The sequence below is a fragment of the Pseudomonas sp. S44 genome, from assembly GCF_016624805.1.
GTDB classification, from domain to species: domain Bacteria; phylum Pseudomonadota; class Gammaproteobacteria; order Pseudomonadales; family Pseudomonadaceae; genus Aquipseudomonas; species Aquipseudomonas machongensis.
Map to the genome: position 1 here is coordinate 1 of NZ_JACVTY010000003.1, position 115,343 is coordinate 115,343.

92 protein-coding genes, 2 pseudogenes and 2 riboswitches (1 of these 96 running past the window's edge) are annotated in these 115,343 nt (G+C 63.8%); of the genes and pseudogenes, 47 read left to right on the top strand and 47 right to left on the bottom strand.

Annotated features, from left to right (window positions below; translation table 11 throughout):
* Window positions 1-110: 110 nt before the first annotated feature.
* A complete protein-coding gene (gene thiC / locus IAE40_RS04190; RefSeq protein ID WP_054893158.1) occupies window positions 111-1,991 on the bottom strand; it encodes a phosphomethylpyrimidine synthase ThiC in 1,881 nt (626 codons plus the stop codon).
* 158 nt (window positions 1,992-2,149) lie between these two features.
* A riboswitch (TPP riboswitch) is annotated at window positions 2,150-2,257 on the bottom strand.
* Between the two features lie 160 nt (window positions 2,258-2,417).
* On the opposite strand from thiC, the gene IAE40_RS04195 reads away from it, so the two are divergent.
* Complete coding sequence (locus IAE40_RS04195; RefSeq protein ID WP_054893157.1) at window positions 2,418-3,854, top strand: TolC family outer membrane protein; 1,437 nt, start codon at window positions 2,418-2,420, stop codon at window positions 3,852-3,854.
* Window positions 3,855-3,898: 44 nt separating this feature from the next.
* On the opposite strand, the gene IAE40_RS04200 is transcribed toward IAE40_RS04195, so the two are convergent.
* The 3 genes from IAE40_RS04200 to IAE40_RS04210 form a co-directional block, all read right to left on the bottom strand.
* Complete coding sequence (locus IAE40_RS04200) at window positions 3,899-4,348, bottom strand: hypothetical protein (protein ID WP_153774221.1); 450 nt, start codon at window positions 4,346-4,348, stop codon at window positions 3,899-3,901.
* A 122-nt stretch (window positions 4,349-4,470) separates the two neighbouring features.
* Complete coding sequence (gene waaA / locus IAE40_RS04205) at window positions 4,471-5,751, bottom strand: lipid IV(A) 3-deoxy-D-manno-octulosonic acid transferase (protein ID WP_153774222.1); 1,281 nt, start codon at window positions 5,749-5,751, stop codon at window positions 4,471-4,473.
* Between the two features lie 99 nt (window positions 5,752-5,850).
* On the bottom strand, window positions 5,851-6,741 hold the full coding sequence (locus IAE40_RS04210; protein ID WP_153774223.1) for a LysR family transcriptional regulator: 891 nt from the start codon (window positions 6,739-6,741) through the stop codon (window positions 5,851-5,853).
* An 87-nt stretch (window positions 6,742-6,828) separates the two neighbouring features.
* Between IAE40_RS04210 and IAE40_RS04215 the strand changes: the two genes are divergently transcribed.
* The 4 genes from IAE40_RS04215 to IAE40_RS04230 all read left to right on the top strand — a co-directional run bounded on the left by IAE40_RS04215 (window position 6,829) and on the right by IAE40_RS04230 (window position 10,219).
* Complete coding sequence (locus IAE40_RS04215) at window positions 6,829-7,161, top strand: DMT family transporter (protein ID WP_054893153.1); 333 nt, start codon at window positions 6,829-6,831, stop codon at window positions 7,159-7,161.
* A gap of 67 nt (window positions 7,162-7,228) precedes the next feature.
* Complete coding sequence (locus IAE40_RS04220) at window positions 7,229-8,404, top strand: NAD(P)/FAD-dependent oxidoreductase (RefSeq protein WP_197891966.1); 1,176 nt, start codon at window positions 7,229-7,231, stop codon at window positions 8,402-8,404.
* Window positions 8,401-9,213, top strand: a complete 813-nt coding sequence (locus tag IAE40_RS04225; protein ID WP_153774225.1) for an aldo/keto reductase — start codon at window positions 8,401-8,403, stop codon at window positions 9,211-9,213. The genes IAE40_RS04220 and IAE40_RS04225 overlap by 4 nt, the downstream gene beginning before the upstream one ends.
* A 37-nt stretch (window positions 9,214-9,250) precedes the next feature.
* Entirely contained in the window at window positions 9,251-10,219 is a 969-nt protein-coding gene (locus IAE40_RS04230) for a metal ABC transporter ATPase (protein WP_200602727.1), read from the top strand.
* A 75-nt stretch (window positions 10,220-10,294) separates the two neighbouring features.
* On the opposite strand, the gene hldE is transcribed toward IAE40_RS04230, so the two are convergent.
* The 3 genes from hldE to IAE40_RS04245 form a co-directional block, all read right to left on the bottom strand.
* A complete protein-coding gene (gene hldE, locus IAE40_RS04235; protein WP_153774227.1) occupies window positions 10,295-11,716 on the bottom strand; it encodes a bifunctional D-glycero-beta-D-manno-heptose-7-phosphate kinase/D-glycero-beta-D-manno-heptose 1-phosphate adenylyltransferase HldE in 1,422 nt (473 codons plus the stop codon).
* A 129-nt stretch (window positions 11,717-11,845) separates the two neighbouring features.
* Window positions 11,846-13,654, bottom strand: a complete 1,809-nt coding sequence (gene msbA / locus IAE40_RS04240) for a lipid A export permease/ATP-binding protein MsbA (RefSeq protein WP_054893200.1) — start codon at window positions 13,652-13,654, stop codon at window positions 11,846-11,848.
* Between the two features lie 15 nt (window positions 13,655-13,669).
* Window positions 13,670-14,845 carry an O-antigen ligase family protein gene (locus IAE40_RS04245; protein WP_197891970.1) on the bottom strand — a complete coding sequence of 392 codons (1,176 nt, stop codon included), beginning with the start codon at window positions 14,843-14,845 and terminating at the stop codon, window positions 13,670-13,672.
* Window positions 14,846-14,945: 100 nt separating this feature from the next.
* Here IAE40_RS04245 and IAE40_RS04250 point away from each other — a divergent pair, with 100 nt between their 5' ends.
* Complete coding sequence (locus IAE40_RS04250; RefSeq protein WP_125931268.1) at window positions 14,946-15,551, top strand: toluene tolerance protein; 606 nt, start codon at window positions 14,946-14,948, stop codon at window positions 15,549-15,551.
* Here IAE40_RS04250 and IAE40_RS04255 read toward each other — a convergent pair.
* From IAE40_RS04255 to putP, 9 genes are all read right to left on the bottom strand, one after another.
* On the bottom strand, window positions 15,531-16,646 hold the full coding sequence (locus tag IAE40_RS04255; RefSeq protein ID WP_153774229.1) for a glycosyltransferase: 1,116 nt from the start codon (window positions 16,644-16,646) through the stop codon (window positions 15,531-15,533). The two genes, IAE40_RS04250 and IAE40_RS04255, sit on opposite strands and share 21 nt — an antisense overlap.
* A 48-nt stretch (window positions 16,647-16,694) precedes the next feature.
* Window positions 16,695-17,468: a glycosyltransferase family 2 protein gene (locus IAE40_RS04260; protein WP_125931266.1), complete on the bottom strand. Its 774-nt coding sequence runs from the start codon at window positions 17,466-17,468 to the stop codon at window positions 16,695-16,697.
* A 58-nt stretch (window positions 17,469-17,526) separates the two neighbouring features.
* Window positions 17,527-18,483: a glycosyltransferase family protein gene (locus IAE40_RS04265; protein ID WP_153774230.1), complete on the bottom strand. Its 957-nt coding sequence runs from the start codon at window positions 18,481-18,483 to the stop codon at window positions 17,527-17,529.
* Between the two features lie 46 nt (window positions 18,484-18,529).
* Complete coding sequence (locus IAE40_RS04270; RefSeq protein ID WP_200602728.1) at window positions 18,530-19,933, bottom strand: PIG-L deacetylase family protein; 1,404 nt, start codon at window positions 19,931-19,933, stop codon at window positions 18,530-18,532.
* Window positions 19,930-20,826 carry an antimicrobial resistance protein Mig-14 gene (locus tag IAE40_RS04275; RefSeq protein WP_153774232.1) on the bottom strand — a complete coding sequence of 299 codons (897 nt, stop codon included), beginning with the start codon at window positions 20,824-20,826 and terminating at the stop codon, window positions 19,930-19,932. The genes IAE40_RS04270 and IAE40_RS04275 overlap by 4 nt, the downstream gene beginning before the upstream one ends.
* On the bottom strand, window positions 20,826-21,956 hold the full coding sequence (locus IAE40_RS04280) for a glycosyltransferase (protein WP_200602729.1): 1,131 nt from the start codon (window positions 21,954-21,956) through the stop codon (window positions 20,826-20,828). Before IAE40_RS04280 ends, IAE40_RS04275 begins: the two co-directional genes overlap by 1 nt.
* Window positions 21,940-23,697, bottom strand: coding sequence for a carbamoyltransferase family protein (locus IAE40_RS04285; protein WP_065863816.1), 1,758 nt, complete (start codon window positions 23,695-23,697; stop codon window positions 21,940-21,942). The genes IAE40_RS04280 and IAE40_RS04285 overlap by 17 nt, the downstream gene beginning before the upstream one ends.
* A gap of 116 nt (window positions 23,698-23,813) precedes the next feature.
* Window positions 23,814-24,650, bottom strand: coding sequence for a 23S rRNA (adenine(2030)-N(6))-methyltransferase RlmJ (locus IAE40_RS04290; protein ID WP_054893140.1), 837 nt, complete (start codon window positions 24,648-24,650; stop codon window positions 23,814-23,816).
* Between the two features lie 148 nt (window positions 24,651-24,798).
* Entirely contained in the window at window positions 24,799-26,277 is a 1,479-nt protein-coding gene (gene putP / locus IAE40_RS04295) for a sodium/proline symporter PutP (RefSeq protein ID WP_054893139.1), read from the bottom strand.
* 357 nt (window positions 26,278-26,634) lie between these two features.
* On the opposite strand from putP, the gene putA reads away from it, so the two are divergent.
* Window positions 26,635-30,585 (top strand): trifunctional transcriptional regulator/proline dehydrogenase/L-glutamate gamma-semialdehyde dehydrogenase, encoded by a 3,951-nt coding sequence (gene putA, locus IAE40_RS04300; RefSeq protein WP_197891983.1) that lies wholly within the window; start codon window positions 26,635-26,637, stop codon window positions 30,583-30,585.
* A 73-nt stretch (window positions 30,586-30,658) separates the two neighbouring features.
* On the opposite strand, the gene IAE40_RS04305 is transcribed toward putA, so the two are convergent.
* Window positions 30,659-33,562 (bottom strand): RHS repeat protein, encoded by a 2,904-nt coding sequence (locus IAE40_RS04305; protein ID WP_200602730.1) that lies wholly within the window; start codon window positions 33,560-33,562, stop codon window positions 30,659-30,661.
* Between the two features lie 427 nt (window positions 33,563-33,989).
* Between IAE40_RS04305 and IAE40_RS04310 the strand changes: the two genes are divergently transcribed.
* The 7 genes from IAE40_RS04310 (at window position 33,990) to yccS (ending at window position 45,248) form a co-directional block, all read left to right on the top strand.
* Complete coding sequence (locus IAE40_RS04310) at window positions 33,990-35,792, top strand: acyl-CoA dehydrogenase (RefSeq protein ID WP_200602731.1); 1,803 nt, start codon at window positions 33,990-33,992, stop codon at window positions 35,790-35,792.
* Window positions 35,793-35,822: 30 nt separating this feature from the next.
* Window positions 35,823-37,265 carry a TldD/PmbA family protein gene (locus IAE40_RS04315; protein ID WP_197891989.1) on the top strand — a complete coding sequence of 481 codons (1,443 nt, stop codon included), beginning with the start codon at window positions 35,823-35,825 and terminating at the stop codon, window positions 37,263-37,265.
* Entirely contained in the window at window positions 37,265-38,596 is a 1,332-nt protein-coding gene (locus tag IAE40_RS04320) for a TldD/PmbA family protein (protein WP_200602732.1), read from the top strand. Before IAE40_RS04315 ends, IAE40_RS04320 begins: the two co-directional genes overlap by 1 nt.
* Window positions 38,597-38,666: 70 nt before the next feature.
* Window positions 38,667-40,094, top strand: coding sequence for a multidrug transporter subunit MdtD (mdtD, locus tag IAE40_RS04325; protein ID WP_054893133.1), 1,428 nt, complete (start codon window positions 38,667-38,669; stop codon window positions 40,092-40,094).
* Between the two features lie 112 nt (window positions 40,095-40,206).
* The gene (gene dbpA, locus IAE40_RS04330; RefSeq protein WP_232233518.1) at window positions 40,207-41,544 is read left to right on the top strand and encodes an ATP-dependent RNA helicase DbpA; all 1,338 of its coding nucleotides are present in this window, start codon (window positions 40,207-40,209) and stop codon (window positions 41,542-41,544) included.
* 145 nt (window positions 41,545-41,689) lie between these two features.
* The gene (locus IAE40_RS04335; RefSeq protein WP_200602733.1) at window positions 41,690-42,871 is read left to right on the top strand and encodes an NAD(P)/FAD-dependent oxidoreductase; all 1,182 of its coding nucleotides are present in this window, start codon (window positions 41,690-41,692) and stop codon (window positions 42,869-42,871) included.
* A 193-nt stretch (window positions 42,872-43,064) separates the two neighbouring features.
* Window positions 43,065-45,248: a YccS family putative transporter gene (yccS, locus tag IAE40_RS04340; RefSeq protein ID WP_125931259.1), complete on the top strand. Its 2,184-nt coding sequence runs from the start codon at window positions 43,065-43,067 to the stop codon at window positions 45,246-45,248.
* A gap of 177 nt (window positions 45,249-45,425) precedes the next feature.
* Here yccS and IAE40_RS04345 read toward each other — a convergent pair whose 3' ends face one another.
* The 6 genes from IAE40_RS04345 to IAE40_RS04370 all read right to left on the bottom strand — a co-directional run bounded on the left by IAE40_RS04345 (window position 45,426) and on the right by IAE40_RS04370 (window position 49,764).
* Window positions 45,426-46,163 (bottom strand): substrate-binding periplasmic protein, encoded by a 738-nt coding sequence (locus IAE40_RS04345; RefSeq protein WP_054893129.1) that lies wholly within the window; start codon window positions 46,161-46,163, stop codon window positions 45,426-45,428.
* 128 nt (window positions 46,164-46,291) lie between these two features.
* Entirely contained in the window at window positions 46,292-47,245 is a 954-nt protein-coding gene (locus IAE40_RS04350; protein WP_200602734.1) for an ornithine cyclodeaminase family protein, read from the bottom strand.
* Complete coding sequence (locus IAE40_RS04355; RefSeq protein ID WP_200602735.1) at window positions 47,242-48,207, bottom strand: threonine/serine dehydratase; 966 nt, start codon at window positions 48,205-48,207, stop codon at window positions 47,242-47,244. The genes IAE40_RS04350 and IAE40_RS04355 overlap by 4 nt, the downstream gene beginning before the upstream one ends.
* A gap of 108 nt (window positions 48,208-48,315) precedes the next feature.
* Window positions 48,316-48,957, bottom strand: coding sequence for a helix-turn-helix transcriptional regulator (locus IAE40_RS04360; protein WP_234465062.1), 642 nt, complete (start codon window positions 48,955-48,957; stop codon window positions 48,316-48,318).
* Window positions 48,954-49,250, bottom strand: a complete 297-nt coding sequence (locus IAE40_RS04365; RefSeq protein ID WP_054895459.1) for a winged helix-turn-helix domain-containing protein — start codon at window positions 49,248-49,250, stop codon at window positions 48,954-48,956. The genes IAE40_RS04360 and IAE40_RS04365 overlap by 4 nt, the downstream gene beginning before the upstream one ends.
* A 13-nt stretch (window positions 49,251-49,263) precedes the next feature.
* Window positions 49,264-49,764 carry a M48 metallopeptidase family protein gene (locus IAE40_RS04370; RefSeq protein WP_200602736.1) on the bottom strand — a complete coding sequence of 167 codons (501 nt, stop codon included), beginning with the start codon at window positions 49,762-49,764 and terminating at the stop codon, window positions 49,264-49,266.
* A 130-nt stretch (window positions 49,765-49,894) separates the two neighbouring features.
* Between IAE40_RS04370 and IAE40_RS04375 the strand changes: the two genes are divergently transcribed.
* The 8 genes from IAE40_RS04375 (at window position 49,895) to IAE40_RS04410 (ending at window position 59,381) form a co-directional block, all read left to right on the top strand.
* Window positions 49,895-50,800: an AraC family transcriptional regulator gene (locus IAE40_RS04375; protein ID WP_054895474.1), complete on the top strand. Its 906-nt coding sequence runs from the start codon at window positions 49,895-49,897 to the stop codon at window positions 50,798-50,800.
* 173 nt (window positions 50,801-50,973) lie between these two features.
* The gene (locus IAE40_RS04380; RefSeq protein ID WP_054895461.1) at window positions 50,974-52,284 is read left to right on the top strand and encodes an ABC transporter substrate-binding protein; all 1,311 of its coding nucleotides are present in this window, start codon (window positions 50,974-50,976) and stop codon (window positions 52,282-52,284) included.
* 81 nt (window positions 52,285-52,365) lie between these two features.
* Complete coding sequence (locus IAE40_RS04385; RefSeq protein WP_054895462.1) at window positions 52,366-53,289, top strand: carbohydrate ABC transporter permease; 924 nt, start codon at window positions 52,366-52,368, stop codon at window positions 53,287-53,289.
* A gap of 10 nt (window positions 53,290-53,299) precedes the next feature.
* Entirely contained in the window at window positions 53,300-54,133 is an 834-nt protein-coding gene (locus tag IAE40_RS04390) for a carbohydrate ABC transporter permease (protein WP_063546497.1), read from the top strand.
* 157 nt (window positions 54,134-54,290) lie between these two features.
* Window positions 54,291-55,403: an ABC transporter ATP-binding protein gene (locus IAE40_RS04395; RefSeq protein ID WP_200602737.1), complete on the top strand. Its 1,113-nt coding sequence runs from the start codon at window positions 54,291-54,293 to the stop codon at window positions 55,401-55,403.
* Between the two features lie 21 nt (window positions 55,404-55,424).
* The gene (locus tag IAE40_RS04400) at window positions 55,425-56,900 is read left to right on the top strand and encodes a mannitol dehydrogenase family protein (protein ID WP_200602738.1); all 1,476 of its coding nucleotides are present in this window, start codon (window positions 55,425-55,427) and stop codon (window positions 56,898-56,900) included.
* A gap of 16 nt (window positions 56,901-56,916) precedes the next feature.
* Window positions 56,917-58,407 carry a xylulokinase gene (gene xylB / locus IAE40_RS04405; RefSeq protein ID WP_200602739.1) on the top strand — a complete coding sequence of 497 codons (1,491 nt, stop codon included), beginning with the start codon at window positions 56,917-56,919 and terminating at the stop codon, window positions 58,405-58,407.
* Between the two features lie 41 nt (window positions 58,408-58,448).
* Complete coding sequence (locus IAE40_RS04410; protein WP_197892006.1) at window positions 58,449-59,381, top strand: carbohydrate kinase family protein; 933 nt, start codon at window positions 58,449-58,451, stop codon at window positions 59,379-59,381.
* A 3-nt stretch (window positions 59,382-59,384) separates the two neighbouring features.
* Here the strand turns inward: IAE40_RS04410 and IAE40_RS04415 are convergent, their stop codons facing one another.
* The 7 genes from IAE40_RS04415 to tkt form a co-directional block, all read right to left on the bottom strand.
* Entirely contained in the window at window positions 59,385-61,508 is a 2,124-nt protein-coding gene (locus tag IAE40_RS04415) for a putative bifunctional diguanylate cyclase/phosphodiesterase (RefSeq protein ID WP_200602740.1), read from the bottom strand.
* A 216-nt stretch (window positions 61,509-61,724) separates the two neighbouring features.
* Window positions 61,725-62,789, bottom strand: coding sequence for a class II fructose-bisphosphate aldolase (gene fba / locus IAE40_RS04420; RefSeq protein ID WP_009399343.1), 1,065 nt, complete (start codon window positions 62,787-62,789; stop codon window positions 61,725-61,727).
* Window positions 62,790-62,889: 100 nt separating this feature from the next.
* Window positions 62,890-63,219: an MliC family protein gene (locus tag IAE40_RS04425; RefSeq protein WP_197892010.1), complete on the bottom strand. Its 330-nt coding sequence runs from the start codon at window positions 63,217-63,219 to the stop codon at window positions 62,890-62,892.
* A 79-nt stretch (window positions 63,220-63,298) separates the two neighbouring features.
* Entirely contained in the window at window positions 63,299-63,550 is a 252-nt protein-coding gene (locus IAE40_RS04430) for a hypothetical protein (RefSeq protein ID WP_371105668.1), read from the bottom strand.
* Complete coding sequence (locus IAE40_RS04435; protein ID WP_063546513.1) at window positions 63,550-64,713, bottom strand: phosphoglycerate kinase; 1,164 nt, start codon at window positions 64,711-64,713, stop codon at window positions 63,550-63,552. Before IAE40_RS04435 ends, IAE40_RS04430 begins: the two co-directional genes overlap by 1 nt.
* Before the next feature lie 12 nt (window positions 64,714-64,725).
* On the bottom strand, window positions 64,726-65,787 hold the full coding sequence (gene epd / locus IAE40_RS04440) for an erythrose-4-phosphate dehydrogenase (protein ID WP_153774251.1): 1,062 nt from the start codon (window positions 65,785-65,787) through the stop codon (window positions 64,726-64,728).
* A 151-nt stretch (window positions 65,788-65,938) separates the two neighbouring features.
* Window positions 65,939-67,936: a transketolase gene (gene tkt / locus IAE40_RS04445; protein WP_197892012.1), complete on the bottom strand. Its 1,998-nt coding sequence runs from the start codon at window positions 67,934-67,936 to the stop codon at window positions 65,939-65,941.
* A 279-nt stretch (window positions 67,937-68,215) separates the two neighbouring features.
* Between tkt and IAE40_RS04450 the strand changes: the two genes are divergently transcribed.
* The 3 genes from IAE40_RS04450 to IAE40_RS04460 all read left to right on the top strand — a co-directional run bounded on the left by IAE40_RS04450 (window position 68,216) and on the right by IAE40_RS04460 (window position 71,017).
* Complete coding sequence (locus IAE40_RS04450) at window positions 68,216-69,214, top strand: metalloregulator ArsR/SmtB family transcription factor (RefSeq protein ID WP_200602741.1); 999 nt, start codon at window positions 68,216-68,218, stop codon at window positions 69,212-69,214.
* Between the two features lie 12 nt (window positions 69,215-69,226).
* A complete protein-coding gene (metK, locus tag IAE40_RS04455; RefSeq protein ID WP_054894817.1) occupies window positions 69,227-70,417 on the top strand; it encodes a methionine adenosyltransferase in 1,191 nt (396 codons plus the stop codon).
* Window positions 70,418-70,621: 204 nt separating this feature from the next.
* Entirely contained in the window at window positions 70,622-71,017 is a 396-nt protein-coding gene (locus IAE40_RS04460) for a DUF1090 domain-containing protein (protein WP_054894818.1), read from the top strand.
* Between the two features lie 46 nt (window positions 71,018-71,063).
* Here IAE40_RS04460 and IAE40_RS04465 read toward each other — a convergent pair whose 3' ends face one another.
* Entirely contained in the window at window positions 71,064-71,510 is a 447-nt protein-coding gene (locus tag IAE40_RS04465; RefSeq protein ID WP_200602778.1) for a c-type cytochrome, read from the bottom strand.
* A 119-nt stretch (window positions 71,511-71,629) separates the two neighbouring features.
* On the opposite strand from IAE40_RS04465, the gene mltA reads away from it, so the two are divergent.
* Entirely contained in the window at window positions 71,630-72,781 is a 1,152-nt protein-coding gene (gene mltA / locus IAE40_RS04470; protein WP_197892014.1) for a murein transglycosylase A, read from the top strand.
* 39 nt (window positions 72,782-72,820) lie between these two features.
* Here the strand turns inward: mltA and IAE40_RS04475 are convergent, their stop codons facing one another.
* Together IAE40_RS04475 and IAE40_RS04480 are read right to left on the bottom strand one after the other, a co-directional pair.
* Window positions 72,821-73,207, bottom strand: coding sequence for an MAPEG family protein (locus tag IAE40_RS04475; protein WP_065863850.1), 387 nt, complete (start codon window positions 73,205-73,207; stop codon window positions 72,821-72,823).
* Window positions 73,208-73,231: 24 nt separating this feature from the next.
* A complete protein-coding gene (locus IAE40_RS04480) occupies window positions 73,232-74,065 on the bottom strand; it encodes an EamA family transporter (RefSeq protein WP_200602742.1) in 834 nt (277 codons plus the stop codon).
* A gap of 200 nt (window positions 74,066-74,265) precedes the next feature.
* On the opposite strand from IAE40_RS04480, the gene IAE40_RS04485 reads away from it, so the two are divergent.
* Window positions 74,266-75,501: a cation:proton antiporter gene (locus IAE40_RS04485; RefSeq protein ID WP_065863852.1), complete on the top strand. Its 1,236-nt coding sequence runs from the start codon at window positions 74,266-74,268 to the stop codon at window positions 75,499-75,501.
* A 58-nt stretch (window positions 75,502-75,559) separates the two neighbouring features.
* Here the strand turns inward: IAE40_RS04485 and IAE40_RS04490 are convergent, their stop codons facing one another.
* Window positions 75,560-75,961, bottom strand: coding sequence for an acyl-CoA thioesterase (locus IAE40_RS04490; RefSeq protein ID WP_054894823.1), 402 nt, complete (start codon window positions 75,959-75,961; stop codon window positions 75,560-75,562).
* Between the two features lie 179 nt (window positions 75,962-76,140).
* A riboswitch (S-adenosyl-L-homocysteine riboswitch) is annotated at window positions 76,141-76,236 on the top strand.
* 21 nt (window positions 76,237-76,257) lie between these two features.
* On the opposite strand from IAE40_RS04490, the gene ahcY reads away from it, so the two are divergent.
* The 3 genes from ahcY to IAE40_RS04505 all read left to right on the top strand — a co-directional run bounded on the left by ahcY (window position 76,258) and on the right by IAE40_RS04505 (window position 81,065).
* Window positions 76,258-77,667 (top strand): adenosylhomocysteinase, encoded by a 1,410-nt coding sequence (gene ahcY / locus IAE40_RS04495; protein ID WP_065863853.1) that lies wholly within the window; start codon window positions 76,258-76,260, stop codon window positions 77,665-77,667.
* A 131-nt stretch (window positions 77,668-77,798) separates the two neighbouring features.
* Entirely contained in the window at window positions 77,799-78,644 is an 846-nt protein-coding gene (metF, locus tag IAE40_RS04500; protein WP_065863854.1) for a methylenetetrahydrofolate reductase [NAD(P)H], read from the top strand.
* A gap of 516 nt (window positions 78,645-79,160) precedes the next feature.
* Window positions 79,161-81,065, top strand: a complete 1,905-nt coding sequence (locus IAE40_RS04505) for a DEAD/DEAH box helicase (protein ID WP_178117563.1) — start codon at window positions 79,161-79,163, stop codon at window positions 81,063-81,065.
* Between the two features lie 53 nt (window positions 81,066-81,118).
* On the opposite strand, the gene IAE40_RS04510 is transcribed toward IAE40_RS04505, so the two are convergent.
* From IAE40_RS04510 to IAE40_RS04520, 3 genes are all read right to left on the bottom strand, one after another.
* Window positions 81,119-81,697, bottom strand: a complete 579-nt coding sequence (locus IAE40_RS04510) for a YceI family protein (protein ID WP_197892016.1) — start codon at window positions 81,695-81,697, stop codon at window positions 81,119-81,121.
* A 34-nt stretch (window positions 81,698-81,731) separates the two neighbouring features.
* Entirely contained in the window at window positions 81,732-82,283 is a 552-nt protein-coding gene (locus tag IAE40_RS04515) for a cytochrome b (protein ID WP_200602743.1), read from the bottom strand.
* 216 nt (window positions 82,284-82,499) lie between these two features.
* The gene (locus IAE40_RS04520; protein ID WP_200602744.1) at window positions 82,500-84,299 is read right to left on the bottom strand and encodes a flavin monoamine oxidase family protein; all 1,800 of its coding nucleotides are present in this window, start codon (window positions 84,297-84,299) and stop codon (window positions 82,500-82,502) included.
* Between the two features lie 274 nt (window positions 84,300-84,573).
* Between IAE40_RS04520 and IAE40_RS04525 the strand changes: the two genes are divergently transcribed.
* A complete protein-coding gene (locus IAE40_RS04525; protein ID WP_197892024.1) occupies window positions 84,574-85,980 on the top strand; it encodes an adenosylmethionine--8-amino-7-oxononanoate transaminase in 1,407 nt (468 codons plus the stop codon).
* A 151-nt stretch (window positions 85,981-86,131) separates the two neighbouring features.
* The gene (locus IAE40_RS04530; RefSeq protein ID WP_197892025.1) at window positions 86,132-86,851 is read left to right on the top strand and encodes a 16S rRNA (uracil(1498)-N(3))-methyltransferase; all 720 of its coding nucleotides are present in this window, start codon (window positions 86,132-86,134) and stop codon (window positions 86,849-86,851) included.
* Between the two features lie 9 nt (window positions 86,852-86,860).
* Here IAE40_RS04530 and trhA read toward each other — a convergent pair whose 3' ends face one another.
* The 7 genes from trhA to IAE40_RS04565 form a co-directional block, all read right to left on the bottom strand.
* A complete protein-coding gene (trhA, locus tag IAE40_RS04535) occupies window positions 86,861-87,478 on the bottom strand; it encodes a PAQR family membrane homeostasis protein TrhA (protein ID WP_063546544.1) in 618 nt (205 codons plus the stop codon).
* Between the two features lie 74 nt (window positions 87,479-87,552).
* Window positions 87,553-88,026 (bottom strand): chemotaxis protein CheW, encoded by a 474-nt coding sequence (locus IAE40_RS04540; RefSeq protein ID WP_054894834.1) that lies wholly within the window; start codon window positions 88,024-88,026, stop codon window positions 87,553-87,555.
* Window positions 88,019-93,295, bottom strand: a complete 5,277-nt coding sequence (locus IAE40_RS04545) for a hybrid sensor histidine kinase/response regulator (protein WP_234465063.1) — start codon at window positions 93,293-93,295, stop codon at window positions 88,019-88,021. Before IAE40_RS04545 ends, IAE40_RS04540 begins: the two co-directional genes overlap by 8 nt.
* 10 nt (window positions 93,296-93,305) lie before the next feature.
* Window positions 93,306-95,327 carry a methyl-accepting chemotaxis protein gene (locus IAE40_RS04550; protein WP_370671316.1) on the bottom strand — a complete coding sequence of 674 codons (2,022 nt, stop codon included), beginning with the start codon at window positions 95,325-95,327 and terminating at the stop codon, window positions 93,306-93,308.
* Window positions 95,328-95,377: 50 nt separating this feature from the next.
* Entirely contained in the window at window positions 95,378-95,932 is a 555-nt protein-coding gene (locus IAE40_RS04555) for a chemotaxis protein CheW (RefSeq protein ID WP_197892026.1), read from the bottom strand.
* Window positions 95,929-96,294: a twitching motility response regulator PilH gene (gene pilH / locus IAE40_RS04560; protein ID WP_012274551.1), complete on the bottom strand. Its 366-nt coding sequence runs from the start codon at window positions 96,292-96,294 to the stop codon at window positions 95,929-95,931. The genes IAE40_RS04555 and pilH overlap by 4 nt, the downstream gene beginning before the upstream one ends.
* A gap of 47 nt (window positions 96,295-96,341) precedes the next feature.
* Entirely contained in the window at window positions 96,342-96,743 is a 402-nt protein-coding gene (locus IAE40_RS04565; protein WP_054894851.1) for a response regulator, read from the bottom strand.
* 195 nt (window positions 96,744-96,938) lie between these two features.
* On the opposite strand from IAE40_RS04565, the gene gshB reads away from it, so the two are divergent.
* The 14 genes from gshB to IAE40_RS04635 all read left to right on the top strand — a co-directional run bounded on the left by gshB (window position 96,939) and on the right by IAE40_RS04635 (window position 110,760).
* Window positions 96,939-97,892, top strand: coding sequence for a glutathione synthase (gene gshB, locus IAE40_RS04570; RefSeq protein ID WP_151926002.1), 954 nt, complete (start codon window positions 96,939-96,941; stop codon window positions 97,890-97,892).
* Between the two features lie 89 nt (window positions 97,893-97,981).
* On the top strand, window positions 97,982-98,881 hold the full coding sequence (locus IAE40_RS04575; RefSeq protein ID WP_063546554.1) for an energy transducer TonB: 900 nt from the start codon (window positions 97,982-97,984) through the stop codon (window positions 98,879-98,881).
* Between the two features lie 110 nt (window positions 98,882-98,991).
* Window positions 98,992-99,561, top strand: coding sequence for a YqgE/AlgH family protein (locus IAE40_RS04580; protein ID WP_125931242.1), 570 nt, complete (start codon window positions 98,992-98,994; stop codon window positions 99,559-99,561).
* Complete coding sequence (gene ruvX / locus IAE40_RS04585; RefSeq protein WP_054894841.1) at window positions 99,561-99,986, top strand: Holliday junction resolvase RuvX; 426 nt, start codon at window positions 99,561-99,563, stop codon at window positions 99,984-99,986. Before IAE40_RS04580 ends, ruvX begins: the two co-directional genes overlap by 1 nt.
* A gap of 46 nt (window positions 99,987-100,032) precedes the next feature.
* Complete coding sequence (gene pyrR, locus IAE40_RS04590; RefSeq protein WP_054894842.1) at window positions 100,033-100,551, top strand: bifunctional pyr operon transcriptional regulator/uracil phosphoribosyltransferase PyrR; 519 nt, start codon at window positions 100,033-100,035, stop codon at window positions 100,549-100,551.
* Between the two features lie 12 nt (window positions 100,552-100,563).
* Window positions 100,564-101,568 carry an aspartate carbamoyltransferase catalytic subunit gene (locus tag IAE40_RS04595; RefSeq protein ID WP_054894843.1) on the top strand — a complete coding sequence of 335 codons (1,005 nt, stop codon included), beginning with the start codon at window positions 100,564-100,566 and terminating at the stop codon, window positions 101,566-101,568.
* Entirely contained in the window at window positions 101,565-102,836 is a 1,272-nt protein-coding gene (locus tag IAE40_RS04600; RefSeq protein WP_054894844.1) for a dihydroorotase, read from the top strand. Before IAE40_RS04595 ends, IAE40_RS04600 begins: the two co-directional genes overlap by 4 nt.
* Before the next feature lie 178 nt (window positions 102,837-103,014).
* Window positions 103,015-103,545 (top strand): ATP-dependent protease subunit HslV, encoded by a 531-nt coding sequence (gene hslV / locus IAE40_RS04605; RefSeq protein WP_054894845.1) that lies wholly within the window; start codon window positions 103,015-103,017, stop codon window positions 103,543-103,545.
* Window positions 103,546-103,621: 76 nt separating this feature from the next.
* Window positions 103,622-104,965, top strand: coding sequence for an ATP-dependent protease ATPase subunit HslU (hslU, locus tag IAE40_RS04610; protein WP_200602745.1), 1,344 nt, complete (start codon window positions 103,622-103,624; stop codon window positions 104,963-104,965).
* A gap of 154 nt (window positions 104,966-105,119) precedes the next feature.
* Complete coding sequence (locus IAE40_RS04615) at window positions 105,120-105,497, top strand: gamma-butyrobetaine hydroxylase-like domain-containing protein (RefSeq protein ID WP_063546560.1); 378 nt, start codon at window positions 105,120-105,122, stop codon at window positions 105,495-105,497.
* Window positions 105,498-105,730: 233 nt separating this feature from the next.
* The gene (gene phaC / locus IAE40_RS04620; protein ID WP_200602746.1) at window positions 105,731-107,410 is read left to right on the top strand and encodes a class II poly(R)-hydroxyalkanoic acid synthase; all 1,680 of its coding nucleotides are present in this window, start codon (window positions 105,731-105,733) and stop codon (window positions 107,408-107,410) included.
* Window positions 107,411-107,470: 60 nt separating this feature from the next.
* A complete protein-coding gene (phaZ, locus tag IAE40_RS04625; protein ID WP_063546564.1) occupies window positions 107,471-108,322 on the top strand; it encodes a poly(3-hydroxyalkanoate) depolymerase in 852 nt (283 codons plus the stop codon).
* 136 nt (window positions 108,323-108,458) lie between these two features.
* Window positions 108,459-110,141 carry a class II poly(R)-hydroxyalkanoic acid synthase gene (phaC, locus tag IAE40_RS04630; RefSeq protein ID WP_112899346.1) on the top strand — a complete coding sequence of 561 codons (1,683 nt, stop codon included), beginning with the start codon at window positions 108,459-108,461 and terminating at the stop codon, window positions 110,139-110,141.
* A gap of 4 nt (window positions 110,142-110,145) precedes the next feature.
* The gene (locus IAE40_RS04635; protein ID WP_197893364.1) at window positions 110,146-110,760 is read left to right on the top strand and encodes a TetR/AcrR family transcriptional regulator; all 615 of its coding nucleotides are present in this window, start codon (window positions 110,146-110,148) and stop codon (window positions 110,758-110,760) included.
* A gap of 143 nt (window positions 110,761-110,903) precedes the next feature.
* Here IAE40_RS04635 and IAE40_RS25985 read toward each other — a convergent pair.
* From IAE40_RS25985 to IAE40_RS04645, 3 genes and pseudogenes are all read right to left on the bottom strand, one after another.
* Window positions 110,904-111,242, bottom strand: a pseudogene (locus tag IAE40_RS25985) (hypothetical protein); the annotation flags it as partial.
* Window positions 111,243-111,284: 42 nt separating this feature from the next.
* Window positions 111,285-111,659, bottom strand: a pseudogene (locus IAE40_RS25990) (phasin family protein); the annotation flags it as partial.
* Between the two features lie 10 nt (window positions 111,660-111,669).
* Window positions 111,670-112,089 carry a phasin family protein gene (locus IAE40_RS04645; protein ID WP_197893366.1) on the bottom strand — a complete coding sequence of 140 codons (420 nt, stop codon included), beginning with the start codon at window positions 112,087-112,089 and terminating at the stop codon, window positions 111,670-111,672.
* A gap of 106 nt (window positions 112,090-112,195) precedes the next feature.
* Between IAE40_RS04645 and IAE40_RS04650 the strand changes: the two genes are divergently transcribed.
* Window positions 112,196-115,343 carry the 5' portion of an RHS repeat-associated core domain-containing protein gene (locus IAE40_RS04650; RefSeq protein ID WP_200602747.1) on the top strand. Its footprint extends 1,946 nt past the window's final position, so only the first 3,148 of its 5,094 coding nucleotides appear in the window; the start codon lies at window positions 112,196-112,198; its stop codon lies off the right edge, out of view.

A 115,343-nucleotide genomic window follows, 5' to 3' on the forward strand; every position in this document is an offset into this window, starting at 1 on the left:
GGCAAGCCCGCTCCTACGAGCTTGTGGGAGCGGGCTTGCCCGCGAAAGGGCCGGAGGCCTCGATACAAATGCAACGGCAGAGTGGCTCACCACCACCCTGCCGGCATCACTTACACCTTGTGATAAAGCTGGCTGCCTTCCTGGCGGAACCGCTCGGCCTGCTCGCGCATGCCCTGCTCGGCGGTCACATCCACGGCTTCGATCTTGGCCGCGTACTCGCGCACTTCCTGGGTGATCTTCATCGAACAGAACTTCGGCCCGCACATCGAGCAGAAGTGCGCAACCTTGGCCGATTCCTTGGGCAGGGTCTCGTCGTGGAACGAGCGTGCGGTGTCCGGATCCAGGCCGAGGTTGAACTGGTCTTCCCAGCGGAACTCGAAGCGCGCCTTGGACAGCGCGTTGTCACGGATCTGTGCACCCGGGTGGCCCTTGGCAAGGTCAGCAGCATGCGCGGCGATCTTGTAGGTGATGATGCCGGTCTTGACGTCATCCTTGTTCGGCAGGCCCAGGTGCTCCTTGGGCGTGACGTAGCAGAGCATCGCGCAGCCGAACCAGCCGATCATTGCCGCACCGATACCGGAGGTGATGTGGTCGTAGCCCGGTGCGATGTCGGTGGTCAGCGGGCCGAGGGTGTAGAACGGCGCCTCGTCGCAGCACTCCAGCTGCTTGTCCATGTTCTCCTTGATCAACTGCATCGGCACATGGCCTGGGCCTTCGATCATGCACTGCACGTCGTGCTTCCAGGCGATCTTGGTCAGCTCGCCGAGGGTTTCCAGTTCACCGAACTGGGCTGCATCGTTGGCGTCGGCGATCGAGCCCGGACGCAGGCCATCGCCTAGCGAGAAGCTGACGTCGTAGGCCTTCATGATTTCGCAGATCTCGTCGAAGTGCGTGTAGAGGAAGTTCTCCTTGTGATGCGCCAGGCACCACTTGGCCATGATCGAACCGCCACGGCTGACGATGCCGGTGACGCGCTTGGCGGTCAGCGGCACATAGCGCAGCAATACGCCGGCATGGATGGTGAAGTAGTCCACGCCCTGCTCGGCCTGCTCGATCAGGGTGTCGCGGAACAGCTCCCAGGTCAGGTCTTCGGCAACGCCGTTGACTTTTTCCAGGGCCTGGTAGATCGGCACGGTGCCGATCGGGACCGGCGAGTTGCGAATGATCCACTCGCGGGTCTCGTGGATGTGCTTGCCGGTGGACAGGTCCATGACCGTGTCCGAGCCCCAACGGATACCCCAGGTCAGCTTGGCCACTTCCTCCTCGATCGAGGAACCCAGGGCGCTGTTGCCGATGTTGCCGTTGATCTTCACCAGGAAGTTGCGGCCGATGATCATCGGCTCGAGTTCGGTGTGGTTGATGTTGGCAGGGATGATCGCGCGACCGCGGGCGATCTCTTCACGTACGAATTCGGGGGTGATCTCCTTCGGGATGCTGGCCCCGAAGCTGTGACCGGCGTGCTGCTGGTCGAGCAGGCCGGCAGCGCGGGCCTCCTGCAGTTTCATGTTCTCGCGGATGGCGACGTATTCCATCTCGGCGGTGATGATGCCCTGGCGCGCGTAGTGCATCTGCGAGACGTTGGCACCGGCCTTGGCGCGGCGTGGGTTGCGGACGTGGGCGAAGCGCAGCTTGGCGAGTTCGGCGTCGTTCAGGCGCTGCTGACCGAAATTCGAGCTCAGGCCTTCCAGGCGCTCGGTATCGCCACGCGCGTCGATCCAGGCCGAACGCACATCGCCCAGGCCCTTGCGCACATCGATGATGACGTTGGGATCGGTGTAGGGGCCGGAAGTGTCATAGACCAGCACCGGCGCGTTCTTCTCGCCGCCGAAGTCGGTGGGGGTGTCGTGCAGGCTGATCTCGCGCATGGGCACGCGGATGTCCGGGCGCGAGCCCTGGACGTAGACCTTGCGCGAATTGGGCAAGGGTTGCACGGACTGCTGGTCGACTTTGGCCGACTCGCTCAGGCTGATCGCTTTTTCTTGTTTACTCATCACAGGCTCTCCAGACAGCTTCCTAGCGGGCGGAATGTCGGGGAGAACCTGAAAGGCGCGGACGCACCCCTTGGATGGAGTGCAGTGCCGGATACATGGGGTGCCTTGGCTGCATGACAGCCTGACATTCCCGGACCTGGCACAAGAGGCTCCCCGGGAAGGCGAGCAATCTTGTTCCCTACGCAGGCGCTAACCTGATCAGGTTCAACGGGATCCGGAAACTCTCCGATCTCAGCCTTCGATTCAAGGCACCCCGACAAGAACGTGCGCAGTCTAGACTGGAGTGGTCGGCAAAGCCAAGCGTGTAAATGCACGAGAGACGAAAGGTGCAACAGGCGGATTGTTGCCGACAGCCAGCGGCACTACACTGGCGCATCGCACGATACTCAACAGTTCAGAAATTCAATTTCGTACAAGGATTGCCCTATGCTGCGCAAACTTTCACTGGCGATTGCCGTGTCTTGTGCGTCCAACGGAGTGGTCTGGGCAGCGGATGTGCCCACGACGGTGAAGACCGACCTGGTCAGCGTCTACCAGGAAGCGGTGAACAACAACGCCGATCTCGCCGCCGCCCGCGCCGACTACGGCGCCCGCCGTGAAGTGGTGCCGCAGGCCAGGGCAGGCCTGCTGCCCAATCTGTCCGCCGGTGCGGAAATGATGAACACCCGCACCAAGCTGGACGAACCCTCGATCACCTCCAACCGCAGCGGTAACTCCTGGAGTGCCACACTGTCGCAGCCGATCTTCCGTGCCGACCGCTGGTTCCAACTGCAGGCCGCCGAGGCGGTCAACGAGCAAGCGGCGCTGGAGCTGTCGGCCACCGAGCAGAACCTGATCCTGCAAACGGCCGAAAACTATTTCGCCGTCTTGCGCGCGCAGGACAACCTGGCCTCGACCAAAGCCGAGGAAGCAGCGTTCAAGCGCCAGCTCGACCAGTCCAACGAGCGTTTCGACGTCGGGCTCTCCGACAAGACCGACGTGCTGCAATCCCAGGCCAGCTACGACACCGCCCGTGCCAATCGGATCATCGCCGAGCGCCAGGTGCAGGACGCCTTCGAGGCGCTGGTGACCCTGACCAACCGCGAGTACGGGTCGCTGCAAGGTGTGGTCCACAGCTTGCCGGTGCAGGTACCGGCGCCCAACGACGCCAAGGCCTGGGTGGAGACCGCCGCACGGCAGAACCTCAACCTGCTGGCGACCAACCACGCCGTCGATGCCGCCGAGGAAACCTTGCGCCAGCGCAAGGCCGGCCACGCCCCGACCCTCGATGCCGTGGCGCGTTACCAGAAGGGCGACAACGACAACCTCGGCTTCACCAACCCTGCGCCGCAACCCGGCGTGCGCTACGGCGGTGACGTGGAGCAGACCAGCATTGGCCTGCAACTGAACATTCCGATCTATAGCGGCGGGCTGACCAGCTCACAGGTGCGTGAAGCCTATGCCCGCCTGAGCCAAAGCGAACAGCAGCGCGAAAGCCTGCGCCGCCAGGTGGTGGAGAACACTCGCAACCTGCACCGCGCGGTGAATACCGATGTGGAGCAGGTGCAGGCCCGCAAACAGTCGATCATCTCCAACCAGAGCGCCCTGGAAGCCACCGAGATCGGCTACCAGGTCGGCACCCGCAACATCGTCGACGTGCTCGACGCGCAGCGCCAGCTCTACACTTCGGTGCGCGACTATAACAACAGCCGCTACGACTACATCCTCGACAACCTTCGCCTCAAGCAGGCCGCCGGCACGCTGAGCCCGCAAGACCTTCAAGACCTGGGGCGCTACCTTAAAGCCGACTACAACCCGGACAAGGACTTCCTGCCACCGGATCTTGCGGCCGCAGCCGCGAAAAACTTCGAGCGGCGGCCCTGAAGAACATGACAAGGGGCGAGCTGGCGGCTCGCCCCTTGTGCAGTTCAGTCCATGACAAATTTCACGGTATTTCGATTACCATTCTGCGTCAGCTCATGCGTGCAGGAGGCCAACTCGGGGCCCGTCGAGCTTGCAGAGGGCTGCAGACTCGATGTTTCGACGGTGTACTTGATAGAGTAGCTGCAGGTGCGGGCACCGCTACCCAGCGAGAACGACTCGTGGAAGTCTTCACTCCCCAGCTCCCGCGGAACGAAAAACAACCCTCCCCGACTTTCATCGTCCACGTTGTACGAAGCTTGGTCGTCCACAACGAAGGTGTCACCATTCACATCGACGTTTGCGTTAGGATCCGCATGATCCACGAGCATCTCAATCCAGGGACTGTCGAAACCCCCGGCCTCGATCGGCCGAGGTGCCAGGTACGCGAATGCGGGAAGCGACGCCGTGAGCAAAGCAAAAGACAGGATAAAAGAGCGCATGTTGTAGTTCTCCATTAGAGATGCCCCAGCGGCATCCTCATGTCGAGCCTACTGCCATCCCACTCAGCCACATCGCCACATAATTACCACCCTGATCTCGTGCCGAACACATGCATGGAGATGGTCGAAAGAGGACATCATGAGCGCGTCTGAATGAGCCTCCCAAGGGCCTCGAGCAATCGTTGCAGGGCACCCTGGTTGGCCTGCATCACCGCCCTGCCCGCCTCGCCCATGCGCCGGCAATCCTGTGGAAGCTCAACTAGGCGTCGGACTGCAGCAGCCAGCCCTTCGGCATCGTCAACTTGCTGCAACGCACCGGCCTCACGCAACATCGCGCTGATCTCGAGGAAGTTGAACACGTGCGGGCCGGTAATCACCGGCAATGCGAGCGCTGCCGGCTCCAGCGGATTGTGCCCGCCAGTGGGCACCAGGCTGCCGCCGACGAAGGTGATATCGGCCAAGGCGTAGAGGAACATCAACTCGCCCATGGTATCGCCAAGCAAGGCCTGGACCTGCCCGTCTACCGCCGCACCCGAAGAACGTCGCACCGTGGTGAAACGTTCGCGACACAGTTCATGCACCGCATCGAAACGCTCCGGGTGACGTGGCACCAGGATCAGGAGTGCATCGCCATGCACCTGCAGCAGGCGCTGGTGGGCTTCGAGAATGAGCGCATCCTCGCCCTCATGAGTGCTTGCAGCGATCCACACCGGCCGCTGCAGGGCCGACCACTGCTCGCGCAACTGGCGTGCACGTGGCAGCAGCTGATCGTCCACCTTCAGGTCGAACTTGATCGAACCGGTCACCTGCACGCACTGCGCGCGGGCGCCCAGACTGCGAAAACGCTCGGCCTCGGTCTCGGTCTGTACCGCAATCAGGCTCATCTCTTCGAGCATCGGCCGGGTCAGGCCGGCGAAACGGGCATAACCGCGTGCCGAACGCTCCGACAACCGCGCATTGGCCAGGGCCACGGGAATACCGCGCCTGGCGCACTGGTGGATATGGTTGGGCCACAGTTCGGTTTCCATGATGATGCCCAGCTTCGGACGCACATGATCGAGAAAGCGCGCCGCTGCCCAGGGCAGATCATAGGGCAGATAGCAGTGCTGGACTCGTGGCTCGCTGGCGAACATCGCGCGGATACGCTCCGAGCCGGTCGGGGTCATGCAGGTCAGCGTGATGGGCAGGTCCGGGTAAGCCGTGAGCAGTGCCTTGACCATCGGCGCCGCAGCGATGCTCTCGCCCACCGATACCGCATGCACCCAGATACCGCCCTGGCGCATGGCCGGAAGCTTGCAGGCAAAGCGCTCGGCGATGCGCTGGCGATACGCTGGCGCCTTGCGCCCACGCAGGAACAGGCGCAGCGCAACCAGCGGCAGGCCCAGGTGAAACAGCAGGGTGTAGAGGGTTCTGTTCATGGCGCCGCAGTTTACTAGGGTCTGTCTGAAATGTGTCTGCACTCGCCCATACTACGTTGAAGACAGCCCCTCGGATTCACAGGAAAAAGGTCTGTCAGACTAGCCGATTGCCCGCAGGTGCTTGGCAAAGCGCTCAGCCAGCCATTGGGCTGCCGGCCCAAGCGGCTCGTCGCGCCGCCAGGCCAGCTCGGCAACCAGCGCCGGCGGGCGCCATTCGCTATCGAGCTCGACCATGTGCGCCTGGTACGTCGGGTACTGGACCACATGCCGTGGCAGCCAGGCCCAGCCCAGACCGCGCATCAGCAACTCGGCCATGACGTAGAAGCTGTCGGCACGCCAGACCTGAGCGCTGACCGGCTCGCCGCCCGGATAGTCGCTGTCCTGTGGGGCGATGAGCAACTGCCGGTGACGCGCCAGCTGCTGACAGGTTACCCGTCCGGCATGGGCAAGCGGATGATGCGCAGCACAGACCGTGACCATCTCGACACTGCCCAGGGTACGGCGCTCCAGCGAGTCCGGGATGCTTTCGTGATGAAAAAACAAGCCGAGATCTGCCCGCCGCCCGACCAGCTTGCGCGCCACGTCGCCCTGTGCGCCACTGGCCAGTTGCACCTGGAGAAAGGGGAACTGGCTGGCCAGCTCATCAAGGCTGTCGATCACCGGCTGGTAGGGCATGGCTTCGTCCTGGGCCACCCGCAGCAGCGGTTCCTGGCCGCGCATCAAGGCCTGGGCGCGACCATCGAGCCGCTCGCACTGGCGCAACAACTCCTGAGCGTCACGCAGCAAGGCTTCACCACTTTCGGTCAGACGCGGCTGGCGACCACTGCTGCGTTCGAAAAGGATCACGCCAAGGTCTGCTTCGAGCAGCGCAATGGCGTTGCTCACGGCCGACTGCGCCTTGCGCTGGGCACGGGCCACGGCAGAAAACGAGCGTAGCTCGGCGACCTGGACGAATAGCCGCAACTGTTCAAGGTTCCACTGTTCGGCCATTACCTATCTCCAGAATCGATAGGTAATGACTTTACCGCAATCAGGAACAACCTAGAATGCCCGACCAGTAACCAGAGGAAACCGATCATGAATGCCTACACCTATCTCGCCATTGCCATCTGCGCCGAGGTCATCGCCACCGCTTCGATGAAAGCGGTCAAGGGCCTGAGTACGCCGTTGCCGTTGCTGCTGATGGTGTGTGGCTATGCCGTGGCCTTCTGGATGCTCACGCTGGTGGTGCGCAGCATTCCAGTGGGTATCGCCTACGCGGTGTGGTCCGGCATGGGGATCGTGCTGATCAGCATCGCAGCGCTGGTGATCTATGGGCAGAAGCTGGATGTACCGGCCATGCTGGGGATGGCGATGATCGTAGGGGGTGTGGTGGTGATCCAGCTCTTCTCCAAGACTGCTGGGCATTGATCGATAGGCAACATTGCCGGGCACGGGCTGTATACTGGGCAATCGTTCCAGTTTTCGAGGTGCCCGCATGCCATCCGCCATTTCCACTGACGTACTCATCGTCGGCGCCGGGGTCGCAGGCCTCTGGCTCAATGCCCGGCTACGTCGCCAGGGCTATTCGACGGTGCTGGTGGAGCGCGCCACCCTTGGCGGCGAGCAGACCATCAAGTCCCAGGGCATCATCCATGGCGGCACCAAGTACGCCCTGCACGGCGCGCTGACCGGCGCTTCGGAGGCCATCGCCGACATGCCGCGGCGCTGGCGCGAGGCCCTGGCCGGCAGCGGCGAGCTGGACCTGCGCGACACCCGCCTGCTCTCCGATGCCCACTATCTATGGTCGCCCGGCACTTTGGCCGGCAACCTCACCAGCTTCTTCGCCAGCAAGGCCGTGCGCGGCCGGGTCGATCAGGTCAAGGGCGAGCAGTTGCCACCGGCCCTGCAGGACCGCGCCTTCAAAGGCAAGGTCTACCGTCTGGCCGAGCTGGTCATCGATGTACCCAGCCTGCTCGGCAACCTCGCGCAACTGGCCGGTGACAGCCTGCTCGCTGGCGAGCGGATCGAGCCCCTGCACGAAGGCCAGGCGCTGGTCGGCCTGAAGGTCGATGGTCGCGAGATTCGCGCCCAACGCATCGTGCTCAGTGCTGGCGGCGGCACCGAGGACCTGTTGCATGCGCTCGGCCTGAGCCAGCCCGCGCAGCAGCGCCGGCCACTGCACATGGTCCTGGCCAAAGGCCCCAACCTCAAGCCGCTGTACGCCCACTGCCTGGGCGGCGGTCCCAAGCCACGGGTCACCGTGACCACCCACCCGGCGGCCGATGGCCAGTGGGTCTGGTACCTGGGCGGCGACCTCGCCGAAGCCGATGGCGTGGCACGCGAGCCGGCCGCGCAGATTGCCGCAGCGCAAAAAGAGATCGCCGGCCTGCTGCCCTGGGTCGATCAAAGCCAGGTGCGCTGGGCCACCTTGCGCGTCGATCGCGCAGAGCCCGCACAGTCGGGCCTGGTACGCCCCGACAACGCCTTCCTCAGCGAGCAGGAGCGCCTGCTGGTTGGCTGGCCGACCAAGCTGGCGCTGGCGCCAGACTTCTCCGACCGCGTCCTGGCCGCCTTCGAGCGCGATGGTATTTGCCCGAGCGCCCAGGCCGACCTGACGGACTTGCCGCGTCCACCACTCGGCGTGCCGGCCTGGGAGCAACTGCTGCCATGAGCCTGCCGACCCTGCACGATTTCCACCGTCCCTTGGGCGACACCGGCCTGAAGGTATCGCCACTGGGGCTGGGCACGGTCAAGCTTGGCCGCGACCAGGGCGTGAAGTATCCCAACGGTTTCACCATCCCCGGCGACGACGAGGCCCGCCTGCTGCTGTCGCAGGCGCGCGAGCTGGGCATCAACCTGATCGACACCGCGCCGGCCTATGGTCGCAGTGAAGAGCGTCTCGGCCCATTGCTGCGTGGCCAGCGTAACGACTGGATCATCGTCAGCAAGGTCGGCGAAGAGTTCGAAAACGGCCTGTCCCACTTCGATTTCAGCGCCGCCCATACCCGACGCTCGGTCGAGCGCAGCCTCAAGCGCCTGGAAACCGACCGTATCGAGCTGGTTCTCGTGCATTCCGACGGCAACGACCTGGCCATCCTCGAGCAGCAAGAGGTCTACCAGACACTCGCCGCACTCAAGCAGGAGGGTAAGATCCTCGGCTATGGCTTTTCCGGCAAGACCGCCGCCGGCGGCCTGAAAGCACTGGAACAGGGCGACTGCGCGATGATCACCTACAACCTCAACGAGCAGGCGGAGCGTCCGGTGCTGGACTACGCTGCCGAACACGGCAAGGCCATCCTGGTGAAGAAGGCCCTGGCCAGCGGGCATATCTGTCTGTCTCCAGGAGTCGACCCGGTCCAGGCCAGCTTCGAGCTGCTGTTCGCCCATCCGGGGGTCAGCAGTGCTATTGTCGGCACCATCAATCCGTTGCACCTGGCCCACAACGTGGCCACCGTCGCCCGTATTCTGGGCCAGGCCTGAGCCGCTCACGCGGCCGCCGAATGCAAGGAGGAGCCTCGTGGCGCGTACGCTTATCCGCAAGAACCCGAGCAACTTCAAGACCCTGCCGCTGCATGTCGAAGCCACCCCGGAACGCCTGAGCTACCAGAGCATCGGTATGCCGCTGAACTTCGCGCAGACCCTGCAACGGCGCAAGGCGATCCAGCTGGATGACAGCGAACGCTTCGTCATCGAACTGGCCAACCTGGGCGTTTCGGTACGCCTGACCCTCAACTGGCAGAACCGCGACTACTGGGTGCTGGTGCGCCAGCGCCGCCAGGACCGCGGCGATGTCGTACTCAAGCTGATCTCCGGTTACGTACCTGCCCAAGAGCTCAACCTCCCGCTGCACACGGCCATCCAGGAAGTGGCAGAAGAATGCCTGCTGGAAACCCCGGAAGGCTGGTTGGGCGGACGTTTCAACGACACTTGGCTACCCGCCCCTTATGCCGCGGCCCTGCACTACCGCGAAGCCCTGCCCTTCACCCTGAGCCCGGCCTCGGGCGCGGCGCGGCCGGTACACTGCGGCAACCTGATGCTGCTCGAGCGACCACGGGCCTATGTGCACCTGCCCACCGCCTCGCTGCAACTGATTTACGATCTGCGTCTGCAAATACCCAAAGAGGCCAAGTCGCTCAGCCTGTTTCACGTCGACGAGCGCCTGGAAGGCGACCAACTGGTGGCTCGGCTCAACCGCAAGCGCCCTGATCTGTATCTGATGCCCCTAAAGGACGGCAAGCCACTGGCGGAGCTGTACACCCTGAAGAAGGATCAGTTGATACCCGCGAGCACACGCGGGCTATACCTGGCCGAAAGCTTCGCCCTGCAGGATGAGTGGGTGGTGAGGGAAGAGCGCGTGCGCTGGCGGGATTGGGTGCGTCAGCAAGGGCTGGTGGAGAGCCGGCCCGAGAAGCCTTCGCACCTGCAGCGGTTCAGCGACAAGGCGCGGGCGTTGCTGCAGCGGGCAAAGACCACACTGCATAAATAGCAGCAGCGGCGCCTGGCCGCTGCAACCTGCCCCGCGATCACAGGCAAGGCCGGTGATACGCGATGCAGCACCTGCTTAGTTCTTGCGGATCTTCTCGACGATCGCGGTGGTCGAGCTGTTCTCGACCAAACCCAGCACTTTCACCGTGCCGCCATAGGCCTTGACGATATCCGCACCGACCACCTGGTCGATCCCGTAGTCGCCGCCTTTGACCAGCACATCCGGCTTGACCTGGCGCAGCAGGTTTTCGGGCGTTCCCTCAGGGAAACTGATGACCCAGTCCACCGCCCCCAGGCCGGCGAGCACCGCCATGCGGCGATCAACGCTGTTGATCGGACGCCCAGGCCCCTTGAGACGGCTGACCGAAGCATCGTCGTTGATCGCAACGATGAGGCGATCCCCCTGGGAACGGGCCTGCTCCAGATACGTCACATGCCCGGCATGGAGAATGTCGAAACAACCATTGGTGAAGACGATCTTCTCGTTGTGCGCACGCGCGTCGTCGATGGCCAGCAGCAACTGCTCGAGCCCCAGCACCCCGCGCTCGGAGCCTTCTTCGCGCTGGATCGCCCGGCGCAACTCCGGGGCGCTGATGGCTGCGGTACCCAGCTTGCCGACGACGATGCCCGCGGCCAGGTTGGCCAGGGCCACCGCGTGCGGCAGGTCCTCGCCTGCGGCAATGGCAGCCGCCAGCGTCGAGATGACGGTATCGCCAGCACCGGTGACGTCGAACACCTCACGGGCGCGGGCCGGCAGGTGCAAGGCCGGATGACCGGTGCGCAGCAGGGTCATGCCATGTTCCCCGCGGGTCACCAGCAACGCGCCGAGGTCAAGATCGTCGAGTAATTGCAAACCCTTGGCGACCAGCTCGGCTTCATCGGCGCAACGCCCGACGATGGTCTCGAACTCGCTGAGGTTGGGGGTGATCAGGCTGGCACCGCGATAGATGGAAAAATCCTTGCCCTTGGGGTCGGCCAGTACCGGGATGCCCTTGCTGCGAGCAGCCTGGATCAGCGACTGGTGGTTCTTCAGCGCGCCCTTGCCGTAATCCGACAGCACCAGCACCTTGACGCCTTCGAGCAGCGCATCGACCTCGGCCCCCAGCGACAGCGGATCGGTGGCGAAGGGCTCTTCGAAATCGATGCGCAGCAGTTGCTGGTGGCGGCTCATGACCCGCAGCTTGACGATGGTGGGCTGGTGCGCAATGCGCTGGAACACCGAGCGCACACCAGCGGCCTGCAGGCTGTTGGCCAGGCTGTCGGCCGCTTCGTCCTGGCCGGTGACGCCCACCAACGAAGCCGGGGCGCCAAGCGCCGCGATGTTCAAGGCAACGTTGGCCGCACCGCCGGGCCGATCCTCGATCTGGTCGACCTTGACCACCGGCACCGGCGCTTCAGGCGAGATACGCGAGGTACCGCCATGCCAGTAGCGGTCGAGCATCACATCGCCGACCACGAGTACCGGGGCTTGATCGAAACGCGGCATGGACAACTTCATGGGCAACCCATATGGAAAAATGAACAGGGGCAGGATATTAGCACACGGCAGCCGGCGGCTTTAACGCCAACTGCGGCGGGGACAATTCCAGTGACAATCGGGGCGCACACGCCCCGATTCATGAGGGTTTCAGGTGATATCGGCCTTGTCCGGCTCATCGAGTCCCATGGCGTGCAGGCGGGCATAATGGCCATTAGCCTCAAGCAGTTCGGCATGGGTACCACGCTCGACCAGGCGCCCCTGGTCCATGACAAGGATCAGGTCGGCCTTCTCGATGGTCGACAGGCGGTGCGCGATCACCAGGGTGGTGCGCCCTTCCATCACATGGTCGAGCGCCGCCTGGATATGACGCTCGGACTCGGTATCCAGTGCCGAGGTCGCCTCGTCGAGGATCAGCAGGGGAGCGTTCTTCAACAGCGCCCGGGCGATTGCCAGGCGCTGGCGCTGGCCACCGGACAGCAGCACACCATTCTCGCCGACCTCGGTGTCGAAGCCCTTGGGCAGTTGGTCGACGAACTCCTTGGCGTAGGCGTCGGCCGCGGCAGCCTCGATGGCCTCGCGCGGCGCACCGGCCAGGTCGCCATAGGCGATATTGTTGGCCACGGTGTCGTTGAACAGGGTGACATGCTGGGTCACCTGAGCCACATGTCGGCGCAGGTTACGTAGGCGATAATCCTCGATTTCCACACCATCGAGCAGGATCTCGCCCTTGTTGTGGTGGTAGAAACGCGGGATCAGCGCCGCCAGTGTCGACTTGCCGCTGCCAGAACGCCCCACCAGGGCGATCATCTGCCCGGGCTCGGCGACGAAGCTGATGTCGGTCAGCACCTGACGCTCGGTGCCTGGATAGGTGAAGCTCAGGTTGCGCACCTCCAGACGGCCCTCGACACGCTCCTTCTCCACGGTACCGCCGTCCACCTCGGGCTTCTCGTCGAGCTGCTCGAAGATGCTCTCGGCGCCGGCCAGGCCCTTCTGAATGGTCGAGCTGACCTCCGAAAGCTGGCGAATCGGCTTGGGCAACAAGCCTGCCGCCGTGATGTAGGCGACCAGGTCGCCAGCCGAGGCATCGCCACGCAGGAACAGCACCAGGAACATCAGCGCGGCCATGGCGCTGTAGATCACCAGTTGCAGGGCCGGGGTGTAGAGGGCGCCGGTCTTGTTCATGCGCAGCTGCTTGTCGGTGTTGCTCTGGCTGGCATTTCTGAAACGACGCTCTTCGTAGGCTTCGCCGCCGAAGCTGCGCACCACGCGGTAGCCCTGGATGGTTTCGGAGGCCACGTGGGTGACGTCCCCCATGGCCACCTGGATCTTCTTGCTCTGCTTGCGGAATTTCTTGCTGGCAGTACTCACCATCACTGCAATGACTGGCAGGATGGCAACCATCACCAGGGTGAGCTTCCAGTTCATCCACATCAGGTAGATGAACAGGAACACCACGGTCAGGCCTTCACGGATCACCACCTTGATCGCGTCGGTGGCGGCACCGGTGACCATGGTGACGTTGAAGGTGATGCGCGAGATCAGGTGCCCGGAGTTATGACTGTCGAAGTAGCGGTTGGGCAGCACCAACAACTTGTTGAACAGCTCCAGGCGCAGGTCGTGGACCAGGCAGAGGGACACCTTGGCCAGATAGTAGTTACCGAGGAACGACCCGAGCCCTTGCCAGGCAGCGATCAGGATGATCAGCAACGGCACCGCCTGCAGCAATTGCAAGTCGCGCAGGTAGGGGACGTCGGGGAACAACACCGCTTGCGGATTGCTCAGGCCATCGACGAAGTACTTGAGGATCCCCGCCAGCATCGGCTGGGTCGAGGCAAAGATCACGAAACCGATAATGCTCAGCAGGAAAATGCCGATGTAGGGTTTCACATAGCCCAGCAGCCTGAAATAGATCTTCAGGCTGGTGGGGTTGTCCGCCGGTCGCGGTGTTTCGGCCATCATCGAGCTCGCTGTTCAGATTGAACCGGAAATTTTACCACAGGCTTTTCGCTCGGCATGCACCCACGGCAACATCATCGCCAGGCCGACCGGCAACCAGCTGATGAACCACTCCGCGCGGGGGGTACCGGTGAGGCTTGCGGCGTCAAGTTGCATGGCCACGGTGGAGAACAGCCACATCCCCAGTGCCAACTTGCCCAACATGGTATCCCTGGCGCGCCAGATTTCACGCAGGGCGAACAACCATGTCGCGAGCCAAAGCAGCATGCCTGGCAGCCCAAGCTCGACGGCGACATGCGTCATCAGGTTATGGGTATGGTCGAACTCCATCCCTGGCACCTCGACCCGATAGAACGCACCAAGGCCCAGCCCGGTCCAGGGGTGCTGGCTGATCATCTGCAATGCCGCGTGAAAGATCTCCGGACGATAGGACGAGCCTCGCTGCATGGCCTGATCGTGGAACAGGTATAGCGTCAGCGCGGAGGCCATCAGGGCAAGTATGGCGATCAGCTTGCTGAATCGCTCACGCATCCAGAAAGGAGCCAGCAATACGGTGAGCAGCAACGCGATGGCTGCGCCGCGGCTCTGGCAAAGGGCGATGAAAACCCCCATGCAAGCCAGTGCCAGCACCCAGCCCAATTGCAGGAAACGATCGCGGGGAACGTCATAGAGCATTGCTACCGCCATGACCCCTATCACATAGGCTCCCAGAATCGGATGGCTAATCTGACCGATACCCTCAAGACGCATAGCCAAAGGTTTGCCGGCAAGCAGATAGAAGCGATAGATCGAAATCAACGCGGCAATCGCCAGCAATACTCCGCCGACGCGCAGCAACAGTCGCACACGACTGGCATTCATTTGCGCCAGCAGCGGGAAAGACATCAGGAACAACAGAATGTACACCAGCCGCTTGCCCTCGCGCGCCCCTTCGTCGGTGGGCGACCAGGCCAAGCTAATCGCCCCCCAGCCCAACAGCAGCGTCACCGTCGTCCAAAGCGCCGGCTGAAGGCGCCAGCTCGCAAGGAGGAGATGGCGTGCGGGCCAGGCAAGCACCAGCGTCGGCAACCAGAGAAACAGGATCAGACCTTGCTGGTAGAGCTTGTTGCTCGGCGCCAGGGCAATCGCCGCAAGGAACCAGATAAAACCGAATCCGAGCCAGGCCTGGGCCCAGCGCTTTTCATGCAACATCGCTTCTCCCCGATCAATCCGATGACACCGTCATGGTGCTACCACGTTATTTTCGGCATTATTGCCAGTCATTTTGCTGCACAAGACAAGGCACACATCCATGCAATGCTCCCGTCTCCCCCAGGCCGACTTCGACCAGCTGACTCATGGTGCCAGGATTCTGGAAGCTGACAGTCACGGCGCCAAAGTCTACCTGCTAGAGGATGGGAATATCCTCAAGGTTTTTCGTCGTAAACGTCTGATTTCATCTGCGCTGCTGCGCCCCTACTCGCAGCGTTTCATCGAAAACGCAGTACGCCTGACCCAACTGGGCATTCCCACCCTCGATGTGATCAGCCACCACAAACTGGATCTGCCTGGACGCACGGCCGTGCTCTACCGTCCGCTGCCCGGTGAAACACTCCTGCAGCGCTCCCGCCTTCCGGGATTCAGCTGGAACGACTACCTGCCACCGTTGATCGAACTGATCCAGCACCTGCATCGTTCAGGGGTCTACTTTCGTTCGTTGCACCTGGGCAATGTCGTTGTCACTCCAGAGCAACGGCTGGGGCTGATCGACGTCGCCGATATGCGCTTCCTGCGTCCACCGTTGTCTGCACGAATGGTTCGGCGCAACGTTCAGCACCTGGCCAGTTACATCGAGCGGGAGCGGCTCGGCGAGCACTTCCCGCTCGCCGAGCTGAAGTCAGCGCTGCTCGGGCGCTGAGCCTGAGCTCTTGAACACCGCCCGGGAGCCCTGGCTGAAAGCTTGCCAGGCCTGCTCCGGGTCCAGGGCGCGGCGTTGTGATGCCGCCGTTTGCTGTTCATTGAGCGTGTTGCATTCTTCGATGGCACGCACCCATGCAGACTCGTCACCAACCGGGAGATAGCGTCCGGCCTGTCCCAGTTGCTCGCGAAACACTGGCAGGTCGCTGCACAGCACCGGCACATCGGCCAGCACGGCTTCCTGAAGCACCAGCCCCAAGCCCTCGGAGCGCGACGGCACCAGCAACCAGTCGAAGGCTCTATACAGCTGCGACAGGTCTGAACGGTAGCCGCAAAGCTGCACGCTGTCGCCAAGCCCCAGGGCCTCGACCCGCGCACTCAGGCGCTCGCGCAATTCACCGTCGCCAAGGATGACCAGGCGGACATCCAAGTGCTGTCTGCATACCCTTGCAAAAGCCTCGATCAGCATCTCGAAACCCTTGCTCTCTACCAGGCGTCCGACAGCACCGAACACGAGCCTCGACTGCTGCGGCAAAGCCAGCGAGCGTCGAGCCTGGTCACGGTCGAACAGCGATGCGGCAAAGACCTGCGGATCCAGCGCGATGCGCAGGGTATGCACAGGACGCCCGAGTGCCTGCTCAAGTGCCTGGCCAAGCGTGCGCGACACCGCAGCGATACTCAGGCGATTCGCCGGCAGCATGCGCAGCAAACGAATGTCGCGTCCTCGCATACGTGTCGTCCCATGAAACAGTACGACAACCCGGGTATTCGGGAAGTGGTGCATCAGCGGCAAAATCAGCCGCGCTACCCCCATGCCGTCGAGCAGCAGTACATCAGGTCGGGCGTGTTCCAGCGCCACACGCAAACGTCTGTGCAGCCAAGGCATCAACAGGCGCCAGAACCTGCGCCCCTTGAGTACACGTGCCGGCATATGCCATTCGCGGATGGCCCCCATGCCAGAGCACATGCCCTCGCCAAGCAACAACCAGTTGCTGATCTCGGCGTCGTCTGCGACATGACACAAGATCTGTCGGTGTACTTTGTGAACGGACATGTACGGGGCACCACCCGACCACATCACATTGATGACATTCATCGGTGGAGCTCCCTCGTACGCGGCAGGCCGACCGCTGGGTCAACCGATTCAATGAGCAAGAAAGCCGATTCCGATACCGACCAATGCGCCTATTACGAGCATAGCCACAAGTTTCATCCGGTCACGCTGGCGACGCTTGGCCTTGCGCTGGGCCTCCCCCGGCAATGTCACATGACTACCGAAACCCGTATGCAAGACCGCGTCCCCCTCAAGCGTGACTGCGGTCAAGCCCAGCTCGGCGTACCGCCGAGACAGTGCTTTTTCTCCGGGATACCCCGCAAATGGTGCACAAGTCTGGTAATCGCTCAGCCGACGCAATCCTGGATTCAGAGAGAAAGCCTGCCAATCGGCTTTTTCTGAAAGCAAGGGGTAGCACGGCACATTGGCGATAACCTGACGGTCTCCCAGGCGGATGTACGGGCTATGGATCGCCAGGTCGTGAGCATGGCTGCGCAGCCATACCTGCAGGATCTGCGGGCTGGCCTCGAGGATCAGCCGGGAGTCCTCGACAAAGTGCTGGCGATAGAAGCTCCAGTCATCCTCGCAATGGAAGATGTAGGGCGTCTTGACGTGGCTGTAGGCCAGGTCGATCGACGCCAGTTGCCCGAGCTTGGGCCGGTTGACGAACACCTTGCAGTGGGCCTTCCAATGCTCGGGGACGGCAGCGTGAACCGCATCGTCTCCCGAGTCTTCGGTGATGAACACCTCACGGATCGACGCGGTGTTGTAGCGGTCGAAGCTTTCCAGCGTTGCCTTGAGCAGGTCGAAACGCCCGCAGCTGGTTACCACCAGCGTGATGTCACTGTTTTCCGAGAAGCGCACTGGGCTCCCTCCGCCTTGCGGCCATTTCCAATCCGTCCGATGGACAGGTTGATGTGGTTCAAAACCCCAGTTTCAGACGCAGACGCTGCCACGCACTGAGCGGCGCTCGTGGTCTGAGGGGGGGCATCATGTGGTCGACGATGCTACGCCCGACCTGGGCAAAACTAAAGCCAGAAACCGCCAGTTCGCGGCCATTGGCGGCGATGCGTTCGGCGAGTGCCGGATCGGCGCGCAATGTCCGCAACTTCTCCTGCAGCACCGGGATGCTGTCGTACAGCACCACGTTGTGCATGTCCTCGAGACCCAACGCACGGTTTTCCGCCTCGCCCTGGTCGAAAGCCAGCAGCACGCAGCCACAGGCCATGGCCTCGAAGTTCTTGATCATGTACTCGCCCATGCCAACGTCGGCACTGACGAAGAAGCGGATACGGTTGAGCGTATTGCAGTAGTCTTCACCGGACTTGGTACGAGTCACGACCAGGTTCTCCACCTGCCCCAGTTCATCGAGCAACGCCTTGCGGCCGCTATAGGCGACGCTCTTGGTGCTGCCGACAAAGGCCAGTTCGATATCACGCTCACGCCCCTGGTCGGTCAGCAATTGCTCGTCATAGCCCTTGGGCACGAACACCGCATCGAAACCTTCCTGGCGCAGGCGCTCGCTGACCATGTAGCCAGAGCTGATCACTCGCGCCCAAGGCAGTTTGCGGTAGTGCGCGCTGAACTTGCCGGTGTATTTGCAGGGAATGTAGTTCTGGTAGGCGTCGTGCTCGAGGATCACCAGATTAGGGATCGTGCGAATGAAGCCGACCTGGCGGATCTCCTGCTTGAAGCGCAGGAAAAAGACGATACGGTCATAGCGCTCGACGTCCACTTCACGCTTGAAGTAGCGTCGCAGGTTGCGCTGGTCGTCGCTCGACAACCAGCGCAAATCGCACTCGCAGTTGGCCGCGACGCCGTCGTACAGGCGATCGAGGATGGCCCGTTGTTCCTTCTGCACCAGAAATAGGACTTTCATTGCATTCCTTGGGGGCGTGACGCCATCGCGGTCAATCATCGGGCACTCACAGCTCGCGGCGCCAGAACAGTTCATGTCGACGCACCGCCTTGCGGAAGAATTCGTTCTCCCCATAAGGCGACGGCCGACGCCCGGCCAGCCAGCGCTGCAACAGGCGCCGCAGGCGACGCTTGAACGGCGCCGGAGGCTGCAGGTCGTGCATCATGCCCAGCGCCATGGCCTTGTCGCGCTGGGTCGGTACGTCCAGCACCAGGCTGCAGGGCGCCCAGGGTTGGCCTGCTTCGAGTTGCGGCGGCAGGGCAATGCCATCACCGCTGTCACCCATGGGCCAGCGGTCGTTGTCGTGCAGGTGGTTGGCGTAGCACAACAAGGTCTGCGGCTGCCAGTCCAACCCCTGCAAGGCTTCGAGCACGGCCGCTTGGGCACAGAGATGATCCGGGTGTGGATCGAGCTGCGGGTGCGGCATGACCAGAATCTCTGGGCGGGCCATCTGCAGCAGCACGCGCAAGTCGGCCAGCAGGTTGTTCCAGGTCGGCGCACCATCGGCATCGGCCGGCAGCGGAAACGGATTGAAACGACGGAACGGCCGGATATCGGTCATCTCCGCCTCACGCGAGGCCGCAGGCTGATCGGGTGCAGTCTGCATGGCAGGCAATTGCAGACAGAAATAGCCCAACTGCACGCAACGGGCCTCCGGCACCCCGGCCCAACGTGGCACGGCAATACTGTCCCAGGCGCGCAGGCGCCCCTTGAGCTGCGCCGCCTCGGCCTTGGCCAGACCCATCTGTTGGTAGTGCTCGGCCTCGATCTCGCCAGCGGTCAGTGTGACCACCCAGGCCTCGTCGGCCTGGCTGTAGAGCCCGTAAGCCGCCAGCTCTGCATCGTCAGCATGGGGGGCGATCACCATGACCCGGCGACGGCGCAACTCCACAGCCGCGGTTATCCACAGGCGCGGCTCGCCCAGCAGTCGGCAGTGGCGCCCGAGCAGGCGCAGTCGCCCATCGCGCAGTGCCGCGCCAAGGCCGGTCAGGTTGAGAAAACGCACGCCATCGACGCCGCGCTCGAAGGTCTGGCTGTCATGCGTGGCGTCCGCGACCAGCTCGACCCGAGGATCGAGAAAGCGACCAAGCCACCCAGACCTCACACGAACCTCGAGGATCAGCGTGTCATCATCGCTGAATGATGCAGCGCTCTTCAGCACGCCGTCTTGAATGCCGACGGCCTCGACACGGCTGTGCTCGCCGAAGTCGAAGACATAATCTTCGCCGGGCGCGTAGAACAGATGATCGGCGAACCAGGCTTCGTGGGCGGCCCAGACCAGCGGCAGCAGCAACAATGGCAGCCACCACCAGCTCAGCGCGCCCAATGCGATCAGCAGCAACAACCCGATCACCAGCCCGAGGCGCTTGTTGCGCCGGTGGCGCTTGAGCAATTGCTGCTTGCGACTCATGCCTGGTACACCGGGACCGGGTTGCACCAACGGTCCTTGTATTCACGGTCGGCACGGCCGAATGAGAAACGCAGGGCCTTGCCACGGGCGCTGGCGTCTTCCCAGGCGGCCTGGGTATTGAGGAAGCTCAGCACGCTGCCGGGGCTGAACGCCTTGGTTTCAGGGTCCACACCACCGTTGACGTACTCGACGCTGATCCATTCGGGCGACTCGACCCGGTAAATCAGCTGGATGGCAATCGGCTTGTCCTCGAGAAACAGCACCGAGCCGATCAGCAGCTCGCGCAAGCGCTCGACCACCTCAGCCATACGCGCAGCGCCGGTCGCGGGGAAGCTCCAGCGGCGCTGGAACAGGTCGCAGTACATCGCGGCGATCTCGGCACCACTGAAGTCGGTGATCGGACGCACCACGCCACCGGCCTCCTCCAGCAGGCGCAGTTCGCGGCGCTGGTTGTAGCGAAACTTCTTCGACAGATCTTCATGCGGGCGCGCCATGGCCAATTGCTCGGCCTGGGGTTTCAAGCCCTCGAAGCGCCCGTGATTGAGCTCCGACAGGTAGCGTCCGGCGTGGCGCAAGGGCGCAGCAGCATCAACCGCTGCAGGCAGGATGAGCTCGGCATTGCCCAGGTCGAACAGCCCCTTCTTGCCATGACGCTTGAGAACATCCTTGGACAACGCCAGGTGCCGTCCCCAGGTGGGCACTGCCGCCACGAGCTCGCCGCCTTGGCGCCAGCCCAGGTAGCGCACCGGAATCTGTGCAAGTTCAGCCAGTTGCTCGACCACCAACGGATGAGTGGCGACACTGCCGCCGAAACGCTGCCAGGTGTGCGCATACTCGTTCGCATCGATAACGGCCCAGCCGCGCTCGCGCCAGGCCTTCAGATGATTGAGCATCAGCTGCGAGCCTCCAGTGCACGCACCTGTGGTAATTGCCAGAACGCCTGGCGCACGGCTGCGTCGGAAAATCGCTCGCGCAGACGCTGCAGCATCAGTTGCGCGCATTCGCGACGCTGATCGTCGCTCAGCCCGGCCATGTGCTTCAGCCCCTGCGCCAGTTGCCCGGCGTCGCCCAGCGGGAACAGCACACCTACCCCTTCGACCACTTCGCGCGCACCGCCACAGGCCGTGGCCAACAAGGGTACGCCGGCGACCATCGCCTCCAGCAGGACCATGCCGAAGGGTTCGTGGTCAGAGCTCAGGGCGAACACATCGAACGCCTGGAAATACCGACGGGCATCCGGCACCTGGCCAAGGAAGTCGACACGGTCGGCAATCCCCAGTTCGGCTGCCTGGGCCTTGAGCGTGTCTTCCAGCCGCCCCTTGCCCAGCACCACCAGACGCGCATTGGCCGGCAGGCCCGGCAACGCCTCGGCGAAACCGCGCAGCAGGGTCGCCTGGTCCTTGTCCGGGTGCAGACGGCCGACGTTGCCGACGATCCACGCCTGTGCATCGAGCCCCAGGGTACGCCGTGCCTCGTCGCGCGGCACGAGACTGGACTGCAGCGCCTCGACGTCGATACGGTTGTACAGCGTCTGGATGCGTTCGTGCGGCCACTGCGCCAGACAGCGGCGCATATCGTCACGCACCGCGTTGGACACACCCAGCAGGCTCAAGCGCTTGCGAAACAGGTTGGCGAACAGGCGCCGCCCCTTGCGCTGGTAATCGCCGAAGGCATGATGCACGCCGATCACCGGCAAGCCGGTGCCGAGCAGCGCGACATAGATCGGCTTGAAGCGGTGGGCGATGCAGAAGCTGAAACGGCGCTCGGCCGCGATCTTGCGCAGCGCGCGGATCGCGCCCAGCTTCAGGCCGCGTACGGCCTTGGAGCTGAACTCGAGAAACAGCACTTCGTCGGATGCACAGCCTGCAGCCACCTGCGCGTTGGCCTTGCCGGTAAGGAAGACCGTGGTGACCTTGTAGCCACGCCCCTCGAACAGGCTGGCGTACTGACGGGCGCAGTCGAGGAACGGCCCGTCGTAGCCATGGCAGAACTGCAGGACACGCAGGTCAGAGCGGCTGGTCATACGCGGCCGCGCCGTCCTTGACCACCAGGATGTCTTCCATGATCAGGTATTGCAGGTCCGAACCGTAGAACATGTTCAACGCGTCGGTAGGCGAGCAGATCATCGGTTCGCCACGGCGGTTGAGCGAAGTGTTCAGCGACACGCCGTTGCCGGTCAGCTCCTCGAGCGCCTTCATCATGTCGTAGTAGCGCGGGTTGTACTCGCGCTTGAGCACCTGGGCACGCGAGGTGCCGTCCTCGTGCACCACTTCCGGCACACGGGTCTTCCACTCTTCGGCCACTTCGAAAGTGAAGGTCATGAACGGAGCAGGATGGTCGATCTTGATCATCTGCGGTGCAACGGTGTCGAGCATCGACGGGCAGAATGGTCTCCAGCGCTCGCGGAACTTGATCTGCTCGTTGATACGATCGGCAACGTTCGGCACGCTCGGGCAGCCGATGATCGAACGACCACCCAGTGCACGCGGGCCGAACTCCATGCGACCCTGGAACCAGGCCACCGGATTGCCATCGACCATGATCTTGGCGATGCGCTGCGGCATGTCGCTGAGCTTGCGCCACTTCGGCGCATTCGGATGGCGGGCACAGGCAGCGATAACGTCCTCGTTGGAGTACGCAGGGCCGAGGTAGACGTGCTCCATCTTCTCGACCGGCACGCCACGGGCGTGGGACACGTAGGCCGCTGCACCGACCGCGGTACCGGCGTCGCCGGAGGCCGGCTGGACGAACAGCTCCTTGAGGTCGGGGCGGGCGATGATCTTCTGGTTCAGCTTGACGTTCAGCGCACAGCCACCGGCGAAGGCCAGCTTGCCGGTCTCTTTGAGGATGTCGCCCAGGTAATGGTCGATCATCTGCAAGGCGAGCTTTTCGAACAGCGCCTGCATGCTGGCCGCGTAATGGATGTACGGCTCGTCGGCGATATCGCCTTCGCGCTTGGGGCCCAGCCATTCGATCAGCTTGGGTGAGAAGTAGAAGCCCTTGCCCTTCTCTTTATAGCGACGCAGGCCGATAACGTTGGCGTACTCGGTGTTGATCACCAGTTCGCCGTTCTCGAAGCTGGCCAGACGGGAGAAATCGTACTTGCTGGCGTCGCCATACGGGGCCATGCCCATGACCTTGAACTCGCCATCGAGCATCTCGAAGCCCAGGAACTCGGTGATCGCGCCGTACAGGCCGCCCAGCGAATCCGGGTCGAAGAACTCCTTGATCTTGTGGATCTTGCCGTTTTCGCCGTAGCCGAAGAAGGTGGTGGCGTACTCGCCCTTGCCGTCGATGCCCAGGATCGCGGTCTTTTCCTTGAAGCCCGAGCAGTGATAAGCGCTGGAGGCGTGGGCCAGGTGGTGCTCGACCGGTTCGATCTTGACCTTTTTCGGGTCGAAGCCCAGTTGCTCCAGGCACCAGACGATCTTCTTGCGGTAGCGCTTGTAGCGACGGTTGCCCATCAGGATCGCATCGAGGGCGCGGTCCGGGGCGTACCAGTAGCGCTTGGCGTAGTGCCAGCGGGCCTTGCCGAACAGGCTGATGGGGGCGAACGGAATGGCCACCACATCAACGTCGGACGGTTTGATACCGGCTTGCTCCAGGCAGAACTTCGCCGATTCGTAGGGCATGCGGTTCTTCGCATGCTTGTCACGCACGAAGCGCTCTTCTTCTGCAGCGGCAACCAGCTTGCCGTCGATGTACAAGGCCGCGGAAGGGTCATGGCTAAGGGCGCCGGACAGGCCAAGAATCGTCAATGCCAAGGGACTAGCCTCTTCATTCGGTAGAGATGCGCCAGCGGCCTCGTGGGCGGCTGGCGGCTAAAGGGCGGGATTATAACGCAAAGATCAGGGACACACTGCCCCTTGTGGGAGCGGGGTTATTCGGCGATCAGCCAGTCCATGCGGAAGCTGCCCGCCGTCTGTGCCAGCTCCCTGGCCAGCCAGGGCAGCAGCTCCTTGAGCTCCTCCTCCAGTCCCCATGGCGGGTTGGCGATGGCGAGGCCCGAGCCGTTCAGCCCCTGCGGGCTGTCCTGGTGATGCACATAGAGTTCGACGCGCAGCAGCTTGGGCGCGCCGGTGCTGGTCAGGTCCTGGTAGAAACGGGTCAGCGAGCGCTGGTCCTTGATCGGATACCAGATGGCAGCGACGGTCTGGCGCATGCGACCGATCGCCTCCTTCATCGCCACGGTGCAGCGCTTGAGTTCGTCGGCCTGCTCGAAGGGCGGGTCGATCAGCATGATCGCGCGCTTTTCCTGCACCGGCAGCAGCGCGCGCGGCACATGCCAGCCCTCGCCCAGGTGCACGGTGACCCGCGGATCCTTCTTCATGTTTTCCTTGAGCAAAGGCCCGTCTTCGGGGTGTTTCTCGTTGAGCAGTGCGCGATCCTGCTGGCGCATCAGGCGCCGTGCCAACTCCGGCGAGCCGGGGTAGTAGCGCAACTCGCCATCGGCGTTGAGGCGCTTGATGATGCGCAGGTAGTCAGCGGTGGCAGCCGGCAGGTCTTCACGATTCCACAGGCGGGCAACGCCTTCGAGATATTCACCGGTACGCGTGGCCTGGTCGCCTTGCAGGTCGTACAGACCCAGGCCGGCATGGGTGTCGATATAGGCGAACGGCTGTTCCTTGCGCGACATCAAGGCGATGAGGCGGGTCAGCACGATGTGCTTGAGGACGTCGGCATGATTGCCGGCGTGGAAGGCGTGACGATAGTTCATGGCAACTCCTGCGGGGGCGGCAAGTTTACCTTGCCTTGCGGGCGGAGTCAGGCCTGGCCGTCGATCGGCACAAGGGCCATTCGCGGGCAGGCCCGCCCCCACAGGAGCGGGCCCGCCCGCGAAGCAGCTGTCGCCGAATCAGCAGGTGTTACTTGTCTGCGTGATATGCAGCATCAGCCGTTTCAAACCGCGAAACCATGCTGCCGCTCGGACGCCCCAGCTTGCTCACCACGATGATGGCGATGGTGGCGAACAGGAAGCCCGGGATGATTTCGTACAGGCCAAGCCCGACGTAGTTCTTCCACAGGATCACGGTCAGTGCACCCACCACGATCCCCGCCAGGGCACCGTTGCGGGTCATGCCCTTCCACAATACCGACAGCAGCACCACCGGCCCGAACGCAGCACCGAAGCCCGCCCAGGCATAAGCCACGAGGCCCAGCACACGGTTGTCAGGGTTCGCCGCCAGGGCGATGGCGATCAATGCCACGGCCAGCACCATCATTCGACCGACCCAGACCAGCTCGGTCTGCGAAGCACCCTTGCGCAGGAAAGCCTTGTAGAAGTCCTCGGTCAGTGCACTCGAGCACACCAGCAACTGGCAGCTCAGGGTGCTCATGACCGCCGCCAGGATGGCCGACAGCAGCACACCGGCGACCCACGGATTGAACAGGATCTTCGCCAGCTCGATGAACACACGCTCGTGGTTCTCGGTGACCGGGCCGGCCAGATCAGGGTTGGCCGAGAAGTAGGCGATGCCGAAGAAGCCCACGGCGCAAGTGCCCGCCAGGCACAGGATCATCCAGGTCATGGAGATGCGGCGTGCGTTGGCGATCGACTTCACCGAGTCGGCAGCCATGAAACGCGCCAGGATGTGCGGCTGGCCGAAGTAGCCCAGGCCCCAACCCATCAGCGAGATGATGCCGATGAAGGTGGCGCCGCGGAACATGTCGAAGTTCGCCGCGTTCTGCGCTTCGATCGCCAGCATCGTGGTGTCGAAGCCGCCGGTGGAGATCAGCACGATGATCGGCGTGAGGATCAGCGCGAAGATCATCAGCGACGCCTGCACGGTGTCGGTCCAGCTCACCGCCAGGAAACCACCGACGAAGGTGTAGGCGATAGTCGCCGCAGCACCGGCCCACAGCGCCGTCTCGTAGGACATGCCGAAGGTGCTTTCGAACAGACGCGCGCCGGCAACGATGCCCGAGGCGCAGTAGATGGTGAAGAACACCAGGATCACGATGGCCGAGATCACCCGCAGCAGGCCGCTGTTGTCTTCGAAACGGCTGGCGAAGTAGTCGGGCAGCGTCAGCGCATCACCGTTGTGCTCGGTCTGCACCCGCAGACGGCCGGCGACGAACAGCCAGTTCAGGTAGGCACCGACAGTCAGGCCGATGGCGATCCAGGCCTCCGACAGGCCCGACATGTAGATGGCGCCCGGCAGGCCCATCAGCAGCCAGCCGCTCATGTCGGAAGCGCCAGCCGAAAGCGCGGTGACCACGCTGCCAAGGCTGCGACCGCCAAGGATGTAGTCGGAGAGGTTCTTGGTGGAGCGATAGGCCGCGAAGCCGATCAGCACCATTGCCGCGATGTAGATCACAAAGGTGATCGTGATTGGATTGCCCATGGTTGTGCCCTGGCGTTGTTGTTATCTCTTGCACCCGACCTTCATGAGACGGTTGCACCCAGGCGGCGAATCCTATGCAACAACATGAATCGGGTGCAACCATTTTTCATTTGCAAGTTGCACCTAGAAATGTCTTTTCAGTTAAAACCCCTTTTTTGCTCCTTTTTGAAGCAAAAGCGACGCTTTTAATAAGCAAAGGCAGCAAAAACGACCCTTTCCGCTGTTTAGCGTCTTGCGCCAGACGAGTTGCACCTTTTTCATGAAAAATTCGGGTTGCACCCGGTTGCACCCAAGAGGTGCCTGGCGCTAATCTTGCCGCCAGCTTAGCCACGCCCGTGGCAATAACGAGGATAAGAAATGGCGACGACCACCCTTGGGGTCAAACTCGACGACCCGACCCGTGAGCGACTCAAAGCGGCTGCGCAGTCCATCGACCGCACCCCGCACTGGTTGATCAAGCAAGCGATCTTCAATTACCTGGAGAAGCTCGAGGGTGGTGCAACCCTGAACGAAATCAACGGCCACGCCGCACAGCTCGGTGACGACGCCGGCGAACTTCCGGCCGACCACGCCCACCAGTGCTTCCTCGAATTCGCCGAAAGCATTCTGCCGCAGTCCGTGCTGCGCGCAGCGATCACCGCAGCGTACCGTCGCCCCGAGCAGGAAGTGGTGCCGATGCTGCTGGAGCAGGCACGCCTGCCGGCCCCGCTGGCCGAAGCGACCAACAAGATGGCCGCAGGCCTGGCCGACAAGCTGCGCAACCAGAAGAGCGCCAGCGGCCGCGCCGGCATCGTCCAGGGCCTGCTGCAGGAGTTCTCGCTGTCGTCCCAGGAAGGCGTGGCGTTGATGTGCCTGGCCGAAGCCCTGCTGCGCATCCCCGACAAAGGTACCCGCGACGCGCTGATCCGCGACAAGATCAGCACGGGCAACTGGCAGCCACACCTGGGCAATAGCCCATCGCTGTTCGTCAATGCCGCCACCTGGGGCCTCCTGCTGACTGGCAAGCTGGTCTCCACCCACAACGAATCCGGCCTGACCTCCTCGCTCACCCGCATCATCGGCAAGAGTGGCGAACCGATGATCCGCAAGGGCGTCGACATGGCCATGCGCCTGATGGGCGAGCAGTTCGTCACCGGCGAGACCATCGCCGAAGCCCTGGCCAACGCCAGCCGCTTCGAATCCAAGGGCTTCCGCTACAGCTACGACATGCTCGGCGAAGCCGCACTGACCGAGCACGACGCCCAGAAGTACCTGGCCTCCTACGAGCAGGCGATCCACTCGATCGGCAAGGCCTCGCACGGGCGCGGCATCTATGAAGGCCCGGGCATCTCGATCAAGCTCTCGGCGCTGCACCCGCGCTACAGCCGCGCGCAATACGAGCGCGTGATGGAAGAACTGTACCCGCGCCTGCTGTCGCTGACCCAACTGGCCAAGCAGTACGACATCGGCCTGAACATCGACGCCGAGGAAGCCGACCGCCTGGAGCTGTCGCTGGACCTGCTCGAACGCCTGTGCTTCGAGCCATCGCTGTCGGGCTGGAACGGTATCGGTTTCGTCATCCAGGCCTACCAGAAGCGCTGCCCGTACGTGATCGACTCGGTCATCGACCTGGCCAAGCGCAGCCGTCACCGCCTGATGATCCGACTGGTCAAGGGCGCCTACTGGGACAGCGAGATCAAGCGCGCCCAGGTCGAAGGCCTGGAGGGCTACCCGGTCTACACCCGCAAGGTCTACACCGACGTGTCCTACATCGCCTGCGCCCGCAAGCTGTTGTCGGTGCCGGAAGCCATCTACCCGCAGTTCGCCACTCACAACGCCCACACCTTGTCGGCCATCTACCATATTGCCGGCCAGAACTATTATCCAGGCCAGTACGAGTTCCAGTGCCTGCACGGCATGGGCGAGCCCCTGTACGAGCAGGTCGTCGGCAAGATCGCCGATGGCAAGCTGAACCGTCCGTGCCGCGTCTATGCGCCGGTCGGCACCCACGAAACCCTGCTGGCCTACCTGGTGCGCCGTCTGCTGGAAAACGGCGCCAACACCTCGTTCGTCAACCGTATCGCCGACCACTCGATCTCCATCCAGGAACTGGTCGCCGACCCGGTCGCGAGCATCGAGCGCATGGCCACTCAGGAAGGCAGCGTCGGCCTGCCGCATCCGCGCATTCCACTGCCGCGCGACCTCTATGGCAGCGAGCGCGCCAACTCGGCCGGCATCGACATGGCCAACGAACACCGCCTGGCGTCGCTGTCCTGCGCCATGCTGGCAACCGCACACAACGACTGGAAGGCTGCCCCGCTGCTGGCCTGCGCCACCAGCCAGGAAGCCGCTGCGCCAGTGCTCAACCCAGCCGATCACCGCGATGTGGTGGGCCATGTGCAAGAGGCGAGCGTCACCGACGTCGACAACGCCATCCAGTGTGCCCTCAATGCCGCGCCAATCTGGCAAGCCACCCCGCCGGCCGAGCGCGCCGCGATCCTGGAGCGCACCGCCGACCTGATGGAAGCCGAGATCCAGCCGCTGATGGGCCTGCTCATCCGCGAGGCTGGCAAGACCTTCGCCAACGCCATCGCCGAAGTGCGCGAAGCCGTGGACTTCCTGCGCTACTACGCAGTGCAGGCGCGCAACGACTTCAGCAACGACGCCTGCCGCCCGCTCGGCCCGGTCGTGTGCATCAGCCCATGGAACTTCCCTCTGGCGATCTTCACCGGCCAGGTGGCCGCCGCACTGGCCGCCGGTAACCCGGTGCTGGCCAAGCCGGCCGAACAGACCCCGCTGGTCGCGGCCCAGGCCGTGCGCCTGTTGCTCGAAGCCGGTATCCCTGAAGGCGTGCTGCAACTGCTGCCGGGGCGCGGCGAAACCGTCGGCGCCGGCCTGGTCGGCGACGAGCGGGTCAAGGGCGTGATGTTCACCGGCTCCACCGAAGTCGCGCGCCTGCTGCAACGCAACGTCGCCGGTCGCCTGGATGCCCAGGGTCGTCCGATCCCGCTGATCGCCGAAACCGGCGGGCAGAACGCGATGATCGTCGACTCCTCGGCGCTGACTGAACAGGTGGTGATCGATGTGGTGTCGTCGGCCTTCGACAGCGCCGGCCAGCGCTGCTCGGCGCTGCGCGTGCTGTGCCTGCAGGAAGATTCCGCCGACCGCGTGATCGAGATGCTCAAGGGCGCCATGGCGCAGAACCGCATGGGCAATCCCGAGCGCCTGTCGGTGGACATCGGCCCGGTGATCGACGCTGAAGCCAAGGCTGGCATCGAGAAGCACATCCAGGCCATGCGTGAGAAAGGTCGCAGCGTCTACCAGGTGGCCATCGCCGAATCCGAGGAGTGCAAGCGCGGCACCTTCGTCATGCCTACCCTGATCGAGCTGGAAAGCTTCGACGAGCTCAAGCGCGAGATCTTCGGCCCAGTGCTGCACGTGGTGCGCTACAACCGCAAGCACCTCGACCAACTGATCGCGCAGATCAACGCCTCCGGCTACGGCCTGACGCTGGGCGTGCACACGCGCATCGACGAGACCATCGCCAAGGTGGTGGACAACGTCAACGCCGGCAACATGTACGTCAACCGCAACATCGTCGGTGCCGTGGTCGGCGTGCAGCCATTCGGTGGTGAAGGACTGTCCGGCACCGGCCCGAAAGCCGGTGGTCCGCTGTACCTGTACCGCCTGCTGTCGACCCGTCCGGCTGACGCCATCGCCCGCCACTTCCAGCGCGCCGACGGTGAGACCAAGGCCGACACCACCCTGCGCGACCAACTGCTCAAGCCGCTGCAGGTGCTCAAGGCCTGGGCTTCGAGCAACCAGCCCGAGCTGGTGGAACTGTGCGAGCAGTTCGCCGAACAGTCGCAAAGTGGCATCACCCGTGTCCTGCCTGGACCGACCGGCGAGCGCAACACCTACACCGTATTGCCTCGCGAGCATGTGCTGTGCCTGGCCGACAACGAGGCTGACCTGCTCGCGCAGCTCGCCGCGGTGCTGGCAGTGGGCAGCTCGGCGGTGTGGGCCGACGGCGAGCCGGCCAAGGGCCTGCGCGGTCGCCTGCCGAAAGACCTGCAAGGCAAGATCAAGCTGGTGGCCGACTGGAGCAAGGATGAAGTGGCGCTCGACGCGGTCATCCACCACGGCGACTCCGACCAGTTGCGCGCGGTGTGCCAGCAGGTCGCCAAGCGTGCCGGGGCCATTGTGGGTGTGCATGGGCTGTCCAGCGGTGATCCGCAGATCGCGCTGGAGCGGTTGGTGATCGAGCGTGCGGTGAGCGTGAACACCGCGGCTGCGGGGGGTAACGCCAGCCTGATGACCATCGGCTGAACGTACTGACGCCATCGCGGGCAAGCCCGCTCCCACCGGTTCAGCAGCGAAACGGTGGCAGCGGGCAATTCACCTATTGTGTATTTTTCGACCTCCAGAATTTCAATTTTGATACGCGCGACTTCTTGGTCACCGGTTGCTCCGGCAAAACATGCAAAAGCGTTATCTTTTGCAGGCTGGGCACATGCTTCTGAAGGTTATAAGTTACCGTTCCATTCTCGGTAGATGTGGCCAGAAATACAGTCTGCTGGGTAATCGCATCCACCTTAGCTATAAAATCCCCTGTCGCCACATCCTTCAGGCTGAAGACCTGTCTCGAGGTGATCGATACCTCGTCCCGTTCGCCTCTTGCGCCCCTGTGAATCTGGTATTCAGAGGCCGCGCCCGGGGCCGCTGACCATATGCCGCGCACCTCGCCGTTCTCGTTGAACGCCCCGCCGGCAGGCTCGATGGAATAGAGTAAGCTGGTCATCTCGGCAGCAAGTGCTTGATGTGCAAGCGTCGAAATAATCTCTAGCTGCTGCGAGCTGAAATACTCCCTAACGTTGTGTACAAGCATGGGGATTTCCTCCCCGTTTTCTATCAGAGTGTACGTGCTACGCGTAAAGTCCTTGGCAAACTGTTCAGTCACCCCTAGATCCTCCGCGAGCTGCGCAGCCGGACCAAGAGCTTCTTGCTCGCTGTTGCCCGACGGACCTATGACCCTTTCCAGTTCAGTGGGTTGATACGCTTCACTCTCACGTATCCAATACACCGTTAATTTCTTTCGATGTTGCGTGTCGTGACTGACATTGCCCTTTAGTACAACCCCAGGCTTCAGATTTTTAAAAATCTCCGGAAACTCGATCAACTTGTCCAACGCAGCGAAGTCAGCCCCGAACTCCGACTCAAAACTTTGTAATCCATTGGCATCCCTGCGCGTCACCGGATTGTTGCGCACCATGCAATACAAGTTAAGGCCATCCACCGCACCCGCCGGGTCTGCGCTCAGCCACCGCCCGACCCACGGCTGGTAGTAGCGATAACCGTAGTAGTACAACCCAGTCGCATCTCGTTCCTTGCCTGAATAACGCAAGGTCTTGTAACTCCCTTCAAGCTCGCTACGGGCTGCCCACAACGCGGTTCCCCCAAAAGGGTAATACGCTTCATGGCTGATCAGTCTGCCCGCGCCGTCGACCTCCAGGATGCCGCTGCCCAGTGGCGTGTCGTAGCTGTAGCGCAGTTGATCGTTCTCCAACCCTTCAGGCACCTCGCTGCACCAGTGCAACATTCGCACCTGTGCATGACCGGGCTCACCGACCGAAATAACCTGCAACTCCTCCTCAAGGTAGGCATCGCGGGTAGTGCAGCGCAATTCAAGCCCGGGTAAATAGGTGACTCGAAGCGTGTGCCGGCTTGCAGCGCTCCACTGCGTGTTGACTTTCAGGACTCGCATGCTGGCATTGTCATAACGGTAGTGCTCATGGTCATCCCGCCCCTCCTCGCGTTGCTGGGAGATGACCTGATGCAACTCCCCTTGAGGCGTCCAGCACAGGGGATTGCCGGGTAACAGCGAGATCTGCTGACCCTTGGCCGTGAACAACGCCTCAACCTCGGCAGGAGTCTTCGCCATTGTGCCCAGCACCGCCCGATTGCTGCGGTCACTGACTGCGATCTCGACGACACGACAGTGATTGCTAGCAGGCACCCGGTGCACCATGCGCGTCAGGTTGCCAGCAGTGTCATAGATAAAGTTGCGGGTATAACAGGTAAAGAGCGTCTCATCATGGGGAGAAGGAGACGGCGTGTTGTACTCTCCCGACCGCGATGACGCATTGACCTGCTCCCTTCCGCAGGCGCTGACCAATTGATAAAGGCTGTCGTAATGGTAGGTTGTCTGCGGTTCCGCCACCTGGTTGCGCCAGAACCGCCTATTGTCGGTCTCGTCACGTTCGCTCACCACATTGCCCACAGGGTCGAACGTATACTGCAAATCCTGCAGGAGCCTCGCACCCAGGGCATGACTCGCAGGCCGCTCGATCCGTAGCCGAGCCTGGCGTTGCGTTCGTGGCTCGAAGAAATAGGTGCTCAACACACCGTTACCATGCAGTTCACGGGTCTTATGTCCACCTGCCAGGTAACTCGTCGACCGGACGATCTCGCACTCTTGAGAGCCTTTGCGCCTCAGCCAGCTTGCCTGGAGCCGACCCGCGATGTCATAGGTGACACGCCGCAGGTGCCCTGCTGCATCGACAATGCTCGATACTGTTCCGGTTGCGTCCACGACCGAACACGTAGTGCGTGCCTGTGCAATCGGCTCAAGTGCGCGATCCCATTCATCGACGCTCTCACCTTGCCAATCGACCACTGTCCGAACTTCATCTCCCTGCCCCAGAAGACGTCGGGTGACAGACAGCGTGGTCCCCGTCATGGCGATGGCGTCGTGCAAGGCAAGGCCGGCAGTGTCGTAAAGACGTATACAGCGACCCGCCAGGTTTCGCCCCCGCTCCAGTGCACTGCTACCCCCATAGACAAAGCGCTGGGTCATGCGGGGAACACCACCGCCAACTGTATCGCTGATGCTCGACAAACGGCCCGCCAGACCGTGAGCCTCGTACACCGATCGACGCACCACCGCCTGGCTGTAATCGTCACGCCCTTCTGCACCTGCCGCGATTGCACTGATACGCACCAAAGGCCGACTATCGATATCAGCCAAGGCAACTTCAATGCCCGCGTCGACACTCTGAACACGCAGCACTTTGCCAGCGAAATCGTTGGCCAACGCGAAGTTCACCAGACCGTGCCCAGCCATACGCGGGTCGCTGCTACGATCCAGGAAACCACGAGGATCGTGCCTGTGCCGCGTGATGAGCAGGGTGGTCTGCCCAAGCGCAAGCCCATCACGATGGCAGGTGATTTCCCGTACCTTCAGCTTGCGAGCAAACACCGATACCGATGGGGTTTGGCAATGGACTAATGGCGCGTTGCTGGTCATTGGGCAATGCTCCGGTGCGGGTCTAAATGGCAAGCAGCCCCCCAATCAGAGCTCAACGTGGATCCGACAAAGGCCTAGGCTCTGTCTTAAATGTGTCTGCGCGAAGGCCAGACAAGGCGAAACAGGGGAAGGAACGCCCGGGGCCGCGCCCGACGGTACTGGAGTGCATGAGCATTCCGAGCCCCGTCTCAATGCAGTATGGGCGAGTGCAGGTGCATTTCAGACAGAGCCTAGGCTACCCCAGTGATGCACACGCCACACCTGACAGAAATACCAGTGGAGCAGCGCAAAGTATTTCGACAAGCGAGCGCCACTGATGGCACACCTGCGCTCAGCCTTCTGGAGTGTCATCACGCACACCCATGAGCCTGTGCAGCCACTATCCCTGGCTCTAGACTCGCAGCATCTCGAACCCAGGAATCCCGCCATGTCCGAGCAACTCCTCAGCAGCCGCAACCTCGCCTTCGAACTCTACGAGGTCCTCGACGCCGAGGCCCTGACCCAGCGCCCGCGTTTCGCCGAGCACAACCGCGAGACCTTCGACGCAGCGCTTGGTACGGCTCGCACGATTGCCGAGAAGTACTTCGCCCCGCACAACCGCAAGGGCGACGAGCACGAGCCGCGCTATGTCGACGGCCGCGCCGAGCTGATTCCCGAGGTCAAGCCTGCGGTAGAGGCGTTCCTCGAGGCGGGCTTCCTCAACGCCAACCGCGACTTCGACGTCGGCGGCATGCAGTTGCCGAGCCTGGTTTCGCAAGCCTGCTTTGCTCACTTCCAGGCCGCCAACGCTGGCACCACGGCCTACCCCTTCCTGACCATGGGCGCAGCCAACCTGATCGAGAGCTTCGGCAGCGACGAGCAGAAGCGCCTGTTCCTGCAGCCGATGATCGAAGGTCGCTACTTCGGCACCATGGCCCTGACCGAGCCCCACGCCGGCTCGTCGCTGGCCGATATCCGCACCCGTGCAGAAGCCGCAGGCGATGGCAGCTATCGGCTCAAGGGCAACAAGATCTTCATCTCCGGCGGCGACCACGAGCTGTCGCAGAACATCGTGCACATGGTCCTGGCCAAGCTGCCGGATGCACCGCCCGGGGTGAAAGGCATTTCGCTGTTCATCGTGCCCAAGTACCTGGTCAACGACGACGGCAGCCTCGGCGCCCGCAACGACGTGCTGCTGGCCGGGCTGTTCCACAAGATGGGCTGGCGTGGCACGACCTCCACGGCGTTGAATTTCGGTGACAACGGCCAGTGCGTCGGCTATCTGGTCGGCAAGCCACACCAGGGCCTGGCGTGCATGTTCCAGATGATGAACGAGGCGCGCATCGGCGTCGGCATGGGCGCGGTGATGCTCGGCTACGCCGGCTACCTGTACTCGCTGGACTACGCCCGCCAACGCCCGCAAGGCCGCCAGGTGGACAACAAGGATCCCGGCAGCCCAGCAGTGCCGATCATCGAGCACGCCGATGTAAGACGCATGTTGCTGGCGCAGAAGGCCTACGTGGAAGGTGCCTTCGACCTGGGCCTGTACGCCGCCCGGTTGTTCGACGACACCCACAGCGCACCCGATGAGGCGGCACGCGTCCAAGCCCAGGAACTGCTCGACCTGCTCACCCCGATCGTCAAGTCCTGGCCTTCGACGTTCTGCCTCAAGGCCAACGAACTGGCGATCCAGATCCTCGGTGGCCACGGCTACACCCGCGAATACCCGGTGGAGCAGTACTACCGCGACAACCGCCTGAACCCGATCCACGAAGGCACCGAAGGCATCCAGTCGCTCGACCTGCTCGGGCGCAAGCTGGCGCAGAACGGCGGCGCCGGGCTCAAGCAGCTGATTAGCCTGATCGCCAGCACTGCTGAGCGCGCCAGTCATCACCCCAACCTGGACGCACTGCGCCAGCCGCTGGAGCAACTGGTCAACCGCCTGCAGGCCGTGACCCTGGCACTGCTCGGCGACCTGGCCCAGGGCAAGGTCGCCGGCGCGCTGGCAAACTCGGCGCTGTACCTCAAGGTGTTCGGCCACTGCGTGATCGGCTGGCGCTGGCTGGAGCAGGCCATACAGGCCGAACGCGGGCTGATGAAGGGGGTCGATGTCGATCGCGATTTTTACTGTGGCAAGTTGCAGGCCGCACGTTATTTCCTGACTTGGGAAGTGCCAGGCTGCCATACTGAGCTCGCACTGCTCGAGGCACGCGACGACACTTGCCTGGGCATGCAAGAGGGGTGGTTCTAGGGGGAGCCACCGCGAACCGGAGGTTCCCGCATGTTCGATTCCAGCGCCCTGCTGCGCCAGCGCTTCGCAGCGCTGCGCAGCACGGCCGAACTGTTCTCGCTTCGCCACGTGAAGCAATCGCATCAATCGCTGTCGGTGCGGCGCAACGTCGCCGAACCGCCATTCTTCAGCCAGGACGAAGGTGCCATGCTCACCGTGCGCCTGAACGGCGTCGAGGCCTACGCCGCCACCGCCGACTTGTCGCAAAGCGGCCTGCAACGCGCCCTGGAACACGCCGAGGCCCTGGCCCGGCAGATCACCGGCCACCACCTGCTCGACCTGCGCGACCAACCGGTGCCGAGCACGCGCCACGACCATGTCTCGCCCAACTTCGACCAATCGCTGCCAAACCTTGCAGATTGCCTCGAGCTGCTCGCCACCGAATCGGCCAGCGTGCCCAAGGACGAACGCCTGGTGGACTGGCAGGCGAGCCTGGGCATCACCCTGGTCGAGCAGACTTACCTGAACTCGGCCGGCGCCGAGCTGCGCAACGCGCAGCGTTTCATCTTTCCGGGCCTTGGCGTCACCGCCAGCGATGGCCGCGACAGCCAGAGCCGCAGCCTGGGCCGGGAGAACTTTGGCCAGCAGGGTGGCTTCGAAATCATCCAGCGCTGCGGCCTGGTCGGCGCCGCCCGGCGTATCGCCGACGAAGCCCTGCAACTGCTGCTGGCGCCCAACACCCCGAGCGGTGCGCGCGACCTGCTGCTGATGCCCGACCAGATGATGCTGCAGATCCACGAGTCCATTGGCCATCCGCTGGAGATGGACCGTATTCTCGGCGACGAACGCAATTACGCGGGCACCAGCTTCGTCAAGCCCAGCGATTTCGGGCAGTTGCAATACGGCTCGCCCCTGCTGAACGTGACTTTCGACCCTACCATCGACGAGGAGCTGGCCAGCTACAGCTTCGACGACGACGGCACCGCGGCCAGCAAGCAGTTCCTGATCCGCGAGGGCAAGCTGCTGCGCCCGCTGGGTGGCGCCCTGTCGCAGTTCCGCTCGGGGCTCGACGGCGTAGCCAACAGCCGCGCCTGTGGCTGGAACCGCGCCCCGATCGACCGCATGGCCAACCTCAACATCGAGCCGGGCGACCAGTCGCTCGAACAACTCATCGGTGGGATCGAGCACGGCATCCTGATGCGCACCAACCGCTCCTGGTCCATCGACGATGCGCGCAACAAGTTCCAGTTCGGCTGCGAATGGGGCCAACTGATCGAACACGGCGAGCTCAAGGGTGTCGTCAAGAACCCCAACTATCGCGGCATCTCCGCGCAGTTCTGGCGCAACCTGTCGGCAGTGGGCGATAGCAGCACCTTCCAGGTGCTTGGCACACCCAACTGCGGCAAGGGCGAACCCAACCAGGTCATCCGGGTCGGCCATGCCTCGCCGGCCTGCGTGTTCCGCCAGATCGACGTATTCGGAGGAGACGCCTGATGAGCACCCCCTATCAAGAACGCTTCGAGGCATTGGTCAGTGCCCTGCGCGCGGCGCTGCACCCCGGCGAGCAGTTCACCCTCGGCTACAGCGCCGAGCAGTCGCGCTTCGTGCGTTTCAACCATGCCAAGGTGCGCCAGGCCGGCGAAGTGGCCCAGGCCAGCGCACTGTTGCGTCTGGTGCGTGACGGGCGTCAGGCCGAACAGCAGTTCACCCTCGGTGACGATGCGCAACTGGATCGCCAGCGCCTGCAAGATGCCCTGGCGCAACTGCGCCAGACCTTGCCGCTGCTGCCGCTCGACCCCTACCTGAAACTCGACGAAAGCGCCTGGCACAGCCACAGCGTGCAAGAACCGGCGCTGCCCGACTTCACTGAAGTACTGGCGCTGGTCGAGCAGCAGGCAGGCAACCTCGATCTGGTCGGCATCTACGCCGCTGGTCCGATCTGCCGGGGTTTCGCCAGCTCGTTCGGGGCCTTCGGCTGGCACCAGGCCAACAGCTTCAATTTCGACTGGAGCCTGTTCCACAGCAACGGCCAGGCGGTGAAGGCCAACTATGCAGGCCAGGTCTGGAGCAGCGAGGCCTTCAGCGCACGCCTGCAACTGGCCCGCGAACAGCTTGAGTACCTGGGGCGCCCGACGATCACCCTCAAGCCTGGCCGCTACCGCGCCTACCTGGCGCCAGCGGCCATGGACGAGATCGCGGGCATGCTCGGCTGGGGAGGCTTCTCGGCCCAGGCCCTGGCCACCGGCAACAGCCCATTGCAACGCCTGTACACCGGTGATGCCCAGCTCGATCCACGGGTTGGCTTCTCGGAGCAGGTCAGCGGTTCGCTGAGCCCGTCGTTCTCCAGCGAGGGCTCGCCCCGCGAGGACGTAGCGCTGATCGTCGAAGGCCGGGGCAGCGCGCGCCTGGTCAGCCCTCGCAGCGCGGCAGAGTTCGCCCTGCAGGGCAACGGCGCCGACAGCTACGAGGCACCCTGCGCCCTGAGCCTGGCACCTGGGGAGCTGGCGTCGGCGGATATCCTGGCGCGCCTGGGCACCGGGCTGTACATCAGCAACCTCTGGTACCTGAACTATTCAGACCTGCCGGCAGCGCGCATGACCGGCCTGACGCGCTTCGCCACGTTCTGGGTGGAAGACGGCCAGATCCAGGGCCCGGTCAGCACCATGCGCTTCGACGACAGCCTCTACAATCTGCTGGGCCCTCAGCTGGAGGACCTGACCCGCGAACGCGAGCTGATCCTGTCGACCAGCACCTATGGGCAACGGCAAACCGGATCGAGTCATCTGCCCGGGGCGTTGGTCAGAGGATTGACGCTGACACTGTAACGCCACGCCCCTGTGGGAGCGCCGGTCAGGCGCTTCCACAGGGAACTGCGCACTTTTCAGGATAGAGGCCATGCCCGAACGCGCCCCGCTCGACCCTACCACCGCCCGCTGGATCCCCTGGGTGGTGGCCATCGCCTTCTTCATGCAGTCGCTCGACGGCACCATCCTCAACACCGCGCTGCCGGCCATGGCCCGCTCGCTGGCAGAAGACCCGCTGCGCATGCAGGGCGTGATCATCGCCTACATGCTCACCGTAGCCCTGCTGATTCCGGCTTCGGGCTGGATCGCCGACCGCTTCGGCACCAAGCACATCTTCTTCGGCGCCATCCTGCTGTTCAGCCTGGGTTCGCTGCTGTGCGCGGCGGCCAACAGCTTGGGCTTTCTGATCATCGCCCGCGTCATCCAGGGCCTGGGCGGTGCCCTGATGCTGCCGGTCGGGCGATTGGTGGTGCTACGCGCCTACCCACGCTCGGAGCTGGTGCGGATCATGAGCTTCATCACCATCCCCGGCCTGTTGGGCCCGCTGCTGGGCCCAACCGTCGGCGGCTGGCTGGTGGAAATCCTCAGTTGGCACTGGATCTTCCTGCTCAACCTGCCGGTCGGCGCGCTGGGGTGCTACGCGGTATGGAAGTTCATCCCCGACCTGCGCGGCAGCGAACGCACCACCTTCGATGGACCCGGATTCATCCTGTTCGGAGCCGCGATGGTGCTGATCACCATCGCCATGGAGGGCCTGGGCGAGTTGCACCTGCCGCACCTGCGGGTGATGTTGCTGCTGTTCGCCGGCATGGCCTGCCTTGCCGCCTATTGGCTGCGCGCCGGGCGTGACCCGGAGCCGCTGTTCTCGCCCAGCCTGTTCCGCGTACGTACCTTTGCCATCGGCATCCTCGGCAACCTGTTCGCCCGCCTGGGCAGCGGCGCCCTGCCCTTCCTGGTGCCGCTGCTGCTGCAGGTGGCGCTGGGCTATTCGCCGGCCCAGGCCGGCATGAGCATGATCCCGCTGGCCGCCGCGGCGATGATCGCCAAGTCGGTGGCGCGGCCACTGATCGAGCGCCTCGGCTATCGCATCATCCTCACCGGCAACACGCTGTTGCTGGGGGTACTGCTGGCCAGCCTGGGACTGGTCGACGAGCAGACGCCGTATTGGCTGCTGCTGATGCAGTTGGGCTTGCTGGGCGCGGTGAATTCGCTGCAGTTCACCGCGATGAACACGGTGACGCTGATCGACCTCGACGACGCCAGCGCCAGCAGCGGCAACAGCCTGCTGTCGGTGGTCGCACAACTGTCGCTGAGCCTGGGCGTGGCCTGCGCCGGTGCGCTGCTCGGCGGCTTTACCGCCTCGGGGAGCGCAGAGGGAGTGGAAACCACGCTGGGCGCGTTCCAGTTGACCTTCCTGACCATCGGCCTGATGGCGATGCTGGCCGCGGCGATTTTCCTGCAACTGTCGCCGACGGACGGAAGGCGTGCCCGTCGTCCGGAAGAACACGTGGAAACGTAGGGCGAATGGCCATGAGGCTGGTAGACTGTGCGGCATTTTTCGCTTCGCACCGCAGGCCCGCCTCGTGACCACCGAATCCACCGCTTTCGCCTCCCTGCCGCTGTCCGCCGCCATGCTGGCCAACCTGGACGCCCTGGGCTATGCCTCGATGACCCCGATCCAGGCCCAGAGCCTGCCGGTCATCCTCAAGGGCCAGGACCTGATCGCCCAGGCCAAGACCGGCAGCGGCAAAACCGCCGCCTTCGGCATCGGCCTGCTCAATCCGATCAACCCACGCTTCTTCGGCTGCCAGGCGCTGGTGCTGTGCCCGACGCGCGAACTGGCCGACCAGGTCGCCAAGGAGCTGCGCCGCCTGGCCCGCGCCGAGGACAACATCAAGATCCTCACCCTCTGCGGCGGCGTCTCGCTGGGCCCGCAGATCGCCTCGCTGGAGCACGGTGCACACATCATCGTCGGCACCCCGGGCCGCATCCAGCAGCACCTGGACAAGGGCACCCTGGACCTGAAGGGGCTCAACACCCTGGTACTCGACGAAGCCGACCGCATGCTCGACATGGGCTTCTTCGACGCCATCGCCGCAATCATCGGCAAGACCCCATCGCGCCGCCAGACCTTGCTGTTCTCGGCCACCTACCCGGCCGGCATCGAGCAACTGGCCGCCGACTTCATGCGCAAGCCGCAGCAGGTCACGGTCGAGAGCCAGCACAGCGACAACCAGATCGAGCAGCGTTTCATCGAGATCGACCCGCAGCAGCGCCTGGAGGCGGTTACCCGCGTACTGGGCCACTACCGCCCGCAGTCGTGCGTGGCGTTCTGCTTCACCAAGCAGCAGTGCGAGGACCTGGTCACCCACCTCACCGCCAAGGGCATCGTTGCCCAGGCCCTGCACGGTGACCTGGAACAGCGTGACCGCGACCAGGTGCTGACGATGTTCGCCAACCGCAGCAGCTCGGTGCTGGTGGCCACCGATGTCGCCGCCCGCGGCCTGGATATCGACGGCCTGGACCTTGTGATCAACGTGGAACTGGCGCGCGATGCCGAGATCCATGTGCACCGCGTCGGGCGTACCGGCCGTGCCGGCGAGAAAGGCGTGGCGATCAGCCTGGTGGCCCCGGCCGAAGGCCACCGCGCCCAGGCCATCGAAGACCTGCAGAAGCGCCCGCTGCGCTGGGAGCAGTTGGACAGCCTGAAGAGCAAGGGCGGTGAACCACTGCTGCCGACCATGACCACCCTGTGCATCGCCGCCGGGCGCAAGGACAAACTGCGTCCGGGCGATATCCTCGGCGCCCTGACCGGCGATGCCGGGCTGCCGGGCAAGCAGGTGGGCAAGATCGCGATTTTCGATTTCGTGGCCTTCGTGGCGGTCGAGCGGGCCGTGGCCAAGCAGGCGATGCAGCGGCTGAACAGCGGCAAGATCAAGGGACGAGCCCTGAAGGTCCGTATCGTCTGAACTATTTTGCGGCTGCTTTGCAGCCCATCGCAGGCAAGCCAGCTCCCACAGGGAATGCACCCGGCCTAGACTCTGGGGATCCTGTGGGAGCTGGCTTGCCTGCGATGGACCGCGAAGCGGCCCCGGCAATCCATGAGGTAACACCGTGCACTCCACCGACGTGATCATCCTCGGCGCCGGCGCCGCCGGCCTGATGTGCGCCCAGCTCAGCGCGCGCCGCGGCCGCCGCGTGCTGCTGCTCGACCATGCCAACAAACCGGGCAAGAAAATCCTCATGTCCGGCGGCGGGCGCTGCAACTTCACCAACATGTACACCGAGCCCGCCAATTTCCTCTCGCAGAACCCGCACTTCTGCAAGTCGGCGCTGGCGCGCTACACCCAGTGGGACTTCATCGAGCTGGTCGCCAAGCACGGTGTGCCGTACCACGAGAAGAAGCTCGGCCAGCTGTTCTGCGACAACAAGTCCAGCGATATCCTCGACATGCTCCTGGCCGAATGCGACGACGCCGGCGCCGAGCTGCGGATGAACACCAGCATCGAACGGATCGAGAAGACCGACAGCGGTTATCGTCTGCACACCAGTGCCGGAGAATTTGCCTGCCAGTCGCTGGTGATCGCGACCGGCGGTCTGTCGATCCCGACCCTGGGCGCAACCGGCTTCGGCTACCAGGTCGCCCGTCAGTTCGGCCACGCCCTGCTGCCGACCCGCGCCGCGCTGGTGCCGTTCACCATCACCGAGCCCCAGCTCAAGGCATTGTGCACTGAGCTCTCTGGCACGTCGCTGGACTGCATCGCCAGTTGCAACGGCACCAGTTTTCGCGAAAACCTGCTGTTCACCCATCGCGGCCTGAGTGGCCCGGCGATCCTGCAGATTTCCTCGTACTGGGAAGCGGGCGACACGCTGGAGATCAACCTGTTGCCGGACCGCGATGCGCTGGAGTGGCTGCAAGGCGTGCAGGCCGAGCGCCCCAACAGCGAGCTGAAGACCGTGCTGGGCGAGGTGTTCACCCGCAAGCTGGCGACCCTGCTGGCCGAACAGTGGTTCGTTTCGAAACCCTTGAAGCAGTACACCCCGGCAGAATTGACCCAGATCGCCGGGCAGCTCGCGGCCTGGCAACTGGTGCCGGCAGGTACCGAGGGCTACCGCACCGCGGAAGTGACCCTGGGCGGCGTCGACACTCGCGAGGTGTCGTCCAAGACCATGGAATCGCTCAAGAGCCCGGGATTGTTCTTCATCGGCGAGGTGCTGGACGTCAGCGGCCACCTGGGCGGGTTCAATTTCCAGTGGGCGTGGGCTTCTGCCAACGCAGCGGCGCAGTTCGTTTAGAGTAGAATCCTTTCAGCACGGAACGCTTCTTGCTGGTCTGTGCCGGGAAGATTTGACCGAGTGCGCTGCCTTTCGCGGGCAAGCCCGCTCCCACAGGATAGTGCTGGCCTTGTGGGAGCGGGCTTGCCCGCGAAAGGCAGCGCAGCCGCGTCGGTCCCAAGGTCCTCATTCGAACTCTGTCCAGCAGGCCACTATGTCATCGAGCTCGTTCCGCCATTCATTGCGTCGCTTGTGGGGCCAAGACAAGTTCAGCTATGCCATCCGGGTGACCATCGCCCTGACCGGCACCATGGCCTGGTGCTGGTACCAGAACGAGATGAGCCTGCTCATCCCGTTGTTCCTCGGCATCATTGCCAGCGCCCTGGCCGAGACCGACGACGGCTGGCAGGGCCGTCTCAGTGCGCTGGCCGTCACGCTGGTGTGTTTCGCCATCGCCGCGTTGTCGGTCGAGCTGCTCTTCCCCTACCCCTGGATCTTCGCCGGCTCACTGGCCCTGGCAGCCTTTGGCCTGACCATGCTCGGTGCCCTGGGCGAACGCTATGGCGCCATCGCCTCGGCGACGCTGATCCTGTCGGTGTACACCATGATCGGCGTTGACCAGCGCGGCGGCGTGGTCACCGATTTCTGGCACGAGCCGCTGCTGCTGGTGGCTGGTGCCGCGTGGTACGGGGCGCTCTCGGTACTCTGGCAGGCGCTGTTCTCCAACCAGCCGGTGCAGCAGAGCCTGGCCAAGCTGTTCTACGAGCTGGGCAGCTACCTCAAGCTCAAGGCCAGTCTGTTCGAACCGGTGCGCACCCTCGACGTGGAGGCCACGCGCCTGGAGCTGGCCAAGCAGAACGGCAAGGTGGTGGCCGCGCTCAATGCCGCCAAGGAAATCATCCTGCACCGGGTCGGCAACAGCCAGCCCAACTCCAAGGTCAGTCGTTACCTGAAGCTGTACTTCCTGGCCCAGGACATCCACGAGCGCGTCAGCGCCTCGCACTACCCCTACAACGCCCTGAGCGAGGCGTTCTTCCACAGTGATGTGATGTTCCGCTGCCAGCGCCTGTTGCGCAAACAGGGTTCGTCCTGCCAGGAGCTGGCCCGTTCGATCCGCCTGCGCCAGCCGTTCGTGCTCGCCAGCGGCTACCCCGAGGCACTGGAAGACCTGAACGCCTCGCTGGAGCATCTGCGCACCCAGAACAACCCGGCCTGGCGCAGCCTGCTGCGCTCGCTGCGGGCACTGGCGGTGAACCTGGCCACGCTGGACCGCTTGCTCGGCGCAGCCAGCAACCCCGACAGCCTCGCCGACGCCAGCGACAGCAGCCTGCTCGACCGCTCGCCGCGCACGTTCAAGGAAGTGTGGAAACGCCTGCGCACCCAGCTCACGCCCACCTCGCTGCTGTTCCGCCACGCCCTGCGCCTGCCGCTGGCGCTGTCGATCGGCTATGGCATGGTGCACCTGATCCACCCCACGCAAGGCTACTGGATCATCCTCACCACCCTGTTCGTCTGCCAGCCCAACTATGGCGCGACACGGCGCAAGCTGGTGCAGCGGATCTTCGGTACCGCCATCGGCCTGACAGTTGGCTGGGCGCTGTTCGACCTGTTCCCCAACCCGATCGTCCAGTCGCTGTTCGCGGTGGTCGCTGGCGTGGTGTTCTTCGTCAACCGCACCACCCGCTACACCCTGGCCACGGCGGCGATCACGCTGATGGTGCTGTTCTGCTTCAACCAGATCGGCGATGGCTACGGGCTGTTCCTGCCGCGCCTGTTCGACACCCTGGTGGGCGCCCTGATCGCGATCCTCGCGGTGTTCCTGTTCCTGCCCGACTGGCAGGGGCGACGCCTGAACAAGGTGCTGGCCAACACCCTGACCTGCGCCAGCCTGTACCTGCGCCAGATCATGCAGCAGTACGCCAACGGCAAGCGCGACGACCTCGCCTACCGCCTGGCACGGCGCAACGCCCACAACGCCGACGCGGCGTTGTCGACCACACTGTCGAACATGCTCATGGAGCCGGGGCACTTCCGCAAGGAGGCCGATGTGGGCTTCCGCTTCCTGGTGCTGTCGCACACCTTGCTCAGCTACCTGTCAGGGCTGGGCGCACACCGGGACACGGCGTTGCCTGCCGAAGTGCACGAGCAGTTGATCGATGGCGTCGGCAGCAGCCTGGCGCGCAGTCTCGACGAGATCGCCAATGGCCTGGCGGCGCGGCTGCCGGTGGCCATTCACAGCGATGAAGAAGAAGCGCTGGCCAACCAGCTGGAGCAGATGCCCGAGGAGCTGGATGAGCATCAGCGACTGGTACAGACCCAGTTGGCGTTGATCTGCCGGCAACTGGGGCCGTTGCGTACATTGGCGGCGCATCTGATCAAGGAAGGGGAGCCGGCTTGAGTCGGCTGTCCGCACCGGCCCTACCGCGGGACGAGTCGGAGCGCGATAGGGCCGCTACCACAGGAATTGGCTGAACTTTAAATTTTGAGCAAGACAGTTGCTCCCAGATGTTCAGGCCTGCACTGTACCTGTGGGAGCGGGCTCGTCCCGCGATAGGGCCGGCACCGACACTCCAGGTCACAAGCCATACTGCTTCAACAACCGCGCATAGCTGCCATCGGCCTTCATCGCTGCAATCGCCCGCTCGAAACGCTCGACGATCTGCCGATGCTCAGGATGCTGAAGGCTGACGAGGATATGCAGGCTGTTCTCCCCCAGCGGCCGCTCGACGAAATCCACCGCCTCGCGCACCTCCTGCGGCTCACGCTGCAGGTTGTAGCGCGCCACGTACTCGTCCTCGACCGCCAGGTCCACGCGCCCTGCCGCCAGCATGCGGATCGCCGACGGGAAGTTGCGCACCGCCACCTTGTTCAGCCGGCTGTCGCCATCGAACGCTTGTGAGTAGGCGTAGTCACGCACAACAGCGATGCTGTACGGATAAAGATCGGCCAGTCGCTTGAAGCCAAGTACCTCGCGCTGGCGCTTGAGCAGGCGAATACGGTTGGTCAGGTAGGCCCCCGAGAACTGGCCCAGGCGAGTACGCGATTCGTTGTACCAGGCATTGATAAGCACGTCGTAGCGCCCCTCGCCAATCCCCAGCAGCGCCCGCGCCCAGGGCACTTCCTCGAACTCGCTGGCGTACCCGGCGCGGGTGAGTGCCGTAGTGACGATGCTGGTGGCCAGGCCTCCGCCCGGCATGGCACTGTCGGAGAACGGCGGCCATTTGTCAGCCACCAGGCGCAGCGGTGGCTGCGCCGCCGCGAGCGCCGTGAACATCATTGCGGTCAATCCCAGAACGCAAAGCAGTGGCCGCATGCTCAGTTCCTTTCGCAGTTGAGAGCCCCACACTGATTACGGGAGAGTACACAAAGGCGACAGGCAACGGCAGCGGACGATGATGTCATTTAGCCTCTATTTTGGCCGAACTGTGCGAGCAGGTCTCCTTAGCCTCTTGCCTCAAGGGACATCAAGGCACACCGCGCGATCTGCGCGTCTTGCACCGCTACGCCGGTCAGGTCAGCCAAGGTGATCGCGGTATCCTGGCTACGGCCACTCGCCTGCCCTGCCAGCAACGCGCCGATCTCGATCAGGTCGGTAGGTGCAATGAGCCCGGAATCCAGGGCGTGGGACACCTCGCCGTAGCGGCTGCATTGCCCGATAGCGTCCACCACGATGCAATCGGCGGCGGCTACCAGCGCCGGGTCGAGCTCCTGCTTGCCAGGCCCATCGGCGCCCACTGCGGTGATATGGGTGCCGGGCTGTATCCATTCACGCTGCAGCAGCGGCTCGCGCGAAGGCGTGGTGCAGACGATCAGGTTGGCGGACTCGGCAAGCTCGCGGGCCTCATGAGTGGTGCGCACCTCGAAGCCCAGCCCTTCGGCGAACCGTCGATAGTCCGCAAGCCGCCCGGCATCGCGGCCCCAGGCGATCAGACGGCGGCAGTCGGTGACCGGCAGCAGTTGTTCGAGCTGCATCCGCGCCTGCACTCCGCTGCCCAGTACACCGATTGCCCGTACCTTGCGCGGCGCCAACAGGCGGGCGACGACACGCCCGGCCAGTGCAGTGCGCAGGCAGGTCAGCCAGCCTTGGTCCTGGAGCAGCGCCAGCGGTTGGCCGGTACTGGCCGAAAACACCAGCATCAAGCCATCGTTGCTTTCCAGGCCCTTGGACGGGTTGTCGTAGAAACCGGTGGAGACTTTCACCGTGAAGGTATCGCTGCCCTGCAGCCAGGCGGACTTCACGCAGCAGTCGCCGTTTTGTTCGGTGAAGGCGAAATTCTGCACCGGTGGCACATGCACCTCGCCCGCGGAGAAGGCGATAAAACCCTCTTCGATGAGGCGTACCGCCAAATCCCGGTCGAGGATTTCGACCAGTTGCGCCTTGTCGATGATCCTCATTGGATCGCCTCCAGGAACTTCTCCAGCACGATGTTGCGCCCGCACAGCACCCCCGCGACCTTCTTGCCCTGGAACTCACCAGCCAGTTTCTGCATGCCCGCGACGGCAACCCCTGCCGCCCCTTCGATGATCCAGCGGTCGTGGGCTGCGACGTCGCGCATGGCTGCGCTGATCTCAGCCTCGCTGACCAGCACGGTGCGATGCAGCAACTGCTGGCACAGGGGGAAGGTGATGGCGCCGGGCTCGACGCCGCCGGCCGTGCCGTCCGACAGAGTATCGAGTTCTTGCATCTCGATGATCCGCCCCTCCTCCAGCGAGCGCTGCAGGGTGGGTGCGTTGGCAGGCCAGCAGCCGATGACCTGCACCGAGGGTGCAAGCGCGCGCAGTGCAGCGCCAATGCCCGAGATCAAGCCGCCACCACCGACAGCGACGAACACCGCGTCCAGGTCCGGCGCCTGCTCGAACAGCTCCATGCCGATGGTGCCCTGGCCAGCGATGATCTGCGCGTCGTTGTAGGGGGAGACGAAAGGCTTGCCCTGCAGCTTGGCCTGGCGAGCCGCCTCAAGCTCGACCGACAGCGGGTCACTGTCGAGTTCGATAACCTCGGCCCCCAGGCCGCGCATGGCCCGGATCTTCAGCGGCGAGGCGCTGCTGCTGACGTACACGGTGACCGGCACACCCAGCAACTGCCCGGCCAGTGCAAGGCCCTGCCCGTGATTGCCGGAAGAGGCGGTGATCACGCCAGCCTGACGCTGCGTAGGGTCGAGCAGGCGCAGCTTGTTGCTGGCCCCGCGGAATTTGAAGGAGCCGGTGTGCTGCAGATGTTCGCACTTGAGATGAACATTGCAGCCGCTCTGGCGGGAGAGCCCCGGGCTGTGGCTGAGCGGCGTGACCGCCACCTGGGGACGAAGGGCTTCGTGGGCTTCGCGGATGGCGTGGGGCAGGGTGTCCAGGATGGTCATGGGGGCTCCTTGGGCGATGCGCAGGGGCAAACACCACGATGTAGAATTAAATTCTACCGTAGACTATTTTTCCAGACATTGAAAGCCTGTCGTTTGCCAGCGGTGGCCTCAGCCTTCGCGCAACGCCTTCACATACTTGTACACCGTCGCCCGTCCCATCCCCAGCACGTTGGCCACGTAGTCATGGGCGCTCTTGCCGCGGAACGCGCCCTCCCCGTGCAGCGCCTCGACCAACTGCCGCTTCTGCTCGCGGTCCAGCCCGCCCAGGCTCAATCCGCGCGCCTGCAACCAGGCATGCAGGAAGGTGTTGATGCGCTCCTGCCAGTCGTCGCGGAACAATGCCTGCGGTTGCGGCAACAGGCGGCTGGCCTGGAAGAACGCCTCCAGCGCATCGCGCGCCTGCTCGAGAATCGAAACGTTGAGGTTGATGCAGATCAGCGCCTCGGGCTGGCCGCTGGCGTCGCGCATCACGCTGCTGATCGAACGGATCTTCTGCCCGTTCCAGTTGAGCTTTTCATACGGCCCCAGGCGGGTGCTGTCATCGAACTGGCTGGGCAGGTCGTCGAGCCCGGAATCATCGCCGAGCTGGCGCTTGGAAATGTTGTTGGCGATATGCACCACCGTCTGGCTGGCCAGGTCGTGCACCACCACTTCGGCATGCGGGAACAACAGGGCTGCGATGCCCTCGGCCATGGCGGCGTAGTTGCTGAAGCGGCTGGACGGCATGAACGTGTCCTGGAGGGTGGTCATGGATAGCCGAGCACTTCGCGGATAGTGCGCAGGTGCTGGATGATCCACTGCTTGTCGATCGCACCCCATTCACGGATGCGGTAGTGGCCAGCGTGGTTGCGCGCGCCGCTCTGCTGCTCGAATTCGCAGACGATATCCAGGTCGGCGAGGGCGGCGATGGTGTCCTGGGCGGTACGCCGCGGCATGCCGGTGGCTTCCATCAGCGCGGGCACGCTGGTGGCGGTCTGGCTGTCGATCAACCAGGCCACGTAGAGACGGCGATAGAAGCTGCTCTTGGTCTTGCTCACGTCCATGCTGATGGGATCCTCATGCATTGCCTGGCAATTCGCGCCAGGTCAGGTAGACACGCAAGTCGAACTCCAGTTGATGGTAGTCCGGCTCCATGTGCTGGCACAGCTGGTAGAACGCCTTGTTGTGGTCGCGCTCACGCAGGTGCGCCAGCTCGTGCACCACGATCATGCGCAGAAACTGCGGCGCCGCGTCCTTGAACAACGAGGCGATGCGGATTTCCTTCTTGGCCTTGAGGTTGCCCCCCTGCACCCGCGACACCGCCGTGTTCAGGCCCAGGGCCCGGTGGGTGAGGTCGAGACGGTTGTCGTAGAGCACCTTGTCCAGCGACGGCGCGCTGCGCAGGTACTGCTGACGCAGGTCTTGGGCATAGAGGTAAAGCGCCTTGTCGCTCTGCACCTCGTGGCGCTCGGGGTAGCGCTGCTGCAGGTAACCGCCCAGGCGATCGCTGGCGATCATCTGGCGGACCTGTTCCTGCAGGTGCGGGGGGTAGGCTTGCAAGTAGCGTAGGGTGGTCATGGGGTGGGAGTTTACCGAATTGGTGAGGGCCTGTGGTTGGCCGGGCTGGCCCTTTCGCGGGCAAGCCCGCTCCTACAGGACGCAAAATTTGGCTAGGATGCTGTATTCGCCCCTGCTCGAAGCACTCACCATGCCCAAAGCCAGCAAGATCACCGACCCGTCCTACGAACTGATGGACGACCACGAAGGCCATTCGCTGATCTACCGCCAGCACGGCTTCCCGAGCCCGCTGGTGCGTTGGCACTTCCACAAGGAATACGAGCTGCACCTGATCGTCGCCAGCTCCGGCAAGGTGTTCATCGGCGACTACATCGGCAACTTCGCCCCGGGCACGCTGTTTCTCACGGGGCCGAACCTGCCGCACAACTGGATCAGCCAGGTGGCCGCCGACGAGGTGGTCGATACCCGCGACATGCTGGTCAACTTCACTGACGAAGTGCTCGAGCAAGGCAGCCAGGTATTCTCCGAGCTCAACCAGCTGACGCCACTGCTGGCCCGTGCCAGCTATGGCATCGAATTTCGCGACCCGCGCCTGATCGCCGAGAGCCAGCAACTGATGCAACGCATCTCGCAAAGTGCCGGCATGACGCGCCTGGGATACTTTTTTATCCTCATGGAACAGCTTGCTGCCTGCGAGGACTACCAGCTGCTGTCCACCGTCACCTCCTCGCAGCTGGCCGATGAACACAACGTCGACCGCATCAACCGCGCGGTGGACTACATCTTCCAGCACTACGCCCAGGACCTCACCCAGAACGAGGTCGCCGAGCACCTTGGCATGACCCCCACCTACTTTTCGCGCTTCTTCAAGCAGGCCGCCGGGCGCGGCTTCGTCGAGTTCGTCAATCGCCTGCGGATCAGCAAGTCCTGCGAGCTGCTGGCCCGCAGCGACCTGCCGGTGACCGAGGTGTGCTTCGAATCCGGCTTCAGCAACCTGTCCAACTTCAACCGGCGTTTCCAGCAGCTCAAGGGCATGACACCGTCGGGCTACCGCAGCCTGGTCACTCAGCGCCTGACCGAGCAGAACCTTTCCTGAAACGTTTGAGCAGTGCATCACACTGCAAATACCCCAGTGCAAAAAAGTATCGGCCCGCGTGCAGTCGAGGCTTTGTTGCGCTGGCGATGCAGGAGTGTAATCGGCAACCAGCGACACAAAAAAAACAATAGTGACTTCCGCGCCGCCCTGCGGTCCGGAAGAGGAGTTCAACGATGAACGACTCGATCAAGGCCTGCGTGGCCGTTGCCTGTCTGAGCCTGCCGGTGTTTGCCCAGGCTGCCGAAACCCTGACCATTGCCACCGTCAACAACAACGACATGATCCGCATGCAGCGGCTGTCCAAGGTGTTCGAGGAACAGCACCCGGACATCAAGCTCAAGTGGGTGGTGCTCGAAGAGAACGTCCTGCGCCAACGCCTGACCACCGATATCGCCACCCAAGGCGGGCAATTCGACGTGCTCACCATCGGCATGTACGAAGCCGCGCTGTGGGGCGCCAAGGGTTGGCTGGAGCCCATGAAAGACCTGCCTGCCGACTATCAGCTCGACGATGTCTTCCCTTCGGTGCGCGACGGCTTGTCGGTCAAGGGCACGCTCTACGCCCTGCCCTTCTATGCCGAAGCCTCGATCACCTACTACCGCAAGGACCTGTTCCAGCAGGCCGGGCTGCAGATGCCCGAGCAACCGACCTGGACCCAACTGGGCGAATTCGCCGCCAAACTCAACAAACCCGAAGCCGGCCAGTACGGCATCTGCCTGCGCGGCAAGGCCGGCTGGGGTGAAAACATGGCGCTCATCGGCACCCTGGCCAATGCCTTCGGCGCCCGCTGGTTCAACGAGCAGTGGCAGCCGGAGTTCACCGGCAGCGAGTGGACCAAGGCGCTGAACTTCTACGTCGACACCATGAAGCAGTACGGCCCGCCCGGCGCCTCCAGCAATGGCTTCAACGAGAACCTGGCGCTGTTCAACAGCGGCAAGTGCGCGATGTGGGTCGACGCCAGCGTCGCCGGCTCGTTCGTCACCGACAAGAGCCAGAGCAAGGTCGTGGACGATGTGGGCTTCACCTTCGCGCCGAAGGAAGTCACCGACAAGGGCGCGACCTGGCTGTATTCCTGGGCGCTGGCGATCCCCACCAGTTCCAAGTCCAAGGACGCGGCCAGGACCTTCAGCACCTGGGCCACCTCCCAGGCCTATGGCCAGCTGGTCGCCGACAAGGAAGGCGTGGCCAACGTGCCGCCAGGCACCCGCGCCTCCACCTACAGCGAGGCCTACCTGCAGGCCGCACCGTTCGCCAAGGTCACGCTGGAGTCGCTGAAGAAGGTCGACCCCAACCACCCGACCCTCAAGCCTGTGCCCTACGTGGGTATCCAGCTGGTGACCATTCCTGAGTTCCAGGCCATCGGCACCCAGGTCGGCAAGCTGTTCTCCGCCGCCCTGACCGGCCAGATGAAGCCTGAGCAGGCGCTGGCTGCCGCCCAGTCGTCCACCGAACGCGAGATGAAACGCGCCGGCTACCCCAAGTAGACCGCCACTGACCGCCAGCACGCCGCCCTCGGTGTGCCGGCGGCCGGCTGCTCGCCCCTTTCTGCCGTACACGGAGTCGTCATGAACACCTCGGCCCTCGACACCCCGACCCACGCCCCCGCGCGCCCCGGCAAACGCCGCGTCGGCCCCGGCTGGTTCCTGGTCAGCCCTTCGGTGGCGCTGCTGCTGTTATGGATGATCGTGCCCCTGGGCATGACCCTGTATTTCTCGCTGATCCGCTACAACCTGCTGTACCCCGGCGAGAACGACTTCGTCGGCCTGGAGAACTTCAGCTTCTTCGTCACCGACGCCGGCTTCCTGCCCGGCGCCCTGAATACCCTGACCCTGGTCGGCAGCGTGCTGGCGATCAGCGTGGTGTTCGGCGTGCTCATCTCTGCATTGCTGGAGGCCGGTGAGTTCTGGGGCCGCGGCGTGGTGCGCGTGCTGCTGATCTCACCGTTCTTCATCATGCCCACGGTCAGCGCGCTGCTGTGGAAGAACCTGATCTTCCACCCGGTGTCCGGGATCCTCGCGGCGGTCTGGCGCCTGTTCGGCGCGCAGCCGGTGGACTGGCTGGCGCACTATCCATTGCTATCGATCATCCTCATCGTGTCGTGGCAATGGCTGCCGTTCGCCATCCTGATCCTGATGACCGCCATGCAGTCGCTGGACCAGGAACAGAAGGAGGCCGCACGCCTGGACGGTGCCGGACCGCTGGCGATCTTCTGGCACCTGACCCTGCCGCACCTGGCGCGACCGATCGCCGTGGTGGTGATGATCGAAACCATCTTCCTGCTGTCGGTGTTCGCCGAAATTTTCACCACCACCAGCGGCGGGCCGGGCTACGAGTCCACCAACCTCGCCTACCTGATCTACAACCAGGCATTGCTGCAGTTCGACGTCGGCATGGCGTCGGCCGGTGGCCTGATTGCCGTGCTGATCGCCAACATCGCCGCCATCGTGCTGGTGCGCATGATCGGCAAGAACCTCACCGAGCGCAGCTGAGGAGCCCGCCATGCTGACACTCAAGCAAACCCGCCGCCTGCGCGATGCGCTGATCGGCCTGCTGTGCTGGGGCATTGCCCTGGCGATCTTCTTCCCGATCTTCTGGATGCTGCTGACCAGCTTCAAGACCGAGCTCGACGCCTTCGCCACGCCGCCGCAGTTCATCTTCCACCCGACGCTGGAGAACTACCTGCACATCAACGAGCGCAGCGACTACTTCGCCTACGCCTGGAACTCGGTGCTGATCTCGTTCTCCGCAACCTTGCTGTGCATGCTGATCGCAGTGCCTGCGGCCTACTCGATGGCGTTCTTCGAAACCCGCCACACCAAGCGCACGCTGCTGTGGATGCTGTCGACCAAGATGCTGCCACCGGTGGGGGTGCTGATGCCGATCTACCTGCTGGCCAAGCAGTTCGGCCTGCTCGATTCACGGCTGTCGCTGATCATCGTCTACACCCTGATCAACCTGCCGATCGTAGTGTGGATGGTGTACACCTACTTCAAGGACATCCCCGTCGACATCCTCGAAGCGGCGCGCCTGGACGGTGCGGGCACCTGGCAGGAAATCCTCCGTGTGCTGCTACCGATCGCCCGTGGCGGCCTCGCCTCGACCGTGCTGCTGTCGCTGATCCTGTGCTGGAACGAGGCGTTCTGGTCGCTCAACCTGACTTCTTCGGCCGCGGCGCCATTGACCGCGCTGGTGGCCTCCTACTCAAGCCCCGAAGGCCTGTTCTGGGCCAAGCTCTCGGCCGTCTCGACCCTGGCCTGCGCACCGATCCTGATCTTTGGCTGGATCAGCCAGAAGCAACTGGTGCGCGGGCTGTCGTTCGGAGCGGTGAAATGAATACCCCCAACTACACCATTTCTGTAGGAGCGGGCTTGCCCGCGAAGCAAACACTGCGGTGCATGGCAGCGGCTATGCCGGTGTTCGCGGGCGAGCCCGCTCCTACAGGATTCTGCAAAACCTCAATTTTTCCTGGCCACTGCACAGGTAACTCGACATGGCTGACCTGAAGATCCGCAACCTGCAAAAAGGCTTTGATGGCCACGCCATCATCAAGGGCATCGACCTGGACGTACACGACCGTGAATTCGTGGTGTTCGTCGGGCCATCCGGCTGTGGCAAGTCGACCTTGCTGCGCCTGATCGCCGGCCTCGAAGAGGTCAGCAGCGGCAGCATCACCCTCGATGGCGTCGACATCACCGACACCGCCCCGGCCAAGCGCAACCTGGCCATGGTGTTCCAGACCTACGCCCTGTATCCGCACATGACCGTGCGCAAGAACCTGTCGTTCGCCCTGGACCTGGCGGGGGTGGCCAAGGCCGAAGTCGCCAGCAAGGTCGACAACGCCGCGCGCATTCTCGAACTGCAACCGATGCTCGAACGCAAGCCGCGTCAGCTCTCTGGCGGCCAGCGCCAGCGGGTGGCGATCGGCCGGGCGATCGTGCGCAACCCGAAGATCTTCCTGTTCGACGAACCGCTGTCCAACCTCGACGCCGCCCTGCGCGTACAGATGCGCCTGGAACTGTCGCGCCTGCACAAGGAACTGGCGGCGACCATGATCTACGTGACCCACGACCAGGTCGAGGCGATGACCCTGGCCGACAAGGTGGTGGTGCTCAACGCCGGTCGCATCGAGCAGGTCGGCTCGCCGCTGGAGCTGTACCACCATCCGGCCAACCTGTTCGTTGCAGGCTTCCTCGGCACGCCGAAGATGGGCTTCCTGCGCGGGCACCTGAGCCGCAACCAGGGCAACCAGTGCGAGGTCGCCCTCGAGTGCGGCGCCCGCATCGTCCTGCCGCTGTGCGCTGGCGATCTGGCCACCGGCAGCCAGATCACCCTGGGCATCCGCCCCGAGCACCTGAGCATCAGCCGCAGCGGTCACGGCGAGCATGGCTCGCTACAGGTCACCGCCGATGTCAGCGAGCGCCTGGGCAGCGACAGCTACTGCCACGTGCGCAGTGCCTCCGGCGAGATGCTCACCGTGCGGGTGCGCGGCGACTTCGCGCCCGAGTACGGCGAGCAACTGGAACTGAGCTTCGATCCGGCGCACTGCCATCTGTTCGACAGCACCGGCAAGGCCCTGGACAAACGACTGCAACAGGCGGCCTGAGCCGTCTTCAAGGATTTTTCGATGAAACTCAACCAGCGCAATCTCGACAAGCTGGCGGCCGCGGTCGCACGCCCCGCCTATGACCCGGCGCAACTGCGCCAGGGCATCGTGCACATTGGTGTCGGCGGCTTCCATCGTGCCCACCAGGCCGCCTATACCGACGCCCTGATGAACCGCGGCGAAGCCCTCGACTGGGCGATCTGCGGCGCCGGCCTGCGCAGCGAAGACCGCGCCATGCGCGACGCCCTGGCCAGCCAGGACCATCTCTACACCCTGTTCGAGCTGGGCGAAAACCCCGACACCGAGGTGCGTGTGATCGGTGCCATCAGCGGCATGCTGCTGGCAGAAAGCGACAGCCAGGCATTGCTCGACAAACTTGCCGACCCGGCCATCCGCATCGTCTCGCTGACCATCACCGAGGGCGGCTACTGCATCGACGACAGCACGGGCGAGTTCCTCGAGAACCTGCCGATGATCCAGCACGACCTGGCCAGGCCTGACCAGCCGCACAGCGTGTTCGGCTTTCTCTGCGAGGCCCTGCGCCGTCGCCGCGAGGCCGGCACCCCGGCGTTCACGGTGATGTCCTGCGACAACCTTCCACATAACGGCGACGTGGCGCGCAAGGCACTGCTGGCCTTCGCCCACCTGCTCAACCACGACCTGGCCCAGTGGATCGACCGGCACGTCAGCTTCCCCAACGCCATGGTCGACCGCATCACCCCCATGACCAGCGACGAACATCGCCGCCAACTGGCCGAGCGCCATGGCGTCGAGGACGCCTGGCCGGTGGTCTGCGAGCCGTTCCTGCAGTGGGTGCTGGAAGACAAGTTCGTCAGCGGTCGCCCGGCCTGGGAGAAGGTCGGCGTGCAGTTCACCGACGACGTCACGCCCTATGAAGAGATGAAGATCAAGCTGCTCAACGGCAGCCACCTGGCGTTGACCTACCTGGGCTTCCTGCAGGGTTATCGCTTCGTCCACGAGACCCTCGCCGACGACCTGCTGCGCCGCTACATGCGCACCTTCATGGACCAGGACGTCACCCCGCAACTGGCGCCAGTGCCGGGCATCGAGCTGACGCACTACAAGGACAGCCTCACCGAGCGCTTCTCCAACCGCGCCATCGCCGACCAGCTGGAGCGGGTGTGCTCGGACGGCTCTTCGAAATTCCCCAAGTTCATCGTGCCCACCGCCAACCGCCTGATCGCCGACGGCAAGCCACTGGAGCGCGTGGCGCTGGTAGTCGCAGCCTGGGCGCTGTACCTGGGTGGCAAGGATGAAAAGGGCAATGTCTACAGCATTCCCGATCCGCGCGCGGCACAGTGCCAGGCCCGTGTCGTCCAGCGCGAAGGGCTGGCCGCCCGGGTGCTGGGCGACGAGGCGATCTTCGGCACGGCGATCCCCAACTCGCGGGCCTTTGTCGAGGCCTTCGAGCGCCTGTACGACAGCTTGCGTGAAGTCGGCGTGAGTGAAACCCTGCGCCGGGTACTGGGCGACTGAGACGGAGCACGGCGATATGGACGGACTGTTCCTCGGCATCGACTGCGGCACCCAGGGCACCAAGGCCCTGGTGCTCGACGCAGGCAGCGGCCGTGTACTGGGGCTGGGCAGCGCGGCACATGCGGCGCCGCAGGGCGACCACGGGCGCCGCGAACAGGATCCGGCAGACTGGCTGCAGGCGCTGCGCACGGCGGTAGCCAATGCCCTGGCCGACGCAGGGGTCGGCGGCCATGCCATCCGCGCACTGGCCGTGTCTGGCCAGCAACACGGCCTGGTGATGCTCGACGACCAGGGCCGAGTGCTGCGCCCGGCCAAGCTCTGGTGCGACACCGAGACCACCGCGGAAAACGACGAATTGCTGGCCGCCCTCGGCGGCGCCGCAGGCTCGCTGGAGCGCCTGGGGCTGGTGGTCGCGCCGGGCTATACGCTGTCAAAGCTGCTGTGGAGCCAGCGCCATCACCCCGCGCTGTTCGCCCGCGCCGCACACCTGCTGCTGCCTCACGACTACCTCAACCATTGGCTCACCGGCCGTGCCTGCAGCGAACCTGGCGACGCCTCGGGCACCGGCTACTACGATGTGCGCAATCGCACCTGGGCTGCCGATGTGCTGGCGCTGATCGAGCCCGGCAAGCGCCTGCTGGCGGCACTGCCCGAGCTGGTCGAACCCGGCGACTGCATCGCCACCCTGCAGCCCTCGGCAGCCCGGGCGCTGGGCCTGGACACTGGCGCCTGGGTGGCCAGCGGTGGGGGCGACAACATGCTCGGCGCCATCGGCACCGGCAACATCCATCCCGGCATGATCACCCTCAGCCTGGGCACCTCCGGCACCCTTGCCGCACACCTCGACGAGCCACACGTCAGCCCCCACGGTGAAGTCGCGACCTTCTGCGGCTCATCCGGCGGATGGCTGCCGCTGATCTGCACCATGAACCTCACCAGCGCCTGCGCCCTGGTGCAAGACCTGTTGCAGCTTGACCTGTCGGCGTTCAGCGAGCTCGCCGCACAAGCCCCCGTCGGCGCCGAAGGCCTGTTGCTGCTGCCATTCTTCAATGGCGAACGCGTGCCGGCACTGCCCGAGGCCAGCGCCAGTCTGCACGGCATGACCAGCAGTAACCTGACCCGCGCCAACCTCTGCCGGGCGGTGCTCGAAGGCACCTGCTTCAGCCTGCGCTATGGGCTCGACCTGTTGCGCGCCAGTGGCCTGCAGGGCCAGGAGATCCGCCTCGTCGGCGGCGCGGCGAAAAGCCCACTGTGGCGCCAGACGCTCGCCGACCTGCTCGGCCTGCCGGTGGTGTGCCCGCGCCAGACCGAAGCCGCCGCCCTGGGCGCTGCCATCCAGGCCGCCTGGAGCCTGGGCCGAAAGCTCGGCGAAGGAGACAGCCTGCAGGCCCTGTGCCAGCGCTGCGTCGAACTCGACGAAAGCCCCCGCACCACACCCCGGCCCGCACACCAGGCGGCCTACGAAACAGCCTATCAACGTTATCTTTCGCATCTGCCTGCGCACTGATCGCAGGTATCCTGCCCGCTTACTTCGTTTCGGAGAATTTCATGTACCTGGTCTGTGGCGAAGCCCTGTTCGATGTGTTCAGCCTGGATGACAGCCCGCGCAGCAGCGAGCTGGGTTTCAAGGCGATTGCCGGCGGCTCGCCGTTCAACGTCGCGGTCGGCCTGCGCCGGCTGGGCGTGGAGTCGGCGTTGTTCGGCGGGCTGTCCAGCGACTACCTGGGCGCACGCCTGCGTCGGGTGCTGGAAGAGGAAAAGGTCGATTGCAGTTACCTGGTGACCAGCGATGCACCGACCACCCTGGCCATGGTCGGGCTGGATGCCAACGGCTCGGCGCAGTACCAGTTCCGCGGCGAAGGCTGCGCCGACCGGCAGGTGCGCCTCGAGCACCTGCCGGCGCTCGATGAACAGGTGCGCGGCCTGCACGTGGGCTCCTACACCCTGGTGGTCACGCCGGTGGCGGATACATTACTGGCGCTGGTGCAGCGCGAAAGCGCACACCGGCTGATCAGCCTCGACCCCAATGTACGCCTCAACCCGCAGCCCGACGTGGCGTTGTGGCGACGCCAGGTGCAAGCCTTCGCGGCCCACGCCCACCTGATCAAGGCCAGCGAGGAAGACCTCGCGCTGCTCTATCCGGATCGCACGCCGTCCGAGGTGGCCCGTGGCTGGCTGAACGACCGCTGCCGACTGGTGTTCATCACCCACGGAGCAGACGGCGCCAGCGTGCATTGCGCGCACGGCTCATGGACACAACCGGCGGATGCCTCGCTGACGGTGCAAGACACAGTCGGTGCTGGCGATACCTTCCAGGCGGCGGTGCTGAGCTACCTCGCCCGCCTGGGGGCAGACAGCCCTGCCGGGCTGGCGGCGCTTGAACGCGAGACGATCGATGGCATGCTGGGCTTTGCCATTCGTGCGGCGGCGATCACCTGTTCACGGGTCGGGCCGGATCTGCCGTTTGCGCATGAGCTGTAGGGCTCACGCCGTTACGCGCCACGGATACACCGTCGGAAAACCACGCGCGTCGCCTGCCGTCATTGGCCGCGCAACCAGGAAGCCCTGCACGTAGGCGCAGCCGCTGTCGCGCAACCACTGCGCCTGGGCGTCTGTTTCCACGCCCTCGGCGATCACCGTGATGCCGTAGTCGGCGCACAGCGCGATGACACTGCGCACCAGCGCCGTATCGACCTTCGAATCGGGCAGCCGGGCGACCAGGTGGCGGTCGAGCTTCAGGGTGTCGATCGGCAGGTCGCGCAGCATGCGCAGCGAGCAATCCCCTGCGCCGAAGTCATCCAGCGCCACGCGCACGCCCAGTTCGCGCAAACGCTTCACCTGCTTGGCCGCCGCGTCGATGTCGTACATCAACGAGGTTTCCGCCACCTCCACTTCCAGTTGCGCAGGCTCCAGGCCGTACTCCTGGATCGCCCGCCGCAGTTCATCGACCAGGTTCGGCTGGGTGAACTGCGCGCGGCTCAGGCTGATACCCAGCACTACATCGTCGGCGAACACCTGACGCCACTCGTGACGCTGGGACGCGCCCTTGCTGTAGATCCAGCTCGCCAGCCGATGGATGAGACGCGCCTCCTCCAGCAACGGAATGAACAGCCCCGGCGGCACATCGCCGACACTGGGGTGCTGCCAGCGCAGCAGCGCCTCGAAGCCACGCAGGCGTCCGTCGGCGAACCCCACCTGTGGCTGGTAGACCAAGGTGAAGTCCTTGTGCTCGATGGCGGTACGCACACTATCCTCGAGCATCAGCCGCGAACGCGCGCGGCCGTTGAGCTCCTGATCATAGAAGCGATACTGCTGGCGCCCGGCGCGCTTGGCGGCATACATCGCCGCATCGCCAGCGCGCAGCAGGCCTTCGACGGTGGCGCCGCAATCGGGGTAGGTGGCGATGCCGATACTGACGCCAAGAATGACATCCTGGCCGTCCACCTGCGGACAGCTGGACATGCGCTCGATCAGGGTCTCGGCGTACCGGCCTGCGTGCTCCGCATAGGGCAAGCCATCGAACAACGCCGTGAACTCATCGCCGCCCATGCGCCCGAGCAACGCCTGGCTGCCCAGGCAGTCCTTGAGTTGTTCGGCGACCCAGCGCAAGACCTGGTCGCCCGCCTCGTGGCCCAGTGAATCGTTGATTCGCTTGAAACCATCCAGATCCATGTACATCAAGGCCTGGACCTTGCCGGATCGTGCGTTGTGCAGCAATGCACCTTCTGCCGTCTGGTAGAAACCGCGGCGGTTGAGCAGGCCGGTCAGCGGGTCGGTCACCGCCTGGTGTTGCAGTTGCTGGTGCAGGCTGCGCACCACCGACATGTCCAGTACGGTCACCACCATGGCCTTCTGTTCAGGGGGCAACGGCGCGCACGACAGCGCCACCGGAATCAGCGGCCCCTCGGGCGGACGCAACTGGGCATCGTGCACGCGGAAGATCTGCCGCCCAAGGTAAGCCTGGTAGAAGTCCGAGTCGCGCCACAACGCGGCGCTGGGCAGTTGGATCAGGTCCAGGAGATGGGCGCCCTGCAGTTTGTCCACCGTCACCTGCAGCAGACGCGAGATGGCGGGGTTGGCAAAACTGATATCACCCGCCTCGTCGACCACCAGGATACCCTCGGCGGCGTTCTCCAGAATCGAGGCATTGAATGCACGGGCCGACTCCAGTTCACGGCTCAGTCGCTGCAGCATGCGGCGGTTGCGCTGCTGTTCGAGCAGGGCCTGCACCTTGGGCTTGAGGATCTGCGGATCGAAGGGCTTGAACAGGTAATCCACCGCGCCACTGGCATAGCCCTTGAGCACGGCAGCTTCGGACTGTTCATTGGCGGTAAGGAAGATGATCGGGGTCAGGCGCGTGCGTTGGCTGCCGCGCATCAAGCGGGCGACCTCGAAGCCATCCATCTCGGGCATCTGTACATCGAGCAGGACCAGGTCCACTTCGTGTTCCAGCAACGTGCTCAGTGCTTCCATCCCTGAGCTTGCAGTGAGTACTTGCCAATCCTGTCGAGCCAGCAAGGCCCGCATGCTGATCAGGTTTTCCGGGTAGTCGTCGACTACCAGCAGTACTGAGCTGCCTTCCGGTGCCGCGGGTTGAGCTCCATCCATGCCGCTTCTCTTGTCCGACCGACTTCGTCTTGTAATTGGATCCGATTCTCTACTCTAGACGCGACTTTGCAGGACGCAATGCAATCAGTTCGCTATCAATGGTTAAAGTGAAAATAGCCGACTAATGGTCAGCGCGCCTTGGCTTTCGCGTATCTGCCACCGTCCGGCCATAAAAAAACCCGCATTTCTGCGGGTTTCTTCCAGACCATCAGCGGATCAGTTGACCTTTGCGGCCAGCTCGCCCTTGGCGTAACGCAGGTACATCTCATCCAGCGAAACCGGCTTGATCTTCGACGCGTTGCCAGCGGTACCGAAGGCTTCGTAACGCGCGATGCAGATGTCACGCATGGCTTCGACGGTCTTGGCGAAGTACTTGCGCGGGTCGAACTCGGACTTGTTCTGCTCCAGGAAGCGACGAATCGCGCCAGTGGACGCCAGACGCAGGTCGGTGTCGATGTTGACCTTGCGCACGCCGTGCTTGATGCCTTCGACGATCTCTTCGACCGGCACGCCGTAGGTCTCTTTGATGTCGCCGCCGAACTCGTTGATGATCGCCAGCCAGTCCTGCGGAACCGACGAGGAACCGTGCATCACCAGGTGAGTGTTGGGGATACGCTGGTGGATCGCCTTGATGCGGTCGATCGCCAGGATGTCGCCGGTAGGCGGCTTGGTGAACTTGTAGGCGCCGTGGCTGGTGCCGATGGCGATGGCCAGGGCATCGACCTGGGTCTTCTTGACGAAGTCGGCAGCCTCTTCCGGGTCGGTCAGCATCTGGCTGTGGTCCAGGATGCCTTCGGCGCCGACGCCGTCTTCTTCACCGGCCTGGCCGGTTTCCAGGCTGCCCAGGCAACCCAGCTCGCCTTCCACCGATACACCGCAAGCGTGGGCGAATGCCACGGTCTGCTGGGTGACGCGCACGTTGTACTCGTAGTCGGACGGGGTCTTGCCGTCTTCACGCAGCGAGCCGTCCATCATTACCGAGCTGAAGCCCAGCTGGATCGAGCGCTGGCACACGTCAGGGCTGGTGCCGTGGTCCTGGTGCATGCACACCGGGATGTGCGGGAATTCTTCGATCGCCGCCAGGATCAGGTGACGCAGGAAGGGAGCACCGGCGTACTTGCGAGCACCGGCGGAGGCCTGGACGATGACCGGAGAGTCGGTCTTGTCGGCGGCTTCCATGATGGCGCGCATCTGCTCGAGGTTGTTGACGTTGAAAGCTGGAACGCCGTAGCCGAACTCGGCGGCGTGGTCCAGCATCTGGCGCATGCTAATGAGTGCCATTGTGTATCTCTCTCCCGACAAGCGTCGTTGTTTCGTGCAAGCCTGCCGCAGGGGCGGTTGCTGTTCAAGTAGTTGTGGACCACCGTCGCGGTCCGGCCAATCACGGTGCCTTGCAGCCCCGCCCAATCAGATCGTTGGTCGCTTCCCAGTACACCAGGCCTTCATTACCCTTGGTGTGGAAGGCAAGCACGCCATCGCTGTACAGCGCGCCCGAGGCGCCGGGCTCGGCCTTGAGCCGGTAGACCTGGTCAGCGCCGCCGAGGCGAACGTCGACCGACTGCTGCGAGGTGTCGGCGAAGCGCCACAGCACTTCGGCCTGGCTGTCGCAGACCCAGCGGGTCCAGTTGTCCGTCGCGGCAGGTTGCGACGGTTGCAGCAGGGAGCAGCCTGCCAGGGTCGCCAGGGCCAGTACGGCCAGCAGCGCTTTCATTGAGTATCCTCGCTTCGAGGCCAGGGTGTGACCTTCTGTTCAAGACCACAAAACAGCCCATCGGTTGCCCGCTGTCCGATCAAGGGCAGCCAGGCGCCTTGCGCTGGTGTTCTTCGTCGTACTTCTCAAGCCCGTCCGGCCCCAGGCGCTTGTTGATCACCGGTACCGTCTCCGCCTGCCACTGCGACTGGTAACAGCCGCCCTTTGGCTCGCCGGCGGGCTCGCTTTGCGGGGCGCCACCACTGGAGCAGGCACCCAGCAACAAGGCCACGATCATCACAGGCAATTGCTTGACCATCAGGTCGCTCCCTTTGCCAGGCGCCGTCACTATCAGGCCTTGGCCCGTTCTTCCAGGATTGCCACGGCAGGCAGGACCTTGCCCTCGACGAATTCGAGGAACGCACCGCCACCGGTAGAAATGTAGGAGATATCAGCCCCGACGCCATACTTGTCGATGGCCGCCAGGGTGTCGCCACCACCCGCGATGGAAAACGCGGCGCTTTCGGCGATGGCCTTGGCCAGCACTTTAGTGCCGTTGCCGAACTGGTCGAACTCGAACACACCGACCGGGCCGTTCCACAGGATGGTCTTCGACGACTTCAGCAGCTCGGCGAAGTTGGCGGCGGTCTGCGGGCCGATATCGAGGATCATGTCGTCGGCGGCCACGTCAGCAATAGCCTTGACGGTGGCTTCGGCGCTCTCGGCGAACTCCTTGGCAACGACCACATCGACCGGCAGCGGTACGCTGACCTTGGCGGCGATGGCCTTGGCGGTCTCGACCAGGTCAGGCTCGTACAGCGACTTGCCGACCGGGTGACCGGCCGCGGCGAGGAAGGTATTGGCGATGCCGCCGCCGACGATCAGCTGGTCGCAGACGGTCGACAGGCTGTTGAGCACGTCGAGCTTGGTCGAGACCTTGGAGCCGGCAACGATGGCCGCCATGGGTTTGGCCGGCGCCTTCAGGGCCTTGCCCAGGGCGTCCAGCTCGGCCGCCAGCAGCGGGCCAGCAGCGGCGACCTTGGCGAACTTGGCCACACCGTGGGTGGAACCCTCGGCGCGGTGGGCGGTGCCGAAGGCGTCCATGACGAACACGTCGCACAGGGCGGCGTACTTCTGCGCCAGCTCGTCGGCGTTCTTCTTCTCGCCCTTGTTGAAGCGTACGTTTTCGAACAGCACCACCTCACCGGCCTTGACCTCGACGCCGTCGAGATAGTCGGCGACCAACGGCACCGCACGGCCCAGGGCCTTGCTCAGGTAGTCGGCGACCGGCTTGAGGCTGTTTTCCTGGGAGAACTCGCCCTCGGTCGGGCGGCCCAGGTGCGAGCAGACCATCAGCGCAGCACCCTTTTCCAGGGCCAGCTTGATGGTCGGCAGCGCAGCCAGGATACGCGCATCGCTCGTTACCACACCGTCCTTCACAGGCACGTTGAGGTCTTCGCGGATCAGTACGCGCTTACCTTGCAGGTCGAGGTCGGTCATCTTCAACACGGTCATGAATGCAGTCCTTCAGGGCTGTTTGCTGCGGGTTTGGTGGACGACGTGCAGATAATGTTCGGCAACGTCGAGCATACGGTTGGCGAACCCCCATTCGTTGTCGAACCAGGCCAGCAGGTTCACCAGGCGGGGGCCTGAGACGCGGGTCTGGCTGGCATCGACGATGGCCGAATGCGGGTCATGGTTGAAATCACAGCTGGCATGGGGCAGTTCGGTGTAGGCCAGCAGGCCTTTGAGCGGGCCGTCCAGCGCCGCCTCGCGCAGCACCCGGTTGACCTCGGCAGCCGTAGTGTCACGGGCAGTCTGCAGGGTGATGTCCAGGCACGAGACGTTGACGGTCGGCACGCGTACCGCTTTGGCCTGGATTCGCCCGGCAAGTTCCGGCAACAGGCGCTCGATGCCGCGCGCCAGACCAGTGGACACCGGGATCACCGACTGGAACGCCGAACGGGTACGGCGCAGGTCTTCGTGGTGGTAGGCGTCGATCACCGGCTGGTCGTTCATCGCCGAGTGGATGGTGGTGATCTGCACGTACTCGATGCCGAAAGCCTGGTCCAGCACGCGCAGCAGCGGCACGCCGCAGTTGGTGGTGCAGGAGGCGTTCGAGACCAGCAGTTCGTCGCCGGTCAGGCGATGCTGGTTGATACCGTAGACCACCGTGGCATCGATGTCCGCCTCGCTGGCCATCGGCTGCGAGAACAGCACGCGCGGCGCACCGGCTTCGAGAAAACGCTGGCCATCGGCGCGGGTGTTGTAGGCGCCGGAGCACTCCAGCACCAGGTCGATGCCCAGCGCGGCCCAGTCGATGCCTTCAGGGGTGGCACTGCGCATGACTTTCACGCAGTCGCCATTGATATGCAGACAGTCGCCGTCAACTCTCACCTCGCCGGGGAACCGCCCGTGGGTGGAGTCGAAGCGCGTCAGGTACTCCAGGCTGGCCTGGTCGGCCAGGTCATTCAACGCAACGATCTCGAAACCGGCCTTCGCCCCCCGCTCGAACAGTGCGCGCAGGACACAGCGGCCAATGCGGCCGTAACCGTTGAGTGCAACTTTGTAGGGACGAGGGTGGGACATTCAGCGCTCACGAAACAGATCGATTGTCGTCAGTCTGCAGGATTTGCGGTGCGGCATTCGCGGGCAAGCCCGCTCCCACAAGGTAAATTGCAACCTCTGTGGGAGCGGGCTTGCCCGCGAACAAGGGCGACACCGCCCGCAGATCGTTACATCAGTCTTCCAGCAGCTCTTCGGCGGTACCCAGGATGTTCTCCAGGGTGAAGCCGAACTCCTCGAACAGCGCGGCGGCCGGGGCCGATTCGCCGTAGGTGGTCATGCCGATGACGCGGCCTTCGAGGCCGACGTACTTGTACCAGAAGTCGGCATGGGCAGCTTCGATGGCGATACGCGCACCGACTTCCAACGGCAGTACCGACTGCTTGTAGGCAGCGTCCTGGGCGTCGAACACGCTGGTGCTTGGCATCGACACGACGCGGACCTTGCGGCCCTGCTCGCTGAGCTTGTCGAACGCCTGGACCGCCAGGCCCACTTCGGAACCGGTGGCGATCAGGATCAGCTCAGGCTCGCCGGCGCAGTCCTTGAGCACGTAGCCGCCACGGGCGATGTCGGCGATCTGCTGGGCGCTGCGCTCCTGGTGCTGCAGGTTCTGACGCGAGAAGATCAGCGCCGAAGGGCCGTCCTTGCGCTCGAGGGCGGCTTTCCAGGAAACGGCCGACTCGACCGCGTCACCCGGACGCCAGGTGTCCAGGTTCGGCGTGCTGCGCAGGCTGGTCAGTTGCTCGATCGGCTGGTGGGTAGGGCCGTCTTCACCCAGACCGATGGAGTCGTGGGTGTAGACGTGGATGACGCGTTGCTTCATCAGGGCCGACATGCGCACCGCGTTGCGGGCATATTCCATGAACATCAGGAAGGTGGCGCCGTAAGGCACCAGGCCGCCGTGCAGGGCCACGCCGTTCATGATGGCGGTCATGCCGAACTCGCGCACGCCGTAGAACACATAGTTGCCGCTGGCGTCATTGGCCTCGACACCCTTGCACCCTTTCCACAGGGTCAGGTTGGAACCGGCCAGGTCCGCCGAACCACCGAGGAACTCGGGCAGCAGCGGGCCGAAGGCGTTGAGGGTGTTCTGGCTGGCCTTGCGGCTGGCGATGGTCTCGCCCTTGGCGGCGACTTCATTGATGTAGGCCTGGGCCTTCTCGGCGAAGTCGGCCGGCAGGTCGCCAGCAGTGCGGCGCTTGAACTCGGCGGCGAGTTCAGGGAAGGCCTTGGCGTAGGCGTCGAAGCGCTGGTTCCACTCGGCTTCGGCCTTGGCACCGGCTTCCTTGGCGTCCCACTCGGCGTAGATGTCGGCCGGGATTTCGAACGGGCCGTGGTTCCAGTTCAGTTCCTTGCGGGCCAGGGCGATTTCGTCGTTGCCCAGCGGCGCGCCGTGGCAGTCTTCCTTGCCCTGCTTGTTCGGCGAGCCGAAACCGATGATGGTCTTGCAGCAGATGAGGGTCGGACGGTCGCTCTTGCGCGCGGTCTCGATCGCCATCTTGATTTCTTCGGCGTCGTGGCCGTTGACGTTGCGGATGACCTGCCAGTTGTAGGCTTCGAAGCGCGCCGGGGTGTTGTCGGTGAACCAGCCGTGGACTTCGCCGTCGATGGAGATGCCATTGTCGTCGTAGAAGGCGACCAGCTTGTTCAAGCCCAGGGTGCCGGCCAGCGAGGCGACTTCGTGGGAAATACCTTCCATCATGCAGCCATCGCCCAGGAACACGTAGGTGTTGTGGTCGACGATCTGGTGGCCTTCACGGTTGAATTGCGCTGCCAGCACTTTCTCGGCGAGGGCGAAACCGACCGCGTTGGCGATGCCCTGGCCGAGCGGGCCAGTGGTGGTCTCGACGCCTGGGGTGTAGCCATATTCCGGGTGGCCCGGGGTACGGCTGTGCAGTTGGCGGAACGCCTTCAGGTCATCGATGGACAGGTCGTAGCCGGTCAGGTGCAGCAGCGAATAGATGAGCATCGAGCCATGGCCGTTGGACAGCACGAAGCGGTCACGGTCGGCGAAATTCGGGTTGCTCGGGTTGTGCTTGAGGTAGTCGCGCCAAAGCACTTCGGCGATATCCGCCATGCCCATGGGGGCACCTGGATGGCCGCTGTTGGCCTTTTGCACGGCATCCATGCTGAGGGCACGAATGGCGTTGGCACGATCACGACGGCTGGGCATCGCTTATCTCCTGAGGCTTGAATAAGTGGTGAAACGAAAAAAGGCGGCCATTTTCGCCCACTGGGGGCCTTGGGGGCAATGACGGATGGTCGCAGTCGGGGATTTTTCCTGCGATTGGCTGGCACTTCGGGTAAAAAACGTGGGACCGGCGTCGTGCTTTGCGCGAGTGAACCCACCCACACGCCTCCCGGAGGCAGGCATCAGCCATCCATCAGGCAATATCAAAACTTTTTGATATTGCCTTGCCAGGGCAACGATGCCTGTCTAGACTGCCGCCCCATGAACCTGCGTGCGCAAGCGATACCCCAGCAAAGCGACGCACTGGCTGCCCTGTGCAAGGCCAGTGGCGATGCGCTGCGCCTGAATGTCCTGCGCGCCCTGGCCAGCGACTCGTTCGGCGTACTGGAGCTCGCGCAGATCTTCGACATCGGCCAGTCCGGCATGAGCCACCACCTCAAGGTGCTGGCCCAGGCCGAACTGGTGGCCACGCGCCGCGAAGGCAATGCGATCTTCTATCGCCGCGCCCTGCCCGACAGCCTGCGCCAGGGCGGGCGCCTGCACGCGGCCCTGCTCGAAGAAATCGACGAACTGGCCCTGCCGGACGACGTGCAGGCGCGTATTGCCCAGGTGCAGCAGCGCCGCGCGGCCACCAGCCAAGACTTTTTCCAGCGCGTCGAAGAGAAATTCCGTGCCCAGCAGGACCTGATCGCCGGCGTACCGCAATACCGCGAAAGCCTGCTGTCCCTGCTCGACAAGCTGAGCTTTGGCAGCGACGCCAGCGCCCTGGAGGTTGGCCCCGGCGATGGCGGCTTCCTGCCCGACCTGGCGCAGCGCTTCGCCCAGGTCACGGCGATGGACAACAGCCCGACCATGCTCGAGCTGGCGCGCCAGGTCTGCGAACGTGAAGGCCTGGATAATGTAATCCTGCAGTTGGCCGATGCATTGGGTGCAACGGATGTGAAAGCCGACTGCGTTGTGCTGAACATGGTCCTGCACCATTTCAGCGACCCGGCCCTGGCCTTGCGCCTGCTGGCCAAACGGGTGAAGGCAGGCGGCAGCCTGCTGGTCACCGAGCTGTGCAGCCATGACCAGGGGTGGGCGCGGGACGCCTGCGGCGACCTCTGGCTGGGCTTCGAGCAGGACGACCTGGCCCGTTGGGCCAATGCTGCGGGGCTGACCCCAGGGGACAGCCTCTATGTTGGCTTGCGTAACGGTTTCCAGATTCAGGTCCGCCATTTCCAGCGGGCCGCTGGCGACACACACATCGGTAAATTTTAGGAACCCCTCGAGATGAGCGAATACTCCCTTTTCACTTCCGAGTCCGTGTCCGAAGGGCATCCGGACAAGATCGCCGACCAGATTTCCGACGCGGTCCTGGACGCCATCATCGCCCAGGACAAATACGCCCGCGTAGCCTGTGAAACCCTGGTCAAGACCGGTGTCGCCATCATCGCCGGCGAAGTCACCACCTCGGCCTGGGTCGATCTGGAAGACCTGGTGCGCAAGGTCATCATCGACATCGGCTACAACAGCTCCGACGTCGGCTTCGATGGCGCCACCTGCGCCGTGATGAACATCATCGGCAAGCAGTCGGTGGACATCGCCCAGGGCGTCGACCGCTCCAAGCCGGAAGACCAGGGCGCAGGCGACCAGGGCCTGATGTTCGGCTACGCCAGCAACGAAACCGAAGTGCTGATGCCTGCGCCGATCTGCTTCTCGCACCGTCTGGTCGAGCGTCAGGCCGAAGCGCGCAAGTCCAAGCTGCTGCCGTGGCTGCGCCCGGACGCCAAGTCCCAGGTCACCTGCCGCTACGAGAACGGCAAGGTGGTCGGCATCGACGCGGTGGTCCTGTCGACCCAGCACAACCCTGAAGTGTCGCAGAAAGACCTGCAGGAAGCGGTGATGGAGCTCATCGTCAAGCACACCCTGCCGGCCGAACTGCTGCACAAGGGCACCCAGTACCACATCAACCCGACCGGCAACTTCATCATCGGCGGCCCGGTGGGCGACTGCGGCCTGACCGGCCGCAAGATCATCGTCGACTCCTACGGCGGCATGGCCCGTCACGGTGGTGGCGCGTTCTCCGGCAAGGACCCGTCCAAGGTCGACCGCTCCGCCGCCTACGCCGGTCGCTACGTGGCCAAGAACATCGTCGCTGCAGGCCTGGCCGAACGTTGCGAGATCCAGGTCTCCTACGCTATCGGCGTAGCCCAGCCGACCTCCATCTCGATCAACACCTTCGGTACCGGCAAGGTGTCCGACGACAAGATCATCCAGCTGGTGCGCGAGTGCTTCGACCTGCGCCCCTACGCGATCACCACGATGCTCGACCTGCTGCACCCGATGTACCAGGAGACCGCTGCCTACGGTCACTTCGGCCGTGAGCCGCAGCAGAAGACAGTGGGTGACGACACCTTCACCACCTTCACCTGGGAGCGCACCGACCGCGCCGCCGCCCTGCGCGACGCCGCCGGCCTGTAAACACCCGGCCTGACAAAAGCCCCTGGAGAGTGATCGACAGGGGCTTTTTCGTTTCCAGAAATTACTGCAAGTCCGTGTAATGCACTGATTACGTAGGCACTTTCCTCATCTTGCCAGCGATCAGTCCATTGCGGTTTCCAAATGGGCAAAATCAGGGCAGGATTTCCCTTTTTGCCGCCCTGCCCTGAAAAGAGGCTCTAGTTCATGAAATCAGTTTCCACGCTCGTTCTGCTGGCTGCCGTCGGCCTGGCCGCCGGTCCCCTGCAGGCCGCCCAGCCCGAGCCCGGCCTGACCGGCTGCGCCGCCAAGCGCAGCGCCATCGAAAACCAGTTGAGCGAAGCCCGCGCGCACAACAACAGTGCCCAGGTCGCAGGCCTGGAAAAAGCCCTGAGCGAAGTCACGGCCAACTGCACCGATAGCAGCCTGCGCAAGGAGCGCGAGCAGAAGGTGCTCGACGCCCGGCATGAGGTGAACCAGCGCACCAAGGACCTGGACAAGGCCATGAAGAAGGGCGACTCGGAGAAGATCAACAAGCGCAAGGAAAAGCTCGCCGACGCCAAGAAGGAACTTCAGGAAGCGGTCGACGAACTGGAGCGCTGAGGCCAACGGCAAACGCGGTCGCTCTCACACAGGGCACCGCAGATCATCAATGATTGCGAAACTCGGTATGACAGGCCTTGCACGCAGCCTCGACGCGGTCCATCGGTACCTTCAGCCCAGCAGCATCCAATGGCTGGCTGCGGGTCACACCGACCAGCTCGCCGGTAACGCTCTCGAGCTGGCGGGCCAGGTCATGAAAACGCGCCTGGCGCTCCCAGACCTCAGGCCGGGCGCTGCTATCTCCCCCGTCACGAGCCTGCGGGAAGTGCTGCCAGGGTTCGTGGGCCAGGGTATCGAGCTTTACCGCCCCTTCGGCGAACCTCGCCCCATCGAACGGCAAGCGGCCGCGCAACATGCCGCCCAGGTCTTCACTGGTCTTGAGCATGTCCTTGAAGATTGCCTTGCGCTGGCCCAATGGCGAGTTCGGATCGATACGCTCGCAAGCGGTCAGGGTCAGGGTGGCGAGCAGCACTACGGTCAATCGCTTGAACATCACGGTCTCTTCGGCCTGCATGAACGGGCCGCCAGTATCGCCGCCCGTCGGGCAAAGACCAATAGCCACACAAAAGACAAGGGCGAATGTTCATCTCCGCCCGTAACAGGACCCCGCTTATGAAATCTGCTTTGCGCCCTCTCGCCTGGGTGCTCCCGGCCTTGGCCCTGCTGGCCGGCTGCAACGGCGGCGAGGGCACCAAGCCCGAGCCCCACGCCATCGCCACCTATACCGGTGCCACCTGGCAAGATTTGCCGAGCGTCACTGACAGCGACCTGGTCGCTGGCTTCCAGGCCTGGCGCAACGGCTGCGAGAAACTCAAGCGCGACCCGGTCTGGGCTGCGACGTGTAGCGCGGCGGCTGCGGTACCGGGCGATCCGGCCCAGATACGTGCCTTCCTGCAACAGAACCTGCAGGTCTACGGCCTGCGCTCCGCCGAGAACAACGCCAACGGCCTGATCACCGGTTACTACGAACCGGTCTACCCAGGCAGCCTGACGCGCACGGCACAAGCCCAGGTCCCCGTCTATGGCCCTCCTGACGACATGATCGTGGTCGACCTGGCCAGCGTATACCCGGAACTCAAGGGCAAACGCCTTCGCGGTCGTATCGAAGGTCGTGTGCTCAAGCCCTACGACACCGCCGAAGTGATCAACCGCCAGGGTGTGAAGGCGCCGGTGCTGGCCTGGCTGACCGACCCGATGGACCTGCAATTCCTGCAGATCCAGGGCTCCGGTCGCGTGCAACTGGAGAGCGGCCGCCAATTGCGCCTGGGCTACGCCGACCAGAACGGCCACCCTTACCGACCGATCGGCCGCTGGCTGGTGGACCAGGGCCAGTTGAAGAAAGAAGACGTGACCATGGGCAGCATCCACGCCTGGGCCCAGGCCAACCCACAACGGGTGCCGGAGCTGCTGGCGAGCAACCCGAGCTATGTGTTCTTTGCCGCAGGCCCCGACAGCGACGAAGGCCCGCGCGGCTCGCTCAACGTGCCATTGACCGCTGGCTACAGCGTGGCCATCGACCGCAAGGTGATTCCGCTGGGCAGCCTGCTGTGGCTGTCCACCACCCGACCGGACGGCTCGCCGGTGGTGCGCCCGGTAGGTGCGCAGGACACCGGCGGCGCGATCACCGGCGAGGTGCGCGCCGACCTGTTCTGGGGGACCGGCCCCGAGGCCGGCGAGCTGGCAGGGAACATGAAGCAGCAGGGGCAGATCTGGATGCTGTGGCCCAAGGGGGCTGCTCTGCCTGAAGTGCCGAAGGTGCCGTGATCGGTGGTTAAGCTATCGCGGGGCAAGCCCGCGATGGCTTCATGCCGATACGACGAACAACGACACGATCAACGCCAATCCGGCGAACCATACCAGCGAGCGCAACGCCGCCCAGTCCGCCAGGTAGCAGATGATGTACAGCAGGCGGCTGGTGATATACAGCACCGCCAGCACATCCTGGGTTACCTGTTCGGCATTGCCGACGATATCCGCCACCAGCACCGCTGCGGCAAAGGCTGGAAACGCCTCGTAGCCGTTCTGCTGCGCCGCATGGGCGCGCCGAGGCAGGCCCGAGAGCGTGTCGAGAAAGGCTCGCGGATCATGGTTGTCGCTCAAGCCAAAACGGCCACTGGCGACTTTGGCAATCAATGCGCACAAAGGCGGCAGGACCAGGGCGATCAGGATGCACCACAGGGCAACGGTCATGGACAGGCTCCTCGTTCAGAAAGGTCAGAGCTTCATCACCAGCATGCCTGCCAGGACCAGCCCGCAAGCTAGGAGTCTCGGGCCGCCAAAAGGTTCTTTGAGATAGCGCATGCCCAACAACACCACCAGGATCACACTGACCTCCCGCAGCGCCGCCGCCTCCGCCACCGACCCCAGATGCATGGCCCACAACACCAGGGCGTAACTCAGCAATACACACAGCCCGACCGCCAATCCAAGTCGCCATTGGCTGCGCCAGAACAGCACGAAGGGTTCACGTCGGGCCACGCCCGCCAGCACCGGGAACGGCAAGGCACTCAGCAGAGTGAGCCAGACCAGGTAGTCCCACGGTTTACCCCACAGGCGCACCGCCTGGCCGTCGAACCAGGTGTAGCAGCCGATGCACAGGCCGATCAGCGCCACCACCGGCAGCATCGACCAGGGCAGACGATCACCGCCACCGCCCTGCCAGAGCAGACAAGCCATGCCGCAGGGGATCAGCAGGATGCCAATGATCTGCTGGCCGCTCAGCGACTCACCGGCGAAAGCCAGGGTCAGCCCCAGCACCACCAGCGGCGACAATCCACGCATCAGAGGATAGACCAGACCCAGGTCACCGACCCGGTAGGCCTTGATCAGCAGGACACGATAGATCTGCTCGGCCAGCGCCGAGGCCAGCAGCCACGGCCAGATCGCGGCCGGAGGGGGCTCGACGAACGCCACCGCGAGCACCGCGAAGACCAGCGCCACCGCGTCCATACTGGCGATCACCAGCAGGCGCTCCGCGCTGAACTTGATAAGGGTGTTCCAGGTGGCATGCAGCAGGGCGGCGATCAGGACGAGGGAAGTTGCCAGCACGCGGAAGGTTCCTTGAACAAGACTCGCGTCACTATATACGCGATCCGGGCAGCGCCTGTAGGCGCGGCTTCAGCCGTGAATTGAGGAACGATCCTGATAATTCCGGTCATAAGGTGTGTCCCGAGTGCTCCGTCAGGCCATCAAAGAACTGCCCGAGCTGTTCGGGTTACGACTTGGAAGCCATTGTCACAGGATTCAGGATGCTTGAATTAGTTGCCGCGTTCATCTGCCTCACCACCCTCCTCACCTATGTGAACTACCGTTTCATCGGCCTGCCGCCCGCCATCGGCGTGATGGTCACCGCCCTGCTGTTCTCACTGATCCTGCAAGGCCTGAGCCTGATCGGCTTTCCCGGCCTGGAGGAGCGCGTCGAAGGCTTGATGAACCAGATCGACTTCAATGACCTGCTGATGCACTGGATGCTGTCGTTCCTGCTGTTCGCGGGCGCGTTGCACGTCAACCTCGGCGACCTGCGCAGCTACCGCTGGCCAATCGGCCTGCTCGCCACCATCGGCGTTCTGATCGCCACCGTGGTAATCGGCTATCTCGCCCACTGGGTGTTCGCGATGTTCGGCTGGGACGTACCGCTGATCTACTGCCTGCTCTTCGGCGCGCTGATCTCGCCGACCGACCCCATCGCGGTGCTCGGTGCACTGCGTACCGCCAACGCCTCCAAACCGCTGAAGACCACCATCGTTGGTGAGTCGCTGTTCAACGACGGTACCGCGGTGGTGGTGTTCACCGTGCTGCTGGGCATCATCCAGCTCGGCGAGACGCCAAGCGTTTCCGACACCGCCATCCTGTTCGCCCGCGAAGCCGTAGGCGGCGTGGTGTTCGGTGGGCTGATCGGCTACGCCACCTACCGCATGATCAAGAGCATCGAGCAGTATCAGGTCGAGGTGATGCTGACCTTGGCGCTGGTGATCGGCGGCTCGGCCATGTGCTACGAACTGCACGTGTCGGCGCCGATCGCCATGGTGGTAGCCGGCCTGATCATCGGCAACCTGGGGCGTAACCTGGCGATGAACGACATGACCCGTCGCTACATGGATGGTTTCTGGGAGCTGATCGACGACATGCTCAACGCCCTGCTCTTCGCCCTGATCGGCCTGGAGCTGTTGCTGCTGCCGTTCAACTGGCTGCACCTGGCAGCGGGTGGCGTGCTGGCGGTCGCGGTGCTGGCATCGCGCCTGTTGACCGTGGCGCCAGCCATCGTCTTGCTGCGGCGCTGGCGCGAAGTGCCACGTGGCACGGTGCGGGTACTGACCTGGGGAGGCTTGCGCGGGGGTGTATCGGTGGCCCTGGCGCTGTCGCTGCCGGTGGGTGACGAACGCGACCTGCTGCTGTCGATCACCTACATCGTGGTGCTGTCGTCGATCCTGGTGCAGGGGCTGACAATCGGCAAGGTGGTGCGCCGGGTAAGCGCCCAGCCGTGATTACGATGGCGCGCACTTCGCGGACAAGCTCGCGAAGTGCGCCGCACGGTTTCCAGCTCTACTCCACCGCCGAATCCGGGAACTGATCCTGGATGTACTTGATCTCGGTGCGCCCGTGCGGTGCCGGCAGGCCATCCTCGCCCAGATTGACGAAGACCATCTTGTCGACGGTGAGGATGCTCTTGCGGGTGATCTTGTTGCGCACTTCGCACTGCAGGGTGATCGAGGTGCGACCGAACTCGGTGGCGGTGATACCCAGCTCGATGATCTCGCCCTGGCGCGAGGCGCTGACGAAGTTGATCTCGGAAATATACTTGGTCACCACCCGCTGGTTGCCCAACTGGACGATGGCGTAGATCGCCGCTTCCTCGTCGATCCAGCGCAACAGGCTGCCACCGAACAGGGTGCCGTTGGGATTGAGGTCTTCGGGTTTTACCCATTTGCGCGTGTGGAAATTCATTACAACTCCTGACGTGCCTGACTGACGTGGGGTAATGATGGCAGACCCGCCGGTCAGCCTCCATTGAACATCGACTATCGTCGCGATAAATCGACAGAAAGTCTTGGGTGTGTCACACGGGCGCGGCTATAATCTCGCCGTTTTCCAATGGCCACCCGCTGCGGTGGTCATCCCGCCACCTGTCCGAGGGGCGCTGCAGCAGGTTCACCTGTCAGGCTCGGATGGGGCGTTGTCCGCTGCTGCGGACGCTCAACGCACAACGGCGCCCATTCGCACACTACGAATGGAGGCTCTTCATGAGCGCTGTAAACACGCCCGCTGGTTTTTCCGACTTCAAGGTCGCCGACATCTCCCTGGCCGACTGGGGCCGCAAGGAAGTCATCATCGCCGAATCGGAAATGCCCGCACTGATGGGCCTGCGCCGCAAGTATCAAGCCGAGCAACCGCTCAAGGGCGCGAAGATCATCGGCTGCATCCACATGACCATCCAGACCGCCGTGCTGATCGAGACCCTCATCGCCCTGGGCGCCGAAGTGCGCTGGTCGTCCTGCAACATCTTCTCCACCCAGGACCAGGCTGCTGCCGCCATCGCCGCTGCCGGTATCCCGGTGTTCGCCTGGAAAGGCGAAACCGAGCAGGAGTACGAGTGGTGCATCGAGCAGACCATCCTGAAAGATGGCCAGCCCTGGGACGCCAACATGGTTCTGGACGACGGCGGTGACCTGACCGAAATCCTGCACAAGAAATACCCGGCCATGCTGGACAAGATCCACGGCGTGACCGAAGAGACCACCACTGGCGTGCACCGCCTGCTGGACATGCTGGCCAAAGGCGAGCTGAAAGTCCCGGCGATCAACGTCAACGACTCGGTCACCAAGAGCAAGAACGACAACAAGTACGGCTGCCGTCACAGCCTGAACGACGCCATCAAGCGCGGCACCGACCACCTGCTGTCGGGCAAGCAGGCCCTGGTGATCGGCTACGGCGACGTGGGCAAGGGCTCGGCCCAGTCCCTGCGTCAGGAAGGCATGATCGTCAAGGTCACCGAAGTCGACCCGATCTGCGCCATGCAGGCCTGCATGGACGGCTTCGAAGTGGTCTCGCCGTTCAAGGACGGTATCAACACCGGTACCGAAGCTGGCATCAACAAGGACCTGCTGGGCCGCATCGACCTGATCGTCACCACCACCGGTAACGTCAACGTCTGCGACGCCAACATGCTCAAGGCCCTGAAAAAGCGCGCAGTGGTCTGCAACATCGGTCACTTCGACAACGAGATCGACACCGCCTTCATGCGCAAGAACTGGGCATGGGAAGAGGTCAAGCCACAGGTGCACAAGATCCACCGCACCGGCGCCGGCACCTTCGATCCGCAGAATGACGACTACCTGATCCTGCTGGCCGAAGGTCGTCTGGTGAACCTGGGCAACGCCACCGGCCACCCGAGCCGCATCATGGACGGCTCGTTCGCCAACCAGGTACTGGCGCAGATCTTCCTGTTCGAGCAGAAGTTCGCCGAGCTGCCAGCTGCGAAGAAGGCCGAGCGCCTGACCGTCGAAGTGCTGCCCAAGAAGCTCGACGAAGAAGTGGCCCTGGAAATGGTCCGCGGCTTCGGCGGTGTAGTCACCCAGCTGACCCCACAGCAGGCCGAGTACATCGGCGTGACTGTCGAAGGCCCGTTCAAGCCCGACGCGTACCGCTACTAAGCGGCGAGCGGCGCGCACTGCGCGCCGCAGCAGCGCAAGGATCTGAACGACGCCCAAGCCAGATCGGCCATCACCGATCTGGCTTTTATTTGCAGCTTGGCGCTTGAAGCACGCTGCCAGAGGAACGACCGATGTCCCAGGAACGCCGCTACAGTTTCGAGTTCTTCCCGACCAAGACCGATGCCGGTCACGAAAAACTCATGGCCGTTGCCCGTCAACTGGCCACCTATAACCCCGACTTCTTCTCCTGCACCTACGGCGCCGGCGGCTCGACTCGCGACCGCACGCTGAACACCGTGCTGCAACTGGAAAACGAAGTGAAGGTCCCGGCAGCCCCGCACCTGTCGTGCGTCGGCGACAGCAAGGACGACCTGCGCGCCCTGATCGCCGAATACAAGGCGGCCGGAATCAAGCGCATCGTCGCCCTGCGCGGTGACCTGCCATCCGGCATGGGCATGGCCAGTGGCGAATTGCGCCATGCCAGCGACCTGGTCGAGTTCATCCGCCAGGAAACCGGTGACCACTTCCACCTGGAAGTTGCCGCCTACCCCGAAATGCACCCGCAGGCGCACAACTTCGAGGACGACCTGGCCAACTTCGTGCACAAGGTCAAGGCCGGTGCCGACAGCGCCATCACCCAGTACTTCTTCAACGCCGACAGCTACTTCTACTTCGTCGAGCGCGTACAGAAGCTGGGCGTGGATATTCCGGTAGTGCCCGGCATCATGCCGATCACCAACTACAGCAAGCTGGCGCGCTTCTCCGACGCCTGTGGTGCCGAGATTCCGCGCTGGATCCGCAAGCAGTTGGAAGCCTACGGCGACGATGCCGCCAGCATCCAGGCATTCGGTGAAGAAGTGATCAGCAAGATGTGCGAAGAGCTGCTGCAAGGTGGCGCACCGGGCCTGCACTTCTACACGCTGAACCAGGCCGAGCCGAGCCTGGCGATCTGGAACAATCTCAAGCTGCCACGCTGAAACCTTTTGGTAACAACAGCTTAAGAAATGATTAAGGCTCCGAACGTAGATTGGAGCCTTGATCATTCAAGCTGATGCCAGGTTTCCCTCGATACAGCCCTGCAACCGCGACACCCCGCAACTCGGCACGCGCCACCAAGAATCGAACGGCACCTGATCGACGCACAACACGCCTGAGCACTGCGCCGCTGGCCATCGTGCAGCGCGCCTGTACTGCCCAGCATGCGCGCAACGCAAACTCCGCCGAACATTTTCTCGACGCCGTTGAGCAGCAGGATCGCAGCACATCGCGATAGCTCTGTTATACTCGGGCCTTCCCGCCCGGCTCACGCCCGGACGCTCGGCCTCGCAAAAGGCATCTCGACCAGCAGCGACGCACCCTCAAGTGCCCGCCCGCCGCCTCCAGGATGCGCAGTGTAAGCCCAGCTGGACCGGACGCGATCGCATCCCACCGATGCCCGTCGCGCCAGGCAGAACATCCCACAGGGCCCAGCCCAAACGAGAACAGGATTGCCCATGTCCTTTGCTTCCCTCGGTCTCTCCGAGGCACTTGTCCGCGCTATCGAGGCTGCGGGCTACACCCAGCCTACCCCGGTGCAACAGCGGGCCATTCCCGCCGTGTTGCAAGGCCGCGACCTGATGGTCGCCGCGCAGACTGGCACTGGTAAAACCGGTGGCTTCGCCCTGCCGATCCTCGAGCGCCTGTTCCCAGGTGGCCACCCCGACAAATCGCAGCGTCACGGCCCGCGCCAACCGCGCGTCCTGGTCCTGACCCCGACCCGCGAACTGGCCGCACAGGTCCACGACAGCTTCAAGATCTATGCCCGCGACCTGAACTTCATCAGCGCCTGCATCTTCGGCGGCGTCGGCATGAACCCACAGATCCAGGCGATGGCCAAGGGTGTCGACGTTCTGGTCGCCTGCCCGGGCCGTCTGCTCGACCTGGCCGGCCAAGGCAGCGTCGACCTGTCCAAGGTGGAAATTCTCGTTCTGGACGAAGCCGACCGCATGCTCGACATGGGCTTCATCCATGACGTGAAGAAAGTCCTCGCACGCCTGCCGGCCAAGCGCCAGAACCTGCTGTTCTCGGCGACCTTCTCCAAGGACATCACCGACCTCGCCGACAAGTTGCTGCACAACCCCGAGCGCATCGAGGTCACGCCGCCCAATACCACCGTCGAGCGTATCGAGCAGCGCGTCTACCGCCTGCCTGCCAGCCACAAGCGCGCGCTGCTGGCCCACCTGATCACCCTCGGCGCCTGGGAACAGGTGCTGGTCTTCACCCGTACCAAGCACGGCGCCAACCGCCTTGCCGAGTACCTCGAAAAGCACGGTCTGACCGCTGCCGCGATCCACGGCAACAAGAGCCAGAATGCGCGCACCAAGGCTCTGGCCGACTTCAAGGCCAACAGCGTGCGAGTGCTGGTCGCCACTGACATCGCCGCCCGTGGCCTGGATATCGACCAGTTGCCGCACGTGGTCAACTTCGAACTGCCCAACGTCGAGGAAGACTACGTTCACCGCATCGGTCGTACTGGCCGTGCTGGCCGCTCCGGTGAAGCCATTTCGCTGGTGGCACCTGACGAAGAGAAACTGCTCAAGAGCATCGAGCGGGTGACCAAGCAGAGGATCCCGGATGGCGACCTGATGGGCTTCGATGCCTCGCAGGTCGAGGCCGAGAAACCCGAGGTGCGCGAACGCCAGCAGAACAACGGCCGCGGCGGGCGCAACCAGCAGCAACGTGCCGAAGGCAGCAAGGAAGGCAGCGGCGGACGCAAGGACAAGGGCAAGGACAAAGGCAAGACCAAGCAACAGGCCGCCGACAAGCCTGCCGACAAGGGCACTGCAGGCGACAAGCCGCAGCAGAAGAAGCAGGAGCCACGCAAGCAGCGCGACAACAGGAAGCCGCGTCAGCAGCAGGCCGGCCAGGCCCAAGGCAATGCCCCCAAAGTACCCGCCGATCGCGACCCGGAAGAGTTCCTGGACGACGATATCGACAACTTCGGCAACCGCGCCGACTACGTCAGCCCTTACCAGAACGGCAAGAACCAGGGCCGCAACCGTCGCCCGGGCGGCAACGGCGGCCAGGCCCAAGGCCAGGGGCAGCGTTCGGGTTCGGGCCAGCCTCGCAACAACAACGGTAGCGGCGGCCAGCGCCAGGGCGGCCAGGGTTCTGGCGAGAAGCGCCCCCGCAACAACAATGGTGGTGGTGCACGCCGCGATGGCAACCCGGGCCGTGCGCGCCGGGACGACAGCAACCGCCAGGAACCTGCCGTGCGCAATCCGCGCGAGTCGCAGAGCACGCCTGTGATCATCCGCAAGGAATCCAAGCTCGACCGCTACCCGACGCCCGAGCAACTGGATGACCTGCCGAGCCGCCCACGTGGCGAGCGTCCGGCGCTGTTGACCCGCAAGGGCTGACAGAAACGACAAGGGGCCGCATAGCGGCCCCTTGTCGTTTCAGATGACGCGAATCACTTCTGCTTCACGCCTTCCAGGCTGATGTCCAGATCCAGGGTCTGGGAAGTCGGGCCTGGGCCCTTGATGCCAAAGTCGTTCAGGTTCAGCGTGGTCTTGGCGTTGAAGCCAGCGCGCTCGCCACCCCACGGGTCCTTGCCCTCGCCATTGAACACGGCCTTGAAGGTGACCGGCTTGGTCACGCCATGCAGGGTCAGGTCGCCGGTCACGTCGGCAGTCTTGTCACCGGTGGACTTGACGGCGGTGGAGACGAACTTGGCTTCCGGATACTTCTTCACATCCAGGAAGTCGGCGCTGGCGATGTGCTTGTCACGCTCGGCATGGTTGGACCACAGGCTGGCAGTCTTCAGGTCGACGCTGATCTTGCTGGCTTCAGGCTTGGCGCTGTCCCAGGAGAACGAACCGTCGAAATCCTTGAATGTGCCGTGGATGAAGCTGTAGCCCAGGTGGCTGATCTTCCAGTCGACGAAAGCATGCTGGCCTTCCTTGTCGATCTTGTAGTCAGCGGCCATGGCCTGACCAGCGCCAATCAGAGCGGTACCGAGCGCCAGGGCGGCAAAAGTCTTTTTCAACATCCTTACTTCCTTCCTTTGCAATTGAGGTTGAGAGTCAAGCTTTGCGGCCCAGCATACGAGCCAGGGTCGCGTCACGGTCAATGAAATGGTGTTTCAAGGCTGCCAGGGCATGCAGGATGGCGAAAATCACCAGCCCCCAGGCCAGATACAGGTGAATCACACCGGCAGTGTCCGCCTGATCGGGCAGGTTGCTGACCAGTGCCGGTATTTCGAACAGGCCGAAGACCGGAATGCCGACACCGTCGGCAGTGGAGATCAGGTAGCCGGCGGCCATGACCGCGAACAACCCCAGATACAGCGCCAGGTGCCCCAGCTTGGCGGCCATGCGGGTGAGTGACCCGTGGCTGGCCGGAGCCGGTGGAGGTGGGCTGATCAAACGCCAGAGTACCCGCAGCAGCATGACAGCCAGCAATACCAGGCCAATGCTCTTGTGCAGGTCAGGCCCGGCTTTGCGCCAAGGATCGTAGTAGTCGAGACCGACCATCCACAGGCCCAGCCCGAACAACCCGAATACGACAAGAGCTACGCCCCAGTGCAGGAAGATGCTGACCGCACCATAGCGAGAAGCAGAATTGCGCAGTTGCATGTTGGCGTATTCCCCGTGAAAGCTGTGCACAAGATAACGCGATAAGTATCGAAATAAAGCGGAAAAGTCCGCTTCTTATAATCGAAAAAATCGATAGCTTATTTTGAATTCATCTAATTAAGAAAACATTAACAGTAGGCGAACGCGGGGGACTTGCCAGGGCAGGCAACAGCGCGGGCACATCGCGGCAATGCCACGAGTGCCCGCAATGACCAATCAGTTGGCCTTGGCCTGAGTGTCGGTCGAGGGTTTCTTCTTGACGGGCTCGGCTTTTGCGGCGGCCTTCTTCACCGGCTCCGTCTTGCTGGCCTGCTTGGCCGGCGGCTTGTGCGCTGGTGCGTGCTTGGCAGGTGCAGCCTTGGTCGGTGCAGCCTTGGCGGGTTGAGCCTTGACCGGTTCTTCCTTGGCCACAGGCGCAATGGCCGGCGCCGCTGGTGCGGCTGCAGGTGCAGGAGCTGGCGGTGCGGGTGTCGGCTCGGCGGCCTTGGTCACCGGCTCGGTCTTGGCCACCGGTTTGTCGTCGCCACCGAACAGACGGGAGAAGAAGCCAGGCTTGTTGTCCTTGGCGGCTGCCGCGCCGACTGCCGCAGCGCCCGCAGCGGCAGCGACCGGCGCCGCCTTGACCACTGGATCGAAGGATTTGCCAGCGGCCAGGTCCTCGACCTGGCCCGCGGCACGCTGGCCACTGCGCAGCGCGCCTTCCAGGGTGCCCGGGTAAAGTGCATCGGTGTGTTCGCCAGCAAAGGCGACACGTTGCACCGGGCGCTCCCACAGACGCCAGTACTTGCTGATCTGCCCCGGCCCGTAGGCCAGGTAGGCGCCGCCGGTGCCGGCGTCGGTGCTGTAGCGCTTGACCTCGTAACCGGTAAAGGCGCCACGAGCCTGAGGGTAGAAGGCATGCAGGCGAATCAGCACCTGGTCGACCATCTGCTTGTCACCGAAGGCCTGCAGCAGGCGGGCGTTGTCGCCGGACAGGTTGATCACCACATTGGCACCGCCCTTGAGCGCCGGTTCGATCCACAGCATGCCCAGGCCTGCGTTGCTGAAGATCTCGCCCGACATACGCGAGCGGCTCTCCCAGACCGGGTTCTTGAACTTGAGCAGCAACTGGTCGCGCCAGCCGTAGTTGGTGCCTTTGAGTGCCGCCAGATGCTGGTTGTCCAGTCCCGGCGTCATCTGGATCTTGGCCAGCGCGCGCAGCGGCACGGCAAGGACCAGATAGTCAGCCTGGTAGCCCACGGCCCCCACCTTGACGGTGACGCCGTCCTTGTCCTGGACGATGGCGGTGACCGGCGAACTGGTCTTGATGGTCTTGAGTTGCTTGACGAAGGCCTGTGCCAGCACCGGACTGCCGCCAGGCAGGCGTGCCGCACGCAGGTCTCGGTCGCCAACCCCACGATAGACCCGGCTCTGCTGGGCGAAATAGAGCAACGACAGGCGCGAGGGCTCGTCATAGCGGGTACGGATCTGCTGGTTGATCAACTGACGGGCGGTCGCTGGCAGTTGCAGCTTGTCCAGCCAGGTGGAGACGTTGATCTGATCGAGGGCGAACAACGTGCTGTTGGCAGCCGGGTTCAGCGGGTCATCGATCGAACGGGCCAGGTCATCGAGGGTCTTCTCGTAGCGCTTGATCGCCTCGGCGGTCGCGGGCTGCTTGGTGGCGAGGTCGGTCGCGCTGAAGTACTCACCGTCGATCAGGTAGCCTGGGGTACGCACGAACTCGGGCGCAGGCAAGGTTTCCAGCTTGAAGCGGTCCAGGTATTGATTGAGTACCGGTTGCGCCTTGTTGTTGCCGATCCACTCGCTGGTCGCCAGCCCCGAACGGCCACCCATGCCGCCCTTGGCTTCGAGCAGGGTCACCTGCCAGCCCTTGGACTGCAGCTCGTAGGCTGCCGTCAGGCCGGCCAGGCCACCACCGACGACAATGGCCGTGGGGGTCTTGTCCTTCGCCAGCGCACCAGCGCTGGATGCACCAATCAATACCAACGCGCACAGGCGCACCCAAGCAGCAGCCATGTCGGCGAACTCCGGATCAGAAGCGAAATGTAAATGGGGAGGATCTCCCCAGGAGAGATGCGCTAAGAATACGTCAGGTCCCAGGAGCCTGCCAGCACAGCGCTATCAAGTGCTTCGAATGGTTCGGTTTTCTATGTTGAGCCTTTCGTAGCGGTTCGGCGTCCCGACAAGCCCGCTCCCACACAAGCCTGCACAAAATCCAAGGTTGTTCCTGGGGGTGCCTTTGCTTAGGCTTACGCCGTCCTACTTGCCACCCCAGCCAGGAGATCCGCCCATGGGCCTGAATCAACAGTGGATGCAGCGCGACCTCAAGGTCCTGTGGCACCCCTGCACCCAGATGAAAGACCACGAGAGCCTGCCGCTGATCCCGATTCGCCGCGGCGAGGGTGTCTGGCTCGAGGACTTCGAGGGCAAGCGCTATCTGGACGCGGTCAGCTCCTGGTGGGTCAACGTCTTCGGCCATGCCAATCCGCGCATCAACCAGCGCATCAAGGATCAGGTCGACCAGCTCGAACACGTCATCCTTGCAGGCTTCAGCCATCAGCCGGTGATCGAGCTGTCCGAGCGCCTGGTGGCCATGACCCCGGCCGGGCTGGATCGAGTGTTCTACGCCGACAACGGCTCGTCATGCATCGAAGTGGCGCTGAAGATGAGCTTCCACTACTGGCAGAACAAGGGCCAAGGCGCCAAGAAGCGCTTCGTCACCCTGACCAACAGCTACCACGGCGAAACCATCGCCGCGATGTCGGTCGGCGATGTGCCACTGTTCACCGAAACCTACAAGGCCCTGCTGCTCGACACCATCAAGGTGCCCAGCCCCGATTGCTACCTGCGCCCTGAAGGCATGGGTTGGGAGGAACACTCGCGCAACATGTTCGCAGCCATGGAGCAGACCCTGGCCGAACACCACGCCACGATCGCCGCGGTCATCGTCGAGCCGCTGATCCAGGGCGCTGGCGGCATGCGCATGTATCATCCGGTCTACCTCAAGCTGCTGCGCGAAGCCTGCGACCGTTACGGTGTGCACCTGATCCATGACGAAATCGCCGTCGGTTTCGGCCGCACCGGCACGATGTTCGCCTGCGAGCAGGCCGGTATCCGCCCAGACTTCCTCTGCCTGTCCAAGGCCCTGACCGGTGGCTACCTGCCACTGGCCGCCTGCCTGACCACCGATGACGTGTACCAGGCCTTCTACGACGACTACCCGACCCTGCGCGCTTTCCTCCATTCGCACAGCTACACCGGCAACCCGCTGGCCTGCGCAGCGGCACTGGCGACCCTGGACATCTTCGAGCAGGACCAGGTGATCGACGCCAACAAGGCGCTGTCGGCGCGCATGGCCAGCGCCACCGCGCACCTGGTCGATCACCCGAACGTGGCCGAAGTGCGCCAGACCGGCATGGCTCTGGCCATCGAGATGGTCAAGGACAAGGCCGGCAAGGTCGCCTACCCGTGGCAGGAACGCCGCGGCCTGAAGGTCTTCGAGCATGCCCTGAGCCGCGGCGCGCTGTTGCGTCCGCTGGGCAGCGTGGTGTATTTCCTGCCGCCCTACGTGATCACCCCGGAGCAGATCGACTTCCTGGCCGAAGTGGCCAGCGAAGGCATCGATATCGCCACCCGTGACAGTGTCAGCGTGGCGGTGCCGGCCGATTTCCATCCCGACTTCCGCGATCCAGGCTAGGCCTCAGTCCCCACGCGCACCCTGTGGGAGCGGGTTTACCCGCGAATACGATGGTGGCCGCACCGCCGCATTCGCGGGTGAACCCGCTCCCACAGGGTCCATGCCCACCCTGCCACAGGGTCCATGTCCACCCTTTGCCCCGAGCCGAACCATGAGACTGTCCCGTTTCTTCATCGACGCCCCCCTGAGCCTTGGCGAGCACGAGTTGCCCGAGGCCCAGGCCCACTACATCGGCCGCGTGCTGCGCATGAGCGTCGGCGCCGCCGTGCAACTGTTCGACGGCAGCGGCCAGGAATACCTCGGCCAGTTGCTCGAAGTGGGCAAGAAATCCGTGCGGGTCAGCCTCGACCAGGCCCTGCCCGGCCAGCCCGATTCGCCGCTGCACATCCACCTCGGCCAGGGGCTGTCCCGTGGCGAGCGCATGGACTGGGCGATCCAGAAAGCCACTGAGCTGGGCGTCAACCAAATCACCCCGATCGTCAGCGAGCGCTGCGAAGTGCGTCTGAAGGACGAGCGCGCCGACAAGCGCCTGGCTCACTGGCGCCAGGTGGCGATCAGCGCCTGCGAACAATGCGGGCGCTCCACGCTGCCAGTGATCCACCCGCCGGTGACCCTGGCCGAATGGTTGAAAGACAGCGATGCCGATCTCAAGCTGGTCCTGCACCCGGTGGCCGAGCCGCTGACCAGCCATGACAAACCGACACGCCTGGCCTTCCTGATCGGACCTGAGGGTGGCTTGAGCGATGCCGAAGTCGATCAGGCCAAGGGCGCCGGCTTCCACGCCGCCCGCCTCGGCCCTCGCGTACTGCGCACCGAGACGGCGCCGGTGGTGGCGCTATCGGTGGCGCAGCAGCTGTGGGGCGACTTCTAAGCTCAGCCTCTATAGCACGTAGAAGTACACCGCGACGAAGTGCATCAGGCTGCCAGCGATGACGAACAGGTGCCAGATGCCGTGCCAGTGGCGAAAGCGGCTGTCGAAGGCGAAAAAGATGATGCCGACGGTGTACAGCACACCGCCGGCCGCCAGCCAGGCAAAGCCAGCGCCACCGAGGCTGTGGAGCAGCGGCTTGACCGCCACCAGCACGATCCAGCCCATCACCGCGTAGATGATGATCGAGAGGATCCGTGCCTCGGAGCGCGGTTTGATCTCCTGGAGCATGCCGATCACCGCCAGGCCCCATACGATGCCGAACAGGCTCCAGCCCCAGGGCCCGCGCAGACTGACCAGGCAGAACGGTGTATAGCTGCCGGCGATGAGCAGGTAGATCGACAGGTGATCGAGCTTGCGCATGACCACCTTCGCCCGGCCGCGCGTGCTGTGATAGAGCGTGGAAATGCTGTAGAGCAACAGCAGCGTAAAGCCGTAGATGGAGAAACTGACGATCTTCCAGGGGTCGCCCTGCAAGCCCGCGACGACGATCAGCCAGATGGCACCGATACAGGCCAGGACAGCACCGACCAGGTGGGTCCAGGCGTTGAAGCGTTCACCGTAGTACATGCAGGCTCAGACCTCCCCAAGGTCAATGGGTTCCTGGCGGGCATTGGCGCGACAGGGCCCGCATGAGCATCATCCTACTGCGCCGAAGGTTGCAGATCCGCGTCACGCACCAGCCGCTCGAGCGCCGCCAGGTCCGGCACTCGCGCCACTTGCTCGCCCACCTGCACCGCCGCCAGCTCCAGCGCCCCCAGCGGCACGTCCACATAGTTCAACTGGCTGTCCAGCTTGCACGAGCGCGGGATCCCCTGCAGCAGCAGCGCCAGGTAGCGCAGCCCGGTATCGCCCAAGGCGTTGAGCACAACGATCCGCGCCCGCTCGCCACACGGCGTTTCACCGCCACAGGCGGCCTCGAAGCCTATCAGCGGCAGACACTGCTGGCGCCAGTCGATCCAGCCCATGTGCCAGGCCGGCTCATGCAGTTCGCAGACGAACGCACGCTCGCCGATCAGCTCGGCCACCGCAACGTTGGGCAGCACCAGGGTGCGGTCGCCCAGGGGCAGCAACAGCCCGGTAAGGCTGCTGCGCTGACCGGCGATATGTTCAAGCATGAGGCTGGCTCCAGTGGGCGATGCTCTGCAGCAGGAGCGACTCCTGGTAAGGCTTGCCGAGGTATTCGTTAACGCCGATGGCCATGGCCCGGTCGCGGTGTTTCTGCCCGGTACGCGAGGTGATCATGATGATCGGCAAGTCGTGCAGGCGGTTGTCACGCCGCACCCGCGTCGCCACTTCGAAGCCGTCCATGCGCGGCATCTCGATGTCCAGCAGCAGCACGTCAGGGCGGTGTTCCTCCAGCAGGGCCATGGCGTCGACTCCATCCTTGGCGGTCAACACGCTCATGCCGTGACGTTCCAGCAGGCGGCTGGTGACCTTGCGCACGGTGACCGAATCATCGACCACCATCACCAGCAACGGACGCCGCGCCGCCGGGCCGAACAGCTGGCGCCGCTCGCCGTCACCCACCGGCAACCGCGCCAGGCGTCGCTGCTGGCCGCGCAGCTGACCGAGCAGGTCGAGAATCAGCACCACCCGCCCATCACCGAGCAAGGTCGCACCAGACAAGCCCGGGACCGCAGCGAACTGTGGCCCCAGGCTTTTCACCACGATTTCGCGGCTCGGCGACAAGCCATCGGCCTGGATCGCGAACGACTGCTCCTGGGCATGCACCAGTAGCACCGGCAAGGGCAGGCTTTGCCCCAGCAGGCGCGGACGGCCGACATCCTGCAACAGCTCGCCCAGGTAGCGCAGGTCGTAGGCGTGCCCTGCATAGCGATAGCGCGGCGGATCCAGCTGGTAGCAGGCCTCGAGCTCGGCGGGCGGCACGCGGACGATGCCCTCGATGGTGTTGAGCGGGATGGCGTACTGCTCCTCGCCCAGGTGCACCATCAGCGCCCGGTTCAGCGATACCGTGAACGGCAAGCGGATCTGGAAGCGTGCCCCCTTGCCTGGGCTGGACTCGATGCTCATCGAGCCACCCAACTGCTTGACCTCTTCATGGACCACATCCATGCCCAGCCCGCGCCCGGAAATCTGGGTGATCTTCTCGGCCGTGGAGAAGCCCGGACGCAGGATGAACTGCAAGATCTCGTGATCGCTGAGCTGCGCCTGCGGCGCCAGCAAGCCGCGCTTGATGGCCTTCTTGCGAACCGCCTCCAGCGGCACCCCGGCGCCGTCGTCGCTCATCTCGATGACGATGTCGGCGCCCTCGTGGAGCAAGTTGAGGTGGATGGTGCCCTGCTCCGGCTTGCCTGCCGCCAGGCGCACCTCGCGCGGCTCCAGGCCATGGTCGACGGCATTACGCAGCATGTGCTCCAGCGGCGCGACCATGCGCTCGAGCACGCTGCGGTCCAATTCGCCCTCGGCGTTGCCGACCACCAGTTCGACCTGTTTGCCCAGCTCGCTCGCCACCTGCCGCACCACGCGCTGCAGGCGTGGCACCAGGCGCTCGAAAGGCACCATCAGGGTGGCGGTCAGGCCTTCCTGCAACTGACTGTTGACCCGCGCCTGCTGCTGCAGCAGGCCATGCGCCTCCTGGGCCCGCAGGGTCAGGGTTTCCTTGAGGTCGAGCAAGTCGGAAGCCGATTCGAACAAGGCCCGCGACAGCTGCTGCAACTGCGAATGGCGGTCCATTTCCAGCGGGTCGAAATCGTCGTAGGCGTCGCCCTCGGCCTGCCAGCGGCTGGACATGCGGCCCTGGGTTTCGTTGTCCAGGCGCAGCAACTGGTCGCGCATGCGCTCCAGGGTGGTTTCCATTTCGCTCAAGGCGAACTGTGCATCGTTGACCTGCTGCTCGATGCGACCACGAATGATCGCGTGCTCGCTGGCCAGGTTGCCCAGGTCGTCGAGCAGTTCGGCATCGACCTTGACCATGTCCCCCGGCGCTCGCTCGGGTGCAGCGCTCGGCACATCGAGCGGCGCGGCCTCCACCGGCGGCTGGCCGGCGGCGCTGTCGGTCAGCGCCGCACTGGAGAAGTTGCGAATGTAGTCGATCAGCGCCGTTGCCGCGTGCAGCGGCTGCCCCAAACGTACGGCGTCGAGCATGTGCGCGAGACGGTCGTGGCAGTTCTGCAGCAGGCTGAACAGCGCGGGCGTCGGCGGCAGGCGGCCAGCAGCGAGCAGTTCGTAGAGAAACTCCAGCTCATGGGCCAGGTCGCCGATGGCGGCGATTTCCACCATGCGCGCGCCGCCCTTGAGGGTGTGCAGGTCGCGCAGCAGGTTTTCCACCTCGACACTGCTGCGCGGGTCGGCCTGCCAGCGCGCCAATGCAGCCGCAGCGCTTTCGACGATGTCCGAGCTTTCTTCGAGGAAGACTTCCAGCAGCTCCTTGTCGCCGGGTGTTTCTGCCCCCTCCGGCTCGCTGACCGGCGCATGGCGGAACTCACGCAACTCGCCGAGCAGTGCCACCGCAGAAGACGGCAGCTCGCCCTGGCGCAGGCTGTCGAGCATCTGGCCCAGCGCCGCATGGCTGCGCTGCAGCAGCTCGAACAGCGCACTGCTGGCGGCCAACCGCCGATCGACCAGCCCTTCGTAGAGCAACGCCAGCTCCTGGGCGAGCACTTCGATGGCGCCAATCGCGGCCATCTGCGCACCGCCGCGCAAGGTCTGCACATCGTGCTGCAACGCGGACACCGCCGAGCTGGCTTCCGGCTCCTGTCGCCAGCGCTGCAAAGCCTGATCGGCGCTGTCGAGAATGTCGCCGGCCTCGTCGAGGAACAACTGCACCACTGCCGGCTCCGGCAGGTCCATGGCCGTGGCCAGCGGGGTCACGCCCTGCTCGCCCACCAGCCCGGTTGCCGCCGGGTCGAGCGCCCCGTCCAGCAGCGCACGCAAGCCATCCAGGCACTCGCTGCGCGGGGTGACCTCCTGCCCGGCGGCAATCTCGTCGAGCATGTCGATCAGGGCTTCGTGGGCCTGCCGCGCCTGGGCGAAGAAATGCCCGTTGGCGACCAGGCTGCCCTCCTCAACCGCCCCATACAGATCGAGCAGCGCTTCGCAGAGCTCATCCACCTGCCAGAAATCGGCCAGGTGCGCACCATGGGCCAGGGTCGTCAGCTCATCAAGCAGCGTGTCCAGCTCCTGGCGTTCGCGCGGATGCTCCTGCCAGCGCGACAACAGCGACTCGGCATCAAGCAGGATATCCATGCCCTGAGCCAGGAAGCTGGCGATCAGTTGTGGATCACGACGGTTGCGGCGGGTGTGCGGCGCTGCGTCCTGCAGCACCGTCAGGCGTGCATCCACCGCTTCGCCGACCTTCTCGATCAGTTGCGCAGCGCCAGGAATCGGTGCCAACGGTGTGCGCTCAAGCTGGGCCAGGCCCAGCTGGAACAGGCTGCGCGACGCTTCCAGCCATTCGATATCCGCCACTTCCAACGGCAGTTGGTGCGCCTTGTACTCACGCGCCAGGCGGTCGAAGGCGGTGGCAAGCTCTGCGATCGGCATCACCCCGGCCATGGCAGCGCTGCCCTTGAGGGTATGCAGCGCGCGTTGCAGGCTGTCGCTGACCGGGGTGTCCTGGCCTTTGGCAGTCGTAAGGAAACTGTCGAGACTGGCCAGATGGCCCTGGGCCTCGTTGCGAAAGATCTCCAGCAGTTGCGGATCGAGCCCGTCACTGTCGCTGGCAGACGCGGTGTCGTTGACCGCCAGGGCGTGCAGGTGGCTGCTGAGCTGTTCGACATCGGCCAGCCGGGGTATCTGACCAACCGCAAAGTCGGCGAGCAGGTCTGGCAGGTGCACAAAGGCCTGTTGCAGCGCCACGGCGCCCTCGCCGCTGAGCACGATGCGTCCTTCCAGCACACGGTTGAGCAGATGCTCGGCGCCCCAGGCCAGCTCGGCCACGGCGCCTGCGTGCACCATCCGCCCGCTGCCCTTGAGCGTATGCAAGGCACGGCGCAGTTCGACAAGCGCGTCGCGTTGCTGGTTGTCGGCACGCCAGCGCAACCATTGGCGTTCGATCTCCGGCAGCAGCTCAGCGGTTTCCTCCAGGAACACTTCGCGCAGCTCATCGTCGATGCCGTCATCGGCACGCTGCGGCTCAGCCTTAACCGGCTCTTGGCTGCAGTGCAGGCCAAGGGCGGCCAGACTGGCGCAGGCCATGTCGAGAAAACGCTGGGCATCGGCCAGCGGATCGGCGACACGCCATTGCAGGTAGCACTCCACCGCACTCAGGGCCTCGGCCAGGTGGGCCAGCTCCTGCTCCGGTGGCTCCTGCTCAAGATGCGACAACCAGCCTTGCACATAATCGGCCGACACCCCGAACACCTCGGAGGCGGTCGGCAGCATCAGCATCGCCAACGCGCCACGCACCTGCTGCAGCAGGCCCGGCAGGGGCTGCAGACGCTGGCGCGGCCAACCGGATTCCAGGCAGTCGCCGATCAGGTCCTTGGCCTGCTGCAGCACCGAGAGCGACTCCTCGAACACCCGCTGGCGGATCTCGGTCACGTCCGAGCCGGGCATGCCGCCTTCCAGGCCCTCGGCAAGGCCGCCGACCATGCCGTTGAGCGTCGCCTCCACGTACAACAGGGCACCAGCCACATCCATCAGCACCGCATCGTCCACGGCACGTTCGCCCTGGGCCAGGGCCTGCAAGGCGAGCACCTGGTCGATGATGACCCGGCGCGGCTGCTGGAAGCCCAGCACTGCGAGGGTATCGGCAACATGGCGCAGCGGCGCGATCAGCACATCGAGTGGGTCGCGCTGCTCGTTATCCCCCCGTACGAAGGGGTCGAGCCGCTCCTTGATCCGCACCAGGTCGTCGCACAGGGCAGTGATCACCGAGCGCAGGGCATCGCGGCCCTGACCGGCCTGCAACTGGTCGCGCCAGTTGCCCAGCGACAGGTCGAGGTTGGCCAGATCGTGGGCCCCCGCCAGGCGCTGCGCCGCCTCACCCATCAGGCTGTCCTGGGCCAGCGGCTCGGCGCCGCGGCACAGGCGCAACTGATTGAGCAACGGCAGCACCACCAACGGCAGGTCGTGGCGCGCGCCCCGCAGGCGCTCAAGGTAGGGCGGCAATTGCTCAAGGCCGCGGAACAGCGCACCCAGGCAATCGCCACGCGGGCTGACCTGGCCCTCGAAGAGGGCACGCCCGAGCAACTCCAACTCCTCGGCCAGGCGCGCCGCGCCATTGAGCTCAAGCATCGTCATGCACCCTTGCACCTGATGCAGGTTGTCGACGAAGAACCCCAACAAGGCCGGGTCGCCCGGCTCGCTGGAAAAACGCTCCAGCGCTTGGCGCGCCTGGCCCAGGCAATCGGCGATGGCCGCCTTGGTCCAGCTCAGGGCGACCGTGTCGTGACGCTCGGGGCTCATTGCCGTAACGGCCATAGACCTCTCCTCAGCGCCGCTCGGCCGGGGCCGGCAGGGTGAAACCAGACACCGAACGGCGCATCTCGCTGGCCATTCTGGCCAGGTGACGGATGCTGTCGGCGGTAGCGCCGGAACCGGCGGAGGTCTGCGCAGTGATCTGCTGGATCACCGCCATGGTGTGGGAAATCTGCCCGGCCGAGGATGTCTGCAATTGCGCCGCGTCGGAAATGCTGTGGATCAGCTCGGCCAGGTTCTGCGACACGCCCTCGATTTCGGCGAGGGCCACGCCTGCGTCCTGGGCAAGACGTGCACCACGCACCACTTCGGCGGTGGTCTGTTCCATGGAGATCACCGCTTCGTTGGTATCGGCCTGGATGGTTCGCACCAGCGCTTCGATCTGTCGGGTGGCCGACGACGAACGCTCAGCCAGGCGCTGCACTTCGTCAGCGACCACAGCAAAGCCGCGCCCGGCTTCACCCGCGAGCGAAGCCTGGATTGCCGCATTGAGGGCCAGTATGTTGGTTTGTTCGGCAATGTCGTCGATCAGGCTGACGATGTCGCCGATTTCCTGGGAAGACTCCCCCAGACGCTTGATGCGCTTGGCGGTGTCCTGGATCTGTTCGCGGATGTTGTCCATGCCATGGATGGTGTTGTGCACCACCTCGTTACCCTTGTTGGCGATGGCCACCGAACGCTCGGCGACCTTGGCCGACTCGTAGGCGTGGGCGGAAACCCGGTCGATCGACTCGACCATGTCGCCCACCGCCAGCGACGCCTCGCTGATCTGGTCGGCCTGGTGTTCCGAGGCCTTGGCCAGCTGGCGTGCGGTGTTCTGGGTGTCCTGCACCGCAGCGGCGACCTGCTCGGCGCTGTGGTTGATGGTCGCCACCAGGTCGCGCAACTGGTCCACCGAGAAGTTGATCGAGTCGGCAATGGCGCCGGTGAAGTCTTCGGTGACCGACACCGTCACCGTCAGGTCGCCATCGGCCAGTTCTTCGATTTCATCGAGCAGGCGCATGATCGCCTGCTGGTTGCGCTCGTTCTTCTCCGCCGTGTCGCGTAGTTGGCGGTTGGTGGCGCGGACCATCACCAGGCCGATGAGGATGATCGAGGCCAGCGCCAGCAGGCCGAGCACATAGCCGCCGACGGTGTCGAGGGTGCGCCCGGCGAGGTTCTCGAAACCGTTGGCCAGGTGCGAGGCTTCGTCGAGCAGGGTCTGCGACAGGCTGAAGATGTTGCTCGCGGCCTCGCGCACCCGCAGCAGCTCCGGTGAAGTCTCGAGAATTTCGTCGACCGAGCCGGAAACGAACTGGAACAGCTCGGCGATCTCGGCCAGGCGCGCACGCGCGTCCGGGTCTTCGACACGGGTCACCTGGATCGCCGGATTGCCACCGAGCATGCCCTCGAGCACCTGGCCGAAGCGGCTGGCATCACGGCCGAAGGTGTCGGCGGCCTGCACCGAGGTATCGTCACCGGCCAGCACGGTATTGACCGAACCGAGAATCCGCTCGGCCAGCAGCAACTGGCGCTGGGCCACGGCCACCTGGCTGGCCGGTGCACCGCTCTGCAGCAGGATTTCCACGACCTTTTCATACTCGACCTGCAACTGTGGCACGGTTTCGGCCAGGGTCGCCGCCACCTGATGCAAGGACAGCACGGTCTGCTCGCTGGCCAGGATGGTGTCGGTGTTGCGCCGCAGGTTTTCCCAGTCCTGGCGCACCGCGTCCATCTCGTCGCGCACCGTGGCCGGCGCTGGCGGCAGCCCGGTGGCCTTGTCACCCTCGCGCAGGTACTTCCAGCGGCGCTCGAAATCGTTGCGTGCATCGGACAGCAGCCGGAACGCCAGGGCCTTGCCCGCCGCCGCCTCGGTGGCGTTCTTGGCGATGCGCTGGGACAGCACGCGCAACTCGCCGGCATGGCCGATGTACTGCTTGTCGTGGTTGGACTGGGTGTTGAGGTAGGCGAAGTTGGCGAACAGCAGCACGATCGACAGGATCAGCACCACGAACAGCACAGTGATCTGCGCGGTGCTGCGCGGGCGCTGGGCCACGGCTTCGGGAACGACGGTTGGAGCGGGCTTGTTCACTGTCGCAGGGTCCTCTACAACGCCACATCGAGAAAGCCTGGCGCCTGGGCCAGGGCGAAGGGGCTGAAGATCGCCCAGTTGCGCTCACGCTGGAAATGCCCCTGGACGAAACGCGCCGCGGCGCGGATCAGTGGCTGCGGGGGCGACAGCTCCAGGCTGCTCAGGTCGAAATGCTGCAAGCCGACCACTTCATCCACCAACAGGCCGACGAACAGGTCGTCATGGTCCAGCACCAGCACGCGGCGCTGCTTGCCCGAGGCCGCCGGCCCAAGGCCGAAGAACGCCGACAGGTCCATCACCGGCAGCAGGCGACCGCGCAGGTTGGCCACGCCGCACACCCATGGCTGCACCCCAGGCACTCGGCTGCTGCGCGGCTCGCGCAACACTTCAGCCACCTCACCCATGGGGGCGACGAACCACTGCCCGGCGATGCGAAAGCCGATACCGCTCCACTGCTGCAGGCGCGTGTCCTGCAGCGGCTGGTCGGCCACCAGCAGGCGGCAGCGGCGGTCGATGTCCAACAACAGCTCGAAGGCGGTCAGCGACGCACCCTGGGGGCGTGTGGTCAAGCGCCCAGCACCTCTTTGAGCTTGGCGATCAGCGCGTCCTCTTCCACCGGCTTGGTCAGGAAATCGCGAGCGCCCTGGCGCGTGGCCCAGATGCGGTCGGTTTCCTGGTCCTTGGTGGTGACCACGATCACCGGGATGGCGCTGGTTTCAGGGTCCTTGCTGAGCTGGCGGGTGGCCTGGAAGCCGTTCATGCCGGGCATGACGATGTCCATCAGCACCGCATCCGGCTTGTCCTGGCGGGCCAGGGCCACGCCATCGGCACCGTTGCTGGCCTTGAGCACCTGGTAGCCATGCTTCTCGAGCCATTCGGTCAATCTGTACATCTCTGTCGGCGAGTCGTCGACAATCAGCACTCGGGCCATACGGTTTCCCCATCAGGAAAATGAAGACCGCGCCAGGGCGGGCGCGGTCAGGGTGCGTGTTGTGCCTGCACGGCGAATTCGGGCACGTGGGCACGGATCGCGTCGAGCAGTTCTTCCTTGCTGAACGGTTTGGTGAGGAACTGATCGGAGCCGACCACCCGGCCGCGGGCCTTGTCGAACAGGCCGTCACGCGACGACAGCAGGATCACCGGAATATCCTTGAACGCACTGTTGTGCTTGATCACCGCACAGGTCTGGTAACCGTCCAGGCGCGGCATCAGTACATCGACGAAGATGATCCGCGGCTTGTGATCGACGATCTTGGCCAGGGCATCGAAACCGTCGCTGGCGGTGATCACCTCGCAACCCACCTCGCCCAGCAGCATCTGGGCGGTGCGGCGGATGGTGCGGGAATCGTCGATCACCATCACCTTCAGGGGCTGTTCCATGAAATGCGTCACCCATCGCCAAGCCAGGAATGAAACCTCGAGGGCTGCCATGCAGCGCTCTGACTGGCATTTTTAACACAGTCCGGGTAGGCATTCCATCTGCCTCCCCCCTTGACCGGCCGCGTTCCCGGCGCCACCCTGAGCCACTTTTCTTTCGTGCCATCGCGGCCACCTGCCGCCAAGAGGAATTACCCCATGAGCGTTCGTCTCGGGATTGTCATGGACCCCATCGCGTCCATTTCCTACAAGAAGGACAGCTCGCTGGCCATGCTGCTGGCGGCGCAGGAGCGTGGCTGGAGCCTGTTCTACATGGAGCAGCGCGACCTCTACCTGGGTGCCGGCCAGGCCCGTGCGCAGATGCGACCGCTGAAAGTGTTCGCCGATCCAGCCCGCTGGTTCGAGCTGGGCGATGAGCAGGACAGTGCGCTGAGCGAGCTGGACGTGATCCTGATGCGCAAGGATCCCCCCTTCGACATGGAGTTCGTCTACAGTACCTACCTGCTGGAGCAGGCCGAGCGCGAAGGCGTGCTGATCGTCAACAAACCGCAGAGCCTGCGCGATTGCAACGAGAAGCTGTTCGCCACGCAGTTCCCTCAGTGCATGGCGCCGACCCTGGTCAGCCGCCGCGCCGACATCCTGCGCGCCTTCGCCGCTACCCATGGCGATGTGATCCTCAAGCCGCTCGACGGCATGGGCGGTGCATCGGTGTTCCGTCACCGCCAGGGCGACCCGAACCTCTCGGTGATCCTCGAAACCCTGACCCAGCATGGCCACCAGCAGATCATGGCGCAGGCCTACCTGCCGCAGATCGTCGATGGCGACAAGCGCATCCTGATGATCGACGGCGAGCCGGTGCCCTACTGCCTGGCACGCATCCCGGCCAGCGGCGAGACCCGTGGCAACCTGGCCGCCGGTGGCCGTGGCGAAGCCCGTCCGCTGACCGAGCGCGACCGCTGGATCGCCGCCCAGGTTGGCCCGACCCTGCGCGAAAAGGGCCTGCTATTCGTCGGCCTGGACGTGATTGGCGACTCGCTGACCGAGATCAACGTCACCAGCCCGACCTGCATCCGCGAGATCGATGCTGCCTACAACACCCATATCGGCGGCCAGCTGATGGACGCCATTGATCGCAAGCTCAAGGCGCGCTGACCACCGACGCGGAGCAAAACCCTGGAGTGGGGTATGATGCCGGTCCATTTCACTCGACCTGCTGCCCCACTGCGGTTGCTGGATACCCGATGACGCTGCCTGCCGACATCCCATCCGACCTGCTGCCACCGCGCGTTCGCCCGGTGGACCGGCTCGGTTTCACGCTGTTTCTTGCCGCCCTGGTGCACCTTGCGCTGATCCTCGGGGTGGGTTTCAGCGTGGTCAAGCCCGCCGAAGTCCGCCAGACCATGGACATCACCCTGGCCACCTTCAAGAGCGAGAAAGCGCCGGAGAAAGCCGACTACCAGGCCCAGGACAACCAGCAGGGCAGTGGCACCCTGGACAAGAAAGCCGTCCCCACCACCACCGAAGTGGCGCCGTTCCAGGACAGCAAGGTCAACAAGATCACCCCACCTCCGGCAGCCAGGCCGGAAACGCCAGCGGCGCCGGCGAAATCCGTGGTGACGACCAAGGCAGCGAAACCGCAGAAAGCCGAAACCGCGCCAAAGGAAAGCAAGCCTCAACCCAAGCCCCCCGCACCGGTGCCGGACTTCGACAGCTCGCAGCTGTCGAGCCAGATCGCCAGCCTCGAGGCCGAGCTGTCCAACGAACAGCAGTTGTATGCCAAGCGCCCCCGCATCCATCGTCTCAACGCGGCCTCGACCATGCGCGACAAGGGGGCCTGGTACAAAGAGGAATGGCGCAAGAAAGTCGAGCGGATCGGCAACCTCAATTACCCGGAAGAAGCCCGACGCCAGCAGATGTACGGCAGCCTGCGGATGATGGTGTCGATCAACCGCGACGGTTCGTTGTATGAAGTGCTGGTGCTCGAATCCTCCGGGCAACCGGTGCTGGACCAGGCCGCCCAGCGCATCGTTCGCCTTGCGGCACCGTTCGCGCCGTTCACCGGCGACCTGGCGGAGTTCGACCGCCTGGAGATCATCCGCACCTGGCGCTTCGCGCGTGGGGACCGGCTGTCGAGCAATTGACCGGTACGGGCTGTGTCGGCCCGTCGCTGCGACTTGCCCCGCGATGGGGCCGGTACCTACACCGCACAGCCAGCTTGTCAGCCTCGCCACCTGACGCCACACTACCCCTCATGAAAACCCTCACGCCGAGCTACCTCAAGCACCAGTTCCTGATTGCCATGCCGCACATGGTCGATCCGAACTTTGCCCAGACCCTCACCTACATCGTCGAGCACAACGCCAACGGCGCCATGGGCCTGGTGGTCAACCGCCCGCAGGAGCTGAACCTGGCCGATATCCTCGAGCAGTTGCGCCCGGATGAGGAACCGCCTGCCAGCACCCTGCAGATCCCGATCTACCAGGGTGGCCCGGTGCAGACCGACCGCGGCTTCGTGCTGCACAGCGCCGAATGCACCTACCAGGCCACCATCGAGCTGCAAGGCCTGTCGCTGTCGACATCACAGGATGTGCTGTTCGCCATCGCCGAGGGCGTCGGCCCGAAGCAGAGCCTGATCACCCTGGGCTACGCCGGCTGGGAAGCCGGGCAGCTCGAGGCGGAACTGGCCGATAACGCCTGGCTCAACTGCCCGTTCGACCCCGAGATCCTCTTCGGCATGGCCTGCGAGCAGCGCCTGCAGGCCGCCGCGCAAAGCCTGGGCATCAACCTCAGTCTGCTGACCAGCCAGGCAGGGCACGCCTGATGGCCGAGTTGCGCCTGCTGCTGGGCTTCGACTACGGCACCCGCCAGATCGGCGTCGCCGTCGGCCAGGTCATCACCGGCCAGGCCCGTGAACTGTGTACGCTCAAGGCACAGAACGGCGTGCCGGACTGGAACCAGGTCGAGAAACTGATCAAGGAATGGAAACCCGACGCCATCGTCGTCGGCCTGCCGCTGAACATGGACGGCACGCCCAGCGAGATGAGCGAACGCGCGGAGAAGTTCGCCCGCCGCCTGCATGGACGCTACAACCTGCCGGTACATACCCACGACGAACGCCTGACCACTTTCGAGGCCAAGGGCGAACAGATGGCCCGTGGCGGCCAGCGTGGCAGCTACCGCGACAACCCGGTCGACGCCATCGCCGCGGCACTGCTGCTGCAGGGCTGGCTGGAGGCCAATACCTGACCATCCGCTTTGCTGCCGGCGATGCCGGCGCCCCAAGGAGCACGCAATGAGCCTACCCAATCCCGCCGACCTGATCCGGCAGATGGCCGTCGACCTTCGCGCCCACCTGGCGCGCCGCGCCATCGCCGAGCCACGTTTCATCGGTATCCGCACCGGTGGCGTGTGGGTTGCCCAGGCCCTGCAGCAAGCGCTTGGCGACCAGAGCCCCCTGGGCACCCTCGACGTGTCGTTCTACCGCGACGACTTCAGCCAGAACGGCCTGCACCCGCAGGTGCGCCCGTCCGAGCTGCCGTTCGAGATCGAAGGCCAGCACCTGGTGCTGGTGGATGACGTGCTGATGAGCGGTCGAACCATCCGCGCTGCGCTCAACGAGCTGTTCGACTATGGGCGCCCGGCCAGCGTGACCCTGGTCTGCCTGCTCGACCTGGACGCAGGCGAATTGCCGATCCGCCCGAATGTGCTCGGTGCGACGCTGTCCTTGGCGGCCCATGAACGGGTAAAATTGACCGGACCCGCCCCGCTCGCCCTCGAGCGCCAGGACCTCGCCCCCGCATCCGCCCTTTAAGAGTCCCCCGCGATGACGCCATTCGACGCCAAGCGCCCGCTGCAGCTCAACGATCAGGGCCAGCTACGCCATTTCCTCTCCCTCGACGGTTTGCCCCGCGAACTGCTCACCGAGATCCTCGACACCGCCGACTCCTTCCTCGAAGTTGGCGCCCGGGCCGTCAAGAAGGTTCCGTTGCTGCGCGGCAAGACCGTGTGCAACGTGTTCTTCGAGAACTCCACCCGCACCCGCACCACCTTCGAACTGGCCGCCCAGCGCCTGTCGGCCGACGTGATCAGCCTGAACGTGTCGACCTCCTCGACCAGCAAGGGCGAGACCCTGTTTGATACCCTGCGCAACCTGGAAGCCATGGCTGCCGACATGTTCGTCGTGCGTCACTCCGACTCCGGCGCCGCGCACTTCATCGCCGAGCACGTGTGCCCGGAGGTCGCGGTGATCAACGGCGGCGATGGCCGCCATGCCCACCCGACCCAGGGCATGCTCGACATGCTGACCATCCGTCGGCACAAGGGTAGCTTCGAGAACCTTTCGGTGGCGATCGTCGGCGATATCCTGCACTCGCGCGTAGCCCGCTCCGACATGCTCGCGCTCAAGGCCCTGGGTTGCCCGGACATCCGTGTGATCGGCCCGAAGACGCTGATCCCGATCGGTATCGAGCAGTACGGGGTCAAGGTCTACACCGACCTGGCCGAGGGCCTCAAGGACGTCGACGTGGTGATCATGCTGCGCCTGCAGCGTGAGCGCATGGCCGGTGGCCTGCTGCCCAGCGAGGGCGAGTTCTACCGCCTGTTCGGCCTGACCACCGCGCGCCTGGCCGGCGCCAAGCCGGACGCCATCGTCATGCACCCGGGCCCGATCAATCGGGGCGTGGAAATCGAATCGGCGGTGGCCGACGGCAAGCACTCGGTGATCCTCAACCAGGTGACCTACGGCATCGCCGTGCGCATGGCCGTACTGTCGATGGCCATGAGCGGCCAGAACGCGCAACGTCAACTCGACCAGGAGAACGCCCTGTGACCATCAGCATCATCGGCGCACGGGTCATCGATCCCAGCAGCGGCCTGGACCAGATCACCGACCTGCACCTGGAGAACGGTCGCATCCTTGCCCTCGGCGCAGCGCCAGCAGGCTTCAGCGCCAGCCGCACGATCCAGGCCGACGGCCTGGTGGCCGCACCTGGCCTGGTCGACCTCGACGTCGCCCTGCGCGAGCCGGGCTACAGCCGCAAGGGCAACATTGCCAGCGAAACCCGCGCGGCCGTGGCCGGCGGCGTCACCAGCCTGTGCTGCCCGCCGCAGACCAAACCGGTGCTCGACACCTCGGCCGTCGCGGAACTGATCCTCGACCGTGCCCGCGAGGCAGCCAACAGCAAGGTCTACCCGATTGGCGCCCTGACCAAGGGCCTGGAAGGCGAGCAACTGGCCGAGCTGGTGGCCCTGCGCGACACCGGCTGCGTGGCCTTCGGCAACGGCCTCAAGGAGATCCCCAACAACCGGACCCTGGCCCGCGCCCTGGAATATGCCGCCACCTTCGACCTGACCGTGGTGTTCCACTCCCAGGACCGCGACCTGTCAGCCGGAGGCCTGGCCCACGAAGGTGCCATGGCCAGCTTCCTTGGCTTGCCGGGCATACCGGAAACCGCCGAGACCGTGGCGCTGGCGCGAAACCTGCTGCTGGTCGAACAGACTGGCGTGCGAGCGCACTTCACCCAGATCACCAGCGCCCGCGGCGCACGGCTGATCGCCCAGGCCCAGCAACTGGGGCTGCCAGTCACGGCCGACGTGGCGCTGTACCAGCTGATCCTCACCGACGAGGCGCTGCGCGATTTCTCCAGCCTGTACCACGTACAGCCACCGCTGCGCACCCCGGCCGACCGCGATGGCCTGCGCGAGGCGGTGAAGTCGGGCGTCATCCAGGCGATCTCCAGCCACCACCAGCCCCACGAGCGCGATGCCAAGCTGGCACCGTTCGGCGCCACCGAAGCGGGGATCAGCAGTGTCGAACTGCTGCTGCCGCTGGCCATGACCCTGGTCGAGGACGGCCTGCTCGACCTGCCGACCCTGCTGGCACGGCTGTCCAGCGGCCCGGCCCAGGCGCTGCGCCTACCGGCGGGCGAGCTGAAGGTCGGTGGTGCGGCAGACCTGGTGCTGTTCGACCCGAGCGCCTCCACCGTGGCCGGCGAGCAGTGGTTCTCCCGTGGCGAAAACTGCCCGTTCATCGGGCATTGTCTGCCGGGCGCAGTGCGCTACACCCTGGTCGATGGGCATGTCTGCCACGAGGCCTGAGTAGGCCTCTTCGCGGGCAAGTCGTAGCAGCGAACCGCCGCTGCGACTTGCCCGCGAAGGCCCCACTTCAATGCCACTGCCAATCCGACCATTCATCCCCCCCGGTTGAAATCCTTCCCACCTCCCCCCATATGAGTCTGCAACAGGCATTTTCGCCCCGCTGCGTGGAGACTCTCTCTTGACCACCATCGTTTCTGTCCGCCGTAACGGCAAAGTCGTCATGGGCGGCGACGGCCAGGTATCCCTCGGCAACACCGTCATGAAAGGCAACGCCAAGAAGGTCCGTCGCCTGTACAACGGCGAGGTCATTGCAGGCTTTGCCGGCGCCACCGCCGACGCCTTCACCCTGTTCGAGCGCTTCGAATCGCAACTGCAGAAGCACTCCGGGCACCTGGTGCGTGCGGCCGTCGAACTGGCCAAGGAGTGGCGCACCGACCGCTCGCTGAGCCGCCTGGAAGCCATGCTCGCCGTGGCCAACAAGGACGCCTCGCTGATCATCACCGGTAACGGTGACGTGGTCGAACCCGAAGACGGCCTGATCGCCATGGGTTCCGGTGGCGCCTACGCACAGGCCGCAGCCCGCGCCCTGCTGAACAAGACCGATCTCTCGGCCCGCGAAATCGCCGAGACCGCACTGAATATCGCCGGTGACATCTGTGTGTTCACCAACCACAACCTGACCATCGAGGAGCAGGACCTGGCCGAGTGATCAGCTGATCTGGTGTCCCGCTCACTGCGGGACTTTTTCCCACGCTGACTCACCACACCCCAGGACCCAATTCACCATGTCCATGACCCCCCGCGAGATCGTCCACGAACTCAACCGCCACATCATCGGCCAGGACGACGCCAAGCGTGCCGTCGCCATCGCCCTGCGCAACCGCTGGCGGCGCATGCAGCTGCCTGCCGAGCTGCGTGCCGAAGTCACCCCCAAGAACATCCTGATGATCGGCCCTACCGGCGTCGGCAAGACCGAAATCGCCCGACGCCTGGCCAAGCTCGCCAATGCTCCGTTCATCAAGGTCGAAGCGACCAAGTTCACCGAAGTCGGTTACGTTGGCCGTGATGTCGAGTCGATCATCCGCGACCTCGCCGATGCTGCGCTGAAAATGCTGCGCGAGCAGGAAATCGTCCGTGTGCGCCACCGCGCCGAAGACGCCGCCGAAGACCGCATCCTCGACGCCCTGCTGCCGCAGGCGCGGATCAGCAGCTTCAACGAGGAAGCCCAGCAGTCCAGCAGCGACTCCAACACTCGCCAGCTGTTCCGCAAGCGCCTGCGTGAAGGCCAGTTGGACGACAAGGAAATCGAGATCGAAGTCGCCGATGCGGTGGGCGTCGAAATCGCTGCGCCGCCCGGCATGGAAGAGATGACCAACCAGCTGCAGAGCCTGTTCGCCAACATGGGCAAAGGCAAGCGCAAGGCACGCAAGCTGAAGGTCAAGGAAGCGCTGAAGATGGTCCGTGACGAGGAGGCGAGCCGCCTGGTCAACGAGGAAGAGCTCAAGGCCAAGGCCCTGGAAGCCGTCGAGCAGCACGGCATCGTGTTCATCGACGAGATCGACAAGGTGGCCAAGCGCGGCAACGTCGGCGGCGCCGATGTGTCCCGCGAAGGCGTGCAGCGCGACCTGTTGCCGCTGATCGAAGGCTGCACGGTCAACACCAAGCTGGGCATGGTCAAGACCGACCACATCCTGTTCATCGCCTCCGGTGCGTTCCACCTGAGCAAGCCGAGCGACCTGGTACCGGAGCTGCAGGGCCGCCTGCCGATCCGCGTCGAGCTCAAGGCCCTGACGCCGCAGGACTTTGAGCGCATCCTCAAGGAGCCGCACGCTTCGCTCACCGAACAGTACCGCGAGCTGCTCAAGACCGAAGGCCTGAACATCGCCTTCGCCGACGAAGGCATCAAGCGCCTGGCCGAGATCGCCTTCCAGGTCAACGAGAAGACCGAGAACATCGGAGCCCGCCGCCTGCACACCCTGCTCGAGCGCCTGCTCGAAGAGGTGTCGTTCAGTGCCGGCGACCTGGCCAGCGCCCATGACGAGACGCCGATCAACATCGACGCCGCCTATGTGAACAGCCACCTCGGTGAGCTGGCGCAGAACGAAGACCTGTCGCGTTACATCCTGTAATACCACCACCGCGGGCGAGCCCGCTCCCCAGAGGTCACCACAGTGCCGAAGTATGTGGTGCCCCTGGGGAGCGGGCTTGCCCGCGAATGGGCCCTTGAATCCCTCCATCAGAAGCTGGAAGCTTGTTCCATCAGCTCCCGAGAGATTTCCCCCCATGGCCCGTCTCCCCACCGCCATCAACCTGCACAAAGCCTCGAAGACCCTGACCCTCACCTACGCCCCCGGCGAGGTCTATCACCTGCCCGCCGAGTTCCTGCGCGTGCACTCCCCCTCCGCCGAGGTCCAGGGCCACGGCAACCCCATCCTGCAGTTCGGCAAGATCAACGTCGGCCTCAGCGGCCTGGAACCTGCCGGCCAATACGCCTTGAAACTGACGTTCGACGACGGCCACGACAGCGGCCTGTTCACCTGGGAATACCTCGAGCAACTGTGCCTGCGCCAGGAACAGCTGTGGGCCGAGTACCTCGACGAACTGCACAAAGCCGGCAAATCCCGCGACCCGGTCGAGTCAGTGGTCAAGCTCATGCTCTAGGTCAAGCTTCCCAGGCGTTAGAGCGCATTTTCTAATGTGTTCTGTTTGAATGACTTACAGACAGCCAATGACTGGCTGTCTTGCGCATTGCATGAAAGTCGGGTAACCAATGGGGCTGGCAAGTTCCTGCATCTGTTCGTTATCACTGGTCACCCGAGCAGCAGTACCGGGCGGTCGTCTGTGTACCCGCCACAGCCAGCCGGTACTCGTCTCAGGACAACGGAGCGTCGTAGATGAGTAACAAGAACAACGATGAGTTGCAGAAACAGGCCTCGGAAAACACCCTCGGCCTGAATCCGGTCATCGGCATTCGTCGCAAGGACCTGCTGAGCTCCGCGCGCACCGTACTGCGCCAGGCGGTGCGTCAGCCGTTGCACAGCGCCAAGCATGTGGCCCATTTCGGCCTGGAACTGAAAAACGTGCTGCTAGGCAAGTCCAACCTGCATCCCGAGAGCGATGACCGTCGCTTCAGCGATCCGGCCTGGAGCCAGAATCCGCTCTATCGCCGTTACCTGCAGACCTACCTGGCCTGGCGCAAGGAGCTCAACGACTGGATCGCCGAGAGTGACCTGTCGCCCCAGGATGTCAGCCGCGGCCAGTTCGTCATCAACCTGATGACCGAAGCCATGGCGCCGACCAACACACTGGCCAACCCGCAGGCGGTCAAGCGCTTCTTCGAGACGGGCGGCAAGAGCCTGCTCGATGGCCTGTCCAACCTCGCCAAGGACATGCTCAACAATGGCGGCATGCCCAGCCAGGTGAACATGGAAGCCTTCGAGGTTGGCAAGAACCTCGGCACCAGCGAAGGTGCAGTGGTGTTTCGCAACGACGTGCTGGAACTGATCCAGTACCGGCCGATCACCGAGCAGGTGCACAGCCGCCCGCTGCTGGTAGTGCCGCCACAGATCAACAAGTTCTACGTTTTCGACCTCAGCCCGGAAAAGAGCCTGGCGCGCTTCTGCCTGCGCTCCAACCAGCAGACCTTCATCATCAGTTGGCGCAACCCGACCAAGGCCCAGCGCGAGTGGGGTCTGTCGACCTACATCGACGCTCTGAAGGAAGCAGTGGACGCGGTGCTGGCTATCACTGGCGCCAAAGACCTGAACATGCTCGGTGCCTGCTCCGGCGGCATCACCTGCACCGCGCTGCTGGGCCACTACGCCGCGCTGGGCGAAACCAAGGTCAATTCGCTGACCTTGCTGGTGAGCGTGCTCGACACCACGGTCGATACCCAAGTGGCACTGTTCGTCGACGAACAGACCCTCGAAGCCGCCAAGCGCCACTCCTACCAGGCCGGCGTGCTCGAAGGCAGCGACATGGCCAAGGTGTTCGCCTGGATGCGTCCCAATGACCTGATCTGGAACTACTGGGTCAACAACTACCTGCTCGGCAACGAGCCGCCGATCTTCGACATCCTGTTCTGGAACAACGACACCACACGCCTGCCGGCCGCCTTCCACGGCGACCTGATCGAGATGTTCAAGACCAACCCGCTGACCCGCGCCGACGCGCTGGAAGTCTCCGGCACCGCCATCGACCTGAAGAAAGTGCAGTGCGATATCTACAGCGTCGCCGGCACCGCCGACCACATCACGCCCTGGCAGTCGTGCTACCGCTCGGCGCACCTGTTCGGCGGCAAGATCGAGTTCGTGCTCTCCAACAGCGGCCATATCCAGAGCATCCTCAACCCGCCAGGCAACCCCAAGGCGCGCTTCCTGACCGGTGAAGACCGCCCGGACGACCCATTGGCCTGGCAGGAGAACGCGATCAAGCACGCCGACTCCTGGTGGCTGCACTGGCAGGCCTGGCTGGGTGAACGCGCCGGTGAGCTGAAGAAAGCACCGACGCGCCTGGGCAATCGCGCCTACAGCGCGGGCGAAGCGGCCCCGGGGACCTACGTGCACGAGCGTTGAGTCGCACCGCCGCGGCCACCCGGCGGGCTGCGGCGCTTCATCCATCACAGAGTCAGGCGCATGTCGCAACCCTACGTATTCAGGACCGTCGAGCTGGACAACCAGTCCATCCGCACCGCCGTCCGCCCCGGCAAGCCACACCTGACGCCGCTGCTGATCTTCAACGGCATTGGCGCCAACCTCGAGCTGGTATTCCCATTCATCGAGGCGCTGGACCCGGACCTTGAGGTCATCGCCTTCGACGTACCCGGTGTCGGCGGCTCGTCCACGCCCCGCCACCCCTATCGTTTCCCGGGCCTGGCCAAGCTCACCGCACGCATGCTCGACTACCTTGACTACGGCCAGGTCAATGTCATCGGCGTGTCCTGGGGCGGGGCGCTGGCCCAGCAGTTTGCCCACGACTATCCCGAGCGCTGCAAGAAACTGGTGCTCGCCGCCACCGCTGCGGGGGCCTTCATGGTGCCCGGCAAGCCCAAGGTGTTGTGGATGATGGCCAGCCCGCGGCGCTATGTGCAGCCGTCGCACGTGATCCGCATTGCGCCGATGATTTATGGCGGCGCCTTCCGCCGCGACCCGGACCTGGCGTTGCACCACGCCTCCAAGGTGCGCTCCGGGGGCAAGACCGGCTACTACTGGCAACTGTTCGCGGGGCTTGGCTGGACGAGCATCCACTGGCTGCACAAGATCCACCAGCCGACCCTGGTGCTGGCCGGTGACGATGACCCGCTGATTCCGCTGATCAACATGCGCCTGCTGGCCTGGCGAATTCCCAATGCCCAGCTACACATAATCGATGATGGCCACCTGTTCCTGATCACCCGCGCCGAGGCCGTCGCCCCGATCATCATGAAATTCCTCCAGGAAGAGCGTCAGCGTGCGGTCATGCATCCGCGGCCGGTGGCGCGCAGGTAAGCGGGCGCCAGGACATTCAGTTACTCGGCGGTGCTGCCTTCGCGGGCAAGCCCGCTCCCACAGATCCAGTGCAGGTGGGAGCGGGCTTGCCCGCGAAGGCAGCACCGCAGACAAGGATCGACGAGGGATTGTTGCCATGAAGGACAAACCGGCGAAGGGGACGACACCGATCCCGGCCACCAGCATGAACGTGCAGAACGCCATTGCCGGCCTGCGCGGTCGCGACCTGATTTCGACCCTGCGTCAGGTCGGACGCATCGGCCTGCGCAATCCGCTGCACACCGCCCATCATCTGCTGAGCCTCGGCGGTCAGCTGGGCCGCGTGCTGCTCGGCGACACACCCCACCAGCCGCATCCTCGGGACGCGCGCTTCAGCGATCCGACCTGGAGCCAGAACCCCTTCTACCGGCGCGGCCTGCAGGCCTACCTGGCCTGGCAGAAGCAGACCCGCCAGTGGATCGAGGAAAGCTCGCTGGACGATGACGACAGAGCCCGCGCGCACTTTCTGTTCAACCTGCTCACCGACGCCGTTTCACCAAGCAACTCGCTGCTCAACCCACTGGCGGTCAAGGAAATGCTCAACACCGGTGGCCAGAGCGTAGTGCGCGGCCTCGCCCACTTGCTCGACGACCTGCGCCACAACGACGGCCTGCCGCGCCAGGTCGACGATCGCGCCTTCGAAGTCGGCAGCAATCTGGCCGCAACCCCCGGCGCGGTGGTATTTCGCAACGAGCTGCTGGAGCTGATCCAGTACAAGCCGATGAGCGAAAAACAGTACACCCGCCCGCTGCTGGTGGTGCCGCCGCAGATCAACAAGTTCTATGTATTCGACCTGGGGCCGACCAACAGCTTCGTGCAATACATGCTCAAGAACGGCCTGCAGGTGTTCATGGTCAGTTGGCGCAACCCCGACCCGTGCCACCGCGAATGGGGCCTTTCGAGCTACGTACAGGCACTGGAGGAAGCGCTGGACGCCTGTCGCAGCATCAGCGGCAACCGCGACCCCAACCTCATGGGCGCCTGTGCCGGCGGGCTGACCATGGCCGCGCTGCAGGGGCATCTGCAGGTCAAGGGGCGCTTGCGCAAGGTGCGCAGCGCCACCTACCTGGTGAGCCTGCTCGACAGCCAGTTCGACAGCCCTGCCAGCCTGTTCGCCGACGAACAGACCCTCGAGGCCTCCAAGCGACGCTCCTACCAGCGCGGCGTGCTCGATGGCGGCGAGGTGGCGCGGATCTTCGCCTGGATGCGCCCCAACGACCTGATCTGGAACTACTGGGTCAACAACTACCTGCTCGGCAAGACGCCACCCGCCTTCGACATTCTCTACTGGAACGCCGACAACACTCGCCTGCCTGCAGCCCTGCACGGCGAGCTGCTGGACTTCTTCAAGCTCAACCCACTGGTGCAGCCGGGTGGCCTGGAGGTGTGCGGCACACCGATCGACCTCGGGCAGGTCACGGTCGACAGCTTTACCGTGGCTGGCAGCAACGATCACATCACACCCTGGGACGCGGTGTATCGCTCGGCCCTGCTGCTGGGCGGCGAGCGACGCTTCGTGCTGTCGCACAGCGGGCACATCCAGAGCATCATCAACCCTCCCGGCAACCCCAAGGCCTATTACCTGGAAAACCCTCGGCTCTCCAGCGACCCTCGCGCCTGGTTCCACGATGCCACCCGTAGCGACGGCACCTGGTGGCCGCAGTGGCTGGAGTGGATCTCACGCCGCTCAGGCAGCCTCAGACCGCCGAAGACCGAACTGGGCAGCCCCTCCTACCCACCGCTCGGGCCGGCGCCTGGCACCTACGTGATGGCACGTTGAGCCCATGAAGACCCGCGACCGCATCCTGGCCTGCGCCCTTGAGCTGTTCAACCGCCAGGGCGAGCCGAACGTCTCGACCCTGGAGATCGCCAACGAGCTGGGCATCAGCCCGGGCAACCTCTACTACCACTTCCACGGCAAGGAGCCGCTGGTACTGGGCCTGTTCGAGCGGTTCGAAGACGAGTTGATGCCGCTGCTCGATCCACCACTGGAGGTGCGCCTGGATGCCGAGGACTATTGGCTGTTCCTGCACCTGATCGTCGAGCGCATGGCGCAGTACAGCTTCCTGTTCCAGGACCTGTCCAATCTCACCGGCCGCCTGCCCAAGCTGGCACGCGGCATGCGCGGGCTGATCAATGCGATCAAGCGCACCCTGGCGGCGCTGCTGGCCAGTCTCAAGAGCCAGGGATTGGTGGTGAGCGAGACCCAGGCGCTGGGGCAACTGGTGGAGCAGATCACGCTGACACTGCTGTTCTCGCTGGATTACCAGCGGGTACTGGGGCGCGAGGGCGATGTGGGGATCGTGGTGTACCAGGTGATGATGCTGGTGGCACCGCATCTGCAGGAACCGGCGCGCAGGGCGGCGGAGCAGTTGGCGGGGAAATATCTGGAAGTGTAGGGGCTGAAGTTGCGGTGTTGCCACTGACGCATTCGCGGGCAAGTCGCAGCGGCGGTTCACCGATGCGACTTGCCCGCGAAACGCACGCCGCGATATCAGCTTTGGCTAGCTGGGCTCACCGGTGCCGACGGCGTATTGCCAGTTGCTGCTGCGCTTGCTGCCGGTGCCGTGGTTGCGGCCGGAGCGGCGGGCTTCGCGGCAGCCGGCTTGGCTGCAGTCGGCTTGGCCGGGGCTTTCTTCACAGCAGGTTTCTTCGCTGCCGCAGGCTTGGCGGCTACCGGCTTGGCTGCGGGTTTCGCCGCAGGCTTGGCGGCCGGCTTGGCAGCTGCAGCTTTGGCAGCGGGCTTGGCCGCAGGTTTAGCCGCGGCGGTCTTGGCAGCGGGTTTTGCCGCAGCAGTCTTGGCAGTTGGCTTGGCAGCGGGTTTCGCCGCAGCCTTGGCCAATGGCTTGGCAGCGGTCTTGCTCGCTGCGGACTTCGACGCCGAGGCCTTGGACACCGGTGCCACTGAGGCGCCTGTCAACTTCTCGATCTGCTTGGTCAGGCTGTCGACCTGCTGGTGCAGCGCCTTGATCTCGTTACGGCTAGGAACGCCCAGACGCGAGATTGCACTGTTCAGACGCTTGTCGAAGGCCTCTTCCAGCTCGCTCCACTTGCCCAGCGCGCGATCCTTCACATCGGAGACTCGCGAGGTAGTCGCCGACTTGGCCGCATCGGCATCCTTCTTCGCCTGCTTTTCAGCCTTCTCGCCATCCTTCACCAGCGAATCGAAAAGCTTGGGGCCATCCTGGTCGACCTTGGAGTAGATCCCCAGGCCTGCCAGCCAGATCTTGCGGGAGTACTTCTCGATCCCGCCGATCCAGGAGCTGCCTTCTTTTTCGGTGTTCTTCTTGCCAGCCATCCTGCTCTCCTTATGGTTTGCGCGCGACACGCTCGAGCAACTCGGTCAGCTGTTCGAGTTTGATGGACAACGCCTCAACGTCATGTTTAGACGGAATGCCGATGCGATTCAAGGCGCGGGCCACCCGTGCGTCGAAAGCCTTTTCGATTTTGTCGAGCTGGACCTCGACCTTGCCACGTACCCGGCTCACTTCCTCGGCCGCTTCATCGAGCTGGCCGTTGGCCGCGTCGAGCTTCTTGTCGAGGGTTTTCTTGCCGCGTTTCTCGACGCCTTCACCGGCCTTGACCAGCTCCTTGAAGTACTCCGAGCCTTCCTGGCCGACCCGGGCGTATGCGCCGATGCCTGCCAGCCAGATCTTGCGCGCGTAGCCGCGCACTTCACTCAGGGTGCCTTGGGCGTCGTCCTGCTGCTTGAGATTCACTTTGGCCATACTGGTTGCCTCATGCTCGTAGAGGGAGGGAGGAACTGCCCATGGAAGTCGGGCTTGAGCATAAGGTAGGGGAGGAAATTAGAATCATCACCCTAAGCTGGTGACTGTGCTGGAACTCCTCTATAGCAACGCCTTGCCGCCGCACGGGCGTCACGCTTCAAGCGCTTACCTGTTAAAAATGCTAGTTGCAGACGCAGAAACCAGCCTATTAGATGAGGTGACACCCCCTCAGGAAGACATGAATATGAGCACCAGCACACATGGCGGAAAAGTAAACTTCCACAGCTACATCGAAAGTGGCGTCGATCCCAGAACACTGACGTTCTCGGCAAACATTCTCCTGGGTACATTGGTCAACCCCAACTACGATATTCGCCTTTTTTATTCGCCGCTCAATCAGAACGATTTTGGACTGGGTCTGGGATGGCGGATCCCCGCGACGGTCTATAACAAAAAATCGAAGTTGCTTTCGCTATCAGACGGCCGTCTTTACCAAGTAGACGAAAACCTGAACTTGACGGACAGCAACGGTGATGTGTTCCTGAAAGAAGAGCCTGGCGTGGGCTACCGGGTCACCTATCGAAGCACAGGGATCATCGAATTTCTGACGGCCGGAAAAATCGATCTCTGCCCCTGTACGTCTCGCTACTCTGCATTCGGCGTTGGCATGACGCTGGACTGGGAGATTGACGAAGCGGCCAACAGTGTCAAATTGAAGAGCATTCATTCCCTGCATACCGACAAGGAACAGCTCCTTCAGATCGACTACGCGGCAAAGGCCCCTGTCATCAAGCTCTGGCCAGATCAGGACGAGCAGAGAACCTTCGCCCTAGAACTGAAATCAAATCACCTGTTAGGTATCGAAAACAGCAGTGTGCAACCACCGTTGAATTGGAAGTTTGACTACGAACGCAAAAAAAAAATGCTCTCATATAAACCTGGTGTTTATCCCCTGAGCAGGATACGCTCCCCCTCCGGCCGCGTAGAAAAAGCGTTCTATAATTTCCGCGCAAGAGTTCAGGCTCAGGCCACGGAAGACGACTTCACGCTATTCCTGCAAGCCCACACAGACTCAAACACATCGTATACTATAATTTTGCGCTATGTAGATCAGCATTTCATTGAACGCACCGGCCTTGAGTACGACACAAAAGGCGCACTCCTCTCAAGGAGTGAGTCAAGCATTCCAAAAAAGACCTTCGATGATATCTTAAACAACCCCACCGAGGACTCTTTAGAATATATTGAATGCGTACTGCTATCCACTTCAAGAGACAGACTAATCGGTCAGAACACCATTCATACTGACCTATCGACTTCATATTCGTCTAAATGCGGCACTCGAGAAGATTTCAAAAAAAAGCAGTCGCAACTGAAAGAACGTACAAAAACGGTTAACTACACTTACAACGAACTCTTCTCAATCACAAAAGAAACATCCCTGATTAATAATGCGACCCAGCTGACAAAAACCTGGAAATACGACAGTCACGGACGTCTGATCGAGGCGATAGAAAACCAGGAGAAAAAAACATTAAGCTACCTGTTGGACAACGCTGAAAGCAACCTGATCGCTTACGAAAAAACCATCCCTGACACGGCAGAAAAAAGTACCTACCTTGAGCGCTTTTACTTCTACACCGCACATAAACAAACTACCACTCCACTCAAAGGGCAAATCACCTACCTGCCTGAAGCGCTTATTACAAATCGCTATCAATCTGAAAAACTGAAACACCAAACGATTGACCACATCGAGAGCTATCACACTGACGCCAACAACAGCGAATACTTGCAAGTCGACGAAATGAGCTCATATGAAAGTCACTCTGAAATTATTGAAAGGCAGGCACTCCAAACCTGCTTGAACAAAGCGAAATGGCCTGCCGACGTCAATAGCGACAACACTAACTTGACTGAAAAACTCAAAATTTCTTACATCCACTCAATAGCCGGACAGACAGAACGCATTGCAACACTGACGACGCGTGACGATTTGACATGTACCACAAGCAGTACCGTGTCGACGCGCACCGGTTTGGTCCTGAAAGAACAGGATATTTCTGGAAACATTTCCAGCTATACATGGGACGGTTTAGGCCGCCTGACCAAGACCCTCAATAACTCGGGCAGTGAGTTCGAAACGACAGAAACCTATGAGCACGGCCTGGCATTGCCAGACACGCTGAAATTCAAGGATGATAAAGCCCCCAGCTTAGCACTGAGTGGCTACATCCAGCACACCGACACCACCGGAGCCAAGACACTGTCGATCTACGACAACAGGAACCAGGAAATCGAGGTTTGGGAATGCCGTTCAGACCCTGAAAACGAATGGTACTGCCTGCAGAAAAAAAGCTACGTGGACGGAAAGGTTCGTGAAGTTATCGACTACGACTACTCTAGCTCAACGCCCGTCCACCGAACTGCACTCACGCAGTATCTCGACAATACCCGTTTCGATATCGAAAAAGATTCATCAGGCGATGCGAGCACCACAGCCTATATTTATACCGTTGCGTGGGACACGGCTGAATATCGAGCGATCGTCAAAGTATACTTTGACAACACTGCAGTCGAAAGTTCGGCTCAGGCAGAGCTAGGTGCAGGCACAATGAACGGCTACATAAGGTTCTGGATCAACGACGACAACGTGATCAACAAGGTAAAGGTACCGTTCGACTGCGTGAACAGCAAACCGTTCGGCTTATGTGAAATGCAGTTTCTGGACACGCGCGGCAATGTCACCAACGTGCATCGCCTTGCTCTGTCAGTCGCCGCCAAGGACAGTCGCACCCTTACCGTCACGCCACACTCTACTGCCAGCCAGACCTACAATGCCGGTAAACGCACTTCGGTGACAGACGAACAGGGCCAGCTGACAAGCTTCGCCTACGACGTGTTCGGACGTGTCACCACTACCACCTACCCGGATGGCAGCGTGCTGAACAAGACCTACCCCACACATTCCAGTCGGGAATTGATCGAGTCCATCACACTGACAGCAGGAGAAACCGTTCACGCACTTGGAACACAGGTATTCGATGGCCTCGAGCGTCTGGTTTCCAGCACCAGTACAGGTCAACGAACCTTCACCTACACCGATAACCGCCTGGATCCCGCCAAAGAAGTTTCACCGCGCGGAACCTTGACCTATGAAAGCATTCCCCAACTGGGCAGCGCCGCGAAATCCATAAAAGGCAAAGACCTTCATCATCAGTTCAGCTACGCCAAGGGTACCGGCCTGCTCAGCC

Bases quoted from the DNA above. Each gene is read 5' to 3' on its own strand.
- IAE40_RS04225 (WP_153774225.1), top strand. From the start codon at position 8,401: ATGAGCCTGCCGACCCTGCACGATTTCCACCGTCCCTTGGGCGACACC.
- IAE40_RS04460 (WP_054894818.1), top strand. From the start codon at position 70,622: ATGAAATCAGTTTCCACGCTCGTTCTGCTGGCTGCCGTCGGCCTGGCC.
- IAE40_RS04195 (WP_054893157.1), top strand. From the start codon at position 2,418: ATGCTGCGCAAACTTTCACTGGCGATTGCCGTGTCTTGTGCGTCCAAC.
- waaA (WP_153774222.1), bottom strand. From the start codon at position 5,751: ATGAACAGAACCCTCTACACCCTGCTGTTTCACCTGGGCCTGCCGCTG.
- IAE40_RS04565 (WP_054894851.1), bottom strand. From the start codon at position 96,743: ATGGAACAGCCCCTGAAGGTGATGGTGATCGACGATTCCCGCACCATC.
- gshB (WP_151926002.1), top strand. From the start codon at position 96,939: ATGAGCGTTCGTCTCGGGATTGTCATGGACCCCATCGCGTCCATTTCC.
- thiC (WP_054893158.1), bottom strand. From the start codon at position 1,991: ATGAGTAAACAAGAAAAAGCGATCAGCCTGAGCGAGTCGGCCAAAGTC.
- IAE40_RS04360 (WP_234465062.1), bottom strand. From the start codon at position 48,957: ATGACCACCCTCCAGGACACGTTCATGCCGTCCAGCCGCTTCAGCAAC.
- IAE40_RS04310 (WP_200602731.1), top strand. From the start codon at position 33,990: ATGTCCGAGCAACTCCTCAGCAGCCGCAACCTCGCCTTCGAACTCTAC.
- putP (WP_054893139.1), bottom strand. From the start codon at position 26,277: ATGGGCAATCCAATCACGATCACCTTTGTGATCTACATCGCGGCAATG.
- IAE40_RS04410 (WP_197892006.1), top strand. From the start codon at position 58,449: ATGTACCTGGTCTGTGGCGAAGCCCTGTTCGATGTGTTCAGCCTGGAT.
- phaZ (WP_063546564.1), top strand. From the start codon at position 107,471: ATGTCGCAACCCTACGTATTCAGGACCGTCGAGCTGGACAACCAGTCC.
- IAE40_RS04370 (WP_200602736.1), bottom strand. From the start codon at position 49,764: ATGACCACCCTACGCTACTTGCAAGCCTACCCCCCGCACCTGCAGGAA.
- IAE40_RS04530 (WP_197892025.1), top strand. From the start codon at position 86,132: ATGAGACTGTCCCGTTTCTTCATCGACGCCCCCCTGAGCCTTGGCGAG.
- IAE40_RS04575 (WP_063546554.1), top strand. From the start codon at position 97,982: ATGACGCTGCCTGCCGACATCCCATCCGACCTGCTGCCACCGCGCGTT.
- IAE40_RS04355 (WP_200602735.1), bottom strand. From the start codon at position 48,207: ATGACCATCCTGGACACCCTGCCCCACGCCATCCGCGAAGCCCACGAA.
- IAE40_RS04545 (WP_234465063.1), bottom strand. From the start codon at position 93,295: ATGGCCGTTACGGCAATGAGCCCCGAGCGTCACGACACGGTCGCCCTG.
- dbpA (WP_232233518.1), top strand. From the start codon at position 40,207: ATGCTGGCCAACCTGGACGCCCTGGGCTATGCCTCGATGACCCCGATC.
- IAE40_RS04465 (WP_200602778.1), bottom strand. From the start codon at position 71,510: ATGTTCAAGCGATTGACCGTAGTGCTGCTCGCCACCCTGACCCTGACC.
- phaC (WP_112899346.1), top strand. From the start codon at position 108,459: ATGAAGGACAAACCGGCGAAGGGGACGACACCGATCCCGGCCACCAGC.
- IAE40_RS04635 (WP_197893364.1), top strand. From the start codon at position 110,146: ATGAAGACCCGCGACCGCATCCTGGCCTGCGCCCTTGAGCTGTTCAAC.
- IAE40_RS04525 (WP_197892024.1), top strand. From the start codon at position 84,574: ATGGGCCTGAATCAACAGTGGATGCAGCGCGACCTCAAGGTCCTGTGG.
- IAE40_RS04615 (WP_063546560.1), top strand. From the start codon at position 105,120: ATGGCCCGTCTCCCCACCGCCATCAACCTGCACAAAGCCTCGAAGACC.
- IAE40_RS04380 (WP_054895461.1), top strand. From the start codon at position 50,974: ATGAACGACTCGATCAAGGCCTGCGTGGCCGTTGCCTGTCTGAGCCTG.
- msbA (WP_054893200.1), bottom strand. From the start codon at position 13,654: ATGGCCGAAACACCGCGACCGGCGGACAACCCCACCAGCCTGAAGATC.
- IAE40_RS04645 (WP_197893366.1), bottom strand. From the start codon at position 112,089: ATGGCCAAAGTGAATCTCAAGCAGCAGGACGACGCCCAAGGCACCCTG.
- metK (WP_054894817.1), top strand. From the start codon at position 69,227: ATGAGCGAATACTCCCTTTTCACTTCCGAGTCCGTGTCCGAAGGGCAT.
- hldE (WP_153774227.1), bottom strand. From the start codon at position 11,716: ATGAAGTTGTCCATGCCGCGTTTCGATCAAGCCCCGGTACTCGTGGTC.
- IAE40_RS04210 (WP_153774223.1), bottom strand. From the start codon at position 6,741: ATGGCCGAACAGTGGAACCTTGAACAGTTGCGGCTATTCGTCCAGGTC.
- IAE40_RS04290 (WP_054893140.1), bottom strand. From the start codon at position 24,650: ATGAACTATCGTCACGCCTTCCACGCCGGCAATCATGCCGACGTCCTC.
- IAE40_RS04255 (WP_153774229.1), bottom strand. From the start codon at position 16,646: ATGAATGTCATCAATGTGATGTGGTCGGGTGGTGCCCCGTACATGTCC.
- IAE40_RS04375 (WP_054895474.1), top strand. From the start codon at position 49,895: ATGCCCAAAGCCAGCAAGATCACCGACCCGTCCTACGAACTGATGGAC.
- IAE40_RS04345 (WP_054893129.1), bottom strand. From the start codon at position 46,163: ATGCGGCCACTGCTTTGCGTTCTGGGATTGACCGCAATGATGTTCACG.
- IAE40_RS04250 (WP_125931268.1), top strand. From the start codon at position 14,946: ATGCAATGCTCCCGTCTCCCCCAGGCCGACTTCGACCAGCTGACTCAT.
- IAE40_RS04595 (WP_054894843.1), top strand. From the start codon at position 100,564: ATGACGCCATTCGACGCCAAGCGCCCGCTGCAGCTCAACGATCAGGGC.
- IAE40_RS04215 (WP_054893153.1), top strand. From the start codon at position 6,829: ATGAATGCCTACACCTATCTCGCCATTGCCATCTGCGCCGAGGTCATC.
- IAE40_RS04485 (WP_065863852.1), top strand. From the start codon at position 74,266: ATGCTTGAATTAGTTGCCGCGTTCATCTGCCTCACCACCCTCCTCACC.
- IAE40_RS04220 (WP_197891966.1), top strand. From the start codon at position 7,229: ATGCCATCCGCCATTTCCACTGACGTACTCATCGTCGGCGCCGGGGTC.
- xylB (WP_200602739.1), top strand. From the start codon at position 56,917: ATGGACGGACTGTTCCTCGGCATCGACTGCGGCACCCAGGGCACCAAG.
- hslU (WP_200602745.1), top strand. From the start codon at position 103,622: ATGTCCATGACCCCCCGCGAGATCGTCCACGAACTCAACCGCCACATC.
- IAE40_RS04315 (WP_197891989.1), top strand. From the start codon at position 35,823: ATGTTCGATTCCAGCGCCCTGCTGCGCCAGCGCTTCGCAGCGCTGCGC.
- IAE40_RS04385 (WP_054895462.1), top strand. From the start codon at position 52,366: ATGAACACCTCGGCCCTCGACACCCCGACCCACGCCCCCGCGCGCCCC.
- IAE40_RS04265 (WP_153774230.1), bottom strand. From the start codon at position 18,483: ATGAAAGTCCTATTTCTGGTGCAGAAGGAACAACGGGCCATCCTCGAT.
- IAE40_RS04305 (WP_200602730.1), bottom strand. From the start codon at position 33,562: ATGACCAGCAACGCGCCATTAGTCCATTGCCAAACCCCATCGGTATCG.
- IAE40_RS04540 (WP_054894834.1), bottom strand. From the start codon at position 88,026: ATGCTTGAACATATCGCCGGTCAGCGCAGCAGCCTTACCGGGCTGTTG.
- IAE40_RS04520 (WP_200602744.1), bottom strand. From the start codon at position 84,299: ATGGCTGCTGCTTGGGTGCGCCTGTGCGCGTTGGTATTGATTGGTGCA.
- metF (WP_065863854.1), top strand. From the start codon at position 77,799: ATGTCCCAGGAACGCCGCTACAGTTTCGAGTTCTTCCCGACCAAGACC.
- mltA (WP_197892014.1), top strand. From the start codon at position 71,630: ATGAAATCTGCTTTGCGCCCTCTCGCCTGGGTGCTCCCGGCCTTGGCC.
- IAE40_RS04510 (WP_197892016.1), bottom strand. From the start codon at position 81,697: ATGTTGAAAAAGACTTTTGCCGCCCTGGCGCTCGGTACCGCTCTGATT.
- trhA (WP_063546544.1), bottom strand. From the start codon at position 87,478: ATGTACTACGGTGAACGCTTCAACGCCTGGACCCACCTGGTCGGTGCT.
- IAE40_RS04505 (WP_178117563.1), top strand. From the start codon at position 79,161: ATGTCCTTTGCTTCCCTCGGTCTCTCCGAGGCACTTGTCCGCGCTATC.
- IAE40_RS04200 (WP_153774221.1), bottom strand. From the start codon at position 4,348: ATGGAGAACTACAACATGCGCTCTTTTATCCTGTCTTTTGCTTTGCTC.
- putA (WP_197891983.1), top strand. From the start codon at position 26,635: ATGGCGACGACCACCCTTGGGGTCAAACTCGACGACCCGACCCGTGAG.
- IAE40_RS04400 (WP_200602738.1), top strand. From the start codon at position 55,425: ATGAAACTCAACCAGCGCAATCTCGACAAGCTGGCGGCCGCGGTCGCA.
- IAE40_RS04435 (WP_063546513.1), bottom strand. From the start codon at position 64,713: ATGACCGTGTTGAAGATGACCGACCTCGACCTGCAAGGTAAGCGCGTA.
- IAE40_RS04515 (WP_200602743.1), bottom strand. From the start codon at position 82,283: ATGCAACTGCGCAATTCTGCTTCTCGCTATGGTGCGGTCAGCATCTTC.
- fba (WP_009399343.1), bottom strand. From the start codon at position 62,789: ATGGCACTCATTAGCATGCGCCAGATGCTGGACCACGCCGCCGAGTTC.
- IAE40_RS04245 (WP_197891970.1), bottom strand. From the start codon at position 14,845: ATGTTGCATGAAAAGCGCTGGGCCCAGGCCTGGCTCGGATTCGGTTTT.
- IAE40_RS04275 (WP_153774232.1), bottom strand. From the start codon at position 20,826: ATGCTCAATCATCTGAAGGCCTGGCGCGAGCGCGGCTGGGCCGTTATC.
- IAE40_RS04490 (WP_054894823.1), bottom strand. From the start codon at position 75,961: ATGAATTTCCACACGCGCAAATGGGTAAAACCCGAAGACCTCAATCCC.
- ahcY (WP_065863853.1), top strand. From the start codon at position 76,258: ATGAGCGCTGTAAACACGCCCGCTGGTTTTTCCGACTTCAAGGTCGCC.
- pyrR (WP_054894842.1), top strand. From the start codon at position 100,033: ATGAGCCTACCCAATCCCGCCGACCTGATCCGGCAGATGGCCGTCGAC.
- IAE40_RS04320 (WP_200602732.1), top strand. From the start codon at position 37,265: ATGAGCACCCCCTATCAAGAACGCTTCGAGGCATTGGTCAGTGCCCTG.
- phaC (WP_200602746.1), top strand. From the start codon at position 105,731: ATGAGTAACAAGAACAACGATGAGTTGCAGAAACAGGCCTCGGAAAAC.
- IAE40_RS04280 (WP_200602729.1), bottom strand. From the start codon at position 21,956: ATGACCAGCCGCTCTGACCTGCGTGTCCTGCAGTTCTGCCATGGCTAC.
- IAE40_RS04350 (WP_200602734.1), bottom strand. From the start codon at position 47,245: ATGAGGATCATCGACAAGGCGCAACTGGTCGAAATCCTCGACCGGGAT.
- pilH (WP_012274551.1), bottom strand. From the start codon at position 96,294: ATGGCCCGAGTGCTGATTGTCGACGACTCGCCGACAGAGATGTACAGA.
- IAE40_RS04395 (WP_200602737.1), top strand. From the start codon at position 54,291: ATGGCTGACCTGAAGATCCGCAACCTGCAAAAAGGCTTTGATGGCCAC.
- mdtD (WP_054893133.1), top strand. From the start codon at position 38,667: ATGCCCGAACGCGCCCCGCTCGACCCTACCACCGCCCGCTGGATCCCC.
- IAE40_RS04270 (WP_200602728.1), bottom strand. From the start codon at position 19,933: ATGAGTCGCAAGCAGCAATTGCTCAAGCGCCACCGGCGCAACAAGCGC.
- IAE40_RS04425 (WP_197892010.1), bottom strand. From the start codon at position 63,219: ATGAAAGCGCTGCTGGCCGTACTGGCCCTGGCGACCCTGGCAGGCTGC.
- IAE40_RS04450 (WP_200602741.1), top strand. From the start codon at position 68,216: ATGAACCTGCGTGCGCAAGCGATACCCCAGCAAAGCGACGCACTGGCT.
- yccS (WP_125931259.1), top strand. From the start codon at position 43,065: ATGTCATCGAGCTCGTTCCGCCATTCATTGCGTCGCTTGTGGGGCCAA.
- IAE40_RS04475 (WP_065863850.1), bottom strand. From the start codon at position 73,207: ATGACCGTTGCCCTGTGGTGCATCCTGATCGCCCTGGTCCTGCCGCCT.
- IAE40_RS04415 (WP_200602740.1), bottom strand. From the start codon at position 61,508: ATGGATGGAGCTCAACCCGCGGCACCGGAAGGCAGCTCAGTACTGCTG.
- epd (WP_153774251.1), bottom strand. From the start codon at position 65,787: ATGTCCCACCCTCGTCCCTACAAAGTTGCACTCAACGGTTACGGCCGC.
- IAE40_RS04365 (WP_054895459.1), bottom strand. From the start codon at position 49,250: ATGGACGTGAGCAAGACCAAGAGCAGCTTCTATCGCCGTCTCTACGTG.
- IAE40_RS04580 (WP_125931242.1), top strand. From the start codon at position 98,992: ATGAAAACCCTCACGCCGAGCTACCTCAAGCACCAGTTCCTGATTGCC.
- ruvX (WP_054894841.1), top strand. From the start codon at position 99,561: ATGGCCGAGTTGCGCCTGCTGCTGGGCTTCGACTACGGCACCCGCCAG.
- IAE40_RS04390 (WP_063546497.1), top strand. From the start codon at position 53,300: ATGCTGACACTCAAGCAAACCCGCCGCCTGCGCGATGCGCTGATCGGC.
- tkt (WP_197892012.1), bottom strand. From the start codon at position 67,936: ATGCCCAGCCGTCGTGATCGTGCCAACGCCATTCGTGCCCTCAGCATG.